General features: G+C 67.3%; 103 protein-coding genes (1 of these 103 cut by a window edge). 49 read left to right on the top strand and 54 right to left on the bottom strand.

Annotated elements, in window-relative coordinates; all coding sequences use genetic code 11:
* Positions 1-202: 202 nt before the first annotated feature.
* Positions 203-1138: a GlxA family transcriptional regulator gene (locus ACFTSF_RS18120; protein ID WP_380154839.1), complete on the bottom strand. Its 936-nt coding sequence runs from the start codon at positions 1136-1138 to the stop codon at positions 203-205.
* Between the two features lie 70 nt (positions 1139-1208).
* Between ACFTSF_RS18120 and ACFTSF_RS18125 the strand changes: the two genes are divergently transcribed.
* Positions 1209-2228, top strand: coding sequence for a saccharopine dehydrogenase NADP-binding domain-containing protein (locus ACFTSF_RS18125; protein ID WP_380154840.1), 1020 nt, complete (start codon positions 1209-1211; stop codon positions 2226-2228).
* On the opposite strand, the gene ACFTSF_RS18130 is transcribed toward ACFTSF_RS18125, so the two are convergent.
* Positions 2197-4104 (bottom strand): protein-arginine deiminase family protein, encoded by a 1908-nt coding sequence (locus ACFTSF_RS18130; protein WP_380154841.1) that lies wholly within the window; start codon positions 4102-4104, stop codon positions 2197-2199. The genes ACFTSF_RS18125 and ACFTSF_RS18130 overlap by 32 nt on opposite strands.
* Positions 4105-4225: 121 nt before the next feature.
* Positions 4226-5896, bottom strand: a complete 1671-nt coding sequence (locus ACFTSF_RS18135; RefSeq protein WP_380154842.1) for an alpha/beta fold hydrolase — start codon at positions 5894-5896, stop codon at positions 4226-4228.
* Positions 5897-6015: 119 nt separating this feature from the next.
* On the opposite strand from ACFTSF_RS18135, the gene ACFTSF_RS18140 reads away from it, so the two are divergent.
* Genes ACFTSF_RS18140 through ACFTSF_RS18150 form a run of 3 tightly spaced genes read left to right on the top strand, consistent with a single transcriptional unit; the run spans position 6016 to position 7846 of the window.
* On the top strand, positions 6016-6351 hold the full coding sequence (locus ACFTSF_RS18140) for a PadR family transcriptional regulator (RefSeq protein ID WP_380154843.1): 336 nt from the start codon (positions 6016-6018) through the stop codon (positions 6349-6351).
* Entirely contained in the window at positions 6348-7082 is a 735-nt protein-coding gene (locus tag ACFTSF_RS18145) for a hypothetical protein (protein ID WP_380154844.1), read from the top strand. Before ACFTSF_RS18140 ends, ACFTSF_RS18145 begins: the two co-directional genes overlap by 4 nt.
* Before the next feature lie 26 nt (positions 7083-7108).
* Positions 7109-7846 carry a DUF4184 family protein gene (locus tag ACFTSF_RS18150; RefSeq protein ID WP_380154845.1) on the top strand — a complete coding sequence of 246 codons (738 nt, stop codon included), beginning with the start codon at positions 7109-7111 and terminating at the stop codon, positions 7844-7846.
* On the opposite strand, the gene ACFTSF_RS18155 is transcribed toward ACFTSF_RS18150, so the two are convergent.
* Positions 7809-8519 (bottom strand): GNAT family N-acetyltransferase, encoded by a 711-nt coding sequence (locus ACFTSF_RS18155; protein WP_380154846.1) that lies wholly within the window; start codon positions 8517-8519, stop codon positions 7809-7811. The genes ACFTSF_RS18150 and ACFTSF_RS18155 overlap by 38 nt on opposite strands.
* A gap of 146 nt (positions 8520-8665) precedes the next feature.
* Between ACFTSF_RS18155 and ACFTSF_RS18160 the strand changes: the two genes are divergently transcribed.
* A complete protein-coding gene (locus ACFTSF_RS18160) occupies positions 8666-9781 on the top strand; it encodes a serine hydrolase domain-containing protein (protein WP_380154847.1) in 1116 nt (371 codons plus the stop codon).
* A 9-nt stretch (positions 9782-9790) separates the two neighbouring features.
* Here the strand turns inward: ACFTSF_RS18160 and ACFTSF_RS18165 are convergent, their stop codons facing one another.
* The 6 genes from ACFTSF_RS18165 to ACFTSF_RS18190 all read right to left on the bottom strand — a co-directional run bounded on the left by ACFTSF_RS18165 (position 9791) and on the right by ACFTSF_RS18190 (position 13777).
* On the bottom strand, positions 9791-10447 hold the full coding sequence (locus ACFTSF_RS18165) for a GntR family transcriptional regulator (RefSeq protein WP_380154848.1): 657 nt from the start codon (positions 10445-10447) through the stop codon (positions 9791-9793).
* A gap of 11 nt (positions 10448-10458) precedes the next feature.
* On the bottom strand, positions 10459-11466 hold the full coding sequence (locus ACFTSF_RS18170; RefSeq protein WP_380154849.1) for a 1-aminocyclopropane-1-carboxylate deaminase: 1008 nt from the start codon (positions 11464-11466) through the stop codon (positions 10459-10461).
* 68 nt (positions 11467-11534) lie between these two features.
* Positions 11535-11849 carry a hypothetical protein gene (locus ACFTSF_RS18175; protein WP_380154850.1) on the bottom strand — a complete coding sequence of 105 codons (315 nt, stop codon included), beginning with the start codon at positions 11847-11849 and terminating at the stop codon, positions 11535-11537.
* Complete coding sequence (locus tag ACFTSF_RS18180) at positions 11836-12123, bottom strand: hypothetical protein (protein WP_380154851.1); 288 nt, start codon at positions 12121-12123, stop codon at positions 11836-11838. The genes ACFTSF_RS18175 and ACFTSF_RS18180 overlap by 14 nt, the downstream gene beginning before the upstream one ends.
* Positions 12120-13349 (bottom strand): Nramp family divalent metal transporter, encoded by a 1230-nt coding sequence (locus ACFTSF_RS18185; RefSeq protein ID WP_380154852.1) that lies wholly within the window; start codon positions 13347-13349, stop codon positions 12120-12122. The genes ACFTSF_RS18180 and ACFTSF_RS18185 overlap by 4 nt, the downstream gene beginning before the upstream one ends.
* Positions 13346-13777, bottom strand: coding sequence for a hypothetical protein (locus ACFTSF_RS18190; protein ID WP_380154853.1), 432 nt, complete (start codon positions 13775-13777; stop codon positions 13346-13348). The genes ACFTSF_RS18185 and ACFTSF_RS18190 overlap by 4 nt, the downstream gene beginning before the upstream one ends.
* A 295-nt stretch (positions 13778-14072) precedes the next feature.
* Here ACFTSF_RS18190 and ACFTSF_RS18195 point away from each other — a divergent pair, with 295 nt between their 5' ends.
* The 3 genes from ACFTSF_RS18195 (at position 14073) to ACFTSF_RS18205 (ending at position 18181) form a co-directional block, all read left to right on the top strand.
* Positions 14073-14654 (top strand): hypothetical protein, encoded by a 582-nt coding sequence (locus tag ACFTSF_RS18195; RefSeq protein ID WP_380154854.1) that lies wholly within the window; start codon positions 14073-14075, stop codon positions 14652-14654.
* The gene (locus ACFTSF_RS18200; protein WP_380154855.1) at positions 14651-17437 is read left to right on the top strand and encodes a hypothetical protein; all 2787 of its coding nucleotides are present in this window, start codon (positions 14651-14653) and stop codon (positions 17435-17437) included. The genes ACFTSF_RS18195 and ACFTSF_RS18200 overlap by 4 nt, the downstream gene beginning before the upstream one ends.
* 120 nt (positions 17438-17557) lie before the next feature.
* Entirely contained in the window at positions 17558-18181 is a 624-nt protein-coding gene (locus tag ACFTSF_RS18205; RefSeq protein WP_380154856.1) for a VOC family protein, read from the top strand.
* A 3-nt stretch (positions 18182-18184) separates the two neighbouring features.
* Here ACFTSF_RS18205 and ACFTSF_RS18210 read toward each other — a convergent pair whose 3' ends face one another.
* From ACFTSF_RS18210 to ACFTSF_RS18225, 4 genes are all read right to left on the bottom strand, one after another.
* Positions 18185-19528 (bottom strand): FAD-dependent oxidoreductase, encoded by a 1344-nt coding sequence (locus ACFTSF_RS18210; protein WP_380154857.1) that lies wholly within the window; start codon positions 19526-19528, stop codon positions 18185-18187.
* A gap of 106 nt (positions 19529-19634) precedes the next feature.
* A complete protein-coding gene (locus ACFTSF_RS18215; protein WP_380154858.1) occupies positions 19635-20372 on the bottom strand; it encodes a peptide deformylase in 738 nt (245 codons plus the stop codon).
* Positions 20373-20487: 115 nt separating this feature from the next.
* Positions 20488-22023 carry a sensor histidine kinase gene (locus tag ACFTSF_RS18220; RefSeq protein ID WP_380154859.1) on the bottom strand — a complete coding sequence of 512 codons (1536 nt, stop codon included), beginning with the start codon at positions 22021-22023 and terminating at the stop codon, positions 20488-20490.
* Between the two features lies 1 nt (position 22024).
* The gene (locus ACFTSF_RS18225) at positions 22025-22702 is read right to left on the bottom strand and encodes a response regulator transcription factor (RefSeq protein ID WP_344158816.1); all 678 of its coding nucleotides are present in this window, start codon (positions 22700-22702) and stop codon (positions 22025-22027) included.
* Positions 22703-22816: 114 nt separating this feature from the next.
* Here ACFTSF_RS18225 and ACFTSF_RS18230 point away from each other — a divergent pair, with 114 nt between their 5' ends.
* Both ACFTSF_RS18230 and ACFTSF_RS18235 read left to right on the top strand, forming a co-directional pair.
* Positions 22817-23209, top strand: coding sequence for a hypothetical protein (locus tag ACFTSF_RS18230; protein ID WP_380154860.1), 393 nt, complete (start codon positions 22817-22819; stop codon positions 23207-23209).
* Between the two features lie 128 nt (positions 23210-23337).
* Positions 23338-24549 carry an MFS transporter gene (locus ACFTSF_RS18235; protein ID WP_380154861.1) on the top strand — a complete coding sequence of 404 codons (1212 nt, stop codon included), beginning with the start codon at positions 23338-23340 and terminating at the stop codon, positions 24547-24549.
* A 2-nt stretch (positions 24550-24551) separates the two neighbouring features.
* Here the strand turns inward: ACFTSF_RS18235 and ACFTSF_RS18240 are convergent, their stop codons facing one another.
* Complete coding sequence (locus tag ACFTSF_RS18240) at positions 24552-27323, bottom strand: BTAD domain-containing putative transcriptional regulator (protein ID WP_380154862.1); 2772 nt, start codon at positions 27321-27323, stop codon at positions 24552-24554.
* A gap of 134 nt (positions 27324-27457) precedes the next feature.
* Here ACFTSF_RS18240 and ACFTSF_RS18245 point away from each other — a divergent pair, with 134 nt between their 5' ends.
* Complete coding sequence (locus tag ACFTSF_RS18245) at positions 27458-30223, top strand: ATP-binding protein (protein WP_380154863.1); 2766 nt, start codon at positions 27458-27460, stop codon at positions 30221-30223.
* Positions 30224-30277: 54 nt separating this feature from the next.
* The gene (locus ACFTSF_RS18250; protein ID WP_344158806.1) at positions 30278-30616 is read left to right on the top strand and encodes a hypothetical protein; all 339 of its coding nucleotides are present in this window, start codon (positions 30278-30280) and stop codon (positions 30614-30616) included.
* Here ACFTSF_RS18250 and ACFTSF_RS18255 read toward each other — a convergent pair.
* Positions 30604-31356 (bottom strand): SDR family NAD(P)-dependent oxidoreductase, encoded by a 753-nt coding sequence (locus ACFTSF_RS18255; protein WP_380154864.1) that lies wholly within the window; start codon positions 31354-31356, stop codon positions 30604-30606. The genes ACFTSF_RS18250 and ACFTSF_RS18255 overlap by 13 nt on opposite strands.
* Positions 31357-31435: 79 nt before the next feature.
* On the opposite strand from ACFTSF_RS18255, the gene ACFTSF_RS18260 reads away from it, so the two are divergent.
* Positions 31436-31870 (top strand): Rrf2 family transcriptional regulator, encoded by a 435-nt coding sequence (locus ACFTSF_RS18260; protein ID WP_380154865.1) that lies wholly within the window; start codon positions 31436-31438, stop codon positions 31868-31870.
* A 436-nt stretch (positions 31871-32306) separates the two neighbouring features.
* On the opposite strand, the gene ACFTSF_RS18265 is transcribed toward ACFTSF_RS18260, so the two are convergent.
* The 8 genes from ACFTSF_RS18265 to ACFTSF_RS18300 form a co-directional block, all read right to left on the bottom strand.
* Positions 32307-34880 (bottom strand): YfhO family protein, encoded by a 2574-nt coding sequence (locus ACFTSF_RS18265; RefSeq protein ID WP_380154866.1) that lies wholly within the window; start codon positions 34878-34880, stop codon positions 32307-32309.
* A gap of 123 nt (positions 34881-35003) precedes the next feature.
* Positions 35004-36194, bottom strand: coding sequence for a type III PLP-dependent enzyme (locus tag ACFTSF_RS18270; RefSeq protein WP_380154867.1), 1191 nt, complete (start codon positions 36192-36194; stop codon positions 35004-35006).
* Positions 36191-39079 (bottom strand): MFS transporter, encoded by a 2889-nt coding sequence (locus tag ACFTSF_RS18275; protein WP_380154868.1) that lies wholly within the window; start codon positions 39077-39079, stop codon positions 36191-36193. Before ACFTSF_RS18275 ends, ACFTSF_RS18270 begins: the two co-directional genes overlap by 4 nt.
* Positions 39076-40695: an IucA/IucC family protein gene (locus tag ACFTSF_RS18280; protein ID WP_380154869.1), complete on the bottom strand. Its 1620-nt coding sequence runs from the start codon at positions 40693-40695 to the stop codon at positions 39076-39078. The genes ACFTSF_RS18275 and ACFTSF_RS18280 overlap by 4 nt, the downstream gene beginning before the upstream one ends.
* Positions 40692-41888 carry an acetyl-CoA carboxylase biotin carboxylase subunit family protein gene (locus ACFTSF_RS18285; RefSeq protein ID WP_380154870.1) on the bottom strand — a complete coding sequence of 399 codons (1197 nt, stop codon included), beginning with the start codon at positions 41886-41888 and terminating at the stop codon, positions 40692-40694. The genes ACFTSF_RS18280 and ACFTSF_RS18285 overlap by 4 nt, the downstream gene beginning before the upstream one ends.
* A gap of 104 nt (positions 41889-41992) precedes the next feature.
* Complete coding sequence (locus tag ACFTSF_RS18290; protein WP_380154871.1) at positions 41993-42745, bottom strand: acyltransferase domain-containing protein; 753 nt, start codon at positions 42743-42745, stop codon at positions 41993-41995.
* Complete coding sequence (locus ACFTSF_RS18295; RefSeq protein WP_380154872.1) at positions 42738-46847, bottom strand: alginate lyase family protein; 4110 nt, start codon at positions 46845-46847, stop codon at positions 42738-42740. The genes ACFTSF_RS18290 and ACFTSF_RS18295 overlap by 8 nt, the downstream gene beginning before the upstream one ends.
* 182 nt (positions 46848-47029) lie before the next feature.
* Positions 47030-48133, bottom strand: a complete 1104-nt coding sequence (locus tag ACFTSF_RS18300) for a LacI family DNA-binding transcriptional regulator (RefSeq protein ID WP_380154873.1) — start codon at positions 48131-48133, stop codon at positions 47030-47032.
* A 144-nt stretch (positions 48134-48277) separates the two neighbouring features.
* On the opposite strand from ACFTSF_RS18300, the gene ACFTSF_RS18305 reads away from it, so the two are divergent.
* From ACFTSF_RS18305 to ACFTSF_RS18320, 4 genes are all read left to right on the top strand, one after another.
* The gene (locus tag ACFTSF_RS18305) at positions 48278-49165 is read left to right on the top strand and encodes a polysaccharide lyase (RefSeq protein ID WP_380154874.1); all 888 of its coding nucleotides are present in this window, start codon (positions 48278-48280) and stop codon (positions 49163-49165) included.
* 18 nt (positions 49166-49183) lie between these two features.
* Entirely contained in the window at positions 49184-49828 is a 645-nt protein-coding gene (locus ACFTSF_RS18310) for an HAD family hydrolase (protein ID WP_380154875.1), read from the top strand.
* Between the two features lie 62 nt (positions 49829-49890).
* Complete coding sequence (locus tag ACFTSF_RS18315; RefSeq protein WP_380154876.1) at positions 49891-50856, top strand: TIGR03557 family F420-dependent LLM class oxidoreductase; 966 nt, start codon at positions 49891-49893, stop codon at positions 50854-50856.
* Between the two features lie 8 nt (positions 50857-50864).
* A complete protein-coding gene (locus ACFTSF_RS18320; protein WP_380154877.1) occupies positions 50865-51005 on the top strand; it encodes a hypothetical protein in 141 nt (46 codons plus the stop codon).
* Here ACFTSF_RS18320 and ACFTSF_RS18325 read toward each other — a convergent pair.
* Together ACFTSF_RS18325 and ACFTSF_RS18330 are read right to left on the bottom strand one after the other, a co-directional pair.
* A complete protein-coding gene (locus ACFTSF_RS18325; protein ID WP_380154878.1) occupies positions 51002-51919 on the bottom strand; it encodes a 2-dehydropantoate 2-reductase in 918 nt (305 codons plus the stop codon). The two genes, ACFTSF_RS18320 and ACFTSF_RS18325, sit on opposite strands and share 4 nt — an antisense overlap.
* Before the next feature lie 23 nt (positions 51920-51942).
* Positions 51943-52359: a VOC family protein gene (locus ACFTSF_RS18330; protein ID WP_380154879.1), complete on the bottom strand. Its 417-nt coding sequence runs from the start codon at positions 52357-52359 to the stop codon at positions 51943-51945.
* A 46-nt stretch (positions 52360-52405) separates the two neighbouring features.
* Between ACFTSF_RS18330 and ACFTSF_RS18335 the strand changes: the two genes are divergently transcribed.
* Both ACFTSF_RS18335 and ACFTSF_RS18340 read left to right on the top strand, forming a co-directional pair.
* Positions 52406-52999, top strand: coding sequence for a TetR/AcrR family transcriptional regulator (locus ACFTSF_RS18335; protein WP_380154880.1), 594 nt, complete (start codon positions 52406-52408; stop codon positions 52997-52999).
* 25 nt (positions 53000-53024) lie between these two features.
* Positions 53025-54209, top strand: coding sequence for an MFS transporter (locus ACFTSF_RS18340; protein ID WP_380154881.1), 1185 nt, complete (start codon positions 53025-53027; stop codon positions 54207-54209).
* Here the strand turns inward: ACFTSF_RS18340 and ACFTSF_RS18345 are convergent.
* Complete coding sequence (locus tag ACFTSF_RS18345; RefSeq protein ID WP_380154882.1) at positions 54206-54946, bottom strand: biotin/lipoate A/B protein ligase family protein; 741 nt, start codon at positions 54944-54946, stop codon at positions 54206-54208. The genes ACFTSF_RS18340 and ACFTSF_RS18345 overlap by 4 nt on opposite strands.
* A gap of 32 nt (positions 54947-54978) precedes the next feature.
* Here ACFTSF_RS18345 and ACFTSF_RS18350 point away from each other — a divergent pair, with 32 nt between their 5' ends.
* The 11 genes from ACFTSF_RS18350 to ACFTSF_RS18400 all read left to right on the top strand — a co-directional run bounded on the left by ACFTSF_RS18350 (position 54979) and on the right by ACFTSF_RS18400 (position 68438).
* Positions 54979-55419, top strand: coding sequence for a PaaI family thioesterase (locus ACFTSF_RS18350; protein WP_380154883.1), 441 nt, complete (start codon positions 54979-54981; stop codon positions 55417-55419).
* 362 nt (positions 55420-55781) lie between these two features.
* Positions 55782-57191, top strand: a complete 1410-nt coding sequence (locus ACFTSF_RS18355) for a family 2B encapsulin nanocompartment shell protein (protein ID WP_380154884.1) — start codon at positions 55782-55784, stop codon at positions 57189-57191.
* Positions 57192-57194: 3 nt separating this feature from the next.
* Positions 57195-59390, top strand: coding sequence for a germacradienol/geosmin synthase (locus tag ACFTSF_RS18360; RefSeq protein ID WP_380154885.1), 2196 nt, complete (start codon positions 57195-57197; stop codon positions 59388-59390).
* Positions 59387-60775, top strand: coding sequence for a family 2B encapsulin nanocompartment shell protein (locus ACFTSF_RS18365; protein ID WP_380154886.1), 1389 nt, complete (start codon positions 59387-59389; stop codon positions 60773-60775). Before ACFTSF_RS18360 ends, ACFTSF_RS18365 begins: the two co-directional genes overlap by 4 nt.
* A gap of 10 nt (positions 60776-60785) precedes the next feature.
* A complete protein-coding gene (locus ACFTSF_RS18370) occupies positions 60786-61832 on the top strand; it encodes a family 2 encapsulin nanocompartment cargo protein polyprenyl transferase (RefSeq protein WP_380154887.1) in 1047 nt (348 codons plus the stop codon).
* A 12-nt stretch (positions 61833-61844) separates the two neighbouring features.
* Entirely contained in the window at positions 61845-62783 is a 939-nt protein-coding gene (gene ispH, locus ACFTSF_RS18375; RefSeq protein ID WP_380154888.1) for a 4-hydroxy-3-methylbut-2-enyl diphosphate reductase, read from the top strand.
* Positions 62780-63547 carry a hypothetical protein gene (locus ACFTSF_RS18380; RefSeq protein WP_344165117.1) on the top strand — a complete coding sequence of 256 codons (768 nt, stop codon included), beginning with the start codon at positions 62780-62782 and terminating at the stop codon, positions 63545-63547. Before ispH ends, ACFTSF_RS18380 begins: the two co-directional genes overlap by 4 nt.
* Before the next feature lie 28 nt (positions 63548-63575).
* Positions 63576-64799, top strand: coding sequence for a DUF6923 family protein (locus tag ACFTSF_RS18385; protein WP_380154889.1), 1224 nt, complete (start codon positions 63576-63578; stop codon positions 64797-64799).
* Entirely contained in the window at positions 64796-67315 is a 2520-nt protein-coding gene (locus ACFTSF_RS18390; protein ID WP_380154890.1) for a LuxR C-terminal-related transcriptional regulator, read from the top strand. Before ACFTSF_RS18385 ends, ACFTSF_RS18390 begins: the two co-directional genes overlap by 4 nt.
* A gap of 103 nt (positions 67316-67418) precedes the next feature.
* Entirely contained in the window at positions 67419-67610 is a 192-nt protein-coding gene (locus ACFTSF_RS18395) for an antitoxin (RefSeq protein WP_380154891.1), read from the top strand.
* Between the two features lie 90 nt (positions 67611-67700).
* Positions 67701-68438 (top strand): SDR family NAD(P)-dependent oxidoreductase, encoded by a 738-nt coding sequence (locus tag ACFTSF_RS18400; RefSeq protein ID WP_380154892.1) that lies wholly within the window; start codon positions 67701-67703, stop codon positions 68436-68438.
* Here the strand turns inward: ACFTSF_RS18400 and ACFTSF_RS18405 are convergent.
* From ACFTSF_RS18405 to ACFTSF_RS18430, 6 genes are read right to left on the bottom strand one after another with little or no spacing between them, the layout of a single operon-like run.
* Positions 68431-68841, bottom strand: a complete 411-nt coding sequence (locus ACFTSF_RS18405) for a hypothetical protein (RefSeq protein ID WP_380154893.1) — start codon at positions 68839-68841, stop codon at positions 68431-68433. The genes ACFTSF_RS18400 and ACFTSF_RS18405 overlap by 8 nt on opposite strands.
* A gap of 3 nt (positions 68842-68844) precedes the next feature.
* On the bottom strand, positions 68845-70341 hold the full coding sequence (locus ACFTSF_RS18410) for an FGGY-family carbohydrate kinase (protein WP_380154894.1): 1497 nt from the start codon (positions 70339-70341) through the stop codon (positions 68845-68847).
* Entirely contained in the window at positions 70338-71333 is a 996-nt protein-coding gene (locus ACFTSF_RS18415; RefSeq protein ID WP_344165131.1) for an ABC transporter permease, read from the bottom strand. The genes ACFTSF_RS18410 and ACFTSF_RS18415 overlap by 4 nt, the downstream gene beginning before the upstream one ends.
* Positions 71326-72345: an ABC transporter permease gene (locus tag ACFTSF_RS18420; RefSeq protein WP_380154895.1), complete on the bottom strand. Its 1020-nt coding sequence runs from the start codon at positions 72343-72345 to the stop codon at positions 71326-71328. The genes ACFTSF_RS18415 and ACFTSF_RS18420 overlap by 8 nt, the downstream gene beginning before the upstream one ends.
* Entirely contained in the window at positions 72342-73823 is a 1482-nt protein-coding gene (locus ACFTSF_RS18425; protein ID WP_380154896.1) for a sugar ABC transporter ATP-binding protein, read from the bottom strand. The genes ACFTSF_RS18420 and ACFTSF_RS18425 overlap by 4 nt, the downstream gene beginning before the upstream one ends.
* A 10-nt stretch (positions 73824-73833) precedes the next feature.
* A complete protein-coding gene (locus ACFTSF_RS18430; protein WP_380154897.1) occupies positions 73834-74871 on the bottom strand; it encodes an autoinducer 2 ABC transporter substrate-binding protein in 1038 nt (345 codons plus the stop codon).
* 213 nt (positions 74872-75084) lie between these two features.
* On the opposite strand from ACFTSF_RS18430, the gene ACFTSF_RS18435 reads away from it, so the two are divergent.
* Positions 75085-75906, top strand: a complete 822-nt coding sequence (locus ACFTSF_RS18435; RefSeq protein WP_344165139.1) for a DeoR/GlpR family DNA-binding transcription regulator — start codon at positions 75085-75087, stop codon at positions 75904-75906.
* A gap of 882 nt (positions 75907-76788) precedes the next feature.
* Here ACFTSF_RS18435 and ACFTSF_RS18440 read toward each other — a convergent pair.
* A complete protein-coding gene (locus ACFTSF_RS18440; protein ID WP_380154898.1) occupies positions 76789-78639 on the bottom strand; it encodes an ABC transporter ATP-binding protein in 1851 nt (616 codons plus the stop codon).
* A 138-nt stretch (positions 78640-78777) separates the two neighbouring features.
* On the opposite strand from ACFTSF_RS18440, the gene ACFTSF_RS18445 reads away from it, so the two are divergent.
* Together ACFTSF_RS18445 and ACFTSF_RS18450 are read left to right on the top strand one after the other, a co-directional pair.
* Positions 78778-79200: a MarR family winged helix-turn-helix transcriptional regulator gene (locus tag ACFTSF_RS18445; protein WP_380154899.1), complete on the top strand. Its 423-nt coding sequence runs from the start codon at positions 78778-78780 to the stop codon at positions 79198-79200.
* Between the two features lie 44 nt (positions 79201-79244).
* Complete coding sequence (locus ACFTSF_RS18450; RefSeq protein ID WP_380154900.1) at positions 79245-79892, top strand: DUF1345 domain-containing protein; 648 nt, start codon at positions 79245-79247, stop codon at positions 79890-79892.
* Here ACFTSF_RS18450 and ACFTSF_RS18455 read toward each other — a convergent pair whose 3' ends face one another.
* Positions 79893-80873, bottom strand: a complete 981-nt coding sequence (locus tag ACFTSF_RS18455; RefSeq protein ID WP_344165147.1) for an alpha/beta hydrolase-fold protein — start codon at positions 80871-80873, stop codon at positions 79893-79895.
* A 94-nt stretch (positions 80874-80967) separates the two neighbouring features.
* Between ACFTSF_RS18455 and ACFTSF_RS18460 the strand changes: the two genes are divergently transcribed.
* Genes ACFTSF_RS18460 through ACFTSF_RS18470 form a run of 3 tightly spaced genes read left to right on the top strand, consistent with a single transcriptional unit; the run spans position 80968 to position 83194 of the window.
* On the top strand, positions 80968-81666 hold the full coding sequence (locus ACFTSF_RS18460) for a hypothetical protein (RefSeq protein WP_380154901.1): 699 nt from the start codon (positions 80968-80970) through the stop codon (positions 81664-81666).
* A 53-nt stretch (positions 81667-81719) separates the two neighbouring features.
* The gene (locus ACFTSF_RS18465; RefSeq protein WP_380154902.1) at positions 81720-82241 is read left to right on the top strand and encodes a hypothetical protein; all 522 of its coding nucleotides are present in this window, start codon (positions 81720-81722) and stop codon (positions 82239-82241) included.
* Complete coding sequence (locus ACFTSF_RS18470; RefSeq protein WP_380154903.1) at positions 82238-83194, top strand: alpha/beta hydrolase; 957 nt, start codon at positions 82238-82240, stop codon at positions 83192-83194. The genes ACFTSF_RS18465 and ACFTSF_RS18470 overlap by 4 nt, the downstream gene beginning before the upstream one ends.
* Here ACFTSF_RS18470 and ACFTSF_RS18475 read toward each other — a convergent pair.
* Positions 83179-83862: a hypothetical protein gene (locus ACFTSF_RS18475; protein ID WP_380154904.1), complete on the bottom strand. Its 684-nt coding sequence runs from the start codon at positions 83860-83862 to the stop codon at positions 83179-83181. The two genes, ACFTSF_RS18470 and ACFTSF_RS18475, sit on opposite strands and share 16 nt — an antisense overlap.
* A gap of 107 nt (positions 83863-83969) precedes the next feature.
* Here ACFTSF_RS18475 and ACFTSF_RS18480 point away from each other — a divergent pair, with 107 nt between their 5' ends.
* A complete protein-coding gene (locus tag ACFTSF_RS18480; protein WP_380154905.1) occupies positions 83970-84356 on the top strand; it encodes a VOC family protein in 387 nt (128 codons plus the stop codon).
* A gap of 95 nt (positions 84357-84451) precedes the next feature.
* Here the strand turns inward: ACFTSF_RS18480 and ACFTSF_RS18485 are convergent, their stop codons facing one another.
* A complete protein-coding gene (locus ACFTSF_RS18485) occupies positions 84452-85444 on the bottom strand; it encodes a LacI family DNA-binding transcriptional regulator (protein ID WP_380154906.1) in 993 nt (330 codons plus the stop codon).
* A 103-nt stretch (positions 85445-85547) separates the two neighbouring features.
* Between ACFTSF_RS18485 and ACFTSF_RS18490 the strand changes: the two genes are divergently transcribed.
* Genes ACFTSF_RS18490 through ACFTSF_RS18500 form a run of 3 tightly spaced genes read left to right on the top strand, consistent with a single transcriptional unit; the run spans position 85548 to position 88413 of the window.
* Entirely contained in the window at positions 85548-86522 is a 975-nt protein-coding gene (locus ACFTSF_RS18490) for a Gfo/Idh/MocA family protein (protein ID WP_380154907.1), read from the top strand.
* A gap of 14 nt (positions 86523-86536) precedes the next feature.
* The gene (locus ACFTSF_RS18495; protein ID WP_380154908.1) at positions 86537-87598 is read left to right on the top strand and encodes a Gfo/Idh/MocA family protein; all 1062 of its coding nucleotides are present in this window, start codon (positions 86537-86539) and stop codon (positions 87596-87598) included.
* Positions 87598-88413 (top strand): Gfo/Idh/MocA family protein, encoded by an 816-nt coding sequence (locus tag ACFTSF_RS18500; RefSeq protein WP_380154909.1) that lies wholly within the window; start codon positions 87598-87600, stop codon positions 88411-88413. Before ACFTSF_RS18495 ends, ACFTSF_RS18500 begins: the two co-directional genes overlap by 1 nt.
* Here ACFTSF_RS18500 and ACFTSF_RS18505 read toward each other — a convergent pair.
* Positions 88406-89515, bottom strand: a complete 1110-nt coding sequence (locus ACFTSF_RS18505) for a glycosyltransferase (RefSeq protein WP_380154910.1) — start codon at positions 89513-89515, stop codon at positions 88406-88408. The two genes, ACFTSF_RS18500 and ACFTSF_RS18505, sit on opposite strands and share 8 nt — an antisense overlap.
* 231 nt (positions 89516-89746) lie before the next feature.
* On the opposite strand from ACFTSF_RS18505, the gene ACFTSF_RS18510 reads away from it, so the two are divergent.
* Positions 89747-90505: an AIM24 family protein gene (locus tag ACFTSF_RS18510; RefSeq protein ID WP_380154911.1), complete on the top strand. Its 759-nt coding sequence runs from the start codon at positions 89747-89749 to the stop codon at positions 90503-90505.
* A 153-nt stretch (positions 90506-90658) separates the two neighbouring features.
* On the opposite strand, the gene ACFTSF_RS18515 is transcribed toward ACFTSF_RS18510, so the two are convergent.
* Positions 90659-91291, bottom strand: coding sequence for a hypothetical protein (locus ACFTSF_RS18515; RefSeq protein ID WP_380154912.1), 633 nt, complete (start codon positions 91289-91291; stop codon positions 90659-90661).
* 35 nt (positions 91292-91326) lie between these two features.
* Here ACFTSF_RS18515 and ACFTSF_RS18520 point away from each other — a divergent pair, with 35 nt between their 5' ends.
* Entirely contained in the window at positions 91327-91755 is a 429-nt protein-coding gene (locus ACFTSF_RS18520) for a GNAT family N-acetyltransferase (RefSeq protein ID WP_380154913.1), read from the top strand.
* 104 nt (positions 91756-91859) lie between these two features.
* Here the strand turns inward: ACFTSF_RS18520 and ACFTSF_RS18525 are convergent, their stop codons facing one another.
* Genes ACFTSF_RS18525 through ACFTSF_RS18535 form a run of 3 tightly spaced genes read right to left on the bottom strand, consistent with a single transcriptional unit; the run spans position 91860 to position 94990 of the window.
* Entirely contained in the window at positions 91860-93098 is a 1239-nt protein-coding gene (locus tag ACFTSF_RS18525) for an MFS transporter (RefSeq protein ID WP_380154914.1), read from the bottom strand.
* Complete coding sequence (locus tag ACFTSF_RS18530; protein WP_380154915.1) at positions 93095-93565, bottom strand: MarR family winged helix-turn-helix transcriptional regulator; 471 nt, start codon at positions 93563-93565, stop codon at positions 93095-93097. The genes ACFTSF_RS18525 and ACFTSF_RS18530 overlap by 4 nt, the downstream gene beginning before the upstream one ends.
* Before the next feature lie 33 nt (positions 93566-93598).
* Entirely contained in the window at positions 93599-94990 is a 1392-nt protein-coding gene (locus ACFTSF_RS18535; RefSeq protein WP_380154916.1) for an FAD-binding oxidoreductase, read from the bottom strand.
* 192 nt (positions 94991-95182) lie between these two features.
* Between ACFTSF_RS18535 and ACFTSF_RS18540 the strand changes: the two genes are divergently transcribed.
* Positions 95183-95623, top strand: coding sequence for an SRPBCC family protein (locus ACFTSF_RS18540; RefSeq protein ID WP_380154917.1), 441 nt, complete (start codon positions 95183-95185; stop codon positions 95621-95623).
* A 47-nt stretch (positions 95624-95670) separates the two neighbouring features.
* On the opposite strand, the gene ACFTSF_RS18545 is transcribed toward ACFTSF_RS18540, so the two are convergent.
* Genes ACFTSF_RS18545 through ACFTSF_RS18555 form a run of 3 tightly spaced genes read right to left on the bottom strand, consistent with a single transcriptional unit; the run spans position 95671 to position 99515 of the window.
* A complete protein-coding gene (locus ACFTSF_RS18545; protein WP_380154918.1) occupies positions 95671-96657 on the bottom strand; it encodes a hypothetical protein in 987 nt (328 codons plus the stop codon).
* Entirely contained in the window at positions 96654-97898 is a 1245-nt protein-coding gene (locus ACFTSF_RS18550) for an MFS transporter (protein ID WP_380154919.1), read from the bottom strand. Before ACFTSF_RS18550 ends, ACFTSF_RS18545 begins: the two co-directional genes overlap by 4 nt.
* Positions 97899-97904: 6 nt before the next feature.
* Entirely contained in the window at positions 97905-99515 is a 1611-nt protein-coding gene (locus ACFTSF_RS18555) for a discoidin domain-containing protein (protein ID WP_380154920.1), read from the bottom strand.
* Between the two features lie 177 nt (positions 99516-99692).
* On the opposite strand from ACFTSF_RS18555, the gene ACFTSF_RS18560 reads away from it, so the two are divergent.
* Positions 99693-100667: an aldo/keto reductase gene (locus ACFTSF_RS18560; RefSeq protein ID WP_380154921.1), complete on the top strand. Its 975-nt coding sequence runs from the start codon at positions 99693-99695 to the stop codon at positions 100665-100667.
* On the opposite strand, the gene ACFTSF_RS18565 is transcribed toward ACFTSF_RS18560, so the two are convergent.
* The 4 genes from ACFTSF_RS18565 to ACFTSF_RS18580 form a co-directional block, all read right to left on the bottom strand.
* Positions 100656-101678: a LacI family DNA-binding transcriptional regulator gene (locus ACFTSF_RS18565; protein WP_380154922.1), complete on the bottom strand. Its 1023-nt coding sequence runs from the start codon at positions 101676-101678 to the stop codon at positions 100656-100658. The two genes, ACFTSF_RS18560 and ACFTSF_RS18565, sit on opposite strands and share 12 nt — an antisense overlap.
* A 45-nt stretch (positions 101679-101723) precedes the next feature.
* Entirely contained in the window at positions 101724-101987 is a 264-nt protein-coding gene (locus ACFTSF_RS18570; RefSeq protein ID WP_344165179.1) for a hypothetical protein, read from the bottom strand.
* Positions 101988-102245: 258 nt separating this feature from the next.
* Positions 102246-103085, bottom strand: coding sequence for an ABC transporter permease (locus ACFTSF_RS18575; RefSeq protein WP_380154923.1), 840 nt, complete (start codon positions 103083-103085; stop codon positions 102246-102248).
* Positions 103082-103930 carry an ABC transporter ATP-binding protein gene (locus ACFTSF_RS18580; protein ID WP_380154924.1) on the bottom strand — a complete coding sequence of 283 codons (849 nt, stop codon included), beginning with the start codon at positions 103928-103930 and terminating at the stop codon, positions 103082-103084. The genes ACFTSF_RS18575 and ACFTSF_RS18580 overlap by 4 nt, the downstream gene beginning before the upstream one ends.
* A gap of 107 nt (positions 103931-104037) precedes the next feature.
* Between ACFTSF_RS18580 and ACFTSF_RS18585 the strand changes: the two genes are divergently transcribed.
* A complete protein-coding gene (locus tag ACFTSF_RS18585) occupies positions 104038-104868 on the top strand; it encodes a helix-turn-helix domain-containing protein (RefSeq protein WP_380154925.1) in 831 nt (276 codons plus the stop codon).
* A 115-nt stretch (positions 104869-104983) separates the two neighbouring features.
* Here the strand turns inward: ACFTSF_RS18585 and ACFTSF_RS18590 are convergent, their stop codons facing one another.
* The gene (locus tag ACFTSF_RS18590; protein WP_380154926.1) at positions 104984-106099 is read right to left on the bottom strand and encodes an NAD(P)/FAD-dependent oxidoreductase; all 1116 of its coding nucleotides are present in this window, start codon (positions 106097-106099) and stop codon (positions 104984-104986) included.
* Positions 106100-106349: 250 nt separating this feature from the next.
* Between ACFTSF_RS18590 and ACFTSF_RS18595 the strand changes: the two genes are divergently transcribed.
* Both ACFTSF_RS18595 and ACFTSF_RS18600 read left to right on the top strand, forming a co-directional pair.
* A complete protein-coding gene (locus ACFTSF_RS18595) occupies positions 106350-107957 on the top strand; it encodes a hypothetical protein (RefSeq protein WP_380154927.1) in 1608 nt (535 codons plus the stop codon).
* An 88-nt stretch (positions 107958-108045) separates the two neighbouring features.
* Positions 108046-109506 carry an alpha/beta fold hydrolase gene (locus ACFTSF_RS18600; protein WP_380154928.1) on the top strand — a complete coding sequence of 487 codons (1461 nt, stop codon included), beginning with the start codon at positions 108046-108048 and terminating at the stop codon, positions 109504-109506.
* On the opposite strand, the gene ACFTSF_RS18605 is transcribed toward ACFTSF_RS18600, so the two are convergent.
* Together ACFTSF_RS18605 and ACFTSF_RS18610 are read right to left on the bottom strand one after the other, a co-directional pair.
* Positions 109503-110246: a hypothetical protein gene (locus tag ACFTSF_RS18605; RefSeq protein ID WP_380154929.1), complete on the bottom strand. Its 744-nt coding sequence runs from the start codon at positions 110244-110246 to the stop codon at positions 109503-109505. The genes ACFTSF_RS18600 and ACFTSF_RS18605 overlap by 4 nt on opposite strands.
* A gap of 131 nt (positions 110247-110377) precedes the next feature.
* Positions 110378-111184, bottom strand: coding sequence for a SigB/SigF/SigG family RNA polymerase sigma factor (locus ACFTSF_RS18610; protein ID WP_380154930.1), 807 nt, complete (start codon positions 111182-111184; stop codon positions 110378-110380).
* Between the two features lie 282 nt (positions 111185-111466).
* Here ACFTSF_RS18610 and ACFTSF_RS18615 point away from each other — a divergent pair, with 282 nt between their 5' ends.
* The gene (locus tag ACFTSF_RS18615) at positions 111467-111700 is read left to right on the top strand and encodes a DUF397 domain-containing protein (RefSeq protein ID WP_344165197.1); all 234 of its coding nucleotides are present in this window, start codon (positions 111467-111469) and stop codon (positions 111698-111700) included.
* Positions 111701-111861: 161 nt separating this feature from the next.
* On the opposite strand, the gene ACFTSF_RS18620 is transcribed toward ACFTSF_RS18615, so the two are convergent.
* Positions 111862-112050, bottom strand: a complete 189-nt coding sequence (locus tag ACFTSF_RS18620) for a hypothetical protein (protein ID WP_132176115.1) — start codon at positions 112048-112050, stop codon at positions 111862-111864.
* Positions 112051-112073: 23 nt separating this feature from the next.
* Positions 112074-112265 (bottom strand): hypothetical protein, encoded by a 192-nt coding sequence (locus tag ACFTSF_RS18625; RefSeq protein ID WP_132403887.1) that lies wholly within the window; start codon positions 112263-112265, stop codon positions 112074-112076.
* Positions 112266-112734: 469 nt separating this feature from the next.
* On the opposite strand from ACFTSF_RS18625, the gene ACFTSF_RS18630 reads away from it, so the two are divergent.
* On the top strand, positions 112735-113524 hold the 5' portion of the coding sequence (locus tag ACFTSF_RS18630) for a helix-turn-helix transcriptional regulator (protein ID WP_344165379.1). It continues 83 nt past the right edge of the window; only the first 790 of its 873 coding nucleotides appear in the window; its start codon is at positions 112735-112737; its stop codon lies off the right edge, out of view.

Raw genomic sequence — 113524 nt, forward strand, 5'->3', positions numbered from 1 at the left:
AACAAGCAAAAATCAACCGCACCACCTACAAAGCCACCATCACCATCGACATCCTTGACACACCACCCTGACCACTAACTAACCGGCCTTGGGGTTCACCCACCAAATGCCGCTCGCCCGTGCTCGCGGGAGGAGCGGGGGCCGGGGCGGAGGGCGGAGGGCGGAGGGCGGAGGGCGGCGGCCGGGGCGGGGGGCGGAGGGGTTAGGCGGTGCGGAAGGTTTGGCGGTAGGTGTTCGGGGAGACGCCTACGGTGCGTTTGAACTGGCGGCGGAGGGTGGTGGGGGTGCCCATGCCGGTGGCGGTGGCGATGGTGTCGATCGTGTCGTTGGTTGCTTCTAGCAACTCTTGGGCGCGGCGGACGCGGCGAGTCAGAAGCCATTGGAGTGGGGCTTCGCCGGTGGTGGCGCGAAAGAGGCGGCCCAGGTGCCGCGGGCTGGTGTTGGCTTCGCGGGCGAGGTCGGTGACGGTCAGCGGTTGGTCGAGGCGCTCTTCGGCCCAGTTGAGCAGGCGGGACAGCGCGTGCTCGTCGGCCGGCTGGATCGGCTTGGACACGAACTGGGCCTGCCCACCAGCACGATGCGGCGGTACGACGAGGCGCCGGGCGACCGCGTTGGCCACGGCCGCCCCGCGATCCAGGTGCACCAGATGCAGGCACAGGTCGACCGCAGCCGCCTTCCCGGCGGCGGTCAGCACGCGACCGTTGTCGGTGTAGAGCACATCCGGATCGACCTCGGCGGCCGGGAACGCCCGGCTCAGCTGCTCGGCGTGCGCCCAGTGCGTCGTCGCCCGCTGCCCATCCAGCAACCCGGCCGCGCCCAGGACGAACGCGCCCGTGCACAACGACGCCACCCGCGCACCCGCGTCGTACGCCGCCCGCACGGCCTCGACCAACTCCCCCGGCGGCGGTACGTCGACATCGACACAGGCCGGCACGATCACCGTGTCCGCGGCGGCCAACGCGTCCAGCCCGTGATCCGGCTCGACCAGGAACGGCCCGACCCGGATCGGCCCCGGTCCGCACAACCGGACGTCGTACCAGTCCGGTGTGTCGACCGGCGGATTGCCGAAGATCTCGTAGGCGGCGCCGAGCTCGAAGTGCAGGAGCTGCCCGGCCGCGGCGACCGCAACGGTATGCATGTCCGAAAGTGTACGCATGGTGTCGTTCCGGACGCTCCCGCCGGGGCTTCACACCCGACAGACTCAAGGCATGACGAAGACAATCGCCGTGTACGGCGCAACTGGGCACACTGGCCGTTTCGTGGTGGCGGAGCTGGTCCGGCAGGGGTTCACGCCGATCGTGTCCGGCCGGAACGCCGAGGCGCTGAAGGCCGAGTGGCCCGACTTCGAGGCCCGCCCGGCCGCAGCGGACGACAGCCACGCGCTGGACGCCGCCCTGATCGGCGCGGACGCGGTCATCAACACCGCAGGCCCGTTCGCGCTGACCGGCGCAGCGGTCTCGGCCGCCGCCGTCCGCGCCGGCATCCCGTACGTCGATGTGGCCGCGGAGATCGAGGCCAACGTGGACACCTTCGCGGCCCACCGGGATGCAACGACCCCGATCGTGCCGGCGATGGCGTTCTACGGCGGACTCGGCGACCTCCTCGTCAGCGCTGCGCTCGGCGACCGGACCAGCGCCGACGAGGTGATCGTCGCGTACGGGCTGAGCAGCTGGCACCCCACGCCGGGTACGCGGATCGCGGGTCAGATCTCGCACGACCGGCGGAACGGCCGCCGCGTCCGCTTCGCCGATGGCGAGCTGCAGTACCACGACGATCAGCCGAGCCAGGAGGACTGGCCTTTCCCGGAACCACTGGGCACTCGCCGGGTGGTCAAGGAGTTCACGATGGCCGACGTGGTGACCATCCCGAGTCATATCGCCGTACCGAAGCTGCGGACCGCGATGACACTCGAGGCGGCCGGTGATCTGGCTGGGGCAGACACCCCCGCCCCGAAGGCCGTCGATGAGCTCGGCCGGTCCGATCAGACCTTCGTAGTCGACGTCCTGATCCGCACCCCCGAGGGCGACCTACGCGCGACCGCCCACGGCCAGGACATCTACGCAATCACGGCCCCACTTGCAGTCGGCGCCGTACGGCGTCTGCTGGCGGGCGAGGGTCGTACGACGGGAGTGGCGTCGGCCGGGGCGATGTTCGACCCGGCCGACTTCCTCGACGAGCTGGCGCCTTATCTGACGGTCACGATTGCTTCGTCCACCAACGGTTCGTGAGGCCGTCCCGGAGCGTGTTCGTGGCGCAGTGGATCTCGCCCTCGGAGACGTGGGTGCTGGTCAGGTCATTGACGTAGGTGACCTGGTAGCCGATCTTGCGGAAGGCCTTGGTGATCGCCTCGGCGAACAGATCCTTGCCGCCGAGAACCGGGCCGAACGGCTTCGGTGCGACGTACTGGCCGGCGTTCAGCACCAGGCCGTTGACCGTCCCGGGCACCTCGGCGACACCGTCCCGCATCGCGTTCAGCTCGGCCCGCTTCGCTTCCTTGGCCGGTCCTTCCGGCATCGAGCGAACCGTGGTCTCGAGCATGCCCCAGTCCAACGAGCGCGCGGTGTAGAGGGAAGGAACCCGCACGAGGTCAGCCTCGGTCAGTCCAGCCTTCGACCGCAGTACGTCGAGGTTGGCCGCGATCCGCTCAGCCGCCCGCTCGTTGGTCTCGACGAACTGCTTGTCGGCGAGGAACTCGCTCGTCGTCCGCTGGTCGATGCGCCCGTCGTACGGCCATTCCAGCGGCGGCAGGTTGCCGTGCAGCTTGTCGCCACCGCGCCCGGCCTTCTGCACCTGGTCGAGGAGCTTCAGCCCGGCCGTCGGATCCGCGACGACCGCTTTCCAGCCGAGCCGACTCCCCGGCACCGGGACGAACTGGATGAACTCGTCGACGTGCCCGATCGTCAGCCACGAGGTGTCGAGTGAGATCGGATCCTGCAGCCCCTGGGACTTCAGCAGCGTAAGCATCTCGGGCGCCGGACCGGTCTTCCCCGGCGCGAGCCCGTCACCGCCGATCACCACACGGCCGTTCGGGTACGACGAGGTGGCGGGAATCGTCTCGAGGTTTCCCATCGAGTCGTAGCTGTTGTTCTCGGTCGAGGTCGGGACGTGCTCGACGTGGATGCCGCCGACATCCGAACCGGCGAGCTCGGTGAACATCACTCGGGAGGCGACTCGGCGATCGTCGTTCACCGAACCGATCAGCAGCTTCATCCCCTGCGGGCGACCGTCCGCGCCAGGCATCGAGGTGTAGGCCGGTTCGAAGATGTCCTGCGCCCACTGGTCACCGCTCAGATCGAGCTGGCGCAGCCCAGCAGGTTTCTTGATCACCGCAGCAGTGTCCGCACGCCATTGCTTGCCCTCGGCATCGTCATCGGACGGCTTCCCGGTGATGACCTGCTCGAGCCGCTGCGTGTTCAGCTGGGTCAGCACGGGCGCCTCGTGCATCGTCACCGTGCTCGACGCACCGCCGGAGACGCTCAACGTGACGTCGATCGAACCGTCCCACTGGGCAGTGTCGCGGATGATGTCGCGCCCCTCGATCCCCAGCTCGGCGCCCCGCCGCAACTCGTCAGCCGTCAGCCGCGTCTCCCTAGTCACCAGCTCCCACGCCCCACGCTTGATGAATAGATGCACCCGATCTGGCTGCGAAACCCGCAACGAACCAACCGCCGAGTTCGGCACGGTTGGCTGAGGGATCGTGTGGATCCGCGCCAGATCGAGTGCGTCCTTACGGCCGTTCACCACGGTGTCGGCAGCGTCATTACACGCCGCCAACTCGCGGTCGGCCAGGTTCTGCTTCTTGCGATGTGAGCGGACGAGTTCCTGGTACAGACGCTCGGCCTCCTCCTTGTCGGGCAACTTCTCCAGCTCTTCACGACGCTTGTAGAACGCGTCGTCATTGGCCGCTTCCCGGTCGACCGCGTCGGCGGCGATCTTCCGCGCTGCATCATGACAGCGGCCGCCGTCGTCATCGAGGTTGGCCAGGAACAGGCCGCGCGGCGTATCCACGCGCAGCCCGGCGTACGTCGTACCGGCGGTTGCCAGCGGGGCTCCGAGCGCGAGCGCCCCGGATGTGGTCAGGAACAGGAGTGTGCGTGCAAGCATGCGGTCATGCTCTCGGCCGGTTGTCAGGGAATTGTCAGCCCGGCGTCCACACTTCGTCCGGTTCTGAGCGCGGCACCTGGCCCGTCGACCTTCCTTGCCGGTTGACGGGCGCAGGCTAGGTTCAGTGCCGCCAGGCGGACTTGCCTTGGGCAACTGCTTCGGCGGCCCGATCGGCGAGTGAGCCGGTCGGCCGCTTCGCCGCAGACGCGCCCGCCGTGCCGTCAGCCGGTAGGTCGGGCCGTGGCGCGCCGTCGCACGTGGTGCGCGAGCCCGGCAGGATGCCGTTGATCAGGTAGTCGTCGATCTTCTGGGTGGCGCACGCGTTACCGCCGTACTGACCGTGGCTGCCCTCGTCCTTGACCGAGATCAGCTGGTTGTTGAGCGCGGACGCCATCGCGGGTGAGCCGTCGTACTGGGTGGCCGGGTCGTACTCGGCGCCGATCACCAGACCGACCGGGTAACCCTTGCGCTTGAGGTCGACCAGCTTCTCCTGCGGAGTCCACTTGGCGTAGGTGCAGTTGGTCGGGCCTGCCTGCATCGCGCCCGGACCATACGGGTACTTCTCGCGGAAGATCCGCATCTGCTCCGCGTACCCCTTCGGGTCCTTCGACCAGACCGCCTCGCAGCTCACCGCCGGGAAGACGCCGTTGTAGGTCTCCTTGATCTCGCCGTAGACGATCTTCAGCGCCTTGCCCGCGTCCTCGCTCAGTTTGCGCTTGCCCTCTGGGGCGTTCGCCGCATCACGGATCAACCCGATCAGCTCCGCCGCCAGGTCCCACATCGGCCGGTAGCCCGACCCACCGAGAATGATGTCGAAGAAGACGCCGTCGACCGGCGTACCGGCGCCCGGGATCGGCCAGGGTACCGGCCGCACCGCGAGCCTCGCTCGGACCAGGTTCAGGGTCGCCGTCACCTCGGCGAGCGTCTTGCCGAAATGGTAGCGGCTGTCGCGCTCGGCCAACCAGGTCGCGAGTGCCTCGTAGTTCTCCTTGGCCGCGACCGAGACCTGCTTGGCCTGCTCGTAGTAGAGCCAGTCCGGGTGCATCGAGGAGTCGAGCACCGAGCGGTTCAGCTTGCTCGGGAAGAGCGAGCCGTAGACCGCGCCGAGGTAGGTGCCGTAGGAGTAGCCGAGGAAGTTGATCTTCTTCTCGCCCAGAACGCTGCGGATGACGTCCATGTCGCGGGCGGTGTTGGCCGTGCTGATGTACTTGCGGATGCCGCCGCCGGCCGCCTCGCAGCCCTTCTCCATCGCCTCCGCGTCGGCCGCGATCTGCGCGATCTGCGCGTCGGTCGGCCGGGTCTCGAAGATCGGCAGGATCGGCGGAACCTCACACTCCAACGCCGTCGACCGGCCGGTACCGCGCGGGTCGAAGCCGATCAGGTCGAACGGGCCCGCGATCTTCTGCTCCTGCATCCAGTTCGGCATCGTCAGACCGGGACCGCCCGGGCCGCCGGGGTTCAGCAACAGCACGCCTTGCCGTTTGGCCGGGTCGGCGGCTTTCCGGCGGCTGATCGCGATCGACAGGTTGCCGTCGGCGGGCTTCTTGTAGTTCAGCGGTACGACGATGGTCGCGCAATCCAGCCCGGCGAACTCCTTCTCCCACTCGTCCTGCGGGATGCCGGGCGGCGCCGTACCGGCCACGCAGGCCGCCCACTCCACCTTCTGGTTGTAGTACGCCGCGAGCGCCTGATCTGCGGCTCCGCTCGCCGGTACCACCGTCAAGGATCCGGTGGCGATCGCCAGACCGGCCGTCAGTCCCACGACTCGCGCCAACCGTGGTCGTCTCTTCATCTGCTGCCTCTCCGATCACTCAACGTCAGAAGGCTGTGACGCTAGTGACACGGCGATGAGGTGATGATCAGCAGAAGATAGGGATCTCGTGAAGATCCAGGAGCCAGTAGCCTGGCCGCATGACCGACCGCGGGATGCAGGAACTGGCGTTGCTGTTGCTGACAGCCCTCGCGAACGAGTCCCGCCACGGCTACGCGATCGCCCAGGAGGTCAAGGCGATCACCGACGGCCGGGTCGCACCCCGGACGGGTGCACTGTACGGCGCTCTGGACCGACTGCTGGCCGACGGTCTGATCTCCGTGGAACGCGAGGAGGTCGTCGGCGGGCGAGCGCGCCGGATCTTCGCCCTGACCTCGACCGGACGCGAACGGCTCGAGACCGAGGCCGAGCGGCTGGCCGCGACAGCGCGGGAGATGCGCCGGCGACTGGCCGGTGGGACTGCTCCCGCCACATGAGGCTGTACCCGGGTCGCTATCAGGCTGCCGCCGAGATCCTTGACGTCCATCGGGAAATGACCGCCGGTCTGTCGTGGGGCGCACGGGTCCGGGCGGATGCGGACTTGCTCGCGCACGCGCTGCGAGTGCGGCTCAGACTCGACTCCGCCTCCGCCGGTGGGCGATTCTTCGAGCTCGCTGCCCCCTTCGCACTGGGCGTCACGGCGGCGTACGGCGGGATTCAGTTGATGAGCTGGTACGCCGGGGTCGTGCTCTCGCCTGGTTCGACCTGGAGCCACCTGGTGACGACCGATCTTCGGCAGGGACTGAATGTGCTGTTCCTGGTGTTGATGTGCATTGGCGGAATCGTTGCTGTGCTGGGGCGTTCGCGACTCGGCGCCGTCGTGGGTCTACTGGGTTTCGCCGCGGACTGGACGGTCTCCCCCGGGCTGTACGACTCCCCGCTGCAGGCGGTTGCCGCCGTACTGACTGCCGTGGTCATCGTTGCCTGCCCGCCGGATCGGCGTCGCCGATCGCCAGTTGCCGGGGCCATGGCTGCGGTGGCGTGGTTTCCCTCTGCGTTGGTGCTGACCAGGGGGTTTGTCATCAGCACGGATTACGGCGCTTGGCCGTTGCTGGCTTTGGTTTTGACCGGCGTCGTCTGTTACGCGCGGCGGGCGAGCCTCCGCACCCTAGTCGCGATGGCCGTCGCCTCCCCGCTCTTCCTGATACACGCCGCGATTTCCCTATAGTCCGTTCAAGTGACTATGCTCCGTTCATGCCCTTCACCTTGGCCCACCCGGCCGCGGTGCTCCCGCTGCTGCGACACCCCTTCGTCCCGGCGGCGCTCATCGCCGGGACGATGGCGCCGGATGCGCCGTACTTCCTGACCGCGGTCGGCATCAGGTCCACGCATGCCGGCGACTGGTACGGATCGTTCCTGAACGCGACCATGACCCATTCGCTCGGCGGACTGCCGATCGATCTGTTCTACGCGGTCGTCCTGGTCGCGGTCTATTGGTTGCTTAGGGCACCGATTACCGCGCTCGGTCTCACACTCCCTCCGTTGCAGCGCCCTCATGTCTTGTGGCTCATCGTTTCCGCGCTGATCGGCGCCGCCACGCACCTCCTCTGGGACTTCCTGACTGACGCTGACTTCGTTCCCGCACCACGTGCGCTCCAGTACGCGAGTACGGCGTTCGGTCTGATCGTCATCGGCTGGTTCCTGTGGAAGCATCGCGGCGCCCTTCGTACGCCCGATGACACGACGCCTCGCCTCGGCACTTCGACACGTCTATTGGTCGTCGGCCTGCTGATCGCTGCCCCGCTGCTGGCCGCCGCCGTCCTGGCCCCTGCTGACTACAACGACTACCAGGCCGCGAGCGACACCTGGACGGGTGTCGCCGAAGGTGTGCTGACCGGCGCAGTCAAGCGGGCCGGGGCAGTCTTCACGATCGCCCTCCTTGGCTATGCCGTCGTCAGCTGGACCACCAGGTGGCTTCGGCGATCGTCGTGAAGCCGAGGGACCGGTAGAGGTGTTGCGCCGGTTCCGCGGCGGTCAGGGTGACCGGCAATGGATCGAGCTGTCTGAGTACGCCGTACATGAGTTGGCGGGCCAGGCCCTGGCCGCGGAACTCGGGCAGGGTGGTGACGAAGTAGATGCCGGCCACGTCTTCCTGGGTGATGGTCGCACCGGCGGCGGCCCATCGGCCATCGACCGCGATCAGGTAGGCATCGAAGCCCGGTGTGGTGAGCAGACCGGGCGCGATCGCGGCTGCCGTCCCGGACGGCTGGAAGTGTGGGATCGGGAAGCCTTCCACCACGATCTTGTCGACCTCGGCGAGCTGCTCCTCGGTCTGCACGTGGACCACCTCGACGGTGGGCTCCGGGACGGGTGCGGCGGCGCGGGTCATCACCGGTAGCCGGGCCGGTATCAGTGGCGGCGAGACCACGCCGTACGGGTCCTCGATGGTCACGCGCGGCCAACTCCGCGCCTTCAGCAGCTCGGTCAGCTCGTCGAGGTCGGCCGTCGGCGGCTCGGGTGACGTGAGCACCACGCGGAGACCGTTGCGCACGGGATCGAGCGCGGCGACGAAACTCGGCCGCTCGATCACCTCGTAGCCACGAGCGCGCCCGAGTGCACGCCAGAACGCGGCACCGTTCTTGTTGGCCAGCAAAAGATCGTTCATGGCAACGAACCTACGAGATGACTCCGACAATTCTGCGAGGTGGGGTTAACCCCACCTCGAAGACTCCGGCTGGCCGGATGGTCCAGCGGGCGTTGAGTTTCTAGCGTTTGGGGTGTTCACAATTCGCCCATCCCAAGGAGTCCCCGATGTACACATCACGTCGTCGCCGGTTCGGTCTGCTGGCCGCGTCTGCCATTGCTGTCACTGCACTCGTCGGCACCACCGCGGTCTCGGAGGCAGCCCCTCGGAGCGAGGTGCAGCACAGTCTCGACGCCCTGGTGAAGGGTCCGAGTTTCCCTGGTGCGATCGAGACCGTGCGGGACCGGGCCGGCAAGGTTCGGACGTATACCGCTGGACCGGTTCCGCGGGCGAGCCGGGTGCGGATCGGCAGTAATACCAAGACATTCACGTCGGTCGTCGTCCTGCAACTGGTTGGCGAAGGCAAGGTCGGTCTCGATCAGCCAGTGGAGAAGTACCTGCCTGGACTCGTTCGGGGCGATGGCATCGACGGCCGCAACATCACCGTCCGCCAGCTCCTGCAGCACACCAGCGGCATCCCGGACTACGACGAGATCTTCGGTACCGACTATCTGCCCTTCCAGCACACCTATTGGGAGCCGCGGCAGATGGTCGACGAAGGCCTGCGGAAGAAGGCGTTGTTCCCGCCCGGCACGAGCTGGGAGTACAGCAACACCAATTACGTCCTCGCCGGGCTGATCATTCAGAAGGTCACCGGTCGTCCGGTCGGCGAGGAGATCACCCGCCGGGTGATCGAGCCCCTCGACCTGCGCGACACGTACTGGCCGGCCGTCGGCGACCAGCGGATCCTCGGCCCGCACCCGAAGGCGTACTACAAGACCACGCCCGACGGTCAGGCGACCGATGTCACCGAGCTGGACCCGTCGATGGGCTGGGCCGCCGGTCAGATGATCGCCACACCTGCCGACCTCAACCGCTTCTTCAGCGCGGTGATCAGCGGCAAGCTGCTGAAACCGGCCCAGCTGCGGGAGATGCTGCGGACCGTGCACGCCCCCGACATGGACGTCAACGGCGACGGTGAGTACGGGCTGGGGATCGCCAAACTCCCCTTGTCCTGCGGTGGATTCGCCTGGACACACGGCGGTGACATCCCCGGCTTCGAGACGCGGAACGCCGTCACACCGGACGGTCGCGAGGCCGCCCTCGCGGTCACCGCGATGCCGACCACGCTGGACGATGCACGGAGGGTGTCCAAGACTCTGGACACCGCGCTCTGCAGTTGACGCCGGACGCTACAGCGAGGCGATCAGCGGTACGAGGGTCAGCCAGTTGGTTCGGGCAGCTTCGGCAGCAGCCTCCGCGTCGCCGGCCTCGCAGAGTTCGACGATGAGGTTGTGCTGGGCAACTGATTCGCGACCGCTGAGGGAGCCGAAGCGGAGGCGTTCGATCCGGCGCAGCGACGGGGTGTACTGATCGAGCACCGCAGCGACAGCCTGGTTGGCACTGACACGGACCGGAACCGCGTGGAAGTCGTCGTCGCCCTGCAGGGCGGCGTCGACATCTGCGGCGTGCAATGCGGCAGCGAAGCGGTCGTTCGCGGCGCGCATCTCGGCAAGGTCGGTCGCGGTCAGGTGCGGGACGGCTTCCCGGACGGCAAGCTCATGCATGGCAGCGGTGACCAGCTGGGCCTCGCGCAGCGCGCGGGCGTCGAGCGGGCTGACCATCGTGTAGCGGCCAGGCTTGGTCTGCACCAGGCCGGCCTGTTCGAGTCGGGCAAGCGCCTCACGGACCGGCGTCCGGCTGACACCGAGCCAGTCAGAGAGGTCGGCGTCGTTCAGGCGTTCGCCGGGCGCGAGCTCACCGGTGACGATCGCGTCGCGGATCGCCCGGTAGGCGTCCTCGCGCAGCAGTGAGCGCGGGACGACCGCACGTTCCTTCGGCACCGGCATGCGACCGCAACTTACCGGAAGAGACCGCTGTAGGCGTTCAGGGCAGGCTGACCACCGAGGTGCGCGTACAACACATTCGAGTCCTTGCCGATCTCCCCGTCCCGGACCAGATCGATCAGAGCCGCCATCGACTTCCCCTCGTAGACCGGGTCGATGATCATCCCCTCGAGCTGCCCGGTGAGCCGGATCGCATCCAGAGTCGATTCGACCGGTACGCCGTACAGGTCGCCGGCCCAGCCTTCGAGCACCGTGATCTCGTCGTCGCGCAGGTCGCGGCCGAGGCCGATCAGCTCGGCGGTCGACCGGGCGATCTTCTCCACCTGCGCCTGGGTCTCGGCGAGTTTGGCCGACGCGTCGATCCCGAGCACCCGCCGCGGCCGATCCTGACCGGCGAACCCGGCGATCATCCCGGCATGCGTGCTACCGGTGACACTGCAGACGATGATCGTGTCGAAGAAGACCCCGAGCTCGCGCTCCTGCTGCTCCACCTCGTAGGCCCAGTTCGCGAACCCGAGACCGCCGAGACGATGGTCCGAAGCACCGGCCGGGATCGCGTACGGCGTACCGCCAGCTACTCGCACGTCGTCGAGAGCCCGGTGCCAGCTGTCCTTGAACCCGATCCCGAACTCGGCGTCCACCAGCTTCACCTGAGCACCCATGATCCGGCTCAGCAGGATGTTGCCGACCTTGTCGTTCACCGGGTCCGGCCAGTCCACCCAGCTCTCCTGCAGCAGCACGGCCTTCAGCCCGAGCTTCGCCGCCACCGCCGCGACCTGCCGGGTGTGGTTCGACTGCACGCCGCCGATGGTCACGAGGGTGTCCGCGCCCTGCGCCAACGCCTCGGGGACCAGGTATTCCAGCTTGCGCGTCTTGTTGCCGCCGTACGCGAGACCGCTGTTGCAGTCCTCGCGCTTGGCCCAGACCCGCGCGCCACCCAGATGGGCAGTCAGCCGATCCAGCGGGTGGATCGGGCTCGGGCCGAACAGCAGCGGGTACCGCTCGAAGGCATCCAGGGCCATCTCTCACTCCTCCGCGATGTGCAATATATCGCATATTGGAGCGCACAAGACCGCCCTTTGTCCAGCCGTCAGTAGCGAGCCAGCTCCTCGAGCGGCTGCAGATCGGAGCGTGAACTGCGGAGGGTGACGGTGTCGTCGTCGATCCCGGCGACATCACGCCACGGCAGGTACCAGACGCCGCCGAGGTGCCGATGAACCAGCCAGCGGAGCAAGGCAGGACCGACATGACGCTCGTAGCCGAAGAGTTGAGTGGCGTGGCGCTCGACGATGATCAGGCCGTCGATCCGGAGACCGTCCTCGATCACCCGGACGTCGGCGACGCGACCGACCGCCGTACCGGTGGCATCAGTGACTCGGTAGCCGAGCAGGTCAGTCAGACGCATCGCCGGCTCCGGGGATCTTGTCGATGATGTGCCGCTCGACCCAGACATCGTGGGGATCCAGGACCAGGTCGCGCGGGTCGATCTTCACCGCGGTGTCGATGCTGTCGATCTGCTCGGCGGGAATGTGGATGTCGCCGGAGATCAGGGCGGTGACGACCGGCGGGTCGGCGTCGAGGTCCAGCTCGACGTCGTCGACCTTGCCGAGCAGGTGACCACTGCCCTTGTCGATCAACTGGCGGTCGAGGAGGTGCAGCTGGGCGTGGAGGATCTTCATTGGCCCGCCTTCGTGATGATCATCAGGGGAATCGCCGCGGCCGACGCGACGATCAGCAGGATCAGGTAGCCGATGCCGAGGAAGTTCCGCACCCGGCCGTTGGTCTGGCGTCCGACGTAGTCCGGATCGTTGGCGATGATCAGGATCGGCAGATAGGTGAGCGGCAACGCCATCGCGGCGAAGACCACGGAGTACTCGGTGACCTTCACCGGATCGACCGCGGTCAGCAGCGTCAGGATCGACAACAGCAGGCAGACGATCATCACCACATGGAACCGCGACGCCTCCCGCGGCCGGACGAACTTGCCCCACTGCCAGCCGCGGTACTGCGCGATCGTGTACCCGCACGACAGCACGGTCTCCAGCGCCGCACCGAAGGTCGCCGCGAAGATGCCGATCAATGCGATCGCCAGCCCAAGCTTGCCGAAGGCAACGGCCACCGGCAGCGCCACCTGACCGAGCGTCCCAACCTCGATCCCGGCCGGCAGGAAAACGACGGCCGCGCAGGCCGCGATCGCCAGCGAGAGCAGACCGCCCAGCGGGAATCCGATGAAGACGTTCGACCGGACCGTGCCCAGACTCCGGCGGTTCCATTTCTCCTCGACCCCACCGGACGAGAAGAAGAACACCTCGTACGGCGTCATTGCCGCCCCGAACAAGGCAATGGCGTAATACGCGTAGGTACCCCAAGTCTCGTGCCCCACCGGATGGGGATTCGTTGCCTGGTGCACCAACTGACCCCAGTCCGGTCCGAGTTTGAAGACGGCGACCGCGAAGACGATCAGGAGCAATCCCATCAACCCGAAGACCGACTCCAGTTTGGAGAACTTCACCCGCCACACCACCAGCCAGACCGCCACCGCCGCCAGCGGCACCCACAGCAGGTAGTTCACTCCGCTAGCCAACTCGAAGGCGAGTGCCACACCACCGATCTCCGCGATCAGCGTCAGCAACGTGACCAGGAACGACGCCACCAGCGTCACCAGTCCGGTACGACGACCAAGGCGCTCCCGGATCAGGTCGAACACAGGACGGCCGGACATCGCAACCACGCGACCCGACATCTCGGCGTACAGACAGATCCCGATGACCCCGACCACCACGACCCACGCCAGCCGCATCCCGAACCGGGCTCCGACGAGTGCGTTGGTGACCAGGTCCCCGATGTCGACGAACCCGCCGATCGCGGTGAGGATCCCGAGCGTGACAGCGAGCAGCCTCTTCACTTGGCCAGCTCCCCGATCCGGTCCAGCTCCTCGCCCGACTTCCGCAGTACGGCGAGCTCCCGAACCGCGGCCGCGAGATCCTGCTCCCCCAACGCGATCCGCGTCGCCGTCACGGCCTTCTGCGCGTCGTCGAGGACGGCACCGACCTGCTCGTAGAGCCGACGAGACTCGGCCGTCGACGGCTGCTGCGCGCTGAACGAACTCGCCGCCGTCTCCAGCGACTTCTCGGCGTCGGCCACCATCTGCCTCGCGGTCTGCTGCCACAACCGATGCGTCTGCAGCTGCTCAACCACGAGCCGCGTCATCTCAACCTCGGACGCCGCCTCCCGCGCGGACTGCGCCGCCGCATCCCGCAGCTTCTGATCGGGGTCACCACACCCGGCCAGCAGCACCGCCAGACAGCAACCTGCCGCCACCCAACGCCACACCCGGCACCTCGAATCTCCATCGGCATCCGATCGATCGTCTGCCCGGTACCCGGCGCCATACATGTCCTGGCAAAGCAGGCCGAAAGCCCTTCAAACACTTGAATTTCGTGAGCAATCGGGTGCTTTCGACCACATTTACGAGCCCCTGACGACTCGGTATCGCTTCGTTATTGCCTGGGGTGGTTACCCCCTGGTAGGAACGTCCATCAGCTTCGTACTGAACGGTAGTTCAAGTACGTGAATCTTGGATTTTCCGGAGGGGGTCCCGGAGTCCGACAGTGAGGTGGAGGACTCAATGCAGCGCAGTACCTTGCTATGCGGTGCTCTGCTGGCCGTGGTTGCGGGTCTGTTGTGTCTGGTCGGGGAAGCGCTCGGTCTGGACACGCAGCATGTGGCACTGGTCGGCGGCGCCCTGGGGGGTGTGGTGGGGCTGGTACAGGAACGGACCCCGGCCCAGCGAGCGACCGGATTCCTGATCGGGCTGTTCGTGGCCTGGCTCGGATTCGCCGTCCGGGCGCTCTACCTGCCCGACTCGGCTTCCGGGCGCGCGGTCGCGGCGGTCGTCGTGGTGGCGGTCTGTGTCGCGTTCACGGCGGGCTCGGGGAACCGGCTGCCCTTGTGGACATTGCTGATCGGCGCGGCCGCGATGGTGGCCGTCTACGAGGAGAGCTACACGGCGGACAGCCCGGCGTTCCTGGCGCAATCGCCGTCGGCGGCGACCGGCGTACTGCTCGCGGCTGGGATCGGGTTCCTGGCGACCTCGCTCCAATGGCCCGGCCGAGCACCCGCCGCCGCCCAGACCGAGGCTCCCCCCGCGGATGACGAGCCTGAGGCACCGACCCGCGAGTTCGCCACCACCGAAGGAGAACGTCCGTGACCGCCCGCCGGATCACCCAAGGACTGGCCGCCGTCATCGCCGTCCCGACCGTCTTCGTCCTGACCACCTCACCGGCCCTGGCAAGCGCGACCGCCGACCCGGTGACCGTCACCAACACCGAGACCGTGCAGGCCCGCCTCGACCCGAGCGGCAAGGTCGACACCGCCCGCATCTACGAACAACTGGCCCTCACCGGCAACGGCAAGGTCAAGCTCACCAACCCCGTCTCCACCAAGGGCCTCCGCAACCTCGACAGCTGGGGCGGCTACTCGGTCAAGGACGGCAAGATGACCGTGGACACCACAGTCGACGGCGAACAACGCCTCCGCACCGTCAGCGACTTCGACAAGAAGAAGCTCCCGATCAAGGTAGCCGTCACCTATACGTTGAACGGCAAGCAGCTCAAGAAGCCCGGAGACGTCGTTGGCAAGAAGGGCCGCCTAGAAGCCCACTACGTCGTAGAAAACACCTCAGCCCGCTCCGAGCCGGTAACCGTCACCGACGGCTACGGCAAACAGATCACCGAACAGGCTGACGTGGTCATCCCCATGGTCGGCCAACTGACCACAGTCCTACCCCCCGAATTCGGCAACGTCTCCTCCAACGAGGCCAACAAAGCCGGCGACGGCAAAGGCGGCACCAAACTCAGCTTCACGGTGACCCTGTTCCCACCCGTAGGCGCAGCGACAGCAGAGTTCGGCTGGTCCGCCCAGGTCAAGGACGCCATAGTCCCCGAAGCCGAACTAACCGCCCTCCCCGTAAGCCCCCTAGACAGCCCCACCTTCAAAACAGCAGTAACCGGCTACGAGAGCGGTGCCGAAAAAGGCACCGACCTAGTCGAGGGCGGCACCGAACTAGACACCAACCTCATCAAACTCCGAGACGGCTCCCAAAAACTCCTCAGCGGCCTCCTGCAGCTGAACGCCGGCGCCAAAACCCTCAACGAGGGCATGGCCAACAAGATCGCCCCCGGCGCCAACAAAGTCTCCTCCAGCCTCGCCCAACTAGCCGGCGGCCTCAGCAAACTAGACACCGGAGCATCGTTGCTCCGCACCAAGATGGGTGAAGCCGCCACAGGCGCAGACCAACTGAACACCGGCGCAGGCAAACTCGCCGACGGCTCCAAGGAGCTGAACACCGGCGCAAACAAGCTCGCGAAGGGCGCAGGCGACCTGAACACCGGTGCAGGCAAGCTGGCCAAGGGCACCAAAGACGTAAACGCCGGCGCGGGCAAGCTGAAGACCGGCACCGGCAAGCTCGCCTCCGGCCTGACCCAGGCCACCGGCAAGGCACCGCAACTGATCGACGGATTGAATAGAGTCAGCGGGGGTCTGAAAGACGTCCAGGACGGCCTGACGCTGATGTATGGCCAGATCGGCACGCTGCCCAAGGAGGCCGAGCCACTCCACGCGGGTATTTCACAGCTTCGCGCTGGGATCGGTTCGGTCGACAATCCGGCGACACTACTCGGCGGACTGCAGCGTTTGAAGAGTCAGCTCAACGCAGCCGGCCCGGGCATCGACAAGATGCGCGGCGGCGTGCACTGTGTGTCGGACGCTCTGGATGCCGTCAGCAACGGCAGGTCCAAGGAGAGGGGCTACAGCGAGGCCTGCTACGGCGCCGCGGCAGCCATTCTGAACGGACCAGCGGGCGAAGGGAACCGCACCGCCGAGTCGAACCTGGTCAAGAAGATGATCCTGGACTCGGTCGCCGGCCGGCTGGGTGAGATTGGCGACGGTCCGGGTGATCTGGACGAGCCGTTGCCGGATTCCGCCAAGCTTCAGGTGGCGCTCGCGTACCTGAAGGGTCGACTGACAGAGAGGGCCGTACCGGGACTCACCCAACTCCAGTGCGGGTTGGACAATCAGGTGGCCGGCTGCGCACCCGGCGCGAAGCCCGGACTGGACCAGGGGCTTCAGCTGGTAGACACGTCGGTCAGCAAGCTCGTCTCCACGGTCGTGGCGAAGGTGCAGGGTGGCATCGGTACTCCGAAGGACGATCCCACCAACAAGACGCTGCGAGGCGGCATAAACGGACTGCAGGCAGGCGTCGGTCAGATCCAGGCCGGCGGCAAGACCCTTCTTGCCGGACTCACCCAACTGTCAGACGGTGCGGATCAGGTCGACAGCGGCATGGGCTCGCTGGTCACTGGCAGCGGGCAGCTCAAAGCCGGAGCCGGGGCGCTGGCTGATGGGACAGGGAAGTTGAAGACCGGGGCCGGGACGCTCGCTAGCGGGACGGGGCGGCTCAGTGCTGGTGTTGGCGTGTTGGTTGCTGGGACCAAGCGGTTGGACAACGGGCTGTTCCTACTCTCCGGTGGGACCGGGCAGCTGGCCAATGGCCTGGGGACGGCGAAGGACGGGACTGATCAGTTGGCTGCTGGATCCAAGGAGTTGGCCACGGGGATCGGAACCGCGGCCGATGGATCTGGGAAGTTGGCAGCAGGGTTGACGACCGCTGCGGACAAGGCAACGGGGATCCCGGATGGGGCCAAGCGGCTTTCGGCTGAGGGTGCGCAGGTGTTGCAGAAGAAGGGTGCTGATACTGCGCTCGACTTCGGACGCCGGTACGGGATGTTGTCGGCGGCGGCTCATCGGGCCAAGGCTGAGGGGATGCCTTATGGGGCTCCGGAGGGGGCCGCTAGTGCTACTGCCTACTCGTTGAAGTTGGCGGGGGCTACTGGTGAGGGTGGGCGTAGCTGGGTTCGGTTGTTCGCGGGCTTGGCGTTGTTTGCGGTGGCGGTCGGGGCGACGGGGTTGATCCGTCGGCGCGCTCGGCACTGACCTTTGCTGGGGACCAGGTCGCGGTACCGGCCACGACCTGGTCCTCGATCCTGTGGAATGGAGCGCCTGCTGAGAGGGTTGAAGACCCTAGAGCGGGGCTGACCACAGGAGGAGAGAGCGATGGGCGTCGAGCTGAAGCTTGAGGCGGTTGTTGTTCCGGTTGCCGAGGTGGATCGGGCTAAGGAGTTTTACGCCGGGCTGGGGTGGCGGCTGGATGCGGACTTTGCCTTTGACAACGGGTTTCGGATCGTGCAGTTCACGCCGCCGGGGTCGCCGGCTTCGGTGCAGTTCGGTACGGCGGTGACTACGGCTGAGCCTGGTTCCGCGCAGGGGCTTTACTTGGTGGTGGATGACATCGAGGCGGCTCGGGGTGAGTTGAGCAAGCTGGGTGTCGAGGTCAGTGAGGTGTTCCATCCGGGTGCGCCTGGTGCGCAGTTCGCGGCGGGGGTCGCGGATCGTGCGAAGGGGCGGGATGAGAACGGCGGGAGTTATGGCTCGTTCGCGACGTTCCAGGATCCCGACGGGAACACGTGGTTGCTTCAGGAAGTGACCACCAGGCTGCCGGGTCGCGTGACTGAGGCGACCTATGCATCGGCTGACGATCTTGCCGAGGCGCTCAAGCGGGCTGCCGCCGCGCATGGGGAGCACGAGAAGCGGCATGGCGGGGAGTACGACGAGGAGTGGCCGGCCTGGTACGCGTCGTACATGGTTGCGGACCGGACCGGCCAGGAACTGCCGGAGTAGCAGCTACTCCGCAGTCGCCGCGCGGAGCATGTCTTCGCGCGGGACGACCTTGATGCGCTCGCGGCCGTGGGGTTCGCCGAGGGCGATCTCGTGGGCGTCCAGGCGGGCCCAGCCGGCCGCGTCGACGATCACTGCACCGTTCGCACGAAGGTGCTCGAGGATGGCGTCCGGGTCGGACTCCTCGGGGCTCGGCAGGGTGTCGAGGTCGGCGAGCAAGCTGGTGATCGTCTCGGCCGCGTCAGACTTGGTGTGGCCGATGAGGCCGATCGGGCCGCGCTTGATCCAGCCGGTGACATACATACCCTCGAGCGGTACGCTGTCCAGGTCGAGCACCCGACCGCGGTCATTCGTGATGACGCCGGCCTGGTGGTCGAACGGGAGCTCCGGGAGGTGCGACGACAGGTACCCGACAGCGCGGTAGACCGCCTGCACCGGAGTGTCGACGTATACGCCGGTCCCCCGCGCGGTGCCGTCACCCTGGAGCTCGGTCTTCTCAGTCCGCAGGGCCTCGACGCGGTCCGTGCCGAGCACCTCGACGGGCGCGTGGCAGAGGTGGATGTGGATGCGGTGCGGTGCGCCGGTCGGCTCGGCGTCGAGGTGCTTGAGCAGGGTGTCGACGACGAGTCGTGTGCTCTTGCTGGAGCTGATCGCGGCCTGGCTCGCCTCGTCGATCTCGAAGCCCTCCGGGTGCACGATCACGTCCACCGACGGCGAGTGCGACAGCTCCCGCAACTCCATCGGCGTGAACTTGATCTGCGCCGGACCGCGCCGCGCGAACACGTGGATATCCGTTGCCTGGTTGAGCTTCAGGCCCTGATACACGTTGTCGGCGATCTCAGTGCTGAGCTGCTCATCGGCCGGCTTGGCCAGCATCCGCGCGACATCGAGGGCCACGTTCCCTGCCCCCAGTACGGCGACCTCACGCGCCTCGAGCGGCCAATCCCGCGGTACGTCGGGATGTCCGGCGTACCAGGAGACGAAGTCGGCGGCACCGTGGTTGCCGCGCAGGTCGATCCCCGGGATGTCGAGCGGCCGGTCGGTGATCGCGCCGGTGGCGAAGATGACCGCGTCGTAGTGCCGCCGCAGGTCGTCCAGCTTCAGGTCGACGCCGTAGGTGACGTTGCCGATGAACCGGATCCGCTCGTTCTTCAGTACCCGGTGCAGCGCCTTGATGATCTCTTTGATCCGCGGGTGGTCCGGCGCGACGCCGTACCGGACGAGTCCGAACGGCGCGGGCAGCCGTTCGATCAGGTCCACCTGGGCCCCAGGGTGCTCCTTGGTCACGATGTCGGCGGCGTAGATACCGGCTGGCCCGGCACCGATGACGGCGATGCGGAGATCCTTCACAACGAGCGCTCCAATGAGTTAGGTAGCCCTAACTTTAACGAGCGAATCGCTGGATCCCAGGCCGGTTCCAGCCCTTGAGATTTATTTCACAAGGCGTCTTCGTGTGCTAGTCGAGGTCGAAGCCGAGGGCTTCGGCCGCCCTGGTGGGGACGGGGTCGGCCCAGTTGGCGCTGTAGTTGGCGGTTGTGCAGAGAGAACGGGTCTCGAGCTTGTCGACGTAGACCGTGCCGCGGAGGTGGTCGGTTTCGTGCTGGACGATTCGGGCCTGCCAGCCCTCGAAGGTCTTGCGGTGGGTCTCGCCGGCCGGGTCGAGGTACTTGGCGTGGACGGAGAAGTAGCGGTTCACCACACCTGTGTAGCCGGGCATGCTCAGGCAGCCTTCGTAGAAGCCGCGACGCTTGTGCCCGGCTGAGCGGTAGGTGGGGTTGATCGCCGCGAAGAACTCCAGCTTGTAGCGGTGCCGCGCTTCGGCGATCTCGGGTGGGACGGTGGCCGGATCTTCGAGTACGGCGATCTGCACCGGTACGCCGATCTGCGGCGCGGCCACGCCGACACCGGGAGCCGCTCGCATCGTCCGCTGCATGAGCGCGATGAACTCGGTCAGGACGTTGTCGTCCACCTGTCCGTCGAACGGTTCCGCGACCTGCCGCAGTACCGCGTCGCCGAGCGACACGATCGGGGCCACGCCACCGTCGCCGTACTTGTCGACGAGTTCCTCGATCAGGTCCTTCACGGCACGCGCATCGGTCATCGTGTGGTTGCCAACTCCTGAGGCTGTCTGGACAGAACCGGCCAGCGGCAACGCCGCGGCACCGGTGAGCAAGGTACGCCGGGTCAAGGCCATGCGCCCCATTCTGCCCGGTGTCCTCCGACGGACAGGACGTATAGACCTACTGCGCGCCGCCGGCACGCTCAACGGCGGCCGGCGTTGGCGCCGGGAGGGCGTATACGTCCTGTTGTTAGGAGGACGGGGCGAGCGGGAGGTGGAGGTTGAAGGAGGCGCCGCCCTGGGGGGAGGTGGTGACGGTGAGGGTGCCGCCGTGGGCCTGGGCCAGGTCGCGGGCGATCGCGAGGCCGAGGCCGGCGCCGCCTTCGTCGCGGCTGCGGGCGTCGTCGAGGCGGACGAAGCGCTCGAAGATCCGGTCGCGATCGGCCTCCGGTACGCCGGGGCCGTCGTCCTGCACCTGGATCACGGCCTGGCCGCCGGTGGAACTGACGACGACTCGGACCTCTTGCCGGGTATGGCGTTCGGCGTTGTCGAGGAGGTTGCCGAGGATCCGGGACAGGCGGGTTTTGTTGCCTAGGACAACTGGTTCGGCGGTGAGGTCGAGGCGGGCGGTGCGGCCTTCGACGGCGTCGCGGACGAGGTCGGTGACCTGGATGCGTTCGGGGTCGGGGTGATCGCCGGCGTCGAGGCGGGCGAGCAGGAGGAGGTCGGCGGCGAGGTGCTGCAGGCGGACTGTGTCGGCTAGCAGTTCGTCGAGTTCCAGGAGTTCGGGGTGGGCGGCGGCTACCTCGAGTTGGGTGCGGAGGGAGGCGATCGGGCTGCGGAGTTCGTGGGACGCGTCCGCGACGAAACCGCGTTGCTGGGCTACCGAGGTCTCGAGTGCGGTCAGGGTGTCGTTTGTCGTTCGGGCTAGGCGGGCTACTTCGTCGCGGGAGTCGGGGACTGGGACGCGTCGGCGGAGGTCGCGGGCGGCGGTGATTCCGGCGAGCTCGGTGCGGATGGCCTCGACCGGGGCGAGTGCTCGGCGGGTGACCATCCAGGTGACCAAGGCAACGACCGCGAGCAGGAGCGGTAGTCCGATGAGCATCGTGCGGCTGACACTCGACACCGCATCCCGTGCTGTCGCGAGCTCTGCACCGGCCTGCACAGTTACGTCGCCACCACCGGCCGGGAGGGTCACCTTCAGCGCGGCAAACCGGTACTCCGCCGTCCGCCCGTCAACAGTCGCCGTACCCGTCGAGTACTCCGCATCCCCCTCAGCCACCCGCCCCGGCTGAGGCTGCGGAGTGGAGGTCTCATCGTCGTCCGGCTCATCTCCCCCACGCCCACGCTCATCATCACCCTCATCGTCATCATTCGGGACTGTGGATGAGGGGGTGGGGGGCCGCGTCGCCGAGGAGGTGGGCTGGCTGGTCGTGCTGGAGTTGCCCGGCTGGGTAGTCGCGGGCGGGTTGGCCGCGCGGGCCGCGCTGGGTGGTTGGACTGGGCGGCCATCTATGGCAGTTAGTTTTTCGCTGGTGGCTAGGACTTTGCCGGTGGCGTTGGTGATGCGGACTGGGCGTTCGTCGTCCAGGTCTAGCTTGGTGATGGGGGTGCCGCCTGCCAGTTGGCTGGCTAGTTGTTGGGCGGTTACTTCCGCTTGCAACTGGGCTTGGCTGGCTAGGTTGGCGCGGAGCAGGAGTACGACGGCCAGGCCGGCGATGACTAGGGCCACGGCGACCACTGCCGTTGCGGCGACTGTGGTTCGGGTTCGGAGGGAGCCGCGCATGTCAGCCGCCGTCCCGGGCTAGGCGGTAGCCGGAGCCTCGGACTGTGGTGATGGCCTTGCGGCCGAAGGGGGTGTCGAGCTTGCGGCGGAGGGCGCTGACGTAGACCTCGATGATGTTCGGGTCACCGTCGTACGCCGCGTCCCAGACGTGGTCGAGGATCTGCGTCTTCGACACGACCTGGCCGGCGTTCGTGGCGAGATGCTCCAGTACGGCGTACTCCTTCGCCGTCAACTCCACCTCGTCGTCCCCACGGAAAACCCGGTGCGCGGCCGGTTCGAGCCGGAGGTCGCCCAGCTCGATCACCGGCGCGGCACCGCGGGTTCGGCGGCGGAGGAGGGCGCGGATCCGGGCCAGCAGGACGACGTACGAGAACGGTTTGGTCAGGTAGTCGTCGGCGCCGGTGTCGAGTCCCTCGGCCTCGTCGTACTCGCCGTCCTTCGCGGTCAGCATCAGGACCGGGACCTCGGAGCCGGCCGCGCGCAGGTCGGCGCAGACGCGGTAGCCGTTCCGGCCGGGGAGCATGATGTCGAGCAGGATCAGGTCGTGTTCGCCGCTCAGCGCACGGTCCAGCCCGGTCAGGCCGTCGTACGCGACGTCCACCACGAATCCCTCGGCGACCAGGCCCTTCGCGAGCGAATTGGCCAGCCGTTTCTCGTCCTCGACGATCAGCAACCGCATGCCCCCAGCCTGACAGACCCACCTGAAGCCCGCTTCAGGTTCCTTCAGGAGCGCCTCAGGCAGGCTCGGCACTGTGGTGGTCGTCAAGGAGTTCCCCGACCGAAAGGCTGCCTGATGAAGCGCCTCGTACTGACCCTGACCGCCGCTGCCGTCATCGCCACCGGAGGCGTCGCCACCGCGTACGCCGTCCAGTCCGACGACAAGCCGGCCACCAGCCCGACGACCGGCGTACCGACCGGTTCGCTGACTGCCGCCAAGGCGGCCGAGCAGGCGGTGAAGGACGTCCCGGGTGGTGTCGTGACCGACGTCGACTGGGACGACAGCAAGTGGGAGCTGGACGTGCACACCACGGCCGGCTGGCGTGAGCTGAGCTACGACGCGAACGGCAAGCTCCTCTCCAACCGCCCCGACACCCACTCCGACGACCGCGGCACCGACCGGAGCGATGACCGGGGCAACGACAGCACCGACGACCACCACGACGACAAGGGTGGCGACGACAACTGACGTAACACCCCCTCCCACGAGCCGGCCGAGCCCCTCGGCCGGCTCGTCAGCGCTCGGAAGGGGCTCGGAAGAGCTCGTACGGCGAGACGCCGCCACACCATCCACCGCGAACGGATAACGTTTGCACCGTGTTCGACCGGCCCGAATCTGCACTGCGTGTCGTCGCCCGGTCGCCTTTCTACCGCGCGGCCTTCCTCTCATTGCTGATCGCCGGCATCGGGATGTCCGCCGCGACCCCGCAGCTCACCCTGTTCCTGGTCCGCGACCTCGGTACGCCGCTCCCCGTGGCCGGCCTCTACTACGTCACCAACCTCGCCGCCCCGATCGCCGGCTACCTCCTCGGCCGCCTCTCCGACCGCAGCCACGACCGCCTCCGCCTGCTCCGGATCTGCGCGCTCGTCGGCACCGCCGGCTGGCTCGCGATGGCATCGACCAACGCCGTCTGGCAGCCGTTCGTTATCAGCGTGGTCGTCCTCAGCATCGGCGGCGGCTCGATGGCCCAGCTCTTCGCCGCCTGCCGCGACGAACTCAGCCGTACGCCGACCCGCGCCGACAACCGCGTCGTCGCCACCGTCCGGATGGGGTTCACGATCGGCTGGATCCTCGGCCCGGTCCTCGGCAGCTGGTACGGCGGCGTGTTCGGACTCCGCTCGTTGCTCGTGGCAACCGCAGTCTGCGTGTTCGCGCAGATCATCCCGTTCGGTCGCCAAACCGTCGAGCGCTTCCAGGCCGTACCTACCCGACGAGCCCCGGGCAAGCCCGAGATCACCCACATGCTGCCGCTGCTCGCGTTCACCACGGTCTGCGTGCTGGCGATGACCGGCGACACCATCAAGTTCGGCTACCTCCCGATCTACATGGCCGACGAACTGCACCTCTCCGACGAGGTCCGCGGCGCGGTGATCGGGATCCAGCCGTTGATCGAGCTCCTGCTGCTGCCCGTGGTCGCCCGGCTCGCCGACCGGTTCGGCGGACTCCCGGTGATGACGGGCGGCGTCGTACTGGGTCTGTGCGGCAACCTCGCCTTCGCCACCAGCGCCGGCATCGGCATGCTCTTCCTCGGCCAAGCCCTGACTGCAGGTCTCTGGGCGTGTGTCGCGGCGATCGGCGTCTCGATCGCCCAGGACCTCTACCCCGAAGGCGTCGGTACGGCGTCAGGTGTCTTCCTCGGCGCGATCCCGGTCGGCTCCGCGATCGGTGGCGCGATCGGCGGAATCGGCGTCGCCGCGATCGGCCTCCCCCAGGTCTTCTTCGTACCGGCCGCCCTCACCACCCTGGCGGTCGTCGGCTTCGTTGCCCTCAGCATCCACACGGCCCGGAGCAGCGCAACGCCGGCGTAACGTCATCCGGTCAGTGAGTCGAGTAGTTCGTCGGCCAACGCGGCCAGGGAGTCGTCCAGGCTCGCGGCGACGACCGCGTCCGCATCGGCTCCCAGGGCCGACCGGGCGGTCTCCTCGACCAGGTTCCGCGCCTCCAGCTCGTCGGCGATGATCAGCGGCACGCCCAGCCGGATCCGTTGGGTGCCAGCGACCGTGAGCATCCGCAGCGCGGACCAATGCCGGCCGGCCGCCACCTCGAGACCTGCGACGAGCTCGACGATGTCGATGATCCCTTCGGTCAGATCGATCTCGCGATACAGGTGCAGCGCGTCTCGCAGGCGCTCGCGCGACCGGTCGAGGTCGCCGGTGCGTTGATAGACCAGACCGAGGTTGCCCAGCGTCCCGGCCAGGGCGCGGCGGTCGTCGATCCGCTGCCACAGCTCGACGGCCGCCTCGAACCGCTCCTCCGCCTCTGGCAGCCGGTCCAACCCACGCAGTGCGGCCCCGGTGACGTTGATCGCCGTCCCCAGCAACCTGGGTTCGCCGACGAATTCGGCCAGCTCGGTCACCTCTAGCGCCAGGTCCAGAGCGGTCTCGAACTTGGCCAGGGCAATGTTGGAGATGCACAGCCCGACCATCGTCGAGACACAGCCCCGGTCGTCGCCGAGCGACCGGAAGATCGCGAGAGCCCGCTCACCGAGCGCCAGCGCACCGACCGCGTCGCCACTGTTCCGGGTCAGCGAAGCCGTCGCGCGGAGCGCAACCGCGCGGTCGCGCGGCGGCGCCTCCTCTTCGATCTCGAGGGCTCGATGCAGCCAGTCCCGCGCCTCCACGACCAAGCGGCCGTGGCCCCACCAGTACCACCAGGCCGGCGCCACGATGCCCAACACCCGGTACGCCTCCCCCGGGGTTTCGAGCGACCACTGGACGGCCGACCGCAGGTTCGCCTCTTCCTGGCTCAGTTCGCCGACCAGGAGTTCGTGGTCGCCGCCGCCGTACCGCTCGGTCCGGGCCGCGAGCGCCGCACACCAATCCGCATGCCGCCGGCGAATGTCCATTTCGTTGCCGTCAGCCACTAATCCTTCGAGGGCGTAATCCCGGATACTCTGCAGCAGGCCGAAGCGATGACCCTCGGGTTCGACGGTGATCGTGACCAGGCTACGGTCGTACAGGTCCGCCAGCAGCGGCGCGACGTCCGCGGCCTCGAGCTGCGGTTCGTTGCCGCAGACAACCTCTTCGGCAGCCTCCAGGGTAAACCCGCCGGCGAAGACCGCGACCCGATGCAGCAGCGCCTGCCCGAAGGGGTCGAGCAGTGCGCAGCTCCAGTCGATCGCTGTCCGCAGGCTGCTGTGCCGACCACCGGCCGACCGCGCGCCGCCGACCAGCAGCCGCAGCCGGTACTCGATCCGCTGCGCGATCTGCTGAACGGTCAGCGTCCGCGTCAGACCGGCCGCGAGCTCGATCGCGAGCGGGTAGCGATCGACCGCCGTACAGATCGTGTCGACGAGCTCGGCGTCATCGTCCGACCCCACCTCGCAGCGCTCCTGGAAGAGCCGGATCGCATCGGCCCGACTGAGCGGACCAACCGGCCGAACCTCCTCGGCCGAGACCCGGACCGGACGCTGCGACGTGACCAGCACCGAGACCCGATCCCCTTCCTCGGCAACAGCCGCGAGCAGATCAGCGACCGGATCCAGAACATGCTCAGCACCATCGAGCACCAGCAGCGCGCCGGCCAGCCTGGAAACACAAAGCGCCAGCAGGTCAGCACCGGAACCATCGCTCCGAGTTGCCGCCGCAAGACTAGGCAGTACGGCGTCGCCCCGCCCCAGGCGGCTGAGATCCAGCCAAACGACCGGGCGCCCCGGATGCGCGACCAGGTTCGCGACCTCCCGGGCCAACCGCGTCTTGCCTACTCCCGGACCACCGGTCAGCGTGACAACCGCCGGTTGGCGCAACCGATCCAGCAGCGCGGTAACCTCCGCGCCCCGACCGATCATCGAAGTCCCCGCGTCCTCGGCAGGCCGGACGTCCCGCGCGAGCAATGACGGATCCTGGCGGAGCAGACGCAACTCGAGCTCGAGCGACGCCGGCGACGGGTCGATACCAAGCTGGTCAGCCAGCTCACGACGGAGATCGGCGACCCGCGCCAACGCCTCCGCCTGCCGACCCGCACGGTACAGCGCGACGACGGACAACCCGACCAGCCGTTCGTTCAACGGATTGCGGCGCGCGAGCTGATCCACCTCACTGACCGCAATAGTGCCAAGAGCCAACTCCGCCTCAAGCCGATCAGTCAGCAGATCAAGGTGCAGACTCTCCAACCGCGCCGCCTCGGCAGCGCCGTACGGCGTCTCCCGAACATCAGCGAACGCCGGCCCGCGCCACTGCGCCAACGCCGCAGCCGCGGCCCTCACGATCCCGCCGGACTCCCCACTCCGCCGAGCGGCCCGAATCGCCAGCAACTCGTTCTCGACAGCCAACAGATCAGCCAACCGACCGCGCAGCGCATATCCATTCGGCGCGCGATGCACAGCAGCCGCATGCGCCCCCAGCGCCTTGCGCAACCGATAGATCAGAACCCGCAGCCGCTCAGTCGGCTTGTCGACCTGACCCTCACCCCACAGATCGGCAGCCAGCGTCTCATCCGGTACGCCGTGACCACGCGCCAACGCCAACCGAACCAGCAGCGCCCGCTCCAACGGCCGCTCGACGCAGAACGTCTCATCGCGGACTCGGACCTCGGTCGGCCCCAGCACCCTGATCTCGAACTCGCCATCCCCCGATGGACTCATGCTCAGCACTCCCCCCAGCTCAGCCTGGCGCTCTCGCATCTGAGCATGGCAGCGAGAGTGGTGTCCAGCACCCCAGTAAATCCCCCAGCAATCTGGGATAGGCCTAGACCTGCACCATCGGGCAGACTGGCACAGTGGGGACACGCGACCAGCTTCTCGAGCGTGATCTCGAGCAAGCGGCCATCGACGACGCACGGGTGCAATCAGCCAACGGCCACGGCCAGATGCTCGTCGTACAAGGCGAACCGGGGATCGGGAAGTCGCGTCTACTGGCTCAGGTACGGCGACCAGGCCAGCGGCTGTTCACTGCCCGGGGCACCGAATTCGAGCAGAACGTGCCCTTCGGCCTGATCGGGCAATTGTTCGACCATGTCGTGCGCGACGCCGATGCGGAAGCACTCTCCGGGCCGGCCGCGCAGGCCGCCAGGGTCTTCGATCCGGCGGCCGGCGAGCACGCGGCGGCAAATTCGGAGCTGGCCGTATTGCACGGTCTCTACTGGCTGACGGCGAATCTCTGTGACGGTCCGACGGTGATCGTCATCGACGACCTGCAGTGGGCCGACCCGCCGTCGCTGCGCTATCTCACCTACTTGCTGCCTCGCCTGCCCGCTCTGCCGTTGCTCGTCCTCGCGGCCGCCCGGAGCGGCCGGGACGCCGACAGGCCGGAGGTACTGCGGCTTCTGGCGGACTCTGGCGTTCGGGTCATCCGGCCCGGTCGACTGTCGGCCGACGCAACGACCTCGTTGCTGGACAGCACATTCGGCGAGCCGTGTCAGCCGCGCTTCGCCCGGGACGCGTACGAGGCGACCCGCGGCAATCCCCTGCTGGTGCGGGCGCTGGCCGGCGCTCTGCTCGACAAGAACGTTGCCCCGCTCGATCAGAACGCGCAGCTCATCCTCGCGCACGGACACCGAACGGTCGCGCACCTCGTCACCGCTCGGCTGGCGGCCGCCGGACCGGAAGCCACCGAGATCGCGCGCTGTCTCGCCGTCCTCGGCCAGCGGGCCGCCGTACCGATCCTCCAACAGCTGGCCGCGCCCGCCACGGACGGTCTGGCCAGGCTGCAGACGGCCGGGCTGGTCGAGATCGACGTCGACCAGGTGACCTTCACTCATCCCTTGGTCGGCGCTGCCGTCGAAGCAACGATCGAGCCAACCGAACTGGGCCGACGGCACGCGGCCGCCGCCAACGTACTGCGGGCTGCGCGAGCGCCCGCGGAACATGTCGGCGCACATCTCGTGAAAGCGCCACGCGGTCTGGAACCGGCAGCGATCGACTGGCTGCAGCGGGCGGCTTCATCGGCGTTGGCGCGTGGTTCGGTGGAGGGCGCGTTCGTGTTTCTGCGCCGCGCCCTGGATGAGTCGCTACCGGCCGATCAACGGCGCGAGTTGCTGGTGACCGCTTCCGAGCTTGCCCTGCAGGTCGACCTCCAGACCGCCGCGGACCTGACGGCCGAGGCTCGGAGCCTGACTGCCGATCCAACCCAGAGGGCTCGGCTCGGACTGCAACTCGGGCGAGCCCGCGGGTACCTGCTGGATCCCGCCGAGGCGTTCGCGGCGCTCGAGGAGGCGCGGGACGAGACACCTGATTCGGCCGAGGACCTCCGTCGGCAGATCGACGCAACCCTGCTGGTCGGAGTGTTCGTCGTACCAGGCCGGTTGCACCTGCAGGATCGCGTGCCTGAGCTGGCCGCGCTACCGAGCAGTGACGGCATCGGCGCCAAACTGTTGGCCGCCGTGATCGGTGCGCACGAAGCGGCTCAGTGCCTGCCGGCTGGCGTCGAGCGGGCTGCGGCAGCGCTGGCCGACGGTGAGCTGATCCGTACGTCGAACGGCGAGGGACCGCTGGTCTGCGGCTGGTTCACGCTGCTCGCAGCCGACGAGCGACTCGCCCTGACCAGCCTGAACGAGGCAGTCGCACAGGCACATCAGAACGGCTCAGTGCGATCGCTGGCCGCGGCCTACTGCTTCCGGGCGGCGGGCCACCTCTGGACCGGTCAGCTGCGCGATGCCGAGCAGGATGCGCGCGAGGCGCTCGAGTTGGCGCGCACCGGCCGGGTCGACATGGATCCCAGCTTCGCCGCCGCGTACCTCGCCTGGTCACTCGCTCATCGCGGCGACCTCCCGGGCGCCGAGGCTGCTCTGCGCCAGGTCGGCGTCCCGTACGGCGGTGTGCCCGACCGGCCGGTGTACTACGCACTCACGGCGTGGGCCGAGGTCCTGTTGCTCAACGGTCGACACAACGAAGCACTGGCCACGGCCAAGCGGGCTGGCGAGATCTGGCAGACATTCGGCTTCGCTAACCCGGCCTTGGCGTCATGGCGTTCGGTGGCCGGGCTCGCGGCTCATGCGCTCGGCGATCGGGCGACAGCGATCGCCGTACTGACTGAGGAGCTTGAGCTCGCCGAGCGTTGGCAGGGTGCTCGGGCGTTAGGACGTGTACGGCGCAACCTCGGGCTGGTGCTCGGGGATGGCGAACTGCTCGCCGCATCGGTGGCCGTGCTGACGGATAGCGCGGCCAAGCTCGAGCTGGCGGCATCACTTCTCGAGCACGGCGCCCACCTGCGCCGTACCGGCCAACGGATGGAGGCGCGCGATCTACTGAGCCGTGCGCTCGATCAGGCCGAGGCGTGTGGAGCCACACCACTCGCCGAGCAGGCCCGCGCGGAACTCACCGCGGCCGGCTTCCGACCGCGGCGCAACCGGCTGACCGGGCGGGCCGCTCTGACTGCGAGCGAACTGCGCGTCGCCGAGCTGGCCGCGGCCGGGGCAACGAACCGGGAGATCGCGCAGGACCTGTTCCTCACCGTGAAGACGATCGAGCTGCACCTGTCCAGCACCTACCGCAAACTCGGCATCTCCAGCCGCGGAGCGCTCAAGGGCGGCTTGGTAGCGAGCTAGCGACTGCCCTTTCGGACCTGGGATCAGGGCTTCGGGTCTCGTAGGTTTGCGCTCATGATCGGGTTGGCGATTGCCGTCGCGTGGTTGGGGTTCGTGTTGCACAACGTGGCGGATTTGCCTGGGCAGACGTTGCTCAGCGCGGAGACGCTGTTCCCATCACTCGTGTACGTCGCCCTGATCGGCGTACTGCGCTGGTCGGCGTGGCCGTTGTTCGGCTGGGCGGTGCTGAACGGGGTCGGCGGCGGATTGCTGAGCGTGCTGCCGTTCCCGTTTCTGCCGTTCGATCCGGTGCAGAGCTTCAGCCACTACTCGTTCCACGTCATCTATGCAGCGACTCAGATTCCGCTTGCTGTGCTGACGTTTCGGAGAGCCAGGCAGCCTCAGGCGTTGTAGCCGCCGTGGGCGTCGAGGACGGCGCCGGTGACATACGAAGCGGTTGGGCCGGCCAGGAAGCCGATGGCGGCAGCGATTTCGTCGGGCTCACCGAAGCGCTGGATAGCCAGCATGCCGAGCAGCGGCTTCAGTGCCTCGGGGTCCGGGTTCATGTCGGTCAGCATCAGGCCGGCCTCGACGACGTTCGCGGTGATGCCGCGGGGGCCGAGGTCGCGGGCGACGCCGAGTGTGTAGCGCTCGATGCCCGACTTGGTCGCGCCGTAGTCGGCCACGCCGGGGACACCGACGCGGCTGCCGAGTCCGGAGCTGATGGTGACGATCCGGCCGTTGTCGCGGAGCACCTTGACCGCGGCCCGGATGACGGCGATCACGCCGAGGTAGTTGACCGCATGCATCCGGTCGAGGGCCGCGGTGTCCACGTCCGGGTCGTCGACAGTGCGGCCCTGCTCGACCCCGATGGCCGCGTTGTTCACCAGGATGTCGAGTCCGCCGTACGCCGCGACGACCTGGTCGATCAGTACCGGCGCCTGACTCGCGTCGGCGTGATCGACCTGGAACGCGACCGCCTTCGCCCCGAGCCCCTCGACCTCGTCGACCACCGCCTGCGCCCGGGCCGCGGAACTCACATAGGTGAACGCGACATCCGCGCCCTGCCCAGCCAGCAACCGCACCGTCGCGGCACCCAGCCCACGCGACCCTCCGGTGACCAGCGCGACCTTGCCCGCCAATGCCTTGCTCATATCCAGCTCCTCTGTCGTAACAAATATGGTTACTTCAACCTCAAGGTAACATACTTAGTTACGACAGCAAGGGAGGACCATGAGCGCGAACAGCAGGCTGACCATCGCGGCCCACGCACTGGCCTGGATCGGCCTGTACCAGCGCCAGGGCCACGAGGTCGCCACCTCGGAACAGATCGCCGGCAGCGCCAACACCAACCCGGTCGTGATCCGCCGCCTGCTCGGCGAACTCCGCGCGGCCGGCCTGGTCGAGTCGCGCCGAGGCGTCGGCGCCGGCTGGTCACTGACCCGCGACCTCAAGGCCATGACACTGCTCGACGTGTACGACGCGATCGAACCCGGCCCGCTGTTCGCCCTACACCGCGCCGACCCCGACCAGGGATGCGTCATCGGCCACGGCATCCAACCCGCCCTGCAAGACATCTACGCCGGCATCGACACCACCGTACGCACCGAACTAAGCAAGACCACCCTCGAACACGTCCTCCAGGCAGTCCTAGCAGTCCCCCGCTAGTCGGCCGGAACCGGAGCCGTGGACGCCGAGGCACCCCGCCTCGCCCCCACCGCATTTGACCGGATATCCGCTTGAATGCACCCTCCTCCCCTCAAATTTTCAGGGGCGAAGGGACCACATGCGGGGAGATCCCCTCAAATACACCACCGCGGGAGCCACCGCACGAGCCGGTACGACGTTGAGCACGGGTCAACCACGTGCGCGCCCAGAAGGTGGTTGATCGGTGCTCAAGGTGCGGTGGTCGGGCGACCTTGAGCACGGTTCAACCGTTTCGGCGGAGCTCGTGTGGTTGATGGGTGCTCAAGGTGGCGCTCGACGGCGCGATCACCGTGACGTCCGAACGTCCGGAGGCGGGCTCTCCGATCCTTCGGACGTTGGCTCGGGGCGGTGGTTAACGTCCGAACGCCCGGAGGCGGGCTCTCCGATCCTTCGGACGTTAGGTGGTTGGGGGTTCGGATGGGGCGGCAGTGGTGCGGCGGCGGCGCCAGCGGAGGAGGACTAGTACGGCTACGGTTAGGAGGAGTGTGGCTAGGCCGGCGGCGCCGACTAGGAGGCCTAGGCGGAGGCCGGCGGGGTGGTAGACGCAGGAGACCTTGGTGGCGGAGGTGCCGACTGGCATGGCCATTAGGCCGGCCATCTGGGTTGGCTTGCGCCAGGGTTGGTTGTCGACCTGGCAGCGCCAGCCTGGGGTTCGGACTACGCCCATCACGACGAGGCCTCGGGTGCCGGGGTTGAGCTTGGTGTCGATGCTGTGGCCGCCGACGTGTACCTCGGCGGGCTGGCTCTGCCGGAGCGTGTTGACTGCGGCATCGAGCTTGGTTCGGTCCAGGCAGCCGATCGGGCGGGCCGGCAGGTTCGTTGGCTCCGGCACGCGGAGTTTCACGTCGACCAGGCCGCTGGGTCCCGCCGTACTGACTCGGCGAATCGGCGCGCCGCGGAAGATGCCGGGTCGCTTCGCGCCCGTGGTCAGGCTGATGGTCCACTTGCGTCCGTCGACGAGGACATCGCCGACGAACTCGGGCCCGAACAGGTACACCTCGTCACCCGGTCGGCAGCGCGCGGTGAGGCGGAACTCGCCCGCCTTCTCCAGACCCGTTGGGTGGTTGATCGTGAGCACGCCCGGCCGCTTGTCGCTGACTGTGACCGGCGAGCCTTCGTCGACGTACGCACGCAGCTTCGGGGTGGTGTAGACGCCCGCGCCGAGCGCAGTCTCCTGCAGACCGTACGGCGCTCCTAGCTGTGAGACCCATGGTTTCAGCGGGCGCACCGTGACGAACGGCGCGACCTGGCTGCGCGCGAGCTGCAGGTCTCCCGTGGGGCTCAGCGTGAGCCGCGCACCGACCGAGAAGACCGCGTCGACCACCGGGTTGACCGGGTCGACGATGGATCGCCCGAATGCCGAGTACCCGAAGCCGAGGTTGAGCAGCTCCTGGGTGAGCTCGTCCGGAATCGTCGAGCTGTAGTACTCCGGTCCCTCGCCGCCGATGAGCATCGGATCGTTGACGGTGGTGAACGCCCCGGGCGCGACGCGCTGCCGCGGCCAGTCGTTGTCCCCCATCACCAGCGCCCGGCTCGTCTCCTGCCTGGCAGCCCATGCACGTCCCGTGTGGTACTTCTCGCCGCGATGCGCCTCGATCGCGTACGACGACGCGCCCGTCTCGACCAGCACCGCAGTCACGAGCACGGCCGCGGCAATCCGCCGTACCGGCAGTTTGGGCGTCCGCCGGAGGACGACCCACACCAGGATCGCCAGCACCCCGACGACCGGTACGGCGAACGCTGTGACCGCGGTCGACGTCCAGTTGTTCCAGGCGAACGCATACAGCGCGGCGACGAAAACGGCCGGTATGACGACGGTCGAGACCTGCTTGATCCCGGTCGCGACCGACATCCAGCCCGCGATCACGATCAGCCCGGCGATCACGAACGCCTGCCGGAACGGGTTGCCGTTCGGCGCGTCGAAGCCGTGCCAGATCTCGTGGGTGATGGTGATCTGCATACTGCCGATCGCCAGCAGGATGGCCACCGACCAGACGATCCGCTCGCGGAGTGCAATCTTCCAGTTGAAGGGGAAGCTCAGCGCGAGGAGCAGCATCAGGGTGCCGACGGCCAGCCCCGGGGTCTTCCCGACCCCCTCGGATCCCGGCAGCAGCCGGCCGAAGAAGTACAGCCAGCCGATCGGGTGGAAGGTCTCGTCCGGACTGGGCCGCGCGTACCCGACCGATTTGAAGGTCGGCACCAGCAGCGGCGCCGACAGCGCGATCCCGATCACGACCACGATCAGGCAGCGCACCGCGCCACCGATCCGGCGCAGCCAGGCACCGCCCTCGGGATCACCGAGAACTCGCGCGATCACCACGATCGCGGCGCCGAGCGAGGCCATGTAGACGGTGTAGAAGTGCGAGTACCAGAACAACGCGATGACGAACGGCGAGACGATCATCGACGGCAGCGATCGAGACTGCCAGACCCATTCGCAGAGCAGACAGATCACCGGGAACGCGATCAGGCCGTACAGCCAGCCGGTCATGTAGCCGCCGTCGTCGAACGCCCACCCGCAGGTGGCGTACGAGATTCCGGCCAGCGCCGCCAGCCAGGCCGGGCCACTCGGGCGCAGCTTGCGCAGGTACGCCGTCATCGCTGCCGCCGCGCAGGCGATCGCGGTCGCGGAGATCACGTACAGCGCGAGGTCGATCTTGTCCCGCGGGAACAGCAGCACGATCCAGGACAGCGCGGCCCCGTTGTAGGCCATGAAGTCGCCGATGTACGGGACGCCGTACCCGCTCGACCAGTTGAAGAAGAAGTCGCCCGGCCCGGTGCCGGTCAGGATGTCGCGCAGGTGGGCGTGCATTGGGATGAACTGCTGCCCGAGGTCCAGGATGTTGCGCGGGATCGACCCGAACGGGTAGCTGCCGCGGACGATCCCGCCGGCGATGTACGCCGCCGCCGCGGCCAGTGCCGCCAGCGGTACCGCCAACCACTCGCGCCCTCGCCCCCGGGCTGCCGCCATCAGTTCATTCCCTCGCTCGTGACCCCGCAACGCCGTCCGACCTTATCTGAGAGCCCGGGCGAGGGATGAAAGTTGCCCTGTACAAGCAGGTTGTTCCTTTTCGGGAACCCGCGGTAGACCGGTTCAGATCCAGTAGAACCCTGGATGCGGATGCATCAGGAACTCGTGATGCGAGATGTTCCAGGCATACGCACCCGCCATAGCAAACACCACCCGGTCCCCGGCCCGGAGCACCGGGACCGGAATTCCCTGTGCCAGCAGGTCTTTCGGCGTACACAGCTGACCGGTCAACGACACCGGTCCGGACGCCTCCGGCCGCGGCCAGGGATGCGACCACTCCTCGACTGGTACGACGGCGAACGGCTGATCGTGGCCTTTCGTCGCCGGCGTCCGAAGGTGATGTGTACCACCCCGGACGACACCGAACGGTTCCCCTTGACTGAGTTTCACGTCCAGGACCTCGGTCGCGTAGAACCCGCAGTACGCCGTGAGTGCGCGGCCGGGCTCGATCCGAAGCCGCAACTCCGGTCGTCGGTCGAGCAGCTTGCGCAGACCGTCGCCGAACTCGGCCCAGTCGAACCGTGCCGCCGGGTCGGCGTAGTCAACCGCCATCCCGCCACCGACGTTCACCTCGTCGAACCGCAGACCGTGCCGCCCGGCCAGCGCGGCCGACCAGTTCACGATCTGCTCGGCCACCGCGAGGTGCTCGGCCGCACTCAGCCCGCTGCCGAGGTGCGCGTGGATCCCGCGCAGCCGGAGCTGCCGGCCCATCGGTCCGCCCAGCAACTCCAGAGCCTGCGGTACGGCGGCTGGGTCGAGCCCGAACGGACTGGGCTTGCCACCCATCGCCAGCGCGACCGACTCCAGCGAGCCCTCGACCACGGGCACGTTGACCCGCAAAAGCACGTCGAGCTGCTGCTCCGGCGTACTGCTCAGCGCAGACGCCAACTGGTAGAGCTCCTGCACGCTCTCCAGATGCCACCGGTGTACGCCGGCCTCGACCGCGGCCGCGATCTCGGCCGGCGTCTTGCCCGGTCCACCGAAGGCGAGCGGCGCGCCGGGCGCCAGCTGACGCACGTGAGCCAACTCACCCGCACTGGACACCTCGAAGCCGTCGACCGCATCCCGCAACGCCTCCAGTACGGCGGCGTCCGGGTTGGCCTTGGCTGCGTAGTACAGCTCGACCTCTGTCGGCAGCGCCGCCCGCACCATCGCCGTGTGCGTCCGCAGCGCACCGAGGTCGTAGACGTACGCCGGCAGCGCATCGGCCGGCAGACCGGCCACGAACTCACGGACGTTCGGAGTTACGGTCACCGCTCACCAGCCGCCGCGGCCAGCACGGACTCGGCAAGCGGCGACGGCAGCCGAACGTAGCCGGCACTCCGGTCCGGCAACCGGCCCCACCGAGTCAGCATGTTCGTCTTCGCAGGTAGCGGTACGCCGGCCAGTAGTGCGGCCAGCAGCGGCGGGCAGCCGTTCTGGTCGGCGTACTCGGCGATCACAGTCCGCACTTCGGCCCACAACCGGCCCTCGAGTGCGGGGCTGAGGTCGGCGACCGCAGCGAGCAGGTCGGACACGTGGTTGACCAGCAGGCAGTAGACAACCCGGTCCCAGCCGCGCTGAGCGTCGTACGTCATCGGACCGGCCACATCTGCCGGCAGACCCGCGAGCGTCTCGGTGTGCAGCTCGTCGACGAGCTTGGTGCCTTCCAGATCACGGAAGAGCACCTGCACCGGCTGGTTGTTCCCGTCGACTCCGATCAGCACGTTCTGGAGGTGCGGCTCCAGAACCACGCCGTGATCGAAGTAGGCCGCCAGCACCGGCGGAATCAGGAGTCGCAGGTACGCCGCCCACCAGGACACGATCTCGGCGTCGTCGGCTCCATCGAGCAGCTGCGAGATGTGCGCGGAGCTGGTCGCGTACTCATCGGCCACCGCACCTGCCATCAACGGCGTCACACCAGGACGCAGTACGTCGTTCAGCCCGGTCCGCACGATCAGCCCGAACCCCTCGTAGACCGCGACATCGGCAGCACCGTCCGCACCCGGCAAAGCGAGCGTGCGGAACGCGGGCTCCCGCAGTACGGCGGCACCTGGGAAGCGAGCCGCGAGATCGGCCAGCATGGGTGCGAGCAGCCGGGTGAGCGCGACCGCACCGGTCATCTCGTACGCCGCGTTCTTGCGCAGGCAGTTGGTGATCCGGATGTTCAGGCTGAACTTGAGGAACGCATCCGGACCGGACAGCGTGCGGACCGAGGAGGTCGCCGTGAACGGGACACCGCTGGTCCCGAGGTCGATGACGTCGCCGCGTTCGACCGCGGACTGGAACAACGGGTTGTCCCGCATCATCGAGAACTGCCACGGGTGGGCCGGCAGCAGCCGATAACCGGCCGGGACCTCCCGCAGGTTGTCGACCAGCGCGGTGATCTCCGGGTCGAGGCTCTCCTCGGCGAGCGACTCCGCGCGGACCCCGAGGTAGCGCAGCTGGAACGAGGCTCGCGACTCCGGCCCGTACGCCGCCCAGTCATCGCGGTTCTCGGTCCGGGCCTTCGGTGCGGGGTGGAAGCGGTGTCCGAACAGCATCGCCTGCTCGGATTCGAGGAAGCGGTCCGGACCAGCAGGCCGGGTCCGGGTCAGTGCGCGGGTGACACCTTCGTGGCTGGACTCGATCTGCGGCAGAAACTCCTCGTTCTCAAAACCACTGCGCAGGGCGAGCTCACGCCGTACGAGATCGGCGAGCTCGTGCCAGGTCAGCTCGGCGCCACTCTCGTCGTACACGGGCCCAGTGAAGCGGTGCGCTCCGATCAACGCCGTACGGCGGAGCTCCACGCGCAGGACGACTCCCGCGCGGGGCAGGCGCAGCAGCAGCCAGCCGTCGTCGACAGCGCTCTGATGCTCTGGACCGGAGAGCTCGCGCAGCAGGCAGTTGAGCAGGGTGTGCGCGACCACATGGTCGGCACGCGGTACAGCGGTCGCAGCCGGGGGAAGGGACTGCATGACTGACATATGTGACTCCGAAGTCGTACGGGGACGAATGAGCAACGTGGCGGAAACGGCTGTGACCAAGGCGGCAACGGTTCCGATCAGCACCGGCGCGGCTGCGCCGAACGCACTGTTCGAGACAGCAGCGACGGCGCCGGCGGCGACCGCTCCGCCCTTGGAGAAGAATTCGACGGTACCGAACATCCGGCCGGGCGCGCGCCCTCGCGCCGCGTCGGCGGCCAGAATCGACAGACACACCAGACCGAGCGTCAACCCGATACCGAGCAGTACTCGCGCGATGACGAAACCAGGCAGGGTCCGGACCACTGCGTGCGCAGCCAAACCGACGGCGACGAAGCCGAATCCGGCCGCGAGCCCACCGCGCGAATGATCCAGGAAACGTTTGTGTACGCCGCCCGCCAGCACTAGATAGCACAGGTGTGGCAAGGCGAACAGCACGCCGGCGACCGCTCCTGAGGTATCAGGCATCCGCTGCTCGATCAGCGCGATCAGGTACGGGAACGAGATGATCGTCGCGAACACGAAGCCGAACTCGAAGAAGTAGAGCAAGCGCAGGGTCCGCATCGACGGCGGCGGCTGTTGCTCCGGCACAAGCTGTACGGAAGCGGCCGGGTGGTCGGGCTCGGGCAGGAACACCAGCAGTACGGCGGCAGCCAGCGGCAACACGGCCATGAGCAGGTACTGGCGATGCGGCGAGACCCACGGGCTGAGCGAACCAACCAGGATCGGCGCGACGACCAGTGCCGCCCGGGCACTCCCCTGCATCAAGGTGAGTGCCTTCGACAACCGATCGCCGGTCAGCGCCGCGGCCAGATAACCGTTGCTGGCGGCAAATGTTCCACCAAGGAAGCCCTGCAGGACGAGCGCCAACGTGAAGGCCGGCAGACTGTTCGCGAACCCGGCCAAGAGGAAGGCGATCGACAGCCCGAGCTGCGCCCGGAGCAACAGCCGCTTCCGCCCGTACCGGTCAGCGAGCCGACCCCAGAACGGCGCACCAAGCGCGCTGAACACGGTTGGAACGACGTACAGGAGACCCGCCCAGCTGCCGGTCGGGTCGCCGAGCGACGGCAGGATCTCGGTCAGGTACGGCGGCAGTCCGAGCGCGGCGAACGAGGCCACGAAGTAACAACCGGCAATCGCCGGGACGTGGGCGCGACGCGGTGGTGAGGTTGGTGGCGTTGCAGTCAGTACGCTCACTGCGCGAGTCGCAAGTAGTTGGGCCCGGTCGTGTAGTGCTTGTTGATATCGGCGGCGCCGGAACGCTGCTTGCTCAGCAGAGTGCCCGCGGTGACCATCGCCTTCACCGGCAACCGGTCGGCGTCCAGCAGGTCGGCTCGCAGCGAAGCGCCGTCCGGACCGAGCCGGTCGATGGCCTCAGTCAGGCGGGTGCGCAAGATGCCGAGCATGTCCTTGTCGGCCAGCGCGAAGGCCAGCGAGGCCGTGCACAGGTGAACGGTGATGGTGGTGAAGAGGTCGGTCAAGGCCCGATCGTCATCCCCGAACATCCGCGGATCGGTGAACTCCCCGCGATCCGCACAGCGCTGTCGGTTGATGCGAAGACCGTCATTGTCCTTGTACAGCAGGCGAATCCGCGTAACACCATCCACCCGATCGAAGATCACCGAGGTGTTCTGCTGATGCGATTCGAGCGCGATCCCGTAGGCGAATAGCGTCGTCTGCCAATCCAGCAGCAGCGTGACGAAGGCGTCGTACAGGTCGAGAACGTTAGCTTCGTAGAAGCGGTCGGCGAGGTGGTCGATGACCCGCCGCCCGCTCGGCGCCTGCGCCGCGAAGGCAGCCAGTGGGACGACGAGGGCATCGTCCAGGTCCTCGGGATAACGACGGAGCAGTACGGCGAACAGTTCGTGCCCGCTCTCGTAGTACGTCTGCTCGTCCGCGTTCAGGATCGTGGTCAGGAACCGGGGTTCGTGCGCGATCACCTCGTGCATCAACCGTTCCCCCGCCGCACCGTCGACGAGCACACCCGCCTTGATCGTCCGCCGGTTCCGCGCACCGAGCGTGGCGGTTGCCAGAGGCAACTTCAGGTGGAACCGCGGGTCCTGGACGACCGCCACGGTCCGGGTCGACAGCGTCGGTACGACGTCGAGGTACGGAATCGGACCGAGGATGCCGTCAACCACCTCGGTCAGCGGATGAATCGGGAGGGTCGTGTGGTCGGTCAACTCCGGCAACCCGATGTCGGCGGTCGTCGGCCACCACTCCGGCCAGTCGGCCTTCGCCGGCCCCGGTACGGCGACCCACCGGAGCTGGAAGGTCGGGTGGAACTCGGGGGTGTACGCCCGCACCTGCTCCGGCGTCAACCCGATCCGCCCGCGCGCTGTCGGATAGACCGGGTGATCGAGGAAGGCGGCCATCGTGTCGAACGCGAGCGAGCCGCCGAGACCAGTCCACTCGGTCGGATCATCGCCGTACCGCTCCGCAAGACCGGCCAGGACATCCGCCTGGACCTCGTCATGCAACTCCATCGTGGCGAGCGTCTGCCGACACTCGTCCGCGAACGTGTCGTACCCGCCGCGATCCTCGGGATCGGCCAACTCCCGCAGTACGGCGAGGATGTCGTCGAGCGTGGTCAGCTCGGTGCCGTTGACCTCGAGCAGCGGCCGGCGAGCGCCGTACTCGGCCTGGAAGTTGTCCGCGGCAACCGCTACGGCCAGCAGGCGACCGCCGAGTTCCAGCTGGATCCAGAGCCCGTCATCCATCGCGACCAGCAGGCTGCGGGTGCGCAGACCGAGCACGTCTTCCCGGATCAGCGTCGAGAGAACCCGCAATGCCAACGTCGCAGCAGCGCTCACGGCTCGATCGTCCAGACATTGTCGGCCACGAACTCCTGCGCGATCCGCTGCAGCGCTGCCTGATCCGGGCCGATGCCCTGGATCACGCCGAGGTAGTCGCGATTGGTGCGGTAGTACGGATGCTCCTCGCCGACCTCGCGGAAGGTTCGGTAGGACAGCGCGATGCCGTCAACCGTCCGATCGAACGGCTCCGGGGCCGCGGTCAGCGTTCCGGCCCGGTCCGCGCACGCATAGAGGCTGTACGACGTCAGGTCGCTGCGCGCGCCGAGATCCGCGGGAAGCGGTTCGCCGAGGTGGACTCGCAGGACGTGCTCGAAGTACGGGACGCCGAGGATCTGCTCGAGCGCGAGGTCCATCCGGTCCCCGATCGCGCGGTAGTTGACCTCGATCAGTCGGGCCCGCCCGTCGGCCTGCACGACGAACTCGGTGTGACAGGCACCGAACCCGACCCCGAGCGCGTCGAGCTGCGCAAGCACCTGATCCGTGATCGCGCGCGGATGGTCGACGAACTCCAGCGACAACTCGATGAACGCCGGTGGCTCGGAGATCGCCGTACGGAAGCCGCCGACCACCTGACGACTCGTTCCGTCGCCGAGCGTCTCGAGAGTGCGCAACTCACCGGCCAAGAACTCCTCGACCAGCAGTACGGCGCCCGGCCGGCGCTGTTGAACCTCGGCGGCGAACTGGGTCAGACCGTCAAGGTCCTCGACCAGCACGACGTCCTCACTCGCGACGCCCTCCCGGGGTTTGACCACACACGGGTACGGGACGTCCGCCAGCGTCGCCGGGTCCTGCCCCGGCGCGAGCTCGGCCGCCCACACCGTGTCGAGACCGGCGGCACTCAGACAGCGCCGCGCCTCCGCCTTGTTCTTCGCGCGGTACGCGGCCTGCCAATCCTTGCCCGGCAGACCGAAGTACTGAGCAGCCAGCGCGGCCTGCGCCTGCAGATGATCGCTGTTGGTGAAGACCGCGTCCGGCGCATGGTGCCCGGAGATTTCGCTGATCACCTCACGGAAATCCCGGACCGCGCACTCGCGAAGCTCCGGCAGCTGCGGAAGGTCCTTGTAGGCCTCGCGATGCGCGTCGACCGAGTCCGCCAGCACGGTCACCTCGAGACCGAGCCGCGCAGCCGCCGGCAAGAACCCTTCGGTGACGGAGTCGGTCGGATTGAGGGCGAGCAGGTACAGCCGCATACCCCCGATCCTCTTCGGTAAGGCTACCCTTAGTCAATCCGACCGACGAGACCTCCGTCACGCTGCGCCGCCGAAGCGGCTGACCTCTCCCGTACCGAAGCGGGTCAGAGGGGGAGCCAGCCGGTGACGTGGTGCCAGTGGTTGCCGTTGGCAAGGTGGTCGGCGATGGCTCGTTCGAGGGTGGTACGGCGGGGTAGGTCAGCGCCGGGCGGGAGATCGAAGACGAAGGTGGTGACGTCGTCGTCGGCCTGGGAAACGACTGTTTCGGGGGTGAAGCGGCGTTGGAAGCGGAGGATGTTGGAGTCCTCCGGTAGGTAGTCGGCCAGTTGGGGGTCGAGGAGCCAGGAGGTACAGAAGGCTCGTTTGTATTCCTCGGCCGGGAAGTGTCTGGCGAAGAACGGGCGGGCCGCGGTCAGTGAGGAGTCACAGGCCTCGGGGGTGAGCGGCTCGCCGCCCGGGATGTGGATGTCGAGGATCGCTTCGCCGTGTCGGGTGGTTCGGTCGAACTGGAGTCGGCCGATGCGGTAGAGGCTGCCGCGGAAGTGGCGGGCGAACCAGTACGGGCGGATGAGCTCGCCGTCGCGGACTCGGGAACCGAGCTGCCGCATCGTCGCCTGTGAGATCTCGCGGGGAACCCCACGTGCCGCATGCCACGCGAGCACCTCGGGCAGGATCGTCAGGTAGGCGTACAACGGCAGCGTCCCGCTGTCGGCCGGCCAGGCCCGGCTTTCGAGGGTGCCGAGATCGCGCCGCAGTTCCGCGACCGCCGCCGCGAGCTGCTGCTCGTCCGGCGGCGACGCGAGGACTGCGGCCTGTTCCGTTGCCGGAATCCCGACCCAATCCATCAGTTCACGCATTCACGACGACCTTCACGTACCCACCGCCCGCCGGCACAGCCTTGGCCGGCTGGTTGTTCACCGTCACGGTCCGGGCGTCCGGCGCATAGATCCTCAGCGTGGCAGGGGCCGGCGCCACAGCAGACCGCCGTACGTCGATCCGCACGGTGTCCCCGGCGTATTCGATCGAGGCGTTGTCCAACCTCCGCGACGCCTCGACATACGTCCGGCCGTCGACGACGACCGACGTTCGCCGCAGCATGTCGACACTCTGCACCGACCGGGTCCGCTTGATCAATGCGAAACCCTCGTCGTACAGCAGGTCATCGCGACCACCAGCGGCCAGGTCGACCCGCACGTGCCCGTCCGCAATCCGCTGTACGGCGGCCACGGTCGGCGCGGTCTCGAGCAGAGTCGTATACCGCGTCGCCGTCACGCCCTCACGGCGAGCCAGTACGAACGGGATCGCCGTACCGGTCGAGGCAGTTCCGGGACCGGTCTCGTGGAGGACGGTCGTTGCCGAAGGCTCCAGTGCGGTCAGCTTCAGACCGCTCGACCAGGTGCCGGTCCAGCGACCGTCCACAGCCTTGCCTTCGGCAACATTTTTCAGCAGGTGATACCCGAAGTTCTTGTTGTCCGGATCGAGAACACAGCAGGGCGCGGGACTCATCGGCACCGCCCCGATCGTCAGCGAGCCAGCGCCGTGCCACGACTGGTCGAACCGATGCGGTTTGGTGCCCTTGGCATCGAAAACGTCGAGCGAGTAGTCGTCGGTCATCAGCACCGCGCGTTCCAGCTCGACGTCACTCAACGCCGGGACGCTGGCGTATGCACCCTTGACCTCGGCATCCGCAACCTGCAACCGCGGCGTGGTGCCGAAGTACTTCAGAGTGCCGCGCAGGTTCCGGTCCTGGCTCGTCCCGTCCACCACGACCGTGTTGTGCGAGACCGTCTCGCGATACCAGTTCTCGGTCAGATCCGCGTTGGAAGCGCCGTACACCTGACCGAGGTCGGTCGACTGCAGCCCGCTAGCGCCGACCACATCCAGATGCAGCTTGTCGGCATGTCCGTGGGTACCGCCCGCGATGCCGTAGTCGAGTCGCAGATAGTTCGCCTGGAATGCGTCGATCCCATGCTCGAAGCTCAGCACCGCTCGGGAGGCCGCTGAGGTTCGCACCTTGACTGTCTGCGTCGGCACCTCGGCCTGCACCCTAGACGTCCCCGCCTTTGTCCCCAGTTCGGCGCCGTCCTTGTCGAGGAAGGTCAGCTCGACCTTGCCGGCTCCACTCAGCGTCAGCGAGCCGACGTTGCCGCCCTGCACCGGAACCTCGCGCTGACCATCGACCAGCAACTGGTTCGTCCACAGATCGACCTGGTCGAACCACAGCGCACCGGTCCCCCGGTCGCTGCCGAGACTGAGCCGGACCGACCGAGTCGCCACCGGAACGTCAGCATCGACGTCGTACGCCGTCCAATCCGCGTCACGCCGCAACGCCACACTCTTCGTCGACAACACCCTGCCGTGTCCGTCGAGGAAGCTCGCCGTCAACCGACCGGCCGTCGCGGCCGACGTCTTGGCCATGGCCGACAACCGGATGGTCGGCGTCCGGCGCCCATCGAGCGGCACGTCCTGCCGCAACCCACGCCAGCCGGACGGATCGGCAGTCACCCGCGCCGCGCGCTTCCCGTCCATCACGACATCCGTCGCCCAAGATGCGCCGTCCAACTTCCAGTACGCCGGTACGCCGTCCGCCGCCGTGGACTCGTCCTCCAGCCCGGCATTCGGGGCCAGGTTGCGACCGTTGTGGGACTGCAGAACGGCCTCACCGAGACTGGCGAAGTTCGTGCTCCCGACTCGCAATCCGGAACTCGGCGGGATGCTGTCGGCGCCGTACCGGAGTGCCCACCGATCGGTTCGCGGCACCTTCGCATTCGTGTACGCGAAGTCGAGCGCGGCCGCGAATCGCGGATCGCCGTACTGGCCGTAGGCGAACTCGGCGAACTGCGTGAAGCTGACGCCGAACCGCCTGCCCCAGTTGCCACCGTCACCGGCCGCCGGAACCGTCAGATCCGGATACAGGTAGGGCAGCAAGGTCGTGTACATCTGCTTGAACCGCGGATCGCCGAGGTAGTCGTGCTCGCTGCGAGCCGCAAGCGCGAGACTCGTCAACGCCTGCAGTGCGTAGACGTGGTAGCTGGCCGATCCCTCCCACCACCAACCGTCGTCCATCCGCGCGTTGTTCAGCAGGAACTCCAGCCCGTCCTCGGAGTCGTGCAGCGCATAGTCCTTGTACGCCGAATCGTTCAGCGCGGCGCCGATCGAGTAGATGCCCGCGTCGTTCCAGGCCTGGAAGTTCGAGGTGGACGTCGGCCAGGAGGTCATCAGGTCGGCCAGCGGCCGGAGGAGGTTCTGCTCGATATCCACGCGCTCGGCCGGTGTCAGCGAGTCGTGGATCAGGTCGTAGGCATCGACGAGCGCGATCGACGACACGGCCTCGTCCAGTACCTGATAGTGCACGCGGCCGTAGAGTCCGTTCAGCGGGACTGAGACGAATTGGTCGGCGTAGTACTGCAGGAGGTCTCGTGCCTTTGCTGCATAACGAGGATCCGCGGTCAGTTGATACGCGAGGCCTAGATCCGCAGCGCCCTGGGCGGCGTTGTAGTGCCAGGTCTCGATCCAGGCGCTGTCGTAGGGCTCACCGGTGTACACCTTTCCGTCGATCGGGCAGGTGTGCTCGGTCGGCTTGTCGTAGTCGAACCGCAGACTCGTGTTCGTGCCCGGACACTTGTAATTGCCGGTCCATGCATTGTGGAACATCGTCTTGTCGAGGGGACGCGGCAACCAGTTGTCCGCCTCGGTCTTCACCACCTTGCCGAAGGCATCCTTCGCCCAGCCCTGGTCGGCGACCTTCTTCCGGAGCGCGTCTAGCTCACCAGCCGTGTTGAACACCTGCGGCTGCTCGCCACGCGCTGCCGCTGCAGCGACTTTTGTCTGGAGCCACGCTGTCTGCGTCAGCTCCGGAGCGCCGGTGGGGGTTGCGAGTAGTTTGACCTCGCGCGTCGTACCGGGCGCTTGTCCTGCTGGGGCGGTGACGAAGACCTTGACCTGGGTGGATGCGCCGGGAGCCAGGGTGATCGAGTCCGCTTCGAGCCTTGCCGTGTACGGCGCCGACGCCGACTGGTCGAGCTTGAGTCGGAACGTGTCGGCGACCTCGCGGCGGTTCGTGATTGTCGTGTAGTGCACAACTTCGGAGCCTGCGGCAACTGACTTGGTCACCGTGTCCGGCGACACCCAGTTCGATTCGGTGCTGACACTCACGTTGTCGATCCACGCCGTACCGGTCGCGTTGGTGACTGTCGGGATCACCTGGATGCGCTTGGTCTTGGCGGGCAACCGCATGGTCCCGGAGATGCGCGACCAACCGCGGCTGCCGGTGATCACCCCGGCGATGATCGATGAGCCCGTGTAGGTGGTCTGCCCGTTCTCGACGTACGAAAAGCTCAGGCTGACCCGCAACCCGCCCGGTACGTCGGTGAAGTCCGACGACACCAGTTGATCGGTCCGCACGTCCGCGGCGACCGTGACTATCGGCCAGACGGCCTGGTCGACCTGCGTGGTGACGAACCCGCCGACCTTCTTCCCTGGCACGCCTTTCAGCCGCATGGCGCCTTCGCTGAGGTCGTAGACCTGACTCAGGTACGGCGTACACCACCCGGCCGCCGGGCAGTTCGGATCGTTCGTCGTGGTGTCGAATCCGGGGTTCGTCACCAGGTTGACCGGCGCACTCGCGTCGACCCGCAGATCGTCGAACCGAACTGTGCCGACCGCACGATCAAGCGCCACGCTGACGAACGCGGACACCGTTCCAGCCGGTACGGCGTAGGTGGCGGTCTGCAGTGTCCAGTCCTGGGTGCCTTGCAGCCGAACGCCTTGCCAGTTCTTCACGCCCGCCGCATTGACGAACGCAATGTAAAGCTTCGCCGCATTGTCGGCTGACGATCCTTGCACGACGCCGTCGAGTTTCACCTGCCCGGACACCGTCACCCGAGCAGTCCGCCGACCGTCGAGTCCGAACGAGGCAGAGTTCGCGCCCTCCCAGGTAGTTCCAGTACTGGAGGTCACCTTCAAGGTCCTGGAATCGAGCGCAGCACCCGTCGAGAGTGTCCATCCATCCGGGTTTGCAGCCTCGAACCCCGGGTTCACAACAAAATTGCCGGAGGCCACCGAACCCTCGGATGGCGCTGCACTCGCGCTCGTGGGTTGTAGCAGGGCCGCGATCAACGCGGCTGCCAGCAGGTAGGGCCTCACATCTCCACCAGCTCTCGGCTTGCGGCGCCGCAGGAGGCGCGGATTACCAGCCGCGGGCGCAGCTGGACCTGATGAATGGGAGCGGTCTCGCCCTGGGTGAGGCGGCGCAGTAGCAGCTCGGCGGCGAGTGCACCGACTTCAGCCTTCGGGGGTGAGACAGCGGTCAGTGGCACTTCCCCCAGGTCGGCCACTTCGTCGTCGTAGGCAACGATCGCGAGGTCGCCAGGGACATCGAGTCCGAGTCGGCGGGCGTGCAAGACCAGGGCCGAGGCATCACGATCACCTAGACAGAAGACGGCGCTCACCTCGTTGTCGACACAAGTCCTCGCGTACGAGGCGATCTCCGAAGTGGTCCAGATCTCGCGGCGCTGGTTGACCTCGGGGATCACGGGCAGACCGAACTCCGTGATCGCCGCGTCGAACCCGGCCTGCACGGCATCCGCCGTACCAGTCCGGAGTCGGCCTAGGTGGCCGATGCGTTGGTGGCCGAGCTCGGTCAGGTGCCGGACTGCGGCGTACGCGCCGCCTTGGTGGTTGGTGCAGACGTACGGCGTCGCGTCGTCCAGCGTGGGATGGGGCGGCCGGCGTTCGATCAGCACGTATGGGACCGGTAGTTCAGGCAGGTCCTCGAAGAACAGCCCGGGGTCGTCCATCAGATGCAGGTTCGGCACCAGCAGGAGTCCGTCGACGCCGGCCTGGAGCAGCTGGCGGGTCTGCTCGGCCTCGACCTCGAGGTTGTACTCCGAACTCGACAGGATCACCCGCACCCCGGCCGCACTCAGTACCCGCTCGATCCCCTCGATCACCTTCGGGTAGAAGTACGACGTCGACGGCACCAGTACGCCGACGAACCGGCGCTGCAGCCGAATGCCGGACGGCTGCGCCAGCACGTAGGTTCCGGACCCCTGCCGCCGCTGGACGATGTCGTCCTCGATCAGCAGGTCGACCGCCCGTCGGACGGTGTTGATGCCGACGCCGGCCGAGCGGGCCAGCTCCGGCTCGGTCGGCAACCGGCCGCCGACCGTCCAGACGCCGGTCGCGATCTGCTCGCGCAACTGCTCGGCCAAGGCCCGGAACTTCATCCCGCGGGGAACGTCCATGGAGGACATCGTGGAAGCCGATTCAATCCCCGTCAAGGCGTGTATTAGGAATGAATCGCGAGCTATTGCGTGCAAAAGTTGCAGGCCACACGCTGAGCGGCACAGCAACGCTGGTTATTCATTCTCTCAATGGAAGGATTTCCCATGAGGCGAAGAATCCGCTCAGTGGCACTGCTCACCGCCCTCACCCTGCTGGCCGCAGGTCTCGCCCAGGCTCCCGCCGTCGGCCAGACCTCCGCGCTGATGATCAACACGTTCGAGCGTCCGGCGTCGCAATCGGCGTACACCCGGGCCGCTTGGGCAACCGACGGCTGGAATGCCGACTGGGACGAAGGGATGAGCACCCGGACCTGGATCGACGGCGTGAACTTCCACCACAACGGCACCAAATCGCTGCGGGTCTTCTACCCGAAAGGCCAGATCGGTCCGGCGAATTCCGGCGCGCAAGCACCGTTCAAGCTGACCAAGGCCCGCGAGTACTACGTGTCCCAATGGGTCCGGTTCAGCAGCGACTTCAGCTGGGGCACAACGCAGTACGCCGGCAAGGTCGGTGTCGGCCTGGCCGGTGGCTTGTCCTGCTCCGGCGGCCAGCCCTGTAACGGCTACAACGGCTTCACGTCCCGGCTGATCTGGCGCAGCAGCGGGCAGGCGGCCATCTACTACTACAGCCTGAACCACAACGGCGAGTACGGCGACTACGTCAATCTGACCAACAGTTCGGGGACCGTGTTCAAGTGGCCGCGCGGCTCGTGGGTGAACGTGATCCAGCGCTTCCGGGTGAACACCGTGACGAACGGCGAGGCGAACCCCGACGGCCAGATCCAGGTCTGGTTCAACGGCGTCTCGGCCGCGAACATCGCCGGCCTGCGTTTCGTCAAGAACAGCGACCAGGTGGACAAGGCCTACTTCTCGTCGTTCGCCGGTGGAGCGACCGCCGAATTCGCCCCCGCCAACGATTCCTGGATCTGGTACGACGACCTCAAGGTCTCCACCCAGGCCTCGGACATCTGCGAACTCAACTCGTCCTGCTGAACACTTAGACTGCTGCCGGTGAAGATCTCTCATGTGGTCTGGGACTGGAACGGCACCTTGCTGCACGACAACGAGATCGTGCTGGCAGCGGTCAACGAGGTGTTCGTGGGCTTCGGCGGTACAGCGATCACGTGGGCCGACTGGCAGGCGGCGTACACGCGGCCGATGCGCGTCTCGTACGAGTCGGTCCTGAAGCGGCTCCTCGACGAGGAGGAGTGGGCGCAGGTCGACAAGCTCTACCACGACCGGTACGACGCTTTGCTCGCCGAAGCCCTGCTCGCGGACGGCACCCAGGATGTGCTCAAGGGGCTGGCCGAGTCCGGGCGGACGCAGTCGCTGTTGTCGATGTGGTTCCACGACCGGCTGACCCCGACGATCGGCGAGTTCGGGCTGACGTCGTACTTCACCCGGATCGACGGGCTGGTCGCCGAGGTCGGTGGCGGTTCGAAGGCGGACAGCCTGATCCGGCATCTCGAGGCGCAGAACCTGGACCCGGCCGACGTCGTACTGATCGGTGACGTGGTCGACGATGCGGATGCGGCCCGGGCTGCCGGCGCGGGCAGCATCCTGGTCAGCACCGGCGCGATGAGCCGGGACGCCCTGGAAGCGACCGGGTTCCTGGTCACGGACTCCATCCAGGAAGCTGTCGCGCTGCTGAAGTAGCCCCACGCATGGATCCTCGGGTCACGGGCACCGGACACGGTACCCAGTGATCGGAGGAGAGCGTGAAGATCGGGTACTTCCTGTCCAGCGAGGAGTACACGCCCGCCCAGCTCATCGAGCAGGCGCGGATGGCCGAGGACGCCGGATTCGACGGTTTGTGGATCAGTGACCACTTCCATCCGTGGAACGACGAGCAGGGCCAGAGTGCCTTCGTCTGGTCGGCGATCGGAGCGGTCTCACAGGTGTGCGAGTTGCCGGTGACGACCGCGGTGACGTGCCCGACGGTGCGGATCCATCCGGCCGTGATCGCCCAGGCCGCGGCGACCAGCGCCGTACTGCTGAACGGGCGGTTCCGGCTCGGGATCGGGACGGGTGAAGCCCTGAACGAGCACGTGCTCGGGACGGTCTGGCCGACGGTCGACGTCCGGCTGGAGATGCTGGAGGAAGCAGTTGAGGTGATGCGGCGGTTGTGGACGGAGGAGGGGTTCGTCTCCCATCACGGCAAGCACTACACCGTGGACACCGCCCGCATCTACACCCGTCCCGAGCAGCCGCTGCCGATCTACATGTCCGGCTTCGGTCCCGAGGCCACCGATGTCGCCGCCCGGATCGCGGACGGCTACATCACCACGTCACCCGATGCCGAGCTGGTCGATCGGTTCCGCACCAACGGCGGTGGCAGCAAACCCACGCAGGCCGGATTCAAGGTCAGCTACGCACCGACCGAGGCCGAGGGCATCGAGCAGGCGCACCGGATCTGGGGCAACTCCGGTCTCCCCGGTGAGCTCGCCCAGGTGCTGCCCTCGCCGCGCCATTTCGAGCAGGCGAGTCAGCTCGTCACGAAGGAAGCGACGGCCAAGTCGGTCACCTGCGGCCCGAAGGCCGATGACCACGTCGACGCCTTCACGCCGTACGTCGAGGCCGGCTTCGACGAGATCTACGTGGCGAACATGGGCCCGCACTCGGTGGACATGATGAACCTCTACCGCACCGAAGTGCTCCCTGAACTCCGCCGCCGGCACCCCTAGGAGGAATCATGAGTACCAATCCCATCCCGGTCCCGCCCGTCGAACCGTTGCCCGATCTCACCGATCCCGACGTCGAGCCCACCCCGGCTCCGGAGCCGCAACCCGACGAGAACCCGGACGAGCAAATCCCGCACTTCCCGGAGGACTAGTGCCCGTCCGCGTGCACAGCCAGTAGGTCGGTGATCGCGCGGTTGCACGGAGTCGGTACGCCGAGCGCACGGCCCCGGTCGACGACGTCGCCACTGAGCCACTGGACCTCGAGGCGGTTACCGCGGTTGAGGTCGTGGTGCATTGATGACGTCATCTCGGCCGGGGCCTGATCGACGAAAGCCAGCCGGTCGTCGACGAAGTCGGCCGCGATCGGTACGCCGTGCGCGCGAGCAACCTGGACGACCTCCTCCATCACGTCCCGCAGGAACGCCCGCGACCGCGGGTTGCTGCGAATCGCGCCGATCGGCGTCCGGGTACTCGTCGTCATCCCGGACAGGCCGACCAGGAAGACGAACTTCTCCCAGATGGTCCGCTCAATCTCGTTGCTGACAGCAACATCAATACCCGCCTCAGCACAGGCCGCGCGGAACGCCTCGACGCGGTCCGACGCACTCCCGTCGTACTCGCCGAAGGCCAGTCGTTGCAGCGTTCCCGTGTGCTTGATGACACCGGGCTCAGCGATCGTCGCTGCGATGTACGCGACCCCACCGACGACATGCTCGGGTCCGAGAATGCGACGCAGTACGTCGTCCTTCTGCACACCGTTCTGGAACGAGATCACCGCCGTTTGCTCCCCCAGCAACGGCTTGATCAGCGCAGCCGACTCCTCGGTGTCCCACAGCTTCACGCCGAACAACACGACATCCGCCGGAGCCAACTCGGACGGATCATCCGTCACCTCAACCGCCGGCAAATGCAAGTCACCAAGCTCGCTCTGCACCCGCAACCCATTCGCCCGCAAAGCCTCCAACTGACGACCCCGCGCCACGAAGGCAACATCGTGCCCCGCCGCCGCGAGCCGCCCACCGAAGTACCCGCCGATCCCGCCCGTCCCCATCACCGCAATGCGCATGGGGCAAGCCTTGCACAGGACGATCAGGCCACCGCGGGCTGGACGATTTCGAGGAGATTACCTTCCGGATCCTTCACGTAGGCGAACCGCATCCCGGCCCGGGCCGCGGGCGCCGGCGGACTGACTTCGCACGCCCCGGCCGCCAGCAACTGCGCGAAGGTCCCGTCCAGATCATCAACAGACAGAGCCCAGTGGAAATACCCCTGTACGGCGGCTCCGGCGAACGGATCGGCGAATTCCTGCGGCGCCGAACCACCCCGCTCGATCAGCTCGAGCTTCAGCCCGTTGGCCGCCCGCAGGATCACCGTTCGGACCTGCGCCTCCGGCAGCTCGAGCTCCTCCTCGACGAATGTCAGGCCCAGCGCACGTCCGTAGAAGGCGCGCTGCGCGTCGAGATCGGCCACCGACAGGCCGACATGGTCAAAGTTAATGGTATTCACATCAACGAGCGTAGCACTTGAAGTTAATGCTGTTAACATCGATCCCATGACTCCTCGGGCCGGCTATCACCACGGTGATCTGCGGAACGCGCTCGAGCAGGCCGCCCTCCAGTTGGTCGCCGAACGCGGGCCCCAAGGCTTCTCGCTGGCCGAGGCGAGTCGCCGGGCCGGGGTCAGCGCGGCTGCGCCGTTTCGGCACTTCGCGAACAAGGAAGCCCTGCTCGCGGCGCTCGCCCTGCGCAGTTATCAGGAGCAGCGGGAGCGATTCGCCGCTGCGATGACCGGGGTCGCCGACCCGGCCGAGCAGCTCGCTCGGTTTGCCACGGCGTACGTCGAGTTCGCGGTCGACCAGCAGGCGTTGTTCGATGTGACCTTCGGCGCCGGGTTGGTGAAGGCTGACCACCCCGGCCTGGAAGAGGCCGGTCAGCAGGTCCTCGACGTACTGCGGGAGCCTGCCGAGCGGCTCCGAACCACCCCGGACGCGTCTGTCGATCTGATTCATACGATCGCCGCAACAGCCCACGGATTCGCCGCATTTCTGCGTGAAGGTGTGCTTACAGACCGCGTGCGAACGGGTTTGCGCGCGGCGGAAGCAGCCCGCGTACTTGCCCAGCACGCGGGCGAGCGCTTGCCGGGGTGAGCCGACGAGGGTTCGATAGGCGCTTGTGGAGCAAACTGAGGAAGACCGCGGCGTCTCGTACCGGACCTTGATCTGGCTGGCGGTGGCCGCGTTCTCGACCGGGATCGACGGTTATGTGCTGGCGGGGCTGTTGCCGGCGATTGCCGATGACCTGCGGGTCAGCGAGGCAGCGGCTGGTCAGCTGATGACCGTCTTCGCACTGACCTCGGCTATCGCGGCTCCGATCCTTGGTACGGCGACCAGTCGGTGGGAGCGTCGGCGGACGATCGCGCTGTCGCTGGCGGTGTTTGTCGTCGGCAACCTGGTCGTTGCTCTCGCACCGAACTACGGGGTCGCCTTTGGTGGTCGGGTGATTGCGGCGCTCGGTGGGTGTCTGCTGAACGCGGTGATCCTGGGGTATGTGATCGCGCAGACTCCGATCCGGCATCGGGGGAAGGCGCTGTCGTTCGTGCTCGGTGGGTGGATGACCGCGACCGCGCTCGGTGTGCCGGTCGGGCTGGTGATCGGGCAGTCCAGTTGGCGCTTCCCGATGATCCTGGTGGCGGTGGTTGGCACGATCGCGTTGGTCGGGATCATGCTTCGGCTGCCTGAACTGCACCTCCCGGCCGGGACCTTGGCCGACCGACTTCGACCGCTACGACAGCCTCGGCTGCTGGCTGGTCTGCTCGTCACGGTCGGCATCCTGTGCAGCAGCTACACCTGCTTCACCTACGCGACGCTGATCTTCGGACCGACCTTCCGGGCCGACTGGATGATCATCCTGATCATGTTCGGCTACGGCCTGTTCAGCATGCTCGGGAACGCCGTCACCGGCCGCCTCACCGATCGCTTCACGCCGATCCGCGTACTGACTGTCGTCCTGACCGGTCTCCTGCTGAACTCGATCATCGGCGATGTCGCCCTGACCTTCGCGCCGGTCACCGTGGCGGCCGTGATGGGGTTGATCTGGTTCTTCCTAGCCGGCGTCGGCAACGGCGGTGCCGCCGTCCCCCAGCAAGCACGCCTAGGCGGCCTCGCCCCGGACTCAGCCGCCATCGTGATGGCCCTCAACGGCAGCGCCATCTCCCTCGGCGCCGCCCTAGGCGGTGGCCTCGGCGGAATCACCCTCGCCGCCGGCGCCGCACCCCACACGTTGCTAACAGTCGCCGCAACGATCCTCGCCCTCACCCTCGGACTCCACCTACTAGTCGCCCGAGAGCGGACTGCCTAGGCGCGGTGGTCTGCCGCCAGGTCGGCCGCCAGCGCGAGCGTGCTCTCGTCCAGGGTTGCGGGCTCGAGAACGGCGGTGCGTGCGTAGGCGGCGCGGAGTAGCAGCTCGACGGAGTTGGCGCGGCCTGGAGCCTCTGTCTCCACCGATCCGACCGAGGCCGGGTCGAAGGGGAGATCCAGGTGCTGGTAGATCTCCGTCAGCAGCGGGCGCAGCTGGTCATCGTTGCCTAGGACAATCAATGCGCTGAACAACCAGCCGTTGCGCACAACGCGTTGTCCGGTGCCGATCAGCTTCACCACGCCACGTGCGTTGACACTGTGCGCACCCGGGCAGTACTCCCCCGGTACGGCGCCAACTCGCGCGTCGATCCCGAGATCGCGGAGCACACCGGCGTACAGGTCGCCGTAGTGTGCGAAGCGGGACTCCATGCCATCCGGAGCGAGGCGCTCACTTCGCACGTGGTCAACGACCAGCGCCTCAGTCGTGTACGCGACCGGTCGTCCGCCAACCGCGCGCACCAACGGCTCGAACCCAGCTTCGCGAGCAGTCCGTACGGCGGCCGCGAAACCCGGCAGCCGGGTATCGCGGCGACCGAACACCACGACCGGATCAGCCGGCCGATAGATCCGGAGTGCCTCATCGACAAAGCCGTCCGAAGCTCGTCGTACCAGCGCATGAGCGACTGCGAGCTCTAGTGCTTCTTCACCTTGTTGCAGAGGACCCGAGTACACATGCACCTCGAAATGGTGACATGCCCTAGGGTGCCTGCATGGAGGAGGCCAGCCCCGAGGTCCAGGCACGGGTTCGCACGAGTTTCGAGCACCAAGGTCTGATGGAACATCTCGGCGCGCGGCTGACCCGCATTTCTCCGGGGTGTGTGCACATCGAGTTGCCACGGCGCCCCGAGGTCACTCAGCAGCACGGCTACTTCCACGCCGGCGCGACCAGTGCCATCGCTGACAGCGCAGGCGGCTACGCCGGCCTCACACTCTTCGCTCCGGACAATTCGGTCCTGACCGTGGAGTTCAAGATCAACCTGCTGGCGCCGGCTGAAGGCGAGTACCTCGAAGCGGTGGGCAAAGTGCTCAAATCCGGTCGTACGTTGACTGTTTGTCAGCTCGAGGTCTTCGCAGTGGAAGGTGATCGTCGCATGTCGGTGGCCGTCGGGCAACAGACGTTGATGCAGATCGCGGCCCGCCCGGAGCACTGAAACGTTGAGTGCTCAGACACATTTCGTCGGGGTCGTAGAGGCATTGTCTCGGGGTCCGGCAAGGTCTGAAAGAAGTTGACCGTGCGTACATCTTGACGGGGCCGGTCAGCATCTGACTACTGTTAGTGAGTACCCCGACGGGGTCGGACAGTAGGCGATCTGGGGACGCCGGAATCCGTATGCCACTCGTCGTCGCTCCGCCCATGCCATCAGACAGCAGACCCGCGCTGAGTCCTGGCTTTGTCATGCCTTGACAGCACGTCCAGCGTGGCCCGGATCCACAAGGTCCTCACCTGCGCAGACCACGCAGGCGTGGTGCTGACGCATGCCCGCAGTCGATTCGAAACGGTGGTGTATCTTCCATGACCCTGACCGAACCTGATGTGAGCGCTAACGGCCAGCCGCAACTGAGCCTCGGTACGGCGGCCGCCCGCAACCTGGCCACGACCACGAAGTCCGAGCCGCAGATGCAGGGCATCACCTCGCGGTGGCTGCTCAAACTGCTGCCGTGGGTGGAGGCCAAGGGTGGCGCCTACCGGGTGAACCGCCGGCTGAGCTACGCCGTCGGCGACGGCCGGGTCACCTTCACCACCTCCGGTGCGGAGGTCCGGGTGATCCCGCAGGAGCTCTGCGAACTGGGCATGTTGCGCAGCTTCGACGACGTCGAGGTGCTGTCCGCCCTCGCGGACCGGTTCGTGCAGCGCGACTTCCAGCCCGGCGACGTGATCGTCGAACGCGGTCACCCGGCCGACCAGATCTGCCTGATCGCCCACGGCAAGGTGAACAAGATCGGCGTCGGCAAGTACGGCGACGAGACCGTGCTGGAGACCCTGATCGACGGCGATCACTTCACCTACAAGGCGATTCTCGAGTCCGACGACCTGTGGGAGTACACGGTCAAGGCACTCACGCCGGGCACGCTGCTCACCTTGTCGCAGCAGTCGTTCGAGGAGTTGATCGGCCAGTCCGACAGTCTCCGCGCGCACATCGAGAACTTCCGCAACAGCCCCGAGGCCGCCAGCAACGAGTTCGGCGAGGCCGCCATCGAGCTGGCGGCCGGCCATGCGGGTGAGTCCGATCTGCCCGGCACGTACGTCGACTACGAGACGACCCCGCGTGAGTACGAGCTGAGTGTTGCGCAAACCGTGCTGCGGGTGCACACCCGGGTCGCGGATCTCTACAACCACCCGATGGATCAGACCCAGCAGCAGTTGCGGCTCACCATCGAGGCCCTGCGCGAGCGGCAGGAACACGAGATGGTCAACAACCGCGACTTCGGCCTGCTGCACAACGCGGATCTGAGTATGCGGATCCCGACCCGCAGCGGACCGCCGACGCCGGGAGACATGGACGAGCTGCTCAGCCTGGTCTGGAAGGACCCGGCCTTCTTCATCGCGCACCCGCGGTCGATCGCCGCCTTCGGTCGCGAATGCACCAAGGCCGGCATCTACCCCGACTCCGTCGATGTCGGCGGACACCGGCTGCCCGCGTGGCGCGGCGTACCGATCTTCCCGTGCAACAAGCTCGGCATCAGCGACACCCGGACCAGCTCGATCATGCTGATGCGGACCGGTGAGGACACCCAGGGTGTCGTCGGCCTGCACCAGACCGGGTTGCCGGACGAGTACGAGCCCGGCCTGTCGGTGCGGTTCATGAACATCAGCGAGAAGGCGATCATCAACTACCTCGTCAGCGCCTACTACTCGGCCGCTGTCTTGGTCCCCGACGCGCTAGGCGTTCTCGAGAACGTGGAGATCGGCCGCGAGGGCTGATCGATGGCTGGTCACGGGGGAACGCAGCCCTATGAGCTGCCCGACTTCTACGTGCCCTATCCCGCCAGGATCAATCCACACCTGGAGGGAGCCCGGGCGCACAGCAAGTCCTGGGCCTACGAGTTCGACATGATCGACGTACCGCAGGAAGGGCATCACGTCTGGGACGAGCACGACTTCGACTCCCACGACTATGCGCTGCTGTGTGCGTACACCCATCCGGACGCGACCGGTCCGCAGCTCGACCTGGTCACGGACTGGTATGTCTGGGTCTTCTACTTCGACGACCATTTTCTCGAGCTGTACAAGAAGACCCGCGACATCCCGGCCGCGAAGGCGTACCTCGACCGACTGCTGGTGTTCATGCCGGCCGAAGGCGAGATCACCGAGATCCCGGAGAATCCGGTGGAGCGCGGTCTTGTCGATCTGTGGAACCGCACCATCCCGTCGATGTCGGCGGACTGGCGGCGGCGGTTCCGGCTGACCACCGAGGCTCTGCTCGCCGAGTCCCTGTGGGAGCTGTCGAACATCAGCGCCGGCCGGATCGCCAACCCGATCGAGTACATCGAGATGCGCCGCAAGGTCGGTGGCGCGCCCTGGTCGGCGAACCTGGTCGAGTACGTCACGGCCGAAGTACCGGAGGCGATCGCGGAGACGCGGCCGATGCATGTCCTGAGTGACACGTTCTCGGACGCCATCCACATGCGCAACGACCTTTTCTCCTACCAGCGCGAGGTCGAGGTGGAGGGTGAGGTCAACAACGCGGTGCTGGTGATGGAGACCTTCTTCGGTTGCCCGACGCAACGGGCGGCGAACCTGGTCAACGACATCCTCACCTCGCGGTTGCACCAGTTCGAGAACACGGCCGTGATCGAGGTCCCGCAACTCATCGCCGAGAACGGGATCGACCCGCAGGGGCAGCTCGACGTACTGAACTATGTGAAGGGTCTGCAGGACTGGCAGTCCGGTGGTCACGAGTGGCATCTGCGGTCGAGCCGCTACATGAACAAGGGCGGCAAGGCAGCGACGACAGGCCTCGGTACGTCGGCGATGCGGATCGTCTCGTCGTTGATCGCGACGGCTCCCTACCGCACGCGCAGTCACAGCTTCACGCCGTACCAGCCGGTCGGGCCGACGACCTTGCCGGACATCTACATGCCGTTCAAGGCCAAGAGCAGTCCGCACCTGGACACTGCGCGGCTCGAGGTTCTGCAGTGGGGTGCGCAGACTGGCATCACCGACGGGACGATCTGGGATGCCCGGATGCTGGAGGCGTTCGACCTTCCGCTCTGTGCCTCCGGCATCTTCCCGGATGCTTCGGCCGACGAGCTCACACTGGCGAGTGAGTGGCTGGCTTGGGGGACGTACGCCGACGATTACTACCCCGAGGTGTTCGGGCGCCGGCGCGATCTGGCCGGTGCCAAGGTGACCACAGCACGGTTGTCGGCGCTAATGCCGCTCGACCTGGTCGGCGCCGAGCCGGTCGGACCGTTGGAGGTGTCGCTGGCCGATCTGTGGCAGCGCACCGCCGGGCCGATGTCCGACGAGAACCGGCGGGCCTTCCGGCAGGCGGTCGACTCGATGACCGAGAGCTGGCTGTGGGAGCTGGCCAACCAGGCGCAGAACCGGATCCCCGATCCGGTCGACTACGTCGAGATGCGGCGCCGGACGTTCGGCTCGGATCTGACCATGAGTCTGTGCCGGATCGGCCACGACCGCCGGATCCCTCCGGAGGTCTACCGATCGCGACCGGTGCAGGCGATGGAGGCCGCGGCCGCCGACTACGCCTGCTTGCTGAACGATCTCTTCTCGTACCACAAGGAGACCCAGTACGACGGCGACTTCCACAACGGGGTCGCGGTCGTGCAGAACTTCCTGGCCTGCACCAAGGACGAGGCCGTTGCCGTGGTCAACGACTTGATGACGGCCCGGATGCAGCAGTTCGAACGCGTCACCGAGAACGACCTACCCACCATGATCGCCGACTTCGGCCTCGCCGACGACGTCGGGCACGCCGTGCTCGGGTACGCCGAGGAACTCCGCAACTGGATGTCCGGAATCCTCGTCTGGCACGAAGGCTGTCATCGCTACAAAGCCTCCGATCTACCACACCGCGCCGCCCAACCGCAACGACTCGGCATTCCAACTGGACTAGGCACCTCAGCCTTCCGACTCGCTAGAAAGGCCGGTGCAGCATGACCGTCGACCACACGGAACAAGCCCAGCTCAGCCTCGGTACGGCGGCTGCCCGCAAACTGGCGACCACCACCAAAACCGTCCCACAGATGCAAGGCATCACCCCGCGGTGGTTGCTGAACCAGCTGCCCTGGGTGGAGACGAAGGGCGCAGCCTTCCGGGTGAACCGGCGGACCACCTTCGCGGTCGGCGACGGCCGGCTCAGCTTCTCGGTCACCGGATCGGACGTCCGAGTGATCCCGGCCGAGCTCACCGAGCTACCGCCGCTGCGCGGGTTCGAGGACGAGGACGTACTGAACGCACTGGCCGAGCGCTTCCACCGCGATGACGTGCAGCCCGGTGAGGTGATCGTCGAATTCGGCAGCCGGGTGGACGACGTCGTACTGATTGCGCACGGCAAGGTTTCCAAGACCGGAGTCGGCGAGTACGGCGCCGGCACCGACCTCGGGACCGTTGCCGACGGCGACCATCTCGGCGCGCAACTGCTGACCGAACCGCCGGAACACCTCTGGGAATACACAGCCAAGGCACTGACCAGCTGTGTGGTCCTCCGGCTCAGTCGCCAGGACTTCACCGAGCTGCTCGATCGATCGGAGTCGTTGCGCACCCAGCTCGACGGCTACCGCGAGCGCCCGCGGCACGCGCAGAACAAGAACGGTGAAGCGGAGATCGACGTCGCCTCCGGTCACGCCGGTGAGGATGTGCTGCCCGGCACGTACGTCGACTACGACCCGGCCCCGCGGGAGTACGAGCTCAGCGTCGCGCAGACGATCCTGCGCGTGCAGACCCGGGTCGCGGATCTCTACAACGACCCGATGGACCAGACCGAGCAACAACTGCGGCTGACCATCGAGGCGCTCCGCGAGCGGCAAGAGTGGGAGATGTTCAACAACCGCGAGTTCGGGCTGTTGCACAACGCGGACTACAACCAGTGCATCTACACCCGCACCGGTCCCCCGACACCGGACGACTTCGACGAGCTACTCACCCGGCGGCGGAAACCCCGGTTGCTGCTCGCCCATCCGAAGGCGATCGCCGCGTTCGGCCGGGAGTGCACCAAGCGGCGCATCTACCCCGAGAACACGGTGGTCAACGGCAAGACCGTGCACGCCTGGCGCGGCGTACCGCTGCTGCCGTCGAACAAGATCCCGATCTCCGACACCAACACCACCTCGGTGCTGGTACTGCGAACCGGTGCCGACGACGAGGGTGTCATCGGGCTGCACCAGACCGGCCTGCCGGACGAGTACGAACCGGGCCTGAACGTGCGGTTCCTCGGCATCAGCGACAAGGCAGTCATCTCGTACCTGGTCAGCACCTACTACTCGGTGGCTGTTCTCGTCCCGGACGCGCTGGGCGTTCTGGAAAACGTCGAGCTCGGTGGATGAGAGGGATGAGATGTCAACACTCCAAGAGGCCACCAGTCAGAGTGGTCGTTCGGCGTCCGAGGTTCTCGCGTGGAGCCGTGAGGTCGTCGACCCTGCGCTCCGGGCCGCGATAGCCACCCTGCCACCGGCCACCCGCCGGATCGCCGACTACCACTTCGGCTGGGCCGACGAGGAGGGCCGGCCGGCCCACGCCGACAGCGGCAAGGCGATTCGTCCGGCCCTCGTCCTGCTCACCGCACAAGCAGTCGGCGGTACGACGGAAGCCGCGCTCCCGGCTGCGGTCGCGGTCGAGCTGGTGCACAACTTCTCCTTGCTGCACGACGATGTGATGGACTGCGACACCTCGCGACGGCACCGCGCGACCGCGTGGACCGTGTTCGGACTCGGGCCGGCCATCCTCGCCGGTGATGCGTTGCTCGGCCTGGCGTTCGACGTACTGGTCGGGAGCGGTCATCCGGCGCGAGGTGAGGCTGCGCGGATCCTCGGGGCGGCGGTTCAGGAGCTGGTCGACGGGCAGTTGGCCGATGCCGAGTTCGAGACCCGGGACGACGTCGTACCGGCGGAGTGTGTGCGGATGGCGCAGCTCAAGACCGGCGCGCTGCTCGGGTGCTGCACGGCACTCGGCGCGCTGCTCGGCGGCGGCCGACCTGACCAGGTCGACCACCTCCGGCTGTACGGCGAGGATCTCGGGCTCGCGTATCAGTACGTCGACGACCTGCTCGGCATCTGGGGGACGCCGTCGGTCACCGGCAAGCCCGTGTACTCCGATCTCAGCCGCCGCAAGAAGTCGCTGCCAGTGGTGGCCGCGCTCGCCTCCGGTACGCCGGCCGCTCGGGAGCTCGCCGCTTTGTACGGGCAGACCCACGAGCTGTCGGCCGAAGAGCTGACGACTGCGGCGGCACTGGTCGAGACCGCGGGTGGTCGTACGACCAGCCAGGCCCAGGCCGATGCCTTGCTGACCGGAGCTCTGGGCTCACTGATCAGCGCCGGTGCACTCGCACCCGCGTCCGTCGAACTGGAGAGGCTGGCACGGCTCGCAACCCGTCGTGATCACTGAAGGGGGGATCCGATGACGACACGAAGAACCATCCTGCTCGCGTCACCTCGGTCGTTCTGTGCCGGGGTGGAACGGGCGGTCGACATCGTCGAACGATTACTGGCGGCCCGGTCCGGGCCGATCTATGTCCGCAAACAGATCGTCCACAACACCAGAGTCGTCGACGACCTTCGCCAACGGGGGGCGATCTTCGTCGACGAACTCGACCAGGTGCCGGAAGGCGCCACGGTGGTGTTCTCCGCGCACGGGGTCGCGCCGGTCGTCCACCAGGACGCCGCGCGGCGCGGACTCGACGTGGTCGACGCCACCTGTCCACTCGTCACCAAGGTGCACGTCGAGGCTCGCCGGTACGCCGCACGCGGGGACACCGTCGTCCTGATCGGGCACGCCGGTCACGAAGAGGTGGAGGGGACACTCGGCGAGGCGCCTGAGCAAACCGTGCTGGTGGAGACGCTCGCGGATGTCGAGGCACTGCAGGTCGACGATCCGGATCGGGTCTCGTACCTGACCCAGACGACGCTGGCCGTGGACGAGACCACCGCCCTGATCGATGCCCTGCGCAACAAGTTCCCCGGCGCCCGGGGACCGGACACGGCGGACATCTGTTACGCCACCACGAACCGGCAGTCCGCGTTGACCGTGATCGCCGAACAGGCCGATCTCGTGCTCGTGGTCGGGTCGGCCAACTCGTCGAACTCGGTGCGCCTGGTCGAGTTGGCCGAGCGGAACGGCACGACGGCGTACCTGGTGGACCGGGCGGACGACGTACCGGTCTCGTGGTTCGACGGCGTCCAGGTGGTCGGACTGACGGCGGGTGCCTCGGCACCGCCCGAGCTGGTGAACGAGGTGATCGAGCGGATCGCGTCCTGGGGTCCGGTCGAGGTGATCGAGCACGAAGTGACCCGGGAGACCGTCCGGTTCACGTTACCCCCGGCAGTGAGGCAAGTATGACTCTGTTCGTGAGCGGTTTGCTGTGGGTCGGCGGCATCATGATCGTCACCGGCGTCCTGGCCGTCGTACTGCGCAAAGCCCGGCAGCGCGTCGGCCGCGAGGCCAACAACGAGGTCGCCGGACAGGTCTTCACCGTGGTCGGTGGAGTCAACGTGGTGATCGCGGCGTTCGTCCTGATCTCGTTGTTCGACGGCATGGACACCGCGTCCAAGACGACGTACGACGAGGCGAACGCGCTGGTCGCGGTCAACTGGTCGGGGAACACGCTGGCCGAGCCCACTCGGTCCCGGGTCGAGGAGCTGACCAAGGAGTACGCGACCCAGGTCGCCGAACGCGAGTGGCCGGCGATGCGGGACGGGCGGGACGTCGGCGCGCAGGGCTGGACGCTGCTGTCCGAGCTGCAACGCACGCTGGAGAACGCGAAGACGACCAGCCAGCGGCAGGAAGAGAGCCGGGTCCAAGCAGTCAGCCAGGTCTGGAACGTGTACCAGGCCCGGCAGGAGCGGCTGAACTCCAGCGGCAGCGGCGTCAGTTCCGTGGTCTGGTTCGCGATCATGATCGGCAGCGTGATGTCGGTGGCGCTGATGTTCATGTTCGGCGGCCCGGGGCTCTACTCCTACGCCTTCATCGTCTCGATGCTGGCGGGCGCGATCGGGTTGCTGCTGTTCGCGATCTACCAGCTGCAGAACCCGTTCAGCGGTGGAGCTGATGTCGGTCCGGAAGCGTTCCTGTCCGCGCTCTCCCGCTTGGGCGACAGTGGGTGACGTCCGTCGAGCACTCGCCTGCTCAGCGGTGGTCGCGGTAGCCGCGGCCGGTGTTGTCCTGGTCGCCGTACCGTCCGAGGCGGCGACCCCCGAGTGCTCGATCTACGACTTCCGGTCGACCGGGTTCACGTCGTTGTCCCGGATGGTCCGGGTCGACCTGCCGGCCGGAACCTCGACGGATCTCGGCCGGCTCGACTATCAGATCCAGGCCGCTGGGTACTCGACCAGGCAAGGGCTCGTCTACGGCGTGGCGACCAGGGACAAACACGGCTGGCTGCTGCGCCGGCCGCGGCTGCTGACGGTGAACAGCCGGGGAGCGGTCACCGATCTGGGCGAGGTACGGCGGGGTGTCGGGGGCCTCGCCGATCCGGTCGGTGGCGCGGTCTCCGGGACGAAGTTCTACGTGCGGGATGTACATCGGCTCTTCACGATCGACATCGATCCGGGGAGTCCGACGTACCGGAAGGTGGTGGGTGATGTGCGACTGAAACCTGTGACGCTGGGTCTGTCGGTGGACGACTTCGGGGTGTCGCCCGTGAGCGGCACGCTGTACGGCGTCTCGACGTCCGGGCACACCGCGAAGCTGGTGAGCCTGGATCCGCGGAGCGGCTCGGTGCAGACCGTCGCGTCGGTGCCGGGGATCCCTTGGCACGACTCGTACAGCTCGGTGGTGGTCGGGGCGTCGGGGGTGTACGCCGTTCACACCGGGCACGGGCGGCCGAGCCGGGCGTTCCTGATCGGCTTCAACGGGTCGGCGCGGGAGATCGCGTCGTGGCGACCGGTGGCGTTCAGCGAGGCCGCGGGCTGTCTGCCGCGCGTCGCGCCATCGCCACCTCCCCCGACTCCAACGCCAACCCCTCGCCCGCCGACACCGCGGCCGACGCCTCGGCCGACGCTGACGCCGACGCCGCCGGTCCCGCGGCCGACCCCGAGGCCTACGCCGACACCTGCTGTCCCGGTGCCGCCGCGGCCGACTCCGACGCCTACTCCCACTCCTACGCCGACCTTTGAGCCGCAGGTGGTTGTGCCGCCACCTTCCAGCCCGACGCCTACCCCGACTCCGACACCGACGCCGCGTCCGGCGCAACCTGCGGAGGAGAAGGAGTTCGTCGCGGCTCAGCAGGCAGCTGCCCGGCCGCCGGAAGCCGATCGCGCAGTGCAGGTGATGCGGCGCTGGTCGCTGGCGACCATCATCCTGATCATGTCCGGCGGCGCCGTGATGGCCGCGACCCGCAGAATGCGGCGCTCGTGACCGCGCCCTGCGTCGAAGCCCGGCGCGAGCACGAACTCGGCGTACTGCATGATGCCTTGAGCAAGGATTCCGGACTGATCCTGGTCGTCGGCGAATCCGGAGTGGGCAAGACCCATCTCCTGCGCCAGGTGGCGTCCCGGCATCCGGTGCCGTGGTTCATCACCCAATGCCTCGCCGGTACGTCGTCCCTCGCGGCCCTGCTCGAGGTTCTCGGTGTCGACCCGGCCGAACCCGATCGGCGCGGTGCGGTCCTGCGCGGCCTGGCGCACCTCGGTCCGATCGTGCTCGCGGTGGAGGACCTGCAATGGGCGGACCCGGAGACCTTGCGGCTGGTGCGGTTCGTCGCTGCCCGAATACCGAAGGGTGTGCACGTGGTCGTGACGTGCCGGCCGGAGGCCATCGAGGCGGGGTTCCTCGCCGAACGGCTGACCGAGATCCGGCTCGGTCCGCTCGATGCCGGCGAGGTGCAGGCAGTGGCCGCTCATCAGCTGGGTGGGCATCAACTGTCGCTGACTCTGGCCGAAGAACTGACTCGACATAGTGGCGGTCTTCCCTTTGCAGTGCTGGAGTTTCTGCGCACGATCAAACCTGGAACCTCGGTCGAGAACGAGGTACGACGAGCCCTGGTCGAGACACCACCGCCGGTCGCGTTGCGAGCGTCGTTGGGGATCCGGATGCGCGAAGTACCGGAGTCATGTCGACATGTCGTTCGGGCCGCGGCGGTCTTGACGACTGCGGCCCCGGAGTACCTGCTCGGCACGGTGGCCGGGTTGACCGGGCCGTCCTTGACGGCGGCGATCGACCATGCGCTGGCCACCGGACTGCTGCACGAGCGGCGGCCCGGACTCTACGATCACCGGCACACGCTGGCTCGGCGCGCGGTGCTGGCGATGCTGCCGCCGGACGAGTTGCGGCGGTTGCACCGGCAGGCAGCCAGGGCGTTGATGGGGATCACGCCGGCACCCCACGCGCGGATCGCCGAGCATGCCCGGAGGGGTGGCTTGCTCGGTACCTGGCTGACCCACGCCGAGCTGGCCGCCGATCATTTGATTGCTGGCGGCAACTTCATTGCCGGAGCCGACCAGCTCACCGCGATGCTGGAGGTGACCGCCTTACCGTGGACCGATCGGGCTCGGCTCGCGACCAAGCTCGGGCGGACGGCGCTCGCCGACAACGCGCGGTGGAGCGAGGTGATCGCCGTACTGGGTGAGGTGCTGGCCGAGTCGGAGGTTGCCGGGGTGACGCGCGGGCGACTGCGGTTGATGCTCGGGTTGTTGTTGCATGACCGGGCTGGTGACATTCGGGCGGGACGGCGTGAGCTGTGCGCGGCGGTTCCGGAGTTGGATGGTGATCCGGGGTCGATCGCCTGGGCCTTGTCGGTGCTCGCGGTCCCGACTCGTGGTGGTGAGCCGATCGCCCAGCAGCGCGTGTGGATGCGCCAGGCCCGATCGCTCGTGCAGGAGACGGTCGACGGGGTGACGCGGTACGCCGTACGGACGAATGAGGCTCGTTTCCGGCTTGCCACGGGTGAGCTGGATCCGGCGCCTGGTGCCGAGGCGGCTGCGGCACGTGCCTGGCTCGGTCAGCGGCAGACGTTTGCGAATGTCGGCACGGATCGGTATTCGCGGGCCGTGGTCGCGGCGGCGCAGGTGCGGGTCGCGTTCGCGGCGGCCGACTGGGCGACGCTTGAGGAACGGTTGACGCGGGCAAGGGCTGCGGCCGAAGGTCTGCCACTGGTGCTGGCAGAGCTGGACCTGGTCGACGGCCGGCATCGACTGGCTCGCGGTGATGTTGCCACGGGCAAGGAGATCCTCGAGACGGTCATCGCCCGGACTGCGCTCGGACCGTGGCCGCTGCATGCCGCGGCGGTTGCCGCGAGCCCCGAGGCCGCCTACGAGCAGTGCCTGGACATCGTTCGGCGCAAGGGGTTGTGGGCGATCTCCGGTGATCTGGTCATCCAGGTCTGTACGACGCTGATGCGGGCGAATCGGGTCGAGGATGCGACGCGGTTGGCGGATGAGTTCATCGAGGCGGTCGGGGATGTGAACGCTCCGGCGGCTGCCGCGGCGGCGGCGCTCGTCGATGCCGTCGTACGCCCATCGGTTCCCGCCTTCGGACAGGCGGCGGCGCAGTACAGCGCTCTGGGTTGGCGGTACTACGAGTGTCTGGCGCGCGAGCAGCTCGGGCATTACCTGCTGGGCAGAGGCGACGCCGAACACCTGACCGAGACGGCTCGCACGTACGACGCTCTGGGCGCGCGCGGTGACGGCGAACGCTGCCGTGATGCGTTGCGGGCGGCGGGTTTCGCGGCGCCGCGTAAGCGCGGACGGCGCGGGTACAACAACAAGCTCTCGCCGCGAGAGCTCGAAGTGGCCCGGCTGGCTGCGCAAGGCCTCACCAACCGCGAGATCGCCGAACAGCTGAAGCTCTCGGTCAGCACCATCGAGGACCACATCACGAGCACCTTCCGCAAGCTCGGCGTTGCCCGGCGCAACAGCCTGGGGCCGTTGCTCTGAGCATCATGTCCGGACATAAGAGCGCCGGTGGGTGTGAGATCTGCGGAAACGGGTAATGGCGGGGGCGCACGATCCGAAACCATCGAGAGAACGGGGAAAGACGATGGGTATTTTCGACAAGGCCAAGGACGCCCTCGGCGAGCACGGCGACAAGGTTGACGAGGGCATCGACAAGGCCGGTGACCTCGCCGACGAGAAGACCGGCGGCGAGCACGCGGACAAGATCGACCAGGGCCAGGAGTTCGCCAAGGACCGCCTCGGCAGCCTGGGCGGCGACGACCAGCAGAACAGCTGAGCCACCGCCCGGTCACCGTCAGCTCATGGCGGTGACCGGGCTCGGCGACGTACCCTCCTGAACAGGGGCTGATGCAGGGGGGAACTGCTGATGAGTCGGCTGCGCCGTGCGCTGGTATGGATCTCAGGGGCTTCGGCCGGGTTGGGCGCTGCGCTGGCGGCGACGGTCCCGTTCGAGGCGGTGGAGCTGATCGACATCTCCCGTCGTGGCGGTACAGCGGGTGCGCACCACCTGCGGGTGGATCTGGCCGACCCGGCGTCCTGGCCGGCCGTCGCCGAGGACTTCGACCGGCGCACGGCCGATTTCACCGGGGATGTCGTGGTTTTCATCCACGGCGCCGCGACGCTGACCCCACTCGGATCGGCAGATCGGGTCGACAGTGCGCAGTACACCCGTAACGTTCTGCTGAACTCGGCCGCGGCTCAGGTGCTGGGGCATGCGTTCCTCACGGCGGTGGCCCGGGTGTCCTGCGAGAAACACCTGATCATGGTGTCGTCCGGGGCCGCGCGGCGTCCGCACGAAGGTGAGTCGAGCTATGGAGCGGGCAAGGCGGCGATTGACCAGTGGGTCCGCACTGTCGGTCCGGAGCAGGATCGTCGTACCTCCGGCTGTCGAGTGATCTCGGTGTCACCGGGTGCGGTCGACACCGAGATGCAGGCCGAGCTGCGCGCGAGCTCGGATGAACAGGTGCCGGAAGTGCGCCGGTTCCGACAACTCGAGGCGGACGGTCAACTGGCCAAGCCCGAGGACGTCGCCCGGATCATCTGGTCCCTGCTGGACCGCGAGCTGCCGAACGGCGCCGTACTGCACGTCCGCGACGTCACTTGACGCGAGACCGCCGACGCTTGGGGTGACAGCCCTGGATCACGGGCACGCCGGGGAGCGACTGCGGCTCAGGTGGTACGACGGGCTGATCCGCGGCGAGCACGAGGATCCCGCGCTGGTTCAGCCGGCTGTACTTCGAATACGGATCGTCCGGATCACCGAGTAGATCTAAGGTCAGCACGATCACCGCGGAGACGTGCTCCTCGGTCGTCGCGGCCTCCAGCAGTACGGCGAATCCGTCCGGATCGGTCAGCGCGTCATCGACGTGCACGGTCCCGAGGGTGTGTCCCTGGGCCCGCGCGGCGTCGGCTAGTAGTTGCTGCTCCATCCCGATCTCGAAGTGGCGCAGCGAGCATCGCCTGTGCACGTAGCCCAGAGCGAGCGGCATCGGCCTGCTGATCATCATGGTCTACTCACCCCCGTCCGGTGATTGCACCGACCGGGCCAGCCGGTGCACTTGCCGCCGTGTCGCTGGGTACAACTCGGCGTACGTGCGGAACAACGTCTCGTAGGTGGAAGCAGTCGCCGGATCAGGGCGCACGGTGTGATCGAGCTGCGCCCAATCGGTGTCCGGGGCAACCAGTCCGACACCGATCGCGGCCAGCAGCGCGTCGCCGTACGCGGCGCCGATGGTCTGTGCGGGAACTTGTTGCTCAAGGCCACTGACGTCGCTGACGATCTGCGTCCACAACCCGCCCTGCGTGCCACCGCCGACCGCCACCACCCGGGCCGGCTGACCGGCCGCGGCCTCGAACTCGGCCACGATCTGGCGCACCCCGCAGGCAATGCCTTCGTACGTCGCTCGCAGCAGATGCCCGCGTCCGTGTCGCAAGGTCAGCCCGGCGATCACACCGCGGGCCAGCGGGTCGTAGATCGGGGTGCGCTCACCACTGAAGTACGGGAGCATCACGAGGCCTTCGCTGCCGGCCGGAACCGCCGCAGCCTCGGATACCAACGTCTCGAACGGGACTCCCCCGGTCAGGTCCTGCAACCAGGTGGTGATGATGCCGGAGGTCGCCATACCGGCGGCCAAGGTGTGTGAGGCCGGGTCGACACCGGAGGTGGTCCAGAGGCCGCGCACGCTGGTCGGTGCGGTGAGTACCTGGACGAAGAACATCGTCGAGCCGTACATCAGCATCAGATCGCCGGGCTTCCGGACGCCGACGCTGAACGCCTCGGCCCAGGCATCGACAGTGCCTGCGACGACCGGAGTGCCCTGGGCCAGACCGGTAGCAGCCGCGGCTGCCTCGTGCACGATGCCGACCTGGTCCGCCGGCCACACCAGTCGCGGCAAGGCCAGGCCGGGGAGCACTTCCTCAACCCAGTCGGTTGCCCACTGCTGTTCTTGGATGTCGTAGAACGGGTCGCACTGACTCGCCGTGTGGTGATCGAGCACCCACTCGCCGGTCAGCTGCGCGACGACGTACGTGTGTGCGCTGAACCAGCGGTCCTGTGCTCGCCAGTCGGAGTCCGCCATCCGCCGCAGCCACGCCAGCTTCGGACCGATCGCCTGGCTGGACAAGTCCTTGCCACAGCGGGCCAGGATCGCATCCGCGCCGAGCTGCTTGGTGATCTCGTCGATCTCCGCGGTCGCGCGGGTGTCGACGCCGTACAGGATGGCTTTGCGGCGCGGCTTGAGGTTGTCATCGGTCTGCACGACACAAGGCCCGAGCCCGGAAACGCAGACCGCCGCAATCCGCTTGTCCGGGTGCGCCGCGGTGAGCTCACGCAGCACCTCGACGACATCACCCCACCAGTCCCGCTCGGCATCCATCTCCGCCCACCCCGGCTGCGGGAACGTCGGCGCATGATCGCGTCGCGCCATCGCCACCACAACGCCATCGGTCGTGGTCAGCACACCCTTGGTGCTGCCAGTCCCGATGTCGACCCCGATCAGGTGACTCATGCCGTCACTCTCCGGGTTGGCAGGAGGGCGGACAAGGCTGTTCCCCAGGTGTTCAGCAAGACCATGGTTACTAGCAACAAGCCCTGGCAGATGTTCACTACATGCGAGCTGACGCTGAGGGATAGGAGTCCGGCGCCAAGGAGCTGCATGGCGATCGCTGCGATCACGACTCCGGCGACAGTCAGGTAACCGCCTTCCGGATCGACGCCGGCCAGGACGGCGATCACCACGGCCAGCAGCACGTAGGACGAACCGTAGTCCGAGTTCGCGCCACCGGCTCGCGCGGAGATGATCAGACCGGCCACGCCACCGAGTGCACCGCTCATCACGTACGTCGCCAGCAGCACACGGCCGCGACGGATACCACTGAAGTCGGCGGCGGTCGGGTTCGCGCCGACCAGCCGCATCCGGAAGCCCAGTGGGGTCTTGGCGACCACGATCCCGATGATCACGGCCGCGATCAGCATCACCCAGAAGATCAGCGGTACGCCGGCCACGGTGAGCAAGGCGATTCGCGTGAACGAATCCGGCAGTCCTTTGACCACAGTCCCGCTCGACGCGACCAGTGCGAGTCCTGAGAACAACTGACCGGTCGCAAGCGTGGCCAGGATCGGCGGCACGTGTTTGAAGCCGACCAGGTATCCGTTGACCGCTCCACACGCCAGTGCAACCCCGACCGCGGCCAGCATCGCGAGACCCGGTGACTGATGGCCGTTCGTCATGATCAGTGCGGCGACGACACCGGACAGGTTCGCGATCGACACCACGGACAGGTCGATTCCGGCGGTCAACATGGTCAACGCCATGGCCAGGCTGAGGATCGCCACCTCGGGCGACGCCAATTCGACGTACTGGAGGTTTTGTCCGCTCAGGAAGACCGTGGGGTTCAGGATGCCGAACACGACGACGATCGCGACGGCGACCACCAGAAGCCGGATGAAGCTGGCTCGGGTGCCCATGGTGAGCAGCAAGCTGCGGAGGCGCTCAGGCATTGGTCACCTCCGGCGCGGGCGCGTCCAGGATCGGCCGGATCCGTTGCCGACGGCTGATCGCGGTCTGCAGGAGGATGCCGCCGATCAGCAGGGCGCCGACTGCGGCCCGCTGCCAGATCGTCGGGATGCCGAGCGGGACGAGGGACGCGGTCACGAGGGAGATCAGCAGTACGCCGAGGACCGCGCCACGGACGGTCCCTCGACCACCGGTGATCGCGACGCCGCCGAGAACCACCGCGGCGAGAGTGTCGAGCTCGCGGCCCATGAAGGTAGTCGGGTCGGCGCGCCCGCTCAACGTGATCGAGATGATGCCGGCGAGCCCGGCGACCGCGCCGGCGATCGCGAACACCAGCACGCGGGTTCGCGGTACTGAGATCGCTGCCCTGGAGGCTGCCTCGGCGTCACCGCCGACTGCGAAGATACTGCGGCCGGCGATCGTGAATCGCAGGAACGCCCAGACCAGCACGCAGACCACGAGTACGACCAGGATCAGCACGTTGAGGCTGGTGGTCCCCCGGACTGCCCCCTTCACGGTGATCAGGTGCGTCGTACCGAGAGTTTGCACGGGTTGCGGCAGGGTCGAGATCACCTCGCCGCCGACGAACGCGAACATCGCCCCGAGGTAGATCGAGCTGGTCGCCAGGGTCGCGATCAGCACCGACGTCCGGGCGACGATGACCACGGCCGCGTTGATGAGACCGAGGCCGAGACCGATCGCCGTACTGATCGCGAAGACCGCCAGCGCACCGAAAGCGCCGTCACCTTGTGGGCCGTACTTGACCGTGGCGTAGGCGGAAAGGATGCCGACGGCAAGGAACGAGACGTCGATCCCACCGGACACCACGACCAGCATCACGCCAACCGCGAACAACATCCCGACCATCGACGCGGTGAGCACGTTGAACAGCGTCTGCAGACCGAAGAAGTCCGGGAACTTCAGGCTGACCCCGAGGACCAGGAGCGCCATCAACCCGACCAGGAGCAGTTCCTGGTTCGCCATCACTCGCCTCACGCGGTCACCGCCGCGACCACGGTGTCTTCGCGGAGTTCATCACCGCTGAGCTCGCGGACGATCCGGCCGCTGCGCACGACGAGCACGCGGTGGCACATCGAGATCAGCTCGGGGACGTCGTCACTGATGATCAGTACGCCGAGGCCCTGCAGGGACTGGGCGTTCAGTACGCCGAGGATGTCGAACTTGCTGCCGACGTCGACACCGACGGTCGGGCCGTTGAGGATCAACACCTTCGGTTCGCCGACGAGCCATTTGCCGAGCAGCACGCGCTGCGCGTTCCCGCCGGACAGTGAGCGAACCGGATCGGTCAGCTTGCCGAGCTTGATCCGGAGGTCGCGGACCACGCGCGCCTTCCGCCGTTCGATCGCTTCGGACTTCAGGAAGCCGCGCCGGGCCGGCAGGTGGGTCGCGACGATGTTGTCGCCGATCGGCTGATCGAGGAACAGGCCTTGGGTCAGCCGGTCCTCGGGGACGTATCCGATGCCTGCGGCAACCGCATCGGCGAGGGCGTTGATCGGGGTCGCCTTGCCGAGCACCTCGATCGTCCCGGTCTGGGCGGGCTTCACGCCGCAGATCGCCTCGGCGATCTCGGTCCGCCCGGAACCGAGCAGCCCCGCCAGGCCGACGATCTCGCCCTGACCGATCTCGAGATCCACGTCCGCGAACAGCGGCTCCCGGCCGAGCCCGGTCACCTTGAGCGCCGGGGCGCGACCCTTGTTGCGGGGTGCGACCCGGTCGAAGCTCTGACTGCCACGGCCGGTCATCGTCTCGGCCAACGATGCGTGGGTGAACTCGTCCGGCCGACCACTCGTCACGACCGCGCCATTACGCAGTACCGTCAGGCGTTCGGCGATCGAGAAGATCTCCTGCATCTTGTGCGAGATGAACGCCAGCGCGACCCCGGCCTCCTTCAGCCGGCCGACCGCCGCGAACAGCGCGTCCACCTCCTTCCAGGTGAGCGCGGTCGTCGGCTCGTCCATCGCGATGAACTTGGCCTCGTGCGCGAGCGCCCGCGCGATGGCGGTCAGCTGCCGCTCGGCCACGGTCAGCTCGCCGACCGGGATGTCCAGCTCGATCTCAACCCCGAGCCGTACGACGGCCCGCTCCGCCAGAGTGCGGGCCGCCGTACGGGAATAGAGACGCCGGCCGCCGGCCACGGAGCCGGGGAGGGCGATGTTCTCGGCCGCGGTCAGGTTCGGCATCAGGCTGAAGTCCTGGTAGATGACCTCGATCCCGGCCGACAGGGACTGCCGCGGCGTGAGGTGGTCGTACGTCGTACCGTCGACGATCACGTGGCCGGAGGTCGGGCGGTAGGCGCCACTGATCACCTTGAGCAGGGTGGACTTGCCGCACCCGTTCTCACCGGCGATGCAGTGCACCTCGCCGGGGCGGAATGCGACGCTGACGTCCGTCAGTGCCCTGACGCCTCCGAAGCGCTTGGAGACGCCGACCGCCTCGACGATGGGTGCTCGCATCGGAACCCGTTCAGAAGTCGTAGTTGCCGATCTCGGCTCTGGTGAGCACGAGCATGGCGTCTCCGAGGAAGACCTTGGGGTTCTGTGGCGAAACTGTCAGCTTTTCGTACCCCTTCACACCCAGGTTCGTGCCCTCGGCGAGCTGCTTGCCGTCGACGATGAGCTTGGCCGCGCTGAGCATCGCCTCACCGGCGAGCTGCGGGTCCCACAGGTAGATCGCGTCGATCGAGCCGTCGTTGACGAACGCCTTGGTCTGCGACGGGACGCCGGTGCCGAACACGCAGGTGTCGTTCTGCAGGCCGGCCTCCTTGACGGCGCGAGCGATACCCGGGATGTCCTCCGACGACGCGCCCTGGAAGCCGGCCAGCTTCGGGTGCGCCTGGAGAAGCTCCTTGGCCTTGCGGTACGCCTGGTCGCCGTTGTTGTTCGACTCGACCGGAGCGCTCACCCGCTTCATGCCGGGGAACTTCTGCTGCTGAAGCTCGTACCCCGCCTCGGTCCAGGCCATGTGGGTCGCGGCCGTCAGCGTGCCGACGAACTGCACGTACTCGCCGCTGCCCTTCATGCACGAGGCCAGGTCGGTCATGATCCGCTGCCCGTACTTCGCGTTGTCGAACGCCTCGATATCCGCGTCGACATCGGTCAGCGCCGGCGCCTCGTGGGTGACCACCTTGATACCGGCCGCCCGCGCCTGCTTGATCACCGGGATCACCGAACTGGGATCCGACGGCACGATCGCCAGCGCGGCCGGCTTCTGCGCGATCAGGCCCTGGATCAGGCTGACCTGCTGCTCGGGGCTGTTCGTCGACGGTCCGGTCTGGGTCGCGGTCACCTTGGCGGTGGTCGCGAACTGCTTGACGCCCTGGTTCATCCGATCGAACCACGCAATGCCGGTCAGCTTGACCACATTGATGTAGGCGCCGCCCGCACTGGATGAGGAGGAGGGGTTTCCGGCGGGCGGCGCCGTCTTGCCCTGATCCACCGTCCCGCACCCGGCCAGCATTGCAATCAGTACGGCGCCGGGCACTAGCAGTGACGGCTTCTTCATGCAAAACTCCTCTGGCGGTCGGCAAACCAGCGTTTGTATTGTCATGCACGTTTCCGCACGACCACTGCACGAATTCGTGCAGTGCGCCTCACTCTGGCGGCTGGTTCCGGTCTATGTCAATGGTGAGTGACGACCCGATTTCGGGCAGTTAGAACCTTACCGGGCCGGTGACCGATGGTTTACAGTCGTGCACTACCCGGAGGGAGGCGACGGATGCGGTTACGACTCAACACCCGCCAGCGGGCGATCCTCCGCGAGGTCGAGGGCCGCGAGTACGTCGAGGTCAAGGACCTCGCCCACCGCCTCGACGTCGACGTCTCGACGATCCGCCGCGACCTGCAAGGACTCGTCCGCGACGACCTGGTCGAACGCCTGCACGGCGGCGTCCGGCGCCGTACCGTCGACAGCCCACCGGTCGCCTTCGCCACCACCCCCGACAGCGGCGTCGACGCCATCGCGCACACCGCCCGCCGGATGGTCCGCAACGGCGACCGGATCGCCCTCGGCGCCGGCGTCTGCATCGACCGCCTGGTCAGCACCCTCCTCGACGTCGAAGACCTCACCGTCGTCACCACCGACCTCCAGTCGGCCGAACGCCTCAGCCGCCAACCCAACATCCGCGTCGTCATCGCCGGCGGCGAACTCCGCGACGCCCCCGGCTCCACCGTCGTCTCCGGCGCCGCCACCGCCGAGTTCCTCGCCACCCAGCAAGCCGACTGGGTCTTCCTCGAGGTAGACGGCATCCACCCCTTCGCCGGCATCACCACCTCGCACGCCTGGCACGTCTCCACCGCCAGAGCGTTGCTGTCCGCCGGCGACCGCCGAGTAGGCCTGGCCCGCTCCCAAGCCTTCGGCGCCCGCTGCGTCGGCTTCATCGCCGAAGCCTCCGAACTGGACCTGGTCATCACCGACGACCGCCTCACCGACGCCGAACTCCCCGCCTTCGCCGGCCGCATAGTCCGAGCCTCCCTGGACCCCACCGACGACTGGCGCACCGAACAACCCCCCACCTACCACCCACCCCGCCGCCTCTAACACCTTGCCCGGAGCATTTTCGGCGCCACGACCCGAAAATATTCCGACCAGCGCAAACCAGCAGTCGTGATGGCCCGGCGGTCCACGCAACCTCGCCGTACGTCCCGCCCCACACCGGCCCCAGTCGCGTCGCACACCGGCTTCGCTCGCGCCGCACACCGGCTTCGCTCGCGAGACACGGTGGCTTCAGTCGCGGGCGCACGGTGAATTCAGTCGCCGCCCACGACACGCATCCACCGACTGTCGGAAGAGTGTCGCCGGAAACCCCTTACCAGCAACACGGTCCTCCCACTGAACCCGGAACTTCCCACACTCGCACACCGGCTTCGGTCGCGAGACACGGTGGCTTCAGTCGCCGGGCGCACGGTGGCTTCGGTCGCGGGGGACGTCATGGCGGGGCCGGGGTGGTGGAGCTTGTTTGTGGCTAGTGGTTGGTCGGAGTATTTTCGGCGCCACGACCCGAAAATGTTCCGACTAGCGCGACATCGGGCACCTCAGCCATAGCCCGTCAGGCCTCGGCGACGTGAAGGGCGGGCGCCTGGCTCGCCATCCGGCTCAGCCATCTGCTTGGCGCGCCCTCTCGTTTTGTCGGCCGTCTTTTGGCGGTCGAGTCGCGTACGGCGGCCGGGGGCGCGAGCGACTCGGCCGGGGGCGTTCGCTGGGGCTGAGCAGGGCTGCGGCCGACTAAAAGAAGGGGTGGCTGGGCGATGCGGTGGCTGAGGGGGGATGGCGAGGTCGGCTACCGAGGCTGCAGGTTGTCTGGGGCTGACGGGCTTGGGTTGCGGTTCGGGAAGAGGGCGCCTGGCGACTGCCCCTCACCTCACCTGGGCTAGATGCTTGGGGCGGTAATTCTTTCTCATATAGCGCCCCAAAGTTACCGATTCAGGCGGCGGTTGCTGGGGTGGCGAATTGGGTGGCGTGGAGTTCGGCGTAGAGGCCGTTGGCGGCTAGTAGGTCGGTGTGGGTGCCGTGTTCGCGGATTTGGCCGTTGTCGAGGACGAGGATCTGGTCGGCGTTGCGGATGGTGGAGAGGCGGTGGGCGATGACCAGGGAGGTTCGGCCGGTTAGGGCGTTGGCCAGGGCTGCTTGTACGGCGGCTTCGGATTCGGAGTCGAGGTGAGCTGTCGCTTCGTCGAGGATGACGATTGAGGGGGATTTGAGGAGCAGGCGGGCGATGGCTAGGCGCTGTCGTTCGCCGCCGGATAGGCGGTAGCCGCGGTCGCCTACGACCGTGTCTAGGCCGTCCGGCAGGGCGTCGATCATGGGGGCGATCTGGGCCGCCGTCAGGGCCTCGTGGAGCTCGGCTTCGGTGGCTTCGGGGCGGGCCAACAGCAGGTTGGAGCGGATGGTGTCGTGGTACATGTGCGAGTCCTGGGTGACCACGCCGATCACGTCGTGGAGTGAGCGTTGGGACACCTCGCGGACGTCGTGACCGCCGACCAGGATCGCGCCGCCGGTGACGTCGTACATGCGGGAGACGAGCGAAGCGAGGGTGGTTTTGCCAGCTCCGGATGGGCCGACGACGGCGACCATTTCGCCGGGGCGGACCGAGAAGCTGACGCCCTTGAGCACCTCTTCGCCGGTCTCGGCCGACAGGGTTGCCACTGACTCGAGTGAGGCGAGGGAGACCTCGGCCGCGGAGGGGTAGTGGAAATGGACCTGGTCGAATTCGATCGACGGTTCGACGTCGGGCGGGAGTTCTTTCGCGTCCTTGCGGTCGGCAACCATCGGCGGGAGGTCGAGAACCTCGAGCACTCGCTCGAAGCTGACGAGCGTGGTCATGATGTCGACCTGGACGTTGGAGAGTGCGGTCAGCGGACCATAGAGCCTCGCCAGATAGGCGGTCAGCGCAACGACTGTGCCGATGCCGAGTGCGCCCTGTACGGCGAAGACGCCGCCGACGCCGTACACGAGCGCCACGGCGAGCGCTGCGACGAGAGTGAGCGAGACGCGGAAGATGCCGGCGTACATGGAGGTGGTGACGCCGATGTCGCGAACGCGCGCGGCCTTGTCGGCGAAGTCCTTGGACGACTCCTGGCTGCGGCCGAAGATCTTGGCCAGCATGGCGCCGGCGACATTGAAGCGTTCGGTCATGGTCTGCGCCATGGTCGCGTTCAGCCGGTAGGTCTCGGCTGTTGCCTCGCGCAACCGACCGGCCATCAACCGGGCCGGGAGGATGAAGAGCGGTAGCAGGACCAGCGCGAGCAGAGTGATCTGCCACGACATCACGAACATCGCGGCGAGCACGAGAGTGACGCTCAGGACGTTGCTGACGACGTTCGACAGGGTTGAGGTGAAGGCTTGCTGGGCGCCGAGGACGTCACCATTGAGCCGCTGGATCAGCGCACCGGTCTGGGTGCGGCTGAAGAACGCGATCGGCATCTGCTGCACGTGGTCGAAGACGGAGGTGCGCAGGTCGTAGACGAGCCCCTCGCCGATCCGCGCGGAGAACCAGCGCTGGGCCAGCGTGACGGCACCGCTGACGATCGCCAGCAGGGCAACGACGAGCGCGAGCCAGATGACGAGAGCGGTGTTCTTGGGGACGATGCCGCGGTCGATGATCGCGCGGTACAGCAGCGGGGTGGCCGCGCCGGCGCTGGCGTCGATCGCGACGAGCAGGAGGAAGGCGGCCAGGTAGCCGCGATAGGGAACAGCGAATCCGGCGATGCGGCGCAAGGTGCCCGCGGAGAGTTTGTGGTGCCGGACGGAGGAGTCCTTCAGCAGTGAGCGCATCGCTCGCCCACCACCGCCTCCCGCCCCCGGCATTCCGGAGATCTGTGACATCGAGGCCTTTCGGTTCAGGATCAGATATGCTGAGGTTACCTCACTATGAGGCAAACTCACAAGACCGTCTCCCGTTAGGCTCCTCCCGTGACAGCGTCCGACGACACCGCCGAACAGATCGCCGCCCGGCTCGACGACATCTTGCGCAGGCAGCGGCGTGCCGCGAAGGCTGATGTCGAAGGCCTGACCCACGGCCGCTTCCGCGTCCTGCGCACCCTCGACCAGGCCGACCGGCCGCTGCGCCTGAGCGAGCTCGCCACCCAGCTCGGCATCGTCCCGCGCTCGGCCACCTCGGTCGTCGACGACCTCGAGGCCGGCGGCCTGCTCGCACGCCAGCCCGACCCGCACGACCGCCGCGCCACCCTCGTCGCGCTCACCCCGGCCGGCGCCGACCTGCTCGCCACCGTCCGCCGCAACCGCCGCGACGCGATGGTCACCCTGCTCGACCGCCTCACCCCGGACGAACAGTCCACCCTGCTGAGCCTCCTGAACCGCCTCGCCGACGACTGACAGATTCCCCCAGATCCGGTACGGCGATCGCTAGCATCCGAACCGTGCTGAGGTGGTGGGACGGGATCACGCGGGCGCTGCTCGCGGCGGCAGGCGTCGTACTGCTGCCGGTGCTGTGGGTCCCGCACTTCCTGGTCGGTGCGACCATCCCGGCTCTGCTGGGCTGGGACGTCCTAGCACTCGCCTTCCTCAGTCGACAGATCTGGACCATGCGGCGCGGCCGAGTCGCAGCCGACACCGAGGGGGCGCCGACTTGGTTGCTGTCGGCCCGCTTGATGCGACTGCGATTCGGCGCACTGCTCGTGGCCAGTGCCGCCGGACTCTCGAGCGGGATGCTGATCGTGGCAGTGGATGCAGACGACGACGGTACCCAGTGGGATCTCTGGATCATTCGCTTGCTGGCGGCAACGACCGTCGTACTGGCTTGGTTGATTCTGCATGTCGGTTATGCGATGCACTACGCAAATATCTACTTCGGCACCGGCAACGGCATCACGTTCCCGGGAACCAGTACGCCGAACTTCCTCGACTTCGCGTATTTCGCGTTCACGATCGGGGCGACGTTCGCGACCTCCGATGCCGAGATCACCAGCAGGCGGCTTCGGCATGCGGTGATCTGGCATTCGGTGCTGTCGTTCTTCTACAACGCCGCCGTCCTCGGGATCGCGATCGGCGCGTTCACCGGCAAGTAGCTACTGCCGCAGGTGGTTGATGATGCCGTCGATGTCTTCGATCATGCGGTCGTGGCGGATGAAGTGGCCGCCGCCGTCTTCGTGGTGGGTGTACGGGATGCCGGCCTGATCGAGGGCAGCCCGGAACTCGCGATGCCCGGCCAGGACCTGGGTTTCGTTGATGTAGTCACCCGGGTCGGAGCTGGGCGAGGTGCCGGCGACGAGGAAGATGCGCTTGCCTCGGTAGCGTTCGAGGTTCTGCATCGGGTTGTCGGCGGTGACCCGGGCTTCGTCCCAGGGGACGCCGTAGATCGTCCCGCCGTTGAGTTCGACGGCGGCCGACGACGCGTTCGCCCATTGCGCGACGAGGCCGCCGTCGCGCCGGATGCTGGCCGGGCCGGAGTGCGAGCTCACCGAGGCGAAGTGACCGAAGTACTTGGCGGTGTACTTCAGCGCTCCGAAGCCGCCCATCGAGAAGCCCGAGACGGCGCGCCCGGCGAACTCGGCGTACGTGCGGAAGTTGGCGTCGATCCACGGGATCAGCTGGTTGAGGTGGAAGCTCTCGTAGTTGCGCGGGCCGACATTGGTGGTGACCGGGTTCGAGTACCAGCCGGCCTTTCCTCCGTCCGGCATCACGATGATGATCGGCTTACCCGCCGTCCACGCCCGGATACCCTCGCGGTCGAAGGTGATGAAGTCCTGCAGACCGCCGTGCAGCAGGTACAGAACGGGGTACCGGCGACCGCCGCTTTCGTGATAGCCATCGGGCAGCAGCACGTTCACCGCGGGCTGCCAGCCGATCTCGGCGGTCTGGAAGCGGTAGTACCACATCCGCGGATCCGCCTGGTTGCTGTCGACGATGTGCAGGCCGAAACCATCATCGGCAGCGCTGGCCGCGGCAGAGGTGGCCAGAATGGTTCCAGCGCCGAGGCCTGCCGCGACCGTCAGGCCGCCGGCGGCCTTCAGCACGGTTCTCCGGGTGGGGCGGTGCTCACTCACCATGATCTCCTGGGGAGAGAAGGGACAGTCACCGTAAGTCACGGTGCCTATCTAAGTTAGTACCATAACTTAGGGGTCAGCAGATTCGAGGAGGGTTGTGACAGGGACTTCGCCCCGGCGCAAGACCGGTGGCCGGCAGGCGCAGATCGGGCTCGCGGACATCGAGCGCGAAGGGCTGCGCCTCGGCCTCGCGAACCTCACCGTGAACGGCGTCGCCGGCGCGCTCGGCGTCACCCCGGCTGCGCTCTACCGCCATGTCGACGGCAAGTTCGGCCTGGAGTCGGTCGTCGGCGAGGCGATGCTCGCCGAACTGAGCGTCCTCGATGACCCGGCCGACGAACTGAACGCTCACCTGCTGTCGTTCGCTCAGCAGCTCCGCACGTTCATCATCGACCGGCCCGGACTCGCGGCGTACCTGCAGACTCTGTTCCCCCGCGGCGCTTCCGGTTTGCGCCTGCAGCGCGAGGCGGTCGAGGCGCTCGGACGACGTGGGTACGGCGCTGCTGGAGCTGTCATGTTGTCGGGAACGGTCGCGTCCCTCGCCATCAACCTGACCGCCGCCGAGGAGCGCCACCGGCCGTACCACGACGGGCCTCATCAACGGGAGCTCGAGAAGGTCTACGCCCTGCTCGCGACCGACGAGGTCCTCGCGCCCGTTCACGCGGAACTGCCGGCCATTTCCAGCGGCGACTACTTCCTGATGGTGATGACCGCCTGCATCCGCGGCCTCACCACCGCGGCCCCACCCAACCGGCCGGTGACCGAGATCCTCACCGATCTCGGCCTGACCGATTGAGCAGTTCGCTCAATCGACGGCGTCCGCGACGAGGGCGGTGGTTTGGTCGAGACATGCGTATTGCGAAGACATCACCTGCTGAGGCGGCTCAGTTGTTGCGGGACGACCAAGGCCTGCTGCTGGCCGCGATTGACGGATTGACGGAGGACGAGCTGCGAGCGCCGTACCAGGTGAGCGACGGACCGCTCGGCCACTTCTGCGACTCGTTGCACGACCTGGTCGGCCACGTGCTGATGTGGGACGAGATCACGCTCGCTGTCCTGCGTGATGCTCGGAACGGGCGGATGCACTGGAGCCTGGATCCGCGCTGGGAGACCCCTTCGGCCGGGAGCGCCTTGAATGTCGGCGGGGTCGAGGCTGGGCGGCACATTCCGTCGGAGTTGACCTTGCACCGCTACCGCAGCGTGGGTGCTGCATTGCTGGCCGAGATCGAGCAGTACGACGACGCGGCGTGGGCCGATCCGGCGACCGGCGGCGGGTACGACGGTGGGATCGGGGCGCTGGCCGAGTACGTGTCGACTCCCCCGGGGCACGAGATCTTCGGGCACGCGGCGCGCCACCTGAAGGCCGCATGAGCACGGTCGTTGCCGAGAGCATCGACAGTCCGGTGTTCGCCGGTGAGACCGATGCCTTGCTCAACCGGTTCGCGAACGAACCGGCCGGTCCTTCGCTTGGCCCGTACCTGGCTCTGCTGAACGACCGGTTGGAGCTTCCGGACCCCGAACTGGCTGGAATGGTGGATCCGCGGACGAACCCGCGCGACCTTCGGATCGATCTGCCGGGACGCACTCTCGAGGCGCGCGTCTATCAGCCTGTTCACAGCACTGGCCCGGCACCGATCGTGCTCTGGCTGCACGGCGGTGGGTTCATCGGTGGTCACTTGCGTGACATCGAGTACGCGACGTCCGGGATCGCTGCCGCCGGCAACGTTGTGGTTGTCTCGCTCAACTATCGGCTGGCGCCGGAAGACCCTTATCCGGCTGGGCTGAACGACGTGCACGACGCTTTGATCTGGATTCGTGAACACGCTGCCGAGTTAGGTGGCGACGGGCGGATCGCGGTCGGTGGTCAGAGCGCCGGTGCCGGGCTCGCGGCCGGGGCGTGTCTCGTTGCCCGGGACAACGGCAGCCCGCTGCCTGATCACCAGATCCTCTGTTACCCCAGTCTCGACCACGAGCAGGACACCGAGTCGTACCGGTTGTTCGACGGAACTTTCCTCAGCATCGCGCCGGGTCGCTGGTCATCCGCCCAGTACTTCCCCACCGGCGAGCTGCCGGCGGCCGCCGTACCGCTGCGTGCTGCGTCCCTTGCCCGGCTGCCGCCCGCGCTCATCCTCGCGGCTGGGCGCGACCCGCTGCGGGACGACGCTCGGCACTATGCGGAGCGTCTCGACGGGCCGGTCAGGCTGGTCGAGTACGCCGAAACTATGCATGCCTTTCTCAACTTCCCGGCCGTGCTGTCGGCCGGGCGGCATGCGGTCGAGTTGATCGGCGCGCACCTCCGGGAGGTGTTCTACCCGCCGGCGTGATCGGCGCCGTGATTGAAGAAACGCCCCGGGTCGCTGGCCGCGCGCGGCCCGGACGCCATCCATGCGGCGAACTCTTCGGGGTACCGGCGTTCGAGCTCGTCGAGATAAGCCCGCCGTACGTCGATCGTCGCGGACCAGTGGTCGGGGCGCTGCAGTTCGGTGAAGCTGCGGCGCCAGGCCAGGCAGAGTTCGGTGGCCGACATCTCGCTCAGCTGGTCGGCCGGTTCGAGTTCCAGTTCCAGTTCGGGGACAGCGAGGTCGACCGGCTCGACGACGACTCGCTTGAGTTTCTTCGGCGCCTTGGGGGTCGGGGTCTGCGGGATCCAGCCGAACCAGGCGACGACCGGTGGCGACGTCCCGGCGATGAGCAGGAGCAGCAGCAAGACTTCGGATCCCGCGGCCACGCCGTACCCGAGGATCGCCAGTCCACTGACGCCGGCGAGGAGCGCCCACCGCGGCGCCGCCCGGAACACCTGATCCGGCGGCCGCTCGCACGACAACCCGAAACTCACCGAGATCGCGCCGACCATGAACGCGGCCAGCAAGAACGTCGCCAGAGCCGGCCCCGGCGCCACCAGCATCAGCGCCGACAGCACGCCGATGCCGGCCAGCGCACCTACAGCCGTGCGCCAGATCCGGGTGTACCGCACGCCGACGTACCTCTGCATGCCGCTCCAGTGCCCAATTCCGGCCGATACCAAGCGTGACCGGGTCTGTCGATCCGGGCACGCCGTGTTCGTCAGTTTCAGGTAACCACAAGCGAAGGAGGACACCAATGGGTGCCGATGACGTTTTCCCGATCGTGACGACCGCCGACCTGGACCGGCTGCTCGCTTTCTACACCGAAACCCTCGCCGCAACCGAGCACTACCGCTTCCCACCCGAAGGCCCACCCGCCTACGTCGGCCTCCACATCGGCGCAGCCTCCCTCGGCCTGGGCCACGACCCCAACCACCAACCGACCCCCGGCTCAATCGTCCTCTGGTTCTACGTCGCCAACTGCGACGCCACCACCACCCTGATCCGCCAGTCCGGCGGCCTCATCCTCGAAGAGCCGACCGACCAGCCCTGGGGCGAACGCACAGCCCGAGCCCAAGACCCCGACGGCAACTCCCTAGTCCTCGGCCAGCGCGCCCAATCCCCCGACCAACAGGACGTATAACCCCACCACCCACCCCCGCCCCGCTCACCACCTCAACCCCCAGCCCCAAATCCCCCGTATACGTCCTGTCCATCCGCAGATCGAAAGCCGGCCGGTTAGGGGGCTTGAGCGGTGGTGGCTCGGGTTATTAGGTGGGTGGGGATGGTGATGCGGGGAGCGGTGGGGGTGGTCGGGGATTGGAGGGTTTTGATGAGGAGGTGGGCGGCGGCGCGGCCGGCGGGGGCTGAGGCGGCGGAGACGCTGGTGAGGGCGGGGGTGGTGAGGGGGGCGAGGGTGTCGTCGCAGCCGATGAGGCTGAAGTCTTGGGGGACGGAGATGTTGCGGAGGGCCAGGCCGGCCAGGACGCCTTGGGAGACTACGTCGTCGAAGGCGATGGCCGCGGTGGCGCCGGAGGCGGTGATGGCGGTGACGGCGTCGCGGCCGGCGGTGTAGGTGGGGCGGCCTACCTCGATGATGTCTACGGTGAGGCCGGTGGTGGCGGAGGCTTCTATGAGGGTGGTACGGCGTTGTTGGTCGGACCAGGAGTCGCGGGGGCCGGCCAGGTAGACGAGGTGGCGGTGGTTGAGGTTCTTGAGGAGCATGACGGCTTCGGTCATGCCGCCGGACGAGTCGATCACCACTCGAGGGATGCCTTCGATGTCGCGGTTGACCAGTACGACGGGACGGGTGTGAGCGAGGTTGCGGATCAGCTCCTCGGACTGTCGTGAGGACGCCAGCACGAAGCCCTCGACCTGGGAACCGAGTCGCGTCACCAGCTTCGCCTCGCGTTCCGGCGACTCGTCGGAATCGCCCAGGAACACGGCCAGATCCGCCTCCTCGGCGACCGACTGCAGGGTTCGGACGAGCGGTGGGAAGAACGGGTTCGCGATATCGGGCACGATGACCGCGATGTTCCCGAATCGGCCGGTGGCCAATGCCCGGGCCGCCTGGTTTCCGACGTACCCGAGTCGTTCGGCGACCCCGCGCACGCGCTCAACGGTCTCGGTGTTCAGCATCTCCGGCCGGGTGAATGCGCGCGAGACCGTGGCTCGCGACACGCCCGCCAACCCGGCCACATCGCCCAACGTCACACCGACCCGCTGACCCATGGCGGACACCCTAGGACGCAACCGATTGCACCGACCAGGAGATGACTGGGGGAACGAATTGACGCCGTTGACCTGCAATCGCTTGCATGCTGGAATCCTCACCATGAGGATCGCGATCGCGGGCGCCGCTCATCCGCACGCGAGGTACGTGACTGCCGAGATCGACCGGTACGACGACTTCGAGCTGGTCGCCGTGGCCGACCCCGACCGCACTGTCGCCGAAGGCTACGCAACTCCTTACGGGGCGAAGGTCTTCACCGATCACCAGCAGATGCTCGACGAAGTCCACCCCGATGTCGTCATGGTCGCCGGGATCTACGCCGACCGCGGTCGCGCCGTTGTCGACGCCCTCAACGCAGGTGCGCACGTCCTGGCCGACAAACCCCTCTGTACGTCGCTCGCCGATCTGACCGCGATCGCCGAAGCCGCGGAGCGCAACAACCGGCATGTCGTCCTGCTCCTCGAGAAGCGGTACTACCCCGAAACGCTGGCGGCGATCGAGCTCGTCCGATCCGGGGAGCTGGGCACGATCCACGGCGTCGTCTCGTCCGGCCCGCACAAACTCAACCGCCCATCTCGTCCGGAGTGGTTCTTCGACCGGACGCAGTACGGCGGTCTGCTCAATGACCTCGCTGTCCACGACATCGACGCGGCGCTGTGCTTCACCGGCCTCACCACTGGCACTGTCAGCGGCGCGCTCGCCGGCGAACCGGCCTTCCCCCGCTACGGCACCGCAACGCTCACCGGCCCGGGCGTGCTGATCACGGCCGGCGTCGACTGGCTCACCCCCGCCGCCTCTCCCCTGCACGGCGATTACCGGATGAAACTCACCGGCACCGAAGGCACCGCCGAACTCCAATGGGCCCGCCACCGCCTGATCCTGACCACGACCGAGAAGCCGCCGTACGACGTACCGCTGCCACCCGGTCACCGCCCGGCCGAGCTACCGCTGCAAGCACTTGCTGACGGCAACGAACCGGATATCACCACCAGCCACAGCCTGCTGGTCACGCGGCTCGCCCTGCTCGCCCAGCAGTCGGCGGAGAGCGACAACCTTCCGATCCCCTGGTCCAGCTGACCGAAAGAGGTTCCATGCGTTTCGCCGTCGTGGGTGCCGGAGCGATCGGCACCGTCCATGCTCGCCTGCTCGAAGCCCTCGACGACGAACTCGTCGCGGTCGTGGATCAGGACCTCGAGCGTGCGCAGAAACTCGCTGATCAGTACGGCGCTCGCGCTTCCCCGGACGCTGCGAGTGCGTACGCCGAGGTCGATGCCGTGAGCATCTGTCTGCCCAGCGCGTTGCACGCGGACGCCGCAATCGAAGCCCTGTACGCCGGAAAGCACGTGCTGGTCGAGAAGCCGGTCGACATCACCCTCGCCGCCGCCGACCGACTCATCGCAGCCCAACGCGAGACCGGTCGCACGGTGTCGGTTGTCAGCCAACGCCGGTTCCAGGAGCCGGTCGTGCGGATCAAGGAGGCGGTCGAGTCCGGTGCGCTCGGGCGGATCACGTCCGGGATCGTCGAGTCCGCGTTCTACCGACCCCAGTCGTACTACGACGGCGACGGCTGGCGCGGGACACTGGCTGTCGACGGCGGTGGAGCGTTGATGAACCAAGGTATTCACGCTCTCGACCTGCTGGTGTGGATGCTCGGCCGCCCGGTCCAAGTCAGTGCCCAGACCGCCCAACTCGCCCACCAAAACCTAGAGGTAGAAGACGTAGCCGCCGCCACCATCACCTTCGAGTCCGGAGCCATAGGTCTACTCCTAGCCAGCACAGCCGCCTACCCGGGAAGGGCAGTCCGCCTGTCCATACACGGCGACCAAGGAATCGCCGTCATGGACGACGACCGCCTAGTCGCTCTAACCACTGAAGGTGGAGAGGGGGTGGAGCGGCACACAAGTAGTCGGCCCGGTGAGGGCGCGGCGGGTGGTGTCGGGAGGGGCGTGGCGGAGGCGGCGACTCCGTCCGGGGCGGACGGGTGGGGGCCTGTGCAGTTGGCTCATCTTGCGCAGTATCGGGATTTTGTGGGGGCTGTGGTGGAGGGGCGGGCGCCTGGGGTTGGGGTGGCGGATGGGCGGCGGGCGTTGGCTACTGTGCTTGCTGTTTATGAGTCTGCTCGGGTGGGGCGGCCTGTTGAGGTGGACGGTTGATGCGCATCGGGTTGGTGGGGACGGAGAACAGTCACGCGACTGAGATCGTCCGGCATCTCAACGTCGAGCCGATCAGTGACGGGGCTCGGATTGTGGCTCTTGTCGGGGCGGATGACGAGCACAATCGTGGGCTCACCAGAGCAGGTGGGATCGGGCGGTTTGTGCCCACATCCGCCGAGTTGATTGGCAGTGTGGATGCGCTGATTGTCACCAACCGGGATGGGGCGTTGCATCGGGAGCATGCGGTGCCGTTTCTTGAGGCTGGGGTTCCGGTGTGGGTGGACAAGCCGCTCGCGGCCAGTACGGCGGATGCCCGCGCGATCATCGCGGCCGCGAATCGGACCGGTACGCCGGTGACGTCGTACTCGGCTGTTCGTTGGCTGCCTGATGCGGAACTGCTTGCCCGAGGCACCCAAGAGGTTGGCGAGGTGCAGGCGGTGACTGTGACCGGGCCGGCCGACTCAAACAGCGAGTACAGCGGGATCTTCTTCTACGGCATTCACGCGGCCGACCTCGCTCAGCGGCTCGCGACCGGCGAACCTGAAGACGTCCGGGTCGAGCGAACAAATGCAGCTGTCATCGCGCGGTATCGCAGCAACGGGGTGCTCGTCACGCTCCAGTTGGTGAACGGCCAGGTGCCGTTTCACGCTGAGATCGTCGGCCGCGAGGGCCTCGTGAGCCACGATGTTCGGCTGGATAAGGACTACGTCGTACCCGGGTTGAAGGTGTTTCTCGAGATGCTTGCGACCGGGCGAGCGCCGCTTGACGATGCGACTCTGCTCGCGCCGATCACCGTCCTCGAACAGCTCAGCTGAGCAGGAGTTCGGCGGCGCGCTTCGTGCCGTCGGTGTCGATGGTCGGCGCCAAGGCCTGCGCTCGGGCGAGCGTCGACGGAGCCAGGGTGACGGCCAACCCCGCGCTCAACGACTCGAGAGTCGGATCCGGATCCTGATGGGCGAAGCCGATGCCGAGTTCGGCGACGCGGGCGGCCCAGCGGGGCTGGTCGACGAGGCGCGGTACGACGAGTTGCGGCGTACCGGCCTTGGCCGCGGTAGTTGTGGTCCCAGCGCCGCCGTGGTGGATGACGGTGGCGACTCGCGGGAACAGGGCCTGCTGGTTGACCTCGCCGATCTCGAACGTGTCCTTCCGGTCGTCGATCGCCGCGAGTTCGGCCCAGCCGCGACCTAGCAGCACCCGGCGGCCGTGGGCCCGGGCGGCCTCGATGGTCGAGCGGGCGATGTCCTTCGGAGCGTGCGCGGCCATGCTGCCGAAGCCGACGTACACGGGTGGTTCGCCGGCGTCGAGGAAGGCCTCCAGGTCGGCGGGGAGCGGACGGTGGTCGGGCAGCGTCCAGGCGCCGATCTGCAGTACGTCGTCAACGTCCGCCGGCCAAAGCGTCGGGTCAGAAGCCAGCCAAGACTGCTCGGTGCGGACATGTGACCGTACGTCGTCGACCGGCGGCAGGCCGATCGCCGACCGGTTGGTGTTGAGCGCCTCGAGGTACAGCTCGTTCGTCTTCTCGGCCGGCAGCCCGAGGGTGTGGAACGAGGCGAACGCGTAGCCGATGCCGAGCTTCTCGGCCACGTCCCGAGCGCCGGCCGGCATCAACCCGGTGGCGACGATGGCCTTGGCGCCCTGGGCGAGCTTCGGCAGTACGGCGAAGCGCGCCGCGACCAGGTCGGGCGCTAACCGGAGCGCGTCCTCTCGAGTCGGCGGCTTCGGGTTGTTCACCACTGAGCGCACCGACGGACCCAGCGGCACCAGCTGGGCACCCGCCCGCTCGGCCAGCAGCTGGAACTCCTCGTCGGGCGGCGCGCACAGCACCGCCTTCGCGCCGTACTCCTGTAACCGGACCGCCAGTCCGGCCAGCGGCTCGACATCTCCGCGCGATCCCCAGGTCAGCAACACAAATCGCATCTGCACGTCCTTCGACTCGTGATCGGACGGCCATCCTGAAGCATCACCCGGGCCTTGCCGCAAGCCCACCCCTCGGCTATATGTTGGAAGGGGAGAGGGGATCCACTTGTCTGGCGCTGGGGGCGGCGAGGGCAGAGTCGGTCGAAATTGGGGCAGGATCCACGGATCCGCGGCGGCGTGGGGTGCGTCCGAACCTACGCTCGGGGTTGTTTCTCATGAGGGGGTAGGTCAGTGCGGAGTCAACTGTTCGCGGCGGAGAACCAGGAGCAGGAGTCGGCCCAGCCGGGTCTGCGGCTGCAGAACTCGAAGCTGCTGAAGGTCGAGCTGCGGGGTGAGGTGTTCGCGCGGCAGGGTGCGATGGTCGCGTACCAGGGCAACGTTCAGTTCGAGGCCCAGGGGTCCGGCGGCATCGGCAAGTTCATCAAGCAGAAGCTGACCGGCGAGGGTATCCCGCTGATGAAGATGCGCGGGCAGGGCGATGTCTTCCTCGCCGACCGCGCGTCCGACGTCTACCTGATCGACCTCGAAGGACCGCAGGACGGGCTCAGCATCAACGGCGCCAACGTGCTCGCGTTCGAGCCGACGCTGAGCTGGGACATCCAGCGGGTCCAGGGCATGGGCATGATGTCGAACGCCGGCCTGTTCAACTGCACGTTCTCCGGCCAGGGCCGGCTCGCGATCACCTGCAAGGGCACCCCGGTGGTGCTGTCGGTGGACCAGCCGACGTATGCCGATCCGCAGGCCGCGATCGCCTGGTCGACCAGCCTGCAGACCGGCTACCAGCGCGCCGACCAGATCGGCCTCGGCACCCTGCTCGGCCGGACCACGGGTGAGGCGTTCACGATGAGCTTCGCCGGCCAGGGCTTCGTCGTCGTCCAGCCGTCCGAGGAGCCGCCCGGCGGCGTCATCGGCGGTACGGGCAGCGGCACCCAGAGCGGCCAGGACGGTGGCGTCGGCGGTGTCCTCGGTGGGCTACTCGGCGGACGCTAGTGTCCTGAGCCGGGGAATCGGCGAGTGCTGGAGGTGTCCAGGTGCGTGCATCGCAAGGCGGAGGAGCGTCCTCGATGCGGTGTTCATCGTGGATGCTCCTCCAACGCAGCGAGGTGCGTGCCTGGGCGCCTCCAGTGCCGTCGAGTCCCCGGCTCAGGACACTGGTCCTTCGCAGATCTCCCAAGCAGCTTGCTGGAGAAGGGCCGCGGTGTCCGCATCGAGGCCCTTCACCGGTACGTCGATCCCAACCGGATCCTCAGCCAGTAACGCGATCAGGAACACGCACGCGGCAAGGTAACTGCCGGCCAATGCCGGGTGACTGTTGTCCTTGTCGTGCAGCACGGGCTCGTCATGGGTTTCGAGGAACCGCTCCCACACCATCCCGACCGGGATCAGCGTCGCACCCAGCTCAGCCGCGGCCCCGCCGTACGCACTCGTCAGGGCAGCCTGGGCCTCCGGTGCATTCCGACGCGCCCAGGTCAGGTAGAGCGCGGTCCGCGCCCCGGCCGCCTTGATCGCCGCATCGAAGTCGCGCGCACTCTCCCGAAACCGCTCCGGACTCTTCACCGGCAACGTGCTCTGCTCCTGCAGTACGACGACGTCGTACCCGCCGGCCGCGATCGCCGCGAGCGCCTTCCCCGCATTCAAATGCTGGCGCAACGAGGCCCCGCCCGCCTGGATGAGCGTCGACTCGACCTCGATCCCCCGCGCCCCGGCCAGCCCCTTCAGCAACCCCGGCAGGTTGTTCCGCGCCGTAAAGCTGTTCCCAACAAACAGAATTCGCACGACATGGACGCTACTACGTGCCACCATCTCCAGCCATGACGCTCAGGATTGTTCGGGTCCACGACGAGGTGACGCTGCTCGAGTGGCAGCAGGTGCACAACGAGATCGTGCCGACCGCGGCCTTGTCGGTCGACGAGGTCCGCGAGCGCGCCACGCGCAATGTCCTCGAGGTCGCGTACGACGGCGACGTCCTCGTGGGGTGTTCGACCGTGCGACCACCGGACGCGGACACGCCTGCGGAAACCGTGATCGCGCGCGTACTCCCGCCGTACCGGCGATGTGGTTTCGGCGAGACGCTCTACCAGCACTGCCTAGCGCAGACCCAGGGGAAGGGCGTGGAGACCCACATCCTGGCCACCAACGTGGATGGGGTCCGATTCGCCGAGAAGCACGGATTCCTCGAGGTGGAGACGTACCTCCTGCCAGGCGACACCGTCCCCTTCGTGCTGATGCGCCTCGGCTAGGCGGACGCCAGACACTCACCAACCTGCGAAATCCGCAGGCGCTGGGCGTGCGGGAGCGTGGTGAACCGAGCAGAATTCGAGTTGGTGAGTGGGGGCGGTCCGCCTCAGCCTTGGGCCGGAGTGGTTTCCGGTGCGATGCGCTCGCGTAGGCCGGGGGTGGTGGAGGCGACGGTGACTACCGCGGCTACGCAGAGGATTGCGCCGGAGATCAGTGCGGTGAAGGGGGAGGTCAGTTGGGCGGTGACGCCGCCGCGGACGTTGCCGAGGTTTGGGCCGGCGCTGCCGACGATTTGTTCGGCGGCGGCGACTCGGCCGAGCAGCTCGTTCGGGGTGTGCAGCTGGACAATGGTGCTGCGGGCAACGACCGAGACTGTGTCGGCGGCACCGGCAACGGCTAGGAAGGCCAAGGCGATCCACGGGGTCGGCGCGAAGGCGAACAGGCCCAGGGCGATGCCCCAGCTGCCGGCGCCGATCAGCATGACGACGCCGGGACGTGGCAATCGGGTGTACGAACCGGACAGCACCGAGGCGGTTACTCCCCCGACGGCGATCGCTGTCAGGAACAGCCCGAGGGTCCGCGGATCACCACCGAAACGTTCAGCGTTCAGCGCCGGGAACAGGCTGATCGGCATCGAGAGCACGGTGACGGCCAGGTCCGTGACCAGAGCACCCCGGATCACCGGTGTCGACACGACGAAGGCCAGGCCGTCTGCCACACCACGCACCCCGGGTCGCACCTCGCCCTTGACTCGGAGCACTGGCAGACCGAGTACGCCGTACAGGACACCGCTGAAGGTCAGTGCGTCGACCAGGTACGCCGTACTGGGGCCCCAGGCGCCGACGATCAGTCCACCGACGGCCGGGCCGACCAGCATTGCGCCCTGGAAGGCGATGCGGTTGAGCGCGATTCCGCCGGCCAGCAGTTCGCGTGGGAGGAGTTGCGGGAGGATGCTTCGGGCCGCTGGACCGGACGCGGCCCCGAGCGCCGACTGCATGGAAACCAGTCCGAGCAGTACGCCGACCGGCACTGGACCGATCAGGAGCTGGCTCGCCATCAGGGTCGCGGTGATCACCTGACAGATCGTGATCACCAGGTAGAACCGCCGCCGTTCGAACCGGTCGACGGCTGCCCCGGCGAACAGGCCGAGCACGATCAACGGCAGCGCCTGCGCGAGGCCGATCGCGCCGGTCCACGCCGTACTGTGCGTCTGGTCCCAGACCTGGAACATCACCGCGACGAACGCCAACTGCGCGCCGAAGATCGACACCACCTGGCCGAACCACAGTCGCCGGAACGGGCGCGAGGCCCGCAGCGGCGCGAGGTCGATCAGCACGCCCTTCATTCGGCGAGCTTCTCGGTCACCCGCTGATAGAAGCTCTTCTGAGCCAGCCTCTCTTCGATGTCGCGCACCACCTGAGTCATCGGGTACGGCAGCTCAGCCTCGAGCTCGGCGATGGCCGCCTCGGTGGCCCGCCACTCGGCCGCCAGCAACCCGGCCAGCTCCTGCGCCTTCGGAGTCAGTGCGACCACCTTGGCGCGCGCATCCGGCCCGGTCTCGGTCTGCACCAACCCGGCCGTCCGCATCGCCGCGACCTTCTGGCTGAGCGCGGAGTGCGTCCGGCCCACCGACTCAGCCAGCTCGGTGATCGTCATCGGCCCACGAACGTGGAGCCGCAGCAGCTCAATCACCCAGGAGGGCTTCAGCCCCTGGATGTCCCGGTCCGTGTAGACCCGGCCGATCTCACCATCCATTCGCGCTAGCAACTGGTGGAGCGCACGCCACTGACTCTGCTCTGTCGGATCATCCACCGAGCGATCATAACAGCACTTATATAAGCACTGTTACAACGGTTTGATGTTCATGTTCCGGTGGAACACGTTGTCCGGGTCGTACGCCGTCTTGATCTCCTGCAGCCGCGCGTACTTCTGCACCCCGTACGACGCCTTGACCCGGTCGGCGTCGAATTCCGCCATCGCGTTGATGTAGCTGCCGTTGCCCAAGGTGTGCGGCTGGAGTTCGTCCCAGAATGCCCGCACCCAGTCGCGCTCGGTCGGCAGGCCGTCGGCATCCGGGGAGATCGCGACCACGAAGACCGCGTACCGCGGTGAGCGGCCGCCTCCGAAGGCGGTGTCGTCGTCACCGATCTCGGAGTAGGCGCCGTCGAGGCGGTAGAAGAGGGTGTTCGACAGCGGCGAGACCTTCCGCGCGACGTGGTCGGTGATCACCTCGATCGCCTCGTCGGTCAAGTCCTCGATGTAGGTGCCTTTGTCGTAGCAGAAGTGGCCCCACGCGTTCGGTTCGTCGATCGACTTCTGGACCTCGGTGAACGGCATCGGCGTCGTGAACTCGACTGTCGGCGGCAGCGCCGTCCGGATCTGGCCGACGATCTCCTCGAACTTCTCGGCGTCGAAGCCGACCACGACCAGCGCATACCCGGGCTTGAACTGGTGCTCGGCCGGTACGAACGGGGCGGGCGGCGCGTTGAGCGCGCCGATGATGATGGTCACGTCGCGCGGCAGAGTCGGGACCAGGTCGCGCGCGAACCGCAGTACGTCGGCGCCTTGGTCGAGGTCCCACCAGAGCAGTCCGTACTGGACGATCGGCGCGACCTCGTGCAGCTGGAACTCGAACTCGGTGACGACACCGAAATTGCCGCCACCGCCGCGAACAGCCCAGTACAGCTCGGGATTCTCATCGGCCGCGGCGCGCAGTACTCGGCCGTCGGCGGTGACGATTTGCACCGAAAGCACGTTGTCGAGGCTGAGCCCGAACTTGCGGGTCAGGTACCCCATCCCGCCGCCGAGCGTGAGCCCCGCGACGCCGGTGTGGCTGATCATCCCAGCCGGCGCGGCCAGTCCGTACTCGGCCGTTGCGGCGTCGAGCTCGGAGAGCAGCGCACCGCCGCCGACCACCGCACGCTTCGCCTCCGGGTCGACGGTGATCTGGTTCATCGCGCGGACGTCGATCATCAGCCCGTCGTCGACGACCGCCGCACCGGACATGCTGTGCGCGCCACCGCGAATCGTGATCTCCAGCCCGTTGCGCACCCCGAACAGGACGGCCGCTTGGACATCGGCGACGTTTGCGCATTGTGCGACCAGTGCCGGTCGCCGATCGATCGCGGCATTCCAGACCCGCCGGGCGTCGTCGTACGCCGCGTCCTGCGGCCCGACCACCACTCCCTCGATCGTGGTCCGAAGCTCGTCGATCCCGCTGTCAGCCGTCTGCGTCATCCGTCATCCTCCCCAGTCCATTACTCCCTGTCACCCTAGGCCCGTAGCTCGCGAGCAGCAGGAGCCTTTCGGGCAGACCATCGCGCGGACCCACGGCCCATCACAATTGGCGCGGATGGACCCGCCCGAGCGTGGCGACGGGTGGACGACCGCAGTTGTGATGGCCTGCAGGTCCGCATACGGTTCCCGACCATGACGAAGGTTTTCGCGGTGCGGACCACGATCGACCTCGACGCGCCCCTGGCGGAGGTCTGGCGGGTGCTGACCGACAGCGCGGCGTACCCAGCGTGGAACCCGTTCATCCTCTCGCTGACCGGTGAGCTGACGGTCGGCTCGACCGTCACCACTCGCATCCGCGACGCCGAGGGAAAGGAACGCACCTTCACTCCCAAGGTGCTGGTCGTCGATCCGAACCGCGAGCTCACCTGGCTCAGCCGCATCGGCTTCGGCGGCTTGTTCGACGGCAAGCACCTCTTCCGGCTGGAAGAGCTGCCCGGCGAGCGCACCCGGCTCGTCAACGACGAGGAGTTCCGCGGCCTCGCCGTACCGTTCCTCCGCTCGATGCTGCGCCGCACCATCGAGCCACAGTTCGCAGCGATGAACAACGCACTCGCAGCACAGCTCAACAGCTGACCGTCCCACCCGCCGGGTAGCCCCAGGCCCGGCGGGCAGGACGGTGATCAGGTGGGCGAACCGAATGACGGGCTGGTGGCGTGGCGGATGAGCAGGGTGGGCGGTTTGGTCAGGCCGACTGACCAGATGTCGGTGGTTCCGTCGGCGGCGCGGAGTGGGTAGAGCAGGGTGTCGTTGTCGCGCCAGACCGGCTGGTCGTCGAGCAGGCGATCGTCGGGTGGGTTGGTGATCTTGCGGGTGGCGAGGTCCATGACGGCGAGCCGCCACTTGCCGGTGGCAACCTTTTGTTTGTAGGCGATCCGGCGACCGTCGGGTGACAGCGACGGGCACTCGACGTTCCGGGCGATCGCGTGCCCGTGGTACTTCGCGTAGTCGGCTTCGATCAGGTAGGTCTTACCCTTGCTGCCCATGGTCAGGTAGAAGCGGTTGCCGTCGGCAGCGAAGGTGATCCCCCAGAAGTTCACATCCGAGGCGAAGTACCGTTTGTCGTCGATGAGGATCGGGAGGGTCTCGACCGACTTGATCAGCCGCTGCTTGTCCAGGTTGTAGAAGCCAGTGCGAGTGGAGAAGCCGGTGGCCGCGTAGGAGTCGCCGGTGACGAAGAGTGTCCAGTTGACGATGCGGCCGTTGGGCGAGACCCGCGCTCGGCTCGGCGTTCCCGGGAGCGTCTCGCGGTGGATCTCCTTCAGGTTCGCATCCAGGACGAGCATGTCGGTGAGCGGTGGCAACGAACCAGGCTTGAGCCGCAGACAGATCGCCGTACCCCGTGCTGCGGCGAACCGATCGCAAGACAAGTCCCCGACACGTCTGGCCATGCCCGGATCGGTCGCCGGGACGGCCGCAAGTTTGCCCCGGTCCGGACCGTCGGCGAGATTGCTGAAGAACAGCGTCGACGAATCCAGGGCGAGCGTCTGCCCGGTGCTTACCGGTACGGCGTTCACCGCGGCACCGCCGTGTCGCGCGGAGACGACGTACGCGACCGCACCACCCAGCAGTACTACGAATCCGGTGATCAGGCCGATGATCTTCCTCATCGTGCAGCCTCCAACGGTCGGACCACGGCCGCGGCGACGGTCACCGTCAGCAAGGCCGCAGTGAACAGGAGCAGCGCCGGGCGAACGTCCCACACCGTCCAAAGCAGCCCGACGGTGACGGCCGAGACCATCCGCGCCAGCGCCTGACCGGTCTGCAGCACCGCGAGACCGGACGCCCGCAGTTCCGGCGGCAGCATCGGACCGGCGGCCGCCGGGAGCACCCCGTCGGTCGCGGCGTAGAACGCTCCGTGCAAGGCAAGCGCCAGCCACCAGTTGCCGATCGGCCCGCAGACCAGCAGGACCGCGACGACCAGCGCCAGATGTCCGACGATGAAGATCTTCCACCGACCGATGCGGTCACCAAGCCGGCCGAGCGGAATCGCCAGCAGGAGAAAGGTTCCTGCCGTCCCGAGTGGCAGCAGCGGGAACAAGCGGCCGTCGATATCCCAACGGCGTTGCAATGCCAAATACAGAAAGGAATCGGTGACAGTGAACAGCCCGAGCGCCGCAGCCCACACGCAGCAGCGCCGGAAGCTTGCCTCCCGCAACAACCCCAGCATGGTGCGGAAGGACGGCTTGTTCTTCGCCGGCTCGGTGGTGAGTCGAGTCCGGTTCGGAACCAGAACCACCAGCAGCAGTACGGCGCACGTTGCCAGCGAGAAGCTGGTGACGAAGACCGCGTTGTAGTTGCCGAGCGCCGCCCAAAGAACAGCCGTCGCGGCCAACGGGCCGAGGAACGCGCCGATCGTGTCCATGGCGCGATGGACACCGAAGGAGCGGCCGAGGGTTTCGGGTGCACTGCTGAGCGAGATCAACGCGTCGCGCGGGGCGGTGCGGACGCCTTTCCCTGCTCGGTCGACGGCCAGTACGACGCCGATCGCGGGCACCGACGAACCGGCCGCGAGGAACCCCAGTTTCGCGACCGCCGAGACGCCGTACCCGATGCCGGCGACCGCCTTCAGTCGTTGCCAGCGGTCGGCGACATGCCCACCGACCAACCGCAGTACGGCGGTCGCACCGGCGTACAGGCCGTCGAGCAGGCCGAACTGCAAGGGGTTCAGCCCGAGACCGAAGACCAGGTAGAGCGGCAGGATCGCGGTCACCATCTCCGCGGAGATGTCCGTCACCAGGCTGACGACGCCCAGCGCGATGACGGTGCCGGGGACCCGGCCGAGGACCGAACGGGCTGGTGTCGCCCGGGCCGCGGCGTGATCCGCAGCCCGGGTTCCGGCGAGGTACATGAGACCTCAGCCCTTTGCCCGGCAGTTGTAGGTCGGGCTGCTGTCTTCCACGGTGTTGTTCAGGCCGATCAGCTGCGAGGTGAAGGAGGTGTCCGTCATGGTCAGCTTGATCACGCCGTAGGTGCTGAGCAGCTTGGCCGTCGTCGGGTGCGGCGTCTTCAGGTCGTACGGCGATGCGCCGCCCATCCCGCCGAGCAGCTCGACCGTCCCGTTCGGATCGGCGTCGCCGTCACCGTTCATCGGCACGAACCGCTCGTAGTGGTGGTCGTGACCGTTCAGCACCAGGTCGACCTTGGCGCCGGTGAGAGTCCGCCAGAACTGCTCACTGTCGTCGTTGTCGCCGTGGTCGCCGGAGCTCCAGCGCGGATGGTGGAAGTACGCGGCCACACATCCCTTGGTGTTCTTGGCCAGGTCCGCCCGCAGCCAGGCGAGCTGGTCGTCGCGCGGCGAGGCCAAGGTGTCGTGCGTCATGTAGTCGGACGAGTCCAGGGCGATGAAGTGCCAGTTCCCCTTCTCCCAGCTGTAGTAGCGCTTGCCCTGCGGCTTCGCGATCGCGGCCCCGAAGTACGTGTCGTACCCGTTGTACGACGGCTCGTCGTAGGTGTCGTGGTTCCCCGGGACCGGCTTGGTGATCGACTTGAACTTGCCCCAGGTTTTGGCGTAGTAGCTGGTGTAGTCGGACAGGTGGGCGTCGTCGTACTGGCTGTCGCCCATCGTGATGACGTTGGCCGGGTTGATCTGCGTGACCAGCGCGGCCGTCTTCGGGTGGATGCAGGTGGACGAGGATGCCGTGCACTGCTTGGCGATGTCGCCGGCGGCCGCGAGGACGAATCCGCCGGTGCCACCGGTGCCCGTCTTCACGGTGATCGGCGTACTCGCACCGGACACATTGCCGGCCAGGTCACGGGCCCGGACGGTGTACGTGTACGACGTGTCGGCCGTCAGACCGGTATCGGTGTACGACGCCGAGGTCGCGGTCGCAACCGCGGTCCCGTTGCGAAGTACGTCGTACCCGGTGACTCCGACGTTGTCCGTCGACGCGGTCCAGCTCAGCGAGACCGAGGTCGCCGAAGTCCCGGTGCTCTGCAGACCGGTCGGCACTGTCGGCGCCTGGGTATCACCGGACGAGTCGCCGACGCCGTAGACCTCGAGCTCGAACAGCGAATACCCGTACGCCGTGCCGCGCGCCGTACCGACGACTCGGACATACCGACCGTGGCCGGTCAGGCCGGTGTTGTCGTCGGTCCCACCGTTCTGACTGGTCAGCGACTTGACCGTACTGAACGTCGTACCGTCGTCGGAAACCTCGATCCGGTAGCTCTTCGCGTAGGCGGCCTCCCAGTTCAGTTTGACCCGGTGAATGTCGGCGGGCTGGCCGAGGTCGACGCGGATCCATTCCGGATCGTGGCCTTCCATGCTGGCCCACCGTGTCGTGGTGTTGCCGTCAACCGCCTTGTCCGCGGTCAATGTGTTGTCCTCGATGCTGGACGCGAGGACGGGTTTTCCCCTGGATAACAGGGAATCTGCGGTGGTACCGGCAATGGCCGCCGATCCACCCAGTGCGGCGGCCAGGACGACGGGTAGCAGCGTCGACAGCCGGCGCATTCGTTTGCTCATGACAACCTCCGTGGGCGTGCCGGAGAAAATTGTTAGGAAGGTTACCTAACAGTTGCGAGCAAAGGTAAACCCCAGGTGAACGACTCGTCCAGTGCTCAGTGTTCATGCGTTTCACGTATGAACATGGCACCGAAGAACTATTGGACGAATAAGTACTGTGCTGGTTGGCTCGACACCATGGAGATGCGCAGCTTGGGACGAGTAGGGATCGAGGTCAGCCCGGTCGGGTTCGGCTGCTGGGCGATCGGTGGGCCGTTCAGCAATCCGGCCGGTGAGCCGCTGGGCTGGGGCGAGGTCGACGACGAGGAGTCGATCCGGGCGATCCGGCGGGCGATCGAGCTCGGCGTGACGTTCTTCGACACCGCCGACGTGTACGGCGCCGGCCACAGCGAGCGCGTACTCGGCAAAGCCCTGAAGGGTCGCCGGGACCAGGTCGTGATCGCGAGTAAGTGGGGCAACACCTTCGACGAGACAACGCGCGTCATGCATCAGCAGGACGCATCACCGGAGTACCTGCGCAAGGCTGTTCATGCCTCGCTGGATCGCCTCGGTACCGACTACCTCGACCTCTACCAGTTGCACTTCGACACCAGCGACGAGGTGGCGCTGCCCTTGCGAGCGGCCTGCGAAGAGCTGGTGGCCGAAGGCCTGATCCGTAGCTATGCCTGGAGTACGGACACCTTGCACAGTGCGAAGTTGTTTGCCGAGGGCACGCATTGTTCGGCGGTCCAGCACGAGGCGAGCGTCCTGCACGACGCCGGTGACTTCTTCGCGTTCTGCGAGCAGGCCGACCTGGCGAGTATCAACCGGACCCCACTCGGGATGGGCATCCTCGGTCGCCGCGACACCAACCGGCCGGCCACCGGTGCGGACATCCGCACCCTGCCGCCGTCCTGGCTGCGCTTCTTCGACAAGGGCGGCGTACCGGCTCCGGAGTGGTGGGAGAAGGTGTCCGCGATCCGCGAGGTGCTGCAGAGCGATGGGCGCACCCTGGCTCAGGGAGCGCTGGCCTGGTTGTGGGCGCGCAGTCCCCGGACGGTTCCGATCCCCGGGTTCCGGACGGTCGAACAGGCCGAGGAGAACGCTCGGGCTCTCGAGTTCGGACCGCTGAAACCCCAGCAACTGCAGGAGATCAGCGGGCTACTCGCTTGACCTCGTCGTACCACGCAGGACGAGGTGCGCCGGGACGATCAGCTCCTTCGGGCCGGTCGGCTCGGCGCCGCCGAGGTGCGCCAGCATCCGGGAGATGATCTCGTCGGCCATCTCCTCGTGACCCGGATTGACCGATGACAACGACGGCACCAGATAGGCCGCCTCGTCCAGATCGTCGAACCCGATCACCTGGACGTCAGCAGGCACCCGGAGGTCCGCATCCGCGAGCGCCCGGAGCGCTCCCATCGCGACCACATCGGTCAGTGCGAACACCGCGTCGAACGAGATACCGCCATCCAGCAAGGACCGGATCGCGTCGTACCCGTCCTGCAGCCGGAAGCTGCATCGGACGTTCAACGAAGGATCGACCGGTACGCCGGCCTCCTCGTGCGCGAGTGCATAGCCGGTCGCGCGCAGACCCGGCATATTCGGGGTGCCGGACGGCTCGCCGCCGATCATCGCGACCCTGGTAGCGCCGGTCGAGAGCAGGTGCGCGGTCGCCAACCGGGCGCCCTCGACGTTGTCCATCATCACGTGGTCGAACCGTGACGGCAGCGCCCGCTCGCCGATCATCACCACCGGCGCATCGGTGTTCAGCCGGGACAACTCCCCCGGGTCGAGGTCGACGACGCTGAGGATCAGACCGTCGTACATCCGGAGCCGGGAGAACGCGACCGCATCGAGCTCGCCCTCGCGGCTCGCGCCGGTCCGCTCCATCACGATCCGCAGACCGTGCGCCTCGAACCGATCCGCGAGCCGAGCGGCCAGCTGAGCGAAGTACGGGCGCTCGAGCTCGGGCACGGCGAGCCCGATCACACCGGTCCGGCCGGCGCGCAGGTGCCGAGCGGCCAGATTCACCTGATAGCCGAGCTCGGCGATCGCCGCCAGCACCCGCTCCCGAGTCGCCGCGCCGACCCGCGGCCGGCCGTTGACGACGTTGGACACGGTCATGGTCGACACCCCCGCGGACCGGGCGACATCAGCCATCGTCACCACGGAGGCCTTCTTCATACAGGCCAGCCTAGAGGTCTTTGGCTTCCTGTATACGTTCGCGGTTCAGGAGGCGATGTTGGTACGGCGTTCGCGGACGGCCGCGTAGCCGAAACCGGCCACGGCGATGACGAGTCCGCCACCGGCCAGACCGGCCACCAGGTTCATCCGCTGGTCCAGCCGGGTGTCGCACTGCATCGGCGTGATGCCCTTGTCCGGCGCGTAGACCGAGCCGCAACTGACGCTGTCGACCGACAGCGGCCGCGTGGCGAGGAACAACCCGGTCAGCAGCAGGAGGACCCCTACCGCGCCGAGTACCTTGCTCAGCACTGCCCAGCTCTCGGCACGCCCTGGACCTGACCCGGCTTCAGACCGTTCCGCAGGCTCGGCAGGAGGGCAGGCAAGCCCGACCAAGTCGCGGTGGTCAGACCCTGCATGCACGCTCACGCTCCCTGGACGCTTGTCAGATTTGATCAAATCTAACGCGCCTAGCAGCGCTGGCTGAAGCCCAGGCCGGTCCGGAACTGCAATCTTCACTCATTCCTAACGCTCCTCCCGGCCTACTAACGAGTTACTTGGCTAACCGGTTCATCGGACGGCACTCCGCAGCGCCCGTTCCCGCCGGTCGGCGACCGCCGAGCCGGACTCCCGGCGGGCCATCCGACGCAGGACGACCGGCGCGAGCAGCAGCCCGACCACCGCCCAGAGTCCGAGTACGCCGGCCGTCTCGAGGTGCCGCCACGATTCGCCGACCTCGACCACGACCGCCTCGTCGGGCAGGAGCGCCGACCGCATCCCGAGCCCCATCCAATAGATCGGGGTCAACTGACCGATCCACTCCAGCCAGGTGGGCAGTGCGGTGAGCGGGTAGAAGATGCCCGAGATCGCGATGAAGCCGAGCATCGGTAGCTGGATCAGCCCCTGCGCCCGCGCGCTCGTGAAGACGGACCCCAGAACCGCGCCGATCGGCAGCGTCGCCACCATCCCAAGGAGAAGCACCCAGACCAGGGTGAGCCAACCGGACGCATCGACGCTGAGCCCGCCGACGATGATCAGCCCCGGAATCAGGACGATGAGGAGGTCTGCCAGTAGCGAGCCGGCCACCGAGACGACCTTGCCGATCAGATAGCCGAGCATGCCGTGCGGAGTCGCCTTCGCCCGCAGCAACGTGCCGTCCTCCCGATCGGCGGTCAACTGCTGACTCATGCTGACCATGCCCATCGCCGCGTTCATCCCGAGAATGCTTGGCAGGGCGAGCGCTCCGAGCAGCAACCCACTCGATCCGAAGTCGCGGTGGCGTAGGAAGAACAGCGCGGCGAGGGTGAGTACCGGCCAGAGGAAGTGGCTAGCGAGCTCGGGCCCGTTGGTGAACGACTGCCGCAACTCGATCAGTCCACGCCGCCAACCGGCCCGGATCGCTGCTTTCATGACTGGACCTCCTGGCCGCGCACCAGCGCGAGATACGTGTCTTCCAGCGAGGCCCGGCGGACCTCGAGTTCGCGGAGCTCTGCGCCGTACTGGGCGAACAGGCCGCGGACGAACTCCGTCGAGTCGGCGGTCTGCTTGCGGAAGGCCTGGCCGTCGATGCTCCACCGGACCTCGTCCTCACCGGCGATCGCGGCGGTGAGCTCACTCGGCGTTCCGATGGCGACGATCCGGCCACTGGTCAGGATCATGATCCGATCCGCGAGCCGGCTGGCCTCGTCGAGGTCGTGGGTGGTGAGCAGGATCGTCGTTCCGTATTCGGTGGCGAGCTGAGCGACGAGTTCGTGGAACTCACGTCGCGCCTCGGGGTCGAACCCGACTGTCGGTTCGTCGAGGAAGAGCAGTTCGGGTCGACCGACGATGCCGATCGCGACATCGAGCCGCCGGCGCTGACCACCGGAGAGCGTGCGGATCTTGTGGCCGGCGCTCTCGGTCAGGCCGACCGCGTTGAGCAACTCGCCGGTCGGCCAGGGACTCGGGTAGTACGAACCGAGGTGGTGCAGCAGCTCACCGACCCGCCAGTTGCCGTGGTCGCGCCAGGACTGCAGCACGATCCCGACCCGCGCGCGCCAACTCTCATCGGCGTGGGCCGGATCGACACCGAGCACCTCGACCCGACCGGCCGAGCGGAGGCGGAAACCCTCGAGGATCTCGATCGTGGTGCTCTTCCCGGCACCATTCGGCCCGAGCAAGGTGAGCACCTCCCCCGCCCGCGCCGCGAACGACACGTCGTGCAGAACCTGGACCTCGCCGTACCGCATCTGTAAGCCATCAACTGTCAGCACCATGCTCCGAACGCTAGGTTGCGTTCACTCCTGGAGAAAGCTCAATCAGCGGGATCTGTGCAATGATCTGTAGGTGAATGCACTGATGTTGCAATGAGTGGGAGGAAATGATGCCCGGTGGCCGGCTGTCCCATCAGGAACGGCGAGCGATCGCGGCCGGCCTGACCGACGGACTCGGGTACGCCGAGATCGCGCGGCAGCTCGACCGCCCGACCTCGACGATCAGTCGCGAGGTCGCCCGCAACGGCGGCGGGCGCGGTTATCGCGCCGACCACGCGCACTACGCCACGTCCTCCCGGGCACGCCGCGGACGGCCGGCGATGCCGAAACCACTGAGCGACGCCGACGAGTACGCCGAGAAGTTCGCCGCGATCATGGTCGACGGCGGACTCCCCCGGATGGCCGCGCGGGTGCTGGCGCGGTTGTACACCGCCGACAGTCGCAGCCTCACCGCGGCGCAACTCGTGCACGCACTCCAGGTCAGCCCGGCTTCGATCTCGAAGGCGATCGGCTATCTGGAGCAGGTCGGCATGCTGCATCGCGAGCCCGATCCGCGGCGGCGGTTGCAGCACTACGTGATGGCCGAGGATGTCTGGCAGAAGGCGTGGCAGGTCAGTTCGCAAACCAACCAGAGCTGGGCGGATACCGCGGCCGAAGGTGCCGCCTTGTTCGGCGACAGCGCGGCCGGGCGGCGGCTCGCGCAGATGGCCGACTTCTTCCAGGTGCTCGCCGAGGACATGAGCGGTGGCGCTGGGTTCGAGGTGGTCGATGATGCGCTGACCGTGCTGGCTACGTACCGGGAGGCCGGCCGCGTGGTCGACGCCGACCAGGTGGCCGCCGTACTGGACTGGCCGCCGGAGCGGGTGGTCGCAGCACTCGAGGTGGCCTCGGCGACTCGGCTCACCCCCGAGCAGCGAGCAGCCCTAGCAAGCGCGGAGTGATCCCGCCACACGTCCGAAGATCCGGAGACCACGCCTACGTGTTCTTCGGACGTTAGCTCAGGGCAGTGATTAACGTCCGACGATGCGGAGACCACGCCTGCGGGTCCTTCGGACGTTAGCGGGTAGGGCGGTTTGGTGCGCGGCCGTGGGCAGCGAGCAGGGCTCGTAGGAGGTGGGGAGTGATTGTGCCTTCGGCTAGGCCTAGCTCCACGAGGTCGTCGAAGACTCGCTGGTCGGCTGCGGCTGCTCGGATGCCTCGGGTGAGGACGTGTGGGGAGTTGGTGAGGTGGGCGGTTAGTGCGGTGTGGCGGAGGTGTCGGCTGAGGAGTTTGCGGACGGTGCGGTTGTAGCGGCGGCTGGGGTCAGACTCGTTGCTACGCAGGGATTCTGCGACTGCGCGGCCGGCGAGGAGGCCGGTCGCGATTGCGTAGTAGATTCCCTCGCCGGTCATCGGGTTGATCAGACAGGCTGCGTCACCGGCGAGCAGGACTGGGCCTTTGGGCGGTCGCCAGGACCATCCCGTGAGTGGGAGGTGGTGGCCTTGCCACGCGGTACCGCCGTCGGTAGCGCCGGGGAGAAGAGCGTCCAGTTGCGCGAGCAGGTCGGCGCGGGTCGGGTGTGGGCGGTCGGCTGCGAGACGTTCGCCGTACCCGACATTCGACCAGCCGTCGCCGCGATCAAAGGACCACGCGTACGACGGTTGCCGGCCGGCGCCGTACGCGATCACCTGACTGGCCGAGCGGGCCGGCGGGGTCGGCGCGTAGCCGCGAATCGCCAGTGCGACCGGACCCGGCGGTGCGCCGAGCTCCCGCCGTACGACGGAATGCGCGCCGTCGGCGCCGATCACGAACCGTCCATCCAACTCGTGGAGCCCGCGGACCCGATGTCGTACCAGCTCGGCTCCAGCAGTCTGGGCGGCCGCGACCAGTCGGTGGTCGAAGACGGCTCGCGGGACGACCCAGTTCGGCCGAGCCATATCGCGTTCGACTCCGACAGCCCCGTTGGTCAGCACGAAACGGCGTACCGGGGTCCAGTCGTCGACCAACCCGGTGACGCCGACCGCGGCGAGCAGGTCGAAAACGTGCGGCGCGATCCCGTCGCCGCAGGTCTTGTCGCGGGGGAAGTCGTGGCGATCCATTAGTAATACAGACAGGCCCGGGTCGACCGCGAGCGCGCCGAGAGCGGCCGCGGCTCCGGCCGGTCCGGCGCCGACGATCACCAGATCCCTCACGCTCTCAGTCTCCCATTGGTCTAGGGCGTGTCTCTTGGTTCCGCGCCGTAGCGAGCATGTGCTCGGTGCGGTGCATCGGTGTGCTGGAGGGGAGGCCTCGATGCTTTTCCATCGTGGCCTTTCCTCCAGTGCGGCGAGGTGCCGTGCCGAGTGCAGCGCAGTAGGCGGGGAATCAAGAGACACGCCCTCGCGGTGTTCGAGGCTGTTCGAACAGGTTCACTCCGGTGAGTACGGCGGCGACCATCGACGCATGAGAATCCGCCTCCTCGCGGCCGCCGTACTGATGTTCGGGGCCACCCTCCTCGCTCCCGGTACCGCGCAGGCCCGTGATCTGCAGATCGAGAGTGTCGCGAACGGCCCGATCTCGCGGCAGGAGATGCTGCTGCGATCCGCGTCGTGGATCCGCGACAAGGTTCCGTACAGCCAGGACAACAACAGCCCGCATGTGAACGAGTTCGGCAGCTACCGCCGCGACTGCTCGGGGTTCCTGTCGATGGCCTGGCATCTGAGCAGCTCACTCAGTACGTCGACGCTGCCGTCGGTGATGCGGCAGATCACGTACGACGATCTGCAGCCGGGCGACGCGTTGTTGCGGCGATCGGGTGGGGTGAACCACGTCGGACTGTTCGTCGGCTGGTACGACACAGCGCGGACTCGGCCGAAGGTTCGGGAGGAGTACGACTTCGGGCATATCGCCGAGGAACGGGTGTGGACGAACACCTACTTCAAGACGTTCACGCCGTACCGGTACAACAAGGTGGTCGGGGCGACCGCGAGCCCGGGGTCGTCGATCGGGCAGGACGTGACCGGGCGCTTGATGCGGTTCGAGGCGACCGCGGATGGCGCGGTGCAGTTGAGCGAGCAGACCGGTCCGGCCGCGACGACCTGGGAGACCGGCACGATCGACCCACCGGGTGGCGTGGTTCCCGGCGTACCGATTGCGACGGCGGCGGATTCGATCGGGCGGGCGTACTACTTCGCGCGGACGCCGGACAACAAGCTGCGGACCGGATGGGAGAGCAGTCCGGGTGCGGGACCGTGGCTGTCGGCAACGATCTCACCGACCACGGATATCGACGGGGTCGAGACTGTGCAGCCGGTCGGGCGGGTTGCTGCGGCGATCGATGCCCGCGGCAAGTTGACGTACTTCGTCCGGACCAGCGACGGCCGGCTGCTGCACGGTTGGCAGGACCAGCCGGGAAGCGCGGCCTGGCACGCGACGATCATTCGGGACGGCGCGGGTGTCGCCGTACAGCTCGACGGCGACCCGGTGGTTTCGCAGGACGTGCACGGGCGGATCGCGTTCCTCGCTCGCACCTCCGACGGCAAGCTGCGGTATGGACGACAGGCCGCGCCGGGTACCGGTCCGTGGGTGGTCAGCACGCTGGCGGCGACCGGCATCGTCGGCAACCCCTCGGTCGGTCTCGATGTTTCGGGCAAGCTCGTCTACTTCGCTCGCGGCACCGACGGCAAACTGCAGCACGGCTGGCAATCGACTCCGGGTGCGGACACGTGGCAGTCGACCGTGATCGCGCCGACCACCGACACCGACGGCGTCGAGACCGTGCAGCTCGCGGGCGACCCGGTGATCAGCCTGGACAATAGCGGCAAGCTGACGTACTTCGTCCGAACCACCGATAGCCGGATTCTGCACGGCTGGCAGAACGTGCCCGGCTCGGACCCGTGGCACGCCACGATCATCCGCGACGCCACCACGAGCCAGGCCGCGCCGACTGCCGTCGACCCGGTGCTCTACACCGACTCGGCCGGGAAACTCGTCGTACTGCTGCAAGACACCTGGCTTTACCAGAACGCGCCGGGCACCGGTCCCTGGCACCTTCGGGCAATCTCGGGGTAGCGCGGTAACTACCTCGATCCGGGTCCTTGGGCCACTGCGGGCGGTGGAGCACAGCTCTAGCGTCTGCAGTGACTCCAAGGAGGGGACGATGAAACTACTGCTGGCGCTGGCGCTCCTGGGCGCACCCACCAGTACGACGGCAGTCGCGGAGGCGACGCCTATTGAATGGCATCAGTGCGCGCTGAACGAGAATGATGCCGAAGGCAAGGCTCTCGACGAGGCCGATGCCCAGTGCGGTGATCTGAAGGTCCCGCTGGACTACAGGCGGCCGAACGGGCCGAAGATCACGTTGGCGCTGTCGCGGATCAAGGCGACCGGTGATCGGATCGGCGCGCTCGTCATCAACAACGGCGGGCCTGGCGGCCCGAGTCTGAGCGCGCCGATAGAACGGCCGGACGTGATCGAGGCCCTGGGCAAGCGGTACGACTTGATCGGGCTGGATCCGCGGTCCGTCGGTCGCAGTACGCCGATCGACTGCAAGCTGCCGTTCGCCGCGTGGCCGTGGGCAGGCGGCAGCACGCGCGCGTCGTACGCGAAGAGCGTGGCGATCCAGGCCGACGTCGCGCACCGCTGCGAGCAGCAAGTCGGCTCGATGCTGCAGTACATCAACACGCGGAACACTGCGCGCGACATGGATCAGGTCCGGGTCGCGCTCGGCGAGCAGAAGATCTCGTACCTGGGCTATTCCTATGGCAGCTATCTCGGGGCCGTGTACCTGCAGCTGTTCCCGGGGCGGACTGATCGGGTCGTGCTGGACGGTCCGGTGAACCCACAGACGTTTGGGCCGCGACTCCTGCAGCAGGCGGGACCGGTCAACGAGGACAACCTGCGGGCCTGGGCGACTTGGACGGCCGCCCGGAACTCGACGTACGGGCTGGGGGTGACCCAGCGCGAGGTGCTGGCTTCGATCGACCGCGTCTACCGGCACGTGCGGACGACCGAACTGGAGATCGGCGGGCACAAGATCGGCGAAGGGCTGGTGCCGATGCTGTTGTTCGTTTCGATGAACGACGACCGGGAAACGCCTCGTGCCGATGCTGCCGTGCTCGTCCAGACGTTGGTGAAGGCGATCGATGGGCCGGTGGAACCGCGGGCCGATCTGGGCGAGCTCCTCGACCTGATCCTCTCCCCCGCGATGTCGCAGACCATCAGCGCCCAGACCGCGATCGTCTGCGGCGACCGGGCGGCACCGCGCGATCCGTCTGTTTACTGGCGCGATATCCAGGCCCATCACGCCCGCGAACCGCACTACGCGCCGATCACGCGGAGCATCTCGCCGTGCGCCTTCTGGCCGGTCCAGCCGCAAGAGGCACCGACCCGGGTCGCGAACGCCGAGCACGCGCTGATCGTTGCCGCCGAGCACGACCCGCGGACTCTGTATGGGAACGCCGCGGTGCTGCGGAAGGGCATCAGCAACTCTCGGGTGCTCACCGTGCAGAACGCGCGGAAGCACGGTGTCTTCGGTGAGTACGGCAACGCGTGTGCCGACCAGAAGGTGATGTCGTACCTGTTCAGCGGCAAGCTGCCGGTGGCTGACGAGACCTGCTAGTAGCCCGGGCGACGACCAGGCTTATTAGTACGGCGAGGCGTCGTACGGCGTGGGCGGGGTGTCAGGCGATCGGCGTGGCCCCCGCCTGCCGGGGCAGTGGGAGTGACCGGCCGCGCTTCGTCCAGGTCGACCACCTTGGGTGGCGGCGGGATGTAGAGCGGCTTGGTCCTCTCTTCTACTACCGGTGGCGGCGTCGGCGGCCGGGGTGCTTCCGCACGGGCAACCGACTCCTTACTTGCCCGAGGCACGATCGCCACCGCGGCGGCCGCGACCGGCGGCCGGACGTTGCGACGCGGCAGCTTGGTCCGGAGTTCGATCCCGAGTGCGTCGATCAACCGGCTCCAGGCGGCGATCATCACCGCGACCGCGAAGACCGTGCAGCCCGCGAACAGAATCGACTGGAACCCAGCCGCCCAATCCGACGGACCCGTCCGGGTCATCGCGGCAAGCATCGCGACCACCACCGCATTCGTGATGCCCACGGCAACCGCCACCCAGACCGTCCGAAGCAGCACCCGCCGCTCCAGCCCGACATCGTCCGCCGCCGCCACCAACCCAGCGATCAGCCCAGCAAGAACCGGCACTGTATAGACAAGCGCCAGCGTCAGCCCCGGGCTAGCGACCAGATAAAAGATGTCGAAGACCAGCGCCGTACCGGTGAGAGCCGCCGCGAAGCAGACCACCATCGGCGGATACGCCCGCACAATCGCAGCCGCATCCGCAGGCACCGACCTGATCATCCCGAACGCCAACCCACCGGCCCTTCCACTCTTCCCCCCATTGTGCCGCCCCCACCACCCTAAGTACCCAACGAGCCCAGGCGAGTCGCGTCATGCCCCGCGCGAGTGGTTGCTGGGGGCAAGGGTGGGGGTCAGGCGGCGGTGGGGAGGGGGGTTAGTTTGGTGCGGAGGTCGTCGAGGGTTTTGCGGAGGACTCGGGAGATCTGCATCTGGCTGACGCCGATGTCCTTGCCGATCTCGGACTGCGTCCAGCCTTCGACGAAGCGCAGGTGCAGGATGCGGCGTTCGCGCTCGTTGAGTCCGGACAGGACGGGCTGGAGCATTTCGACGTTCTCGAGCTGATCGATGCTGCTGTCGTCGGTGTCGGCGACGACGTCGGCCAGGGTCAGGTCGGCGTCGGTCTCGGCCGGGCGGTCGAGGGACAGCACGTTGAAGCAACCTTTCGCGGCCATCGCCTGCTCGACCTCGCTCACCTCGACATCGAGGCACTCGGCCAGTTCGGCGGGGGTCGGCTCGCGGTTGAGTTGCTGTTCGAGCTCCGGCAACTTGCCGGCGATCGTGCCCTGCATCTCCTGCAGGCGGCGTGGGATCCGGACGGTCCAGGCGCAGTCGCGGAAGTACCGCTTGACCTCGCCGCGGATGGTCGGGATCGCGAACCCGATGAACGGGGTGTCGGCCTCGAGCCGGTAGTGATGCGCGGCCTTCACGAGACCGAGATAGGCGACCTGCTCCAGGTCGTCGGACTCGGCACCCCGGCCGCGGAACCGGCGGGCGATACCGCGCGCCATCTCCAGATTGAGTTCGACGACCTCTTCGAGCAGCTCCTGCCGCTCGGCCTCGTCGGTGCTGGCGGCCCGGCGTTCCATCAGGTCCCGGGTGGCTGCTTCGCGGGCGGCCCGATCGGCCGCGGTCGAGCACTGGATGGTGTTGCTCTTCATGGTGGATGACCTCGCGACTGGCTCGTCACGGCGTGGCTCTTAGCTGAACCACGGTCATGCCTGCCTCCTGCCCGTACCCACCTGCTCCGATCGCATGCACCCACCTCTCAGAGCCCCGTTTCGCTCACGGATCGCGACCGAATCGGCGTGTTCGAACGGTCGTTTAACCGCAACACGGTCACAGCAAGTAAGGGAGCGGACACGAGACCCTCAAACGTGTACGATGCAAATGCAAGCCCAAATGCACGTGCATATGCCAAGGACGTACGGAAGGTGCAGCTGATGACTGCTATCTACAACGGCATGCCCGGCGACTCCCTTGAGGACCTGACCTGGCGCAAGAGCCAGCGGAGTGGACCGAGCGGTAACTGCGTTGAGGTGGCGAAGCTGCCGGGCGGCGGCGTGGCGATGCGGAACTCGCGTCACACCGACGGACCGGCGCTGGTATTCACCAAAGCGGAGATCGAGGCCTTCCTGGGCGGCGCCCAGGACGGAGAGTTCGACTACCTCGTCTGACCTCATAACCTCGGAAAAGCCAGGGCCCCTTCGCCAGGCGAGTGACGAAGGGGCCCTTTTTCCTGCCCTGCTCCAGGCAGCCGCGCGAACACACGTCGAAGGCCGGCCCTCGGAGGGAGGACCGGCCTTCGGTGTTACCGGAAAAGCTTGTGTACTGCCGACTACTGCACGGTGAGCGGCCAGAGTTGCTCGCTGCTCGGGAGCTCGGACGCCTTGCCGGTCGCGGCATTGTCCACAGTGATCCGCAGACCGGTGAACTTGGGCGTCATCACCCGCTGGTACCGGGAGGCACGGTCAGGCTCGGCCAGGTACTCCGCGATCAGGTGATCTCCCAGCCAGATCCTTACCATTTTCCGTCCTCCTCGGTCCGTGTTCATGGGGCCAGGCTCACGATGGGGTCACCGTCGAGCTGACGGACACCGCGCAACCAGCCTTCGAAGGCCCAGCGCTGCTGCTCGGGGCAGCGCGCCACCAGCTCCTGGATCTCCCGCTCAGTCAGCTCGTCGGGCGCGCGTCCGCCGGCATAGGCGGTGTGCTCGGCTACCTCACTGTCGTCGTCAATCATCGACTCGGGTTCCCCAACCAGTCAGGCCGGCGCACTTGCCACCAGCGATCCGTAGGACCGGCCTGCCAGCTCTCGCGATGTCACGGTTTGCGAGAGCCAGCTCACCTTCTGTGCATGAATCAATCATGGCGTCGGCACGCTGCGAATGCAAGCGCCCGATGCACGTGCATCCGCACGTTTTCCGTTTCGAGACCCAAATCGGCCGATTCAGGCGCGAGCCGGGCCCCCCGAGGCCCCGGCGAACACCGTTCGACGGCCTGTCGGGCACTGAGTTTGTCTTGACAAGGAAGCTGGCCGGCGAGCACCCTGAATCACTGAAAGTGACGATCGATGGCGATTCGCGTGGCTTATGTAAGAACTTCGGCAGATTGAAGGTCGGACATGCGATGATGTCTGCCTGCGGAACCGGTTCGCCCCGGCGTCGCGCCGGGGAAGCTGAGGACAGAGCCACTGGGGGCCGGAGGTGAGTGTGAACGAGTCGGGCGCGCAAAGCGGACCGACAGCGCTCCGCATCATCCTCGGAGCGCACCTGCGCCGGATGCGGGACGCCGCCGGGATCAGCCGGGCGGACGCCGGGTGGGAGATCCGCTCTTCGGAGTCCAAGGTCAGCCGGATGGAACTCGGTCGCGTCGGCTTCAAGGAGCGCGACGTCCGCGACCTGCTCACACTGTACGGCCTGGACGACGGCGACGAGCGCGAGCGACTGCTTGCCCTGGCGCGCGAGGCCAACAACCCCGGCTGGTGGCACCGGTACGGCGACGTACTCCCGAGCTGGTTTCACTCCTACTTGGGACTCGAGTCGGCCGCCGCACTGATCCGTTCCTATGAGCTGCAGTTCGTGCCCGGCCTGCTGCAGACCCAGGACTACGTCCGCGCCGTGGTTCAGCTGGGCCGCGGTCTCGTCACCGCCGAAGAGGTCGAGCGTCGGGTCACCCTGCGGACCAGCCGCCAGGATGTGCTCACCCGTCCGAGCCCGGTCCGGTTGTGGGCTGTCGTCGACGAGGCAGTACTTCGCCGGCCGATCGGCGGCGTGAAGACGATGATGATGCAGCTCGACCATCTCATCGAGATGAGCCAGCTGCCCAACGTCACTCTCCAGGTCATGGGCTTCGGCGCCGGAGGTCACGCAGCCACCGGCGGCGCCTACAGCATCCTCCGCTTTCCCGAGCCGGACCTCGCCGACGTCGTCTACATCGAGCACCTCACCAGCGCTCTCTACCTGGACAAGCTGGAAGACCTCGACCAGTACACGGCGACGA

This window comes from Kribbella sp. NPDC056951 (assembly GCF_042674205.1).
Classification (GTDB): domain Bacteria; phylum Actinomycetota; class Actinomycetes; order Propionibacteriales; family Kribbellaceae; genus Kribbella; species Kribbella yunnanensis.

Excerpts from the sequence above, each read along its gene's own strand:
- ACFTSF_RS18120 (WP_380154839.1), bottom strand. The coding sequence starts at position 1,138 with ATGCATACCGTTGCGGTCGCCGCGGCCGGGCAGCTCCTGCACTTCGAG.
- ACFTSF_RS18125 (WP_380154840.1), top strand. The coding sequence starts at position 1,209 with ATGACGAAGACAATCGCCGTGTACGGCGCAACTGGGCACACTGGCCGT.
- ACFTSF_RS18130 (WP_380154841.1), bottom strand. The coding sequence starts at position 4,104 with ATGCTTGCACGCACACTCCTGTTCCTGACCACATCCGGGGCGCTCGCG.
- ACFTSF_RS18135 (WP_380154842.1), bottom strand. The coding sequence starts at position 5,896 with ATGAAGAGACGACCACGGTTGGCGCGAGTCGTGGGACTGACGGCCGGT.
- ACFTSF_RS18140 (WP_380154843.1), top strand. The coding sequence starts at position 6,016 with ATGACCGACCGCGGGATGCAGGAACTGGCGTTGCTGTTGCTGACAGCC.
- ACFTSF_RS18145 (WP_380154844.1), top strand. The coding sequence starts at position 6,348 with ATGAGGCTGTACCCGGGTCGCTATCAGGCTGCCGCCGAGATCCTTGAC.
- ACFTSF_RS18150 (WP_380154845.1), top strand. The coding sequence starts at position 7,109 with ATGCCCTTCACCTTGGCCCACCCGGCCGCGGTGCTCCCGCTGCTGCGA.
- ACFTSF_RS18155 (WP_380154846.1), bottom strand. The coding sequence starts at position 8,519 with ATGAACGATCTTTTGCTGGCCAACAAGAACGGTGCCGCGTTCTGGCGT.
- ACFTSF_RS18160 (WP_380154847.1), top strand. The coding sequence starts at position 8,666 with ATGTACACATCACGTCGTCGCCGGTTCGGTCTGCTGGCCGCGTCTGCC.
- ACFTSF_RS18165 (WP_380154848.1), bottom strand. The coding sequence starts at position 10,447 with ATGCCGGTGCCGAAGGAACGTGCGGTCGTCCCGCGCTCACTGCTGCGC.
- ACFTSF_RS18170 (WP_380154849.1), bottom strand. The coding sequence starts at position 11,466 with ATGGCCCTGGATGCCTTCGAGCGGTACCCGCTGCTGTTCGGCCCGAGC.
- ACFTSF_RS18175 (WP_380154850.1), bottom strand. The coding sequence starts at position 11,849 with ATGCGTCTGACTGACCTGCTCGGCTACCGAGTCACTGATGCCACCGGT.
- ACFTSF_RS18180 (WP_380154851.1), bottom strand. The coding sequence starts at position 12,123 with ATGAAGATCCTCCACGCCCAGCTGCACCTCCTCGACCGCCAGTTGATC.
- ACFTSF_RS18195 (WP_380154854.1), top strand. The coding sequence starts at position 14,073 with ATGCAGCGCAGTACCTTGCTATGCGGTGCTCTGCTGGCCGTGGTTGCG.
- ACFTSF_RS18205 (WP_380154856.1), top strand. The coding sequence starts at position 17,558 with ATGGGCGTCGAGCTGAAGCTTGAGGCGGTTGTTGTTCCGGTTGCCGAG.
- ACFTSF_RS18215 (WP_380154858.1), bottom strand. The coding sequence starts at position 20,372 with ATGGCCTTGACCCGGCGTACCTTGCTCACCGGTGCCGCGGCGTTGCCG.
- ACFTSF_RS18220 (WP_380154859.1), bottom strand. The coding sequence starts at position 22,023 with ATGCGCGGCTCCCTCCGAACCCGAACCACAGTCGCCGCAACGGCAGTG.
- ACFTSF_RS18225 (WP_344158816.1), bottom strand. The coding sequence starts at position 22,702 with ATGCGGTTGCTGATCGTCGAGGACGAGAAACGGCTGGCCAATTCGCTC.
- ACFTSF_RS18230 (WP_380154860.1), top strand. The coding sequence starts at position 22,817 with ATGAAGCGCCTCGTACTGACCCTGACCGCCGCTGCCGTCATCGCCACC.
- ACFTSF_RS18240 (WP_380154862.1), bottom strand. The coding sequence starts at position 27,323 with ATGAGTCCATCGGGGGATGGCGAGTTCGAGATCAGGGTGCTGGGGCCG.
- ACFTSF_RS18250 (WP_344158806.1), top strand. The coding sequence starts at position 30,278 with ATGATCGGGTTGGCGATTGCCGTCGCGTGGTTGGGGTTCGTGTTGCAC.
- ACFTSF_RS18255 (WP_380154864.1), bottom strand. The coding sequence starts at position 31,356 with ATGAGCAAGGCATTGGCGGGCAAGGTCGCGCTGGTCACCGGAGGGTCG.
- ACFTSF_RS18260 (WP_380154865.1), top strand. The coding sequence starts at position 31,436 with ATGAGCGCGAACAGCAGGCTGACCATCGCGGCCCACGCACTGGCCTGG.
- ACFTSF_RS18265 (WP_380154866.1), bottom strand. The coding sequence starts at position 34,880 with ATGGCGGCAGCCCGGGGGCGAGGGCGCGAGTGGTTGGCGGTACCGCTG.
- ACFTSF_RS18285 (WP_380154870.1), bottom strand. The coding sequence starts at position 41,888 with ATGCGGCTGTACCTGCTCGCCCTCAATCCGACCGACTCCGTCACCGAA.
- ACFTSF_RS18290 (WP_380154871.1), bottom strand. The coding sequence starts at position 42,745 with ATGCGTGAACTGATGGATTGGGTCGGGATTCCGGCAACGGAACAGGCC.
- ACFTSF_RS18300 (WP_380154873.1), bottom strand. The coding sequence starts at position 48,133 with ATGGACGTTCCCCGCGGGATGAAGTTCCGGGCCTTGGCCGAGCAGTTG.
- ACFTSF_RS18305 (WP_380154874.1), top strand. The coding sequence starts at position 48,278 with ATGAGGCGAAGAATCCGCTCAGTGGCACTGCTCACCGCCCTCACCCTG.
- ACFTSF_RS18320 (WP_380154877.1), top strand. The coding sequence starts at position 50,865 with ATGAGTACCAATCCCATCCCGGTCCCGCCCGTCGAACCGTTGCCCGAT.
- ACFTSF_RS18325 (WP_380154878.1), bottom strand. The coding sequence starts at position 51,919 with ATGCGCATTGCGGTGATGGGGACGGGCGGGATCGGCGGGTACTTCGGT.
- ACFTSF_RS18335 (WP_380154880.1), top strand. The coding sequence starts at position 52,406 with ATGACTCCTCGGGCCGGCTATCACCACGGTGATCTGCGGAACGCGCTC.
- ACFTSF_RS18350 (WP_380154883.1), top strand. The coding sequence starts at position 54,979 with ATGGAGGAGGCCAGCCCCGAGGTCCAGGCACGGGTTCGCACGAGTTTC.
- ACFTSF_RS18355 (WP_380154884.1), top strand. The coding sequence starts at position 55,782 with ATGACCCTGACCGAACCTGATGTGAGCGCTAACGGCCAGCCGCAACTG.
- ACFTSF_RS18360 (WP_380154885.1), top strand. The coding sequence starts at position 57,195 with ATGGCTGGTCACGGGGGAACGCAGCCCTATGAGCTGCCCGACTTCTAC.
- ACFTSF_RS18365 (WP_380154886.1), top strand. The coding sequence starts at position 59,387 with ATGACCGTCGACCACACGGAACAAGCCCAGCTCAGCCTCGGTACGGCG.
- ACFTSF_RS18370 (WP_380154887.1), top strand. The coding sequence starts at position 60,786 with ATGTCAACACTCCAAGAGGCCACCAGTCAGAGTGGTCGTTCGGCGTCC.
- ispH (WP_380154888.1), top strand. The coding sequence starts at position 61,845 with ATGACGACACGAAGAACCATCCTGCTCGCGTCACCTCGGTCGTTCTGT.
- ACFTSF_RS18380 (WP_344165117.1), top strand. The coding sequence starts at position 62,780 with ATGACTCTGTTCGTGAGCGGTTTGCTGTGGGTCGGCGGCATCATGATC.
- ACFTSF_RS18395 (WP_380154891.1), top strand. The coding sequence starts at position 67,419 with ATGGGTATTTTCGACAAGGCCAAGGACGCCCTCGGCGAGCACGGCGAC.
- ACFTSF_RS18400 (WP_380154892.1), top strand. The coding sequence starts at position 67,701 with ATGAGTCGGCTGCGCCGTGCGCTGGTATGGATCTCAGGGGCTTCGGCC.
- ACFTSF_RS18405 (WP_380154893.1), bottom strand. The coding sequence starts at position 68,841 with ATGATGATCAGCAGGCCGATGCCGCTCGCTCTGGGCTACGTGCACAGG.
- ACFTSF_RS18410 (WP_380154894.1), bottom strand. The coding sequence starts at position 70,341 with ATGAGTCACCTGATCGGGGTCGACATCGGGACTGGCAGCACCAAGGGT.
- ACFTSF_RS18415 (WP_344165131.1), bottom strand. The coding sequence starts at position 71,333 with ATGCCTGAGCGCCTCCGCAGCTTGCTGCTCACCATGGGCACCCGAGCC.
- ACFTSF_RS18425 (WP_380154896.1), bottom strand. The coding sequence starts at position 73,823 with ATGCGAGCACCCATCGTCGAGGCGGTCGGCGTCTCCAAGCGCTTCGGA.
- ACFTSF_RS18430 (WP_380154897.1), bottom strand. The coding sequence starts at position 74,871 with ATGAAGAAGCCGTCACTGCTAGTGCCCGGCGCCGTACTGATTGCAATG.
- ACFTSF_RS18435 (WP_344165139.1), top strand. The coding sequence starts at position 75,085 with ATGCGGTTACGACTCAACACCCGCCAGCGGGCGATCCTCCGCGAGGTC.
- ACFTSF_RS18440 (WP_380154898.1), bottom strand. The coding sequence starts at position 78,639 with ATGCGCTCACTGCTGAAGGACTCCTCCGTCCGGCACCACAAACTCTCC.
- ACFTSF_RS18455 (WP_344165147.1), bottom strand. The coding sequence starts at position 80,873 with ATGGTGAGTGAGCACCGCCCCACCCGGAGAACCGTGCTGAAGGCCGCC.
- ACFTSF_RS18465 (WP_380154902.1), top strand. The coding sequence starts at position 81,720 with ATGCGTATTGCGAAGACATCACCTGCTGAGGCGGCTCAGTTGTTGCGG.
- ACFTSF_RS18470 (WP_380154903.1), top strand. The coding sequence starts at position 82,238 with ATGAGCACGGTCGTTGCCGAGAGCATCGACAGTCCGGTGTTCGCCGGT.
- ACFTSF_RS18475 (WP_380154904.1), bottom strand. The coding sequence starts at position 83,862 with ATGCAGAGGTACGTCGGCGTGCGGTACACCCGGATCTGGCGCACGGCT.
- ACFTSF_RS18480 (WP_380154905.1), top strand. The coding sequence starts at position 83,970 with ATGGGTGCCGATGACGTTTTCCCGATCGTGACGACCGCCGACCTGGAC.
- ACFTSF_RS18485 (WP_380154906.1), bottom strand. The coding sequence starts at position 85,444 with ATGGGTCAGCGGGTCGGTGTGACGTTGGGCGATGTGGCCGGGTTGGCG.
- ACFTSF_RS18490 (WP_380154907.1), top strand. The coding sequence starts at position 85,548 with ATGAGGATCGCGATCGCGGGCGCCGCTCATCCGCACGCGAGGTACGTG.
- ACFTSF_RS18495 (WP_380154908.1), top strand. The coding sequence starts at position 86,537 with ATGCGTTTCGCCGTCGTGGGTGCCGGAGCGATCGGCACCGTCCATGCT.
- ACFTSF_RS18500 (WP_380154909.1), top strand. The coding sequence starts at position 87,598 with ATGCGCATCGGGTTGGTGGGGACGGAGAACAGTCACGCGACTGAGATC.
- ACFTSF_RS18505 (WP_380154910.1), bottom strand. The coding sequence starts at position 89,515 with ATGCGATTTGTGTTGCTGACCTGGGGATCGCGCGGAGATGTCGAGCCG.
- ACFTSF_RS18520 (WP_380154913.1), top strand. The coding sequence starts at position 91,327 with ATGACGCTCAGGATTGTTCGGGTCCACGACGAGGTGACGCTGCTCGAG.
- ACFTSF_RS18525 (WP_380154914.1), bottom strand. The coding sequence starts at position 93,098 with ATGAAGGGCGTGCTGATCGACCTCGCGCCGCTGCGGGCCTCGCGCCCG.
- ACFTSF_RS18535 (WP_380154916.1), bottom strand. The coding sequence starts at position 94,990 with ATGACGCAGACGGCTGACAGCGGGATCGACGAGCTTCGGACCACGATC.
- ACFTSF_RS18540 (WP_380154917.1), top strand. The coding sequence starts at position 95,183 with ATGACGAAGGTTTTCGCGGTGCGGACCACGATCGACCTCGACGCGCCC.
- ACFTSF_RS18545 (WP_380154918.1), bottom strand. The coding sequence starts at position 96,657 with ATGAGGAAGATCATCGGCCTGATCACCGGATTCGTAGTACTGCTGGGT.
- ACFTSF_RS18550 (WP_380154919.1), bottom strand. The coding sequence starts at position 97,898 with ATGTACCTCGCCGGAACCCGGGCTGCGGATCACGCCGCGGCCCGGGCG.
- ACFTSF_RS18555 (WP_380154920.1), bottom strand. The coding sequence starts at position 99,515 with ATGAGCAAACGAATGCGCCGGCTGTCGACGCTGCTACCCGTCGTCCTG.
- ACFTSF_RS18560 (WP_380154921.1), top strand. The coding sequence starts at position 99,693 with ATGGAGATGCGCAGCTTGGGACGAGTAGGGATCGAGGTCAGCCCGGTC.
- ACFTSF_RS18565 (WP_380154922.1), bottom strand. The coding sequence starts at position 101,678 with ATGAAGAAGGCCTCCGTGGTGACGATGGCTGATGTCGCCCGGTCCGCG.
- ACFTSF_RS18575 (WP_380154923.1), bottom strand. The coding sequence starts at position 103,085 with ATGAAAGCAGCGATCCGGGCCGGTTGGCGGCGTGGACTGATCGAGTTG.
- ACFTSF_RS18580 (WP_380154924.1), bottom strand. The coding sequence starts at position 103,930 with ATGGTGCTGACAGTTGATGGCTTACAGATGCGGTACGGCGAGGTCCAG.
- ACFTSF_RS18585 (WP_380154925.1), top strand. The coding sequence starts at position 104,038 with ATGCCCGGTGGCCGGCTGTCCCATCAGGAACGGCGAGCGATCGCGGCC.
- ACFTSF_RS18595 (WP_380154927.1), top strand. The coding sequence starts at position 106,350 with ATGAGAATCCGCCTCCTCGCGGCCGCCGTACTGATGTTCGGGGCCACC.
- ACFTSF_RS18600 (WP_380154928.1), top strand. The coding sequence starts at position 108,046 with ATGAAACTACTGCTGGCGCTGGCGCTCCTGGGCGCACCCACCAGTACG.
- ACFTSF_RS18605 (WP_380154929.1), bottom strand. The coding sequence starts at position 110,246 with ATGATCAGGTCGGTGCCTGCGGATGCGGCTGCGATTGTGCGGGCGTAT.
- ACFTSF_RS18610 (WP_380154930.1), bottom strand. The coding sequence starts at position 111,184 with ATGAAGAGCAACACCATCCAGTGCTCGACCGCGGCCGATCGGGCCGCC.
- ACFTSF_RS18615 (WP_344165197.1), top strand. The coding sequence starts at position 111,467 with ATGACTGCTATCTACAACGGCATGCCCGGCGACTCCCTTGAGGACCTG.
- ACFTSF_RS18620 (WP_132176115.1), bottom strand. The coding sequence starts at position 112,050 with ATGGTAAGGATCTGGCTGGGAGATCACCTGATCGCGGAGTACCTGGCC.
- ACFTSF_RS18625 (WP_132403887.1), bottom strand. The coding sequence starts at position 112,265 with ATGATTGACGACGACAGTGAGGTAGCCGAGCACACCGCCTATGCCGGC.